General features: G+C 59.8%; 91 protein-coding genes, 7 tRNA genes and 2 pseudogenes. 36 read left to right on the forward strand and 64 right to left on the reverse strand.

The features are described 5' to 3' along the window. Positions 1-72, reverse strand: a pseudogene (locus BN1128_RS25090) (LysE family translocator); the annotation flags it as partial. Positions 73-187: 115 nt separating this feature from the next. Continuing rightward, complete coding sequence (locus BN1128_RS00185) at positions 188-784, reverse strand: LysE family translocator (RefSeq protein WP_042865565.1); 597 nt, start codon at positions 782-784, stop codon at positions 188-190. A gap of 116 nt (positions 785-900) precedes the next feature. Here BN1128_RS00185 and BN1128_RS00190 point away from each other — a divergent pair, with 116 nt between their 5' ends. The 5 genes from BN1128_RS00190 to BN1128_RS00210 all read left to right on the forward strand — a co-directional run bounded on the left by BN1128_RS00190 (position 901) and on the right by BN1128_RS00210 (position 7385). After that, entirely contained in the window at positions 901-2277 is a 1377-nt protein-coding gene (locus tag BN1128_RS00190; RefSeq protein ID WP_042865566.1) for an aminotransferase-like domain-containing protein, read from the forward strand. Between the two features lie 53 nt (positions 2278-2330). Continuing rightward, positions 2331-2795: a hypothetical protein gene (locus BN1128_RS00195; protein ID WP_042865567.1), complete on the forward strand. Its 465-nt coding sequence runs from the start codon at positions 2331-2333 to the stop codon at positions 2793-2795. Positions 2796-2891: 96 nt separating this feature from the next. Further along, positions 2892-4952, forward strand: coding sequence for a PA5441 family protein (locus BN1128_RS00200; RefSeq protein ID WP_042865568.1), 2061 nt, complete (start codon positions 2892-2894; stop codon positions 4950-4952). Beyond that, entirely contained in the window at positions 4922-5647 is a 726-nt protein-coding gene (locus BN1128_RS00205) for a DUF3142 domain-containing protein (RefSeq protein WP_042865569.1), read from the forward strand. The genes BN1128_RS00200 and BN1128_RS00205 overlap by 31 nt, the downstream gene beginning before the upstream one ends. Positions 5648-5759: 112 nt before the next feature. After that, positions 5760-7385: a response regulator gene (locus tag BN1128_RS00210; protein ID WP_042865571.1), complete on the forward strand. Its 1626-nt coding sequence runs from the start codon at positions 5760-5762 to the stop codon at positions 7383-7385. A gap of 81 nt (positions 7386-7466) precedes the next feature. On the opposite strand, the gene BN1128_RS00215 is transcribed toward BN1128_RS00210, so the two are convergent. Continuing rightward, on the reverse strand, positions 7467-8780 hold the full coding sequence (locus BN1128_RS00215) for a sodium-dependent transporter (protein ID WP_042865572.1): 1314 nt from the start codon (positions 8778-8780) through the stop codon (positions 7467-7469). Between the two features lie 439 nt (positions 8781-9219). Here BN1128_RS00215 and BN1128_RS00220 point away from each other — a divergent pair, with 439 nt between their 5' ends. After that, positions 9220-9987, forward strand: a complete 768-nt coding sequence (locus tag BN1128_RS00220) for a substrate-binding periplasmic protein (RefSeq protein WP_042865573.1) — start codon at positions 9220-9222, stop codon at positions 9985-9987. Here the strand turns inward: BN1128_RS00220 and BN1128_RS00225 are convergent. Then, a complete protein-coding gene (locus BN1128_RS00225; RefSeq protein ID WP_042865574.1) occupies positions 9949-11262 on the reverse strand; it encodes a sodium-dependent transporter in 1314 nt (437 codons plus the stop codon). The genes BN1128_RS00220 and BN1128_RS00225 overlap by 39 nt on opposite strands. A gap of 213 nt (positions 11263-11475) precedes the next feature. Next, positions 11476-12315, reverse strand: a complete 840-nt coding sequence (locus BN1128_RS00230) for an isopenicillin N synthase family dioxygenase (RefSeq protein WP_042865575.1) — start codon at positions 12313-12315, stop codon at positions 11476-11478. Positions 12316-12520: 205 nt separating this feature from the next. On the opposite strand from BN1128_RS00230, the gene BN1128_RS00235 reads away from it, so the two are divergent. After that, complete coding sequence (locus tag BN1128_RS00235; protein WP_042865576.1) at positions 12521-13084, forward strand: DUF2799 domain-containing protein; 564 nt, start codon at positions 12521-12523, stop codon at positions 13082-13084. Positions 13085-13127: 43 nt separating this feature from the next. Here BN1128_RS00235 and BN1128_RS00240 read toward each other — a convergent pair whose 3' ends face one another. Then, positions 13128-13949, reverse strand: a complete 822-nt coding sequence (locus BN1128_RS00240) for a Cof-type HAD-IIB family hydrolase (RefSeq protein ID WP_042865578.1) — start codon at positions 13947-13949, stop codon at positions 13128-13130. 140 nt (positions 13950-14089) lie between these two features. Next, positions 14090-15328 (reverse strand): MFS transporter, encoded by a 1239-nt coding sequence (locus BN1128_RS00245; RefSeq protein ID WP_042865579.1) that lies wholly within the window; start codon positions 15326-15328, stop codon positions 14090-14092. A 270-nt stretch (positions 15329-15598) separates the two neighbouring features. Here BN1128_RS00245 and BN1128_RS00250 point away from each other — a divergent pair, with 270 nt between their 5' ends. Continuing rightward, the gene (locus BN1128_RS00250) at positions 15599-16222 is read left to right on the forward strand and encodes a helix-turn-helix transcriptional regulator (RefSeq protein ID WP_042865580.1); all 624 of its coding nucleotides are present in this window, start codon (positions 15599-15601) and stop codon (positions 16220-16222) included. Positions 16223-16530: 308 nt separating this feature from the next. After that, positions 16531-17007, forward strand: coding sequence for an Lrp/AsnC family transcriptional regulator (locus BN1128_RS00255; RefSeq protein WP_042865581.1), 477 nt, complete (start codon positions 16531-16533; stop codon positions 17005-17007). A gap of 124 nt (positions 17008-17131) precedes the next feature. Here BN1128_RS00255 and BN1128_RS00260 read toward each other — a convergent pair whose 3' ends face one another. The 3 genes from BN1128_RS00260 to BN1128_RS00270 form a co-directional block, all read right to left on the reverse strand. Beyond that, on the reverse strand, positions 17132-17449 hold the full coding sequence (locus BN1128_RS00260; RefSeq protein WP_042865582.1) for a hypothetical protein: 318 nt from the start codon (positions 17447-17449) through the stop codon (positions 17132-17134). Between the two features lie 145 nt (positions 17450-17594). Continuing rightward, positions 17595-17822 (reverse strand): hypothetical protein, encoded by a 228-nt coding sequence (locus tag BN1128_RS00265; RefSeq protein WP_042865583.1) that lies wholly within the window; start codon positions 17820-17822, stop codon positions 17595-17597. Between the two features lie 34 nt (positions 17823-17856). Then, on the reverse strand, positions 17857-18282 hold the full coding sequence (locus BN1128_RS00270; protein WP_042865584.1) for a MarR family winged helix-turn-helix transcriptional regulator: 426 nt from the start codon (positions 18280-18282) through the stop codon (positions 17857-17859). A gap of 143 nt (positions 18283-18425) precedes the next feature. On the opposite strand from BN1128_RS00270, the gene BN1128_RS00275 reads away from it, so the two are divergent. The 4 genes from BN1128_RS00275 to chrA all read left to right on the forward strand — a co-directional run bounded on the left by BN1128_RS00275 (position 18426) and on the right by chrA (position 21861). Beyond that, positions 18426-18872 (forward strand): organic hydroperoxide resistance protein, encoded by a 447-nt coding sequence (locus BN1128_RS00275; protein WP_042865585.1) that lies wholly within the window; start codon positions 18426-18428, stop codon positions 18870-18872. Positions 18873-18954: 82 nt separating this feature from the next. Then, positions 18955-19959, forward strand: coding sequence for an NADP-dependent oxidoreductase (locus BN1128_RS00280; RefSeq protein ID WP_042865586.1), 1005 nt, complete (start codon positions 18955-18957; stop codon positions 19957-19959). 194 nt (positions 19960-20153) lie between these two features. Next, on the forward strand, positions 20154-20597 hold the full coding sequence (locus tag BN1128_RS00285; protein WP_042865588.1) for a nucleotide triphosphate diphosphatase NUDT15: 444 nt from the start codon (positions 20154-20156) through the stop codon (positions 20595-20597). A gap of 121 nt (positions 20598-20718) precedes the next feature. Beyond that, positions 20719-21861 (forward strand): chromate efflux transporter, encoded by a 1143-nt coding sequence (gene chrA, locus BN1128_RS00290; RefSeq protein WP_042865589.1) that lies wholly within the window; start codon positions 20719-20721, stop codon positions 21859-21861. An 80-nt stretch (positions 21862-21941) separates the two neighbouring features. On the opposite strand, the gene msrB is transcribed toward chrA, so the two are convergent. The 4 genes from msrB to malQ form a co-directional block, all read right to left on the reverse strand. Then, positions 21942-22328: a peptide-methionine (R)-S-oxide reductase MsrB gene (gene msrB, locus BN1128_RS00295; protein WP_042865590.1), complete on the reverse strand. Its 387-nt coding sequence runs from the start codon at positions 22326-22328 to the stop codon at positions 21942-21944. A 56-nt stretch (positions 22329-22384) separates the two neighbouring features. Next, positions 22385-24526: a glycogen debranching protein GlgX gene (gene glgX, locus BN1128_RS00300; RefSeq protein ID WP_042865592.1), complete on the reverse strand. Its 2142-nt coding sequence runs from the start codon at positions 24524-24526 to the stop codon at positions 22385-22387. Further along, positions 24526-26703, reverse strand: a complete 2178-nt coding sequence (gene glgB / locus BN1128_RS00305; protein ID WP_042865593.1) for a 1,4-alpha-glucan branching protein GlgB — start codon at positions 26701-26703, stop codon at positions 24526-24528. Before glgB ends, glgX begins: the two co-directional genes overlap by 1 nt. An 82-nt stretch (positions 26704-26785) precedes the next feature. Then, positions 26786-28975, reverse strand: coding sequence for a 4-alpha-glucanotransferase (malQ, locus tag BN1128_RS00310; protein WP_042865594.1), 2190 nt, complete (start codon positions 28973-28975; stop codon positions 26786-26788). A gap of 345 nt (positions 28976-29320) precedes the next feature. Here malQ and gap point away from each other — a divergent pair, with 345 nt between their 5' ends. Further along, positions 29321-30316 (forward strand): type I glyceraldehyde-3-phosphate dehydrogenase, encoded by a 996-nt coding sequence (gene gap, locus BN1128_RS00315; RefSeq protein WP_042865595.1) that lies wholly within the window; start codon positions 29321-29323, stop codon positions 30314-30316. Positions 30317-30431: 115 nt separating this feature from the next. Further along, entirely contained in the window at positions 30432-31298 is an 867-nt protein-coding gene (locus tag BN1128_RS00320; RefSeq protein WP_042865596.1) for a D-hexose-6-phosphate mutarotase, read from the forward strand. Between the two features lie 69 nt (positions 31299-31367). On the opposite strand, the gene nadA is transcribed toward BN1128_RS00320, so the two are convergent. After that, positions 31368-32441 carry a quinolinate synthase NadA gene (nadA, locus tag BN1128_RS00325; RefSeq protein WP_042865597.1) on the reverse strand — a complete coding sequence of 358 codons (1074 nt, stop codon included), beginning with the start codon at positions 32439-32441 and terminating at the stop codon, positions 31368-31370. A gap of 141 nt (positions 32442-32582) precedes the next feature. On the opposite strand from nadA, the gene BN1128_RS00330 reads away from it, so the two are divergent. Next, positions 32583-34688: a methyl-accepting chemotaxis protein gene (locus BN1128_RS00330; RefSeq protein ID WP_042865598.1), complete on the forward strand. Its 2106-nt coding sequence runs from the start codon at positions 32583-32585 to the stop codon at positions 34686-34688. Positions 34689-34736: 48 nt separating this feature from the next. Here the strand turns inward: BN1128_RS00330 and BN1128_RS00335 are convergent. From BN1128_RS00335 to ruvA, 20 genes are all read right to left on the reverse strand, one after another. Beyond that, positions 34737-34812: transfer RNA gene (locus BN1128_RS00335), tRNA-Val, on the reverse strand. Positions 34813-34829: 17 nt separating this feature from the next. Continuing rightward, positions 34830-34905: transfer RNA gene (locus BN1128_RS00340), tRNA-Lys, on the reverse strand. A 23-nt stretch (positions 34906-34928) separates the two neighbouring features. Then, a tRNA-Val gene (locus tag BN1128_RS00345) sits at positions 34929-35004 on the reverse strand. Between the two features lie 21 nt (positions 35005-35025). After that, positions 35026-35101, reverse strand: a tRNA-Lys gene (locus BN1128_RS00350). A 59-nt stretch (positions 35102-35160) separates the two neighbouring features. Continuing rightward, positions 35161-35236, reverse strand: a tRNA-Val gene (locus BN1128_RS00355). A gap of 30 nt (positions 35237-35266) precedes the next feature. Then, positions 35267-35342 (reverse strand) — tRNA-Lys (locus BN1128_RS00360). A gap of 174 nt (positions 35343-35516) precedes the next feature. After that, positions 35517-36317 carry a tol-pal system protein YbgF gene (gene ybgF, locus BN1128_RS00365; RefSeq protein ID WP_042865599.1) on the reverse strand — a complete coding sequence of 267 codons (801 nt, stop codon included), beginning with the start codon at positions 36315-36317 and terminating at the stop codon, positions 35517-35519. Between the two features lie 234 nt (positions 36318-36551). Beyond that, positions 36552-37076, reverse strand: a complete 525-nt coding sequence (gene pal / locus BN1128_RS00370; protein ID WP_005304908.1) for a peptidoglycan-associated lipoprotein Pal — start codon at positions 37074-37076, stop codon at positions 36552-36554. Positions 37077-37125: 49 nt separating this feature from the next. Then, positions 37126-38451, reverse strand: a complete 1326-nt coding sequence (gene tolB / locus BN1128_RS00375) for a Tol-Pal system beta propeller repeat protein TolB (RefSeq protein ID WP_042865600.1) — start codon at positions 38449-38451, stop codon at positions 37126-37128. 82 nt (positions 38452-38533) lie between these two features. Beyond that, positions 38534-39700 (reverse strand): cell envelope integrity protein TolA, encoded by a 1167-nt coding sequence (gene tolA, locus BN1128_RS00380; RefSeq protein ID WP_042865601.1) that lies wholly within the window; start codon positions 39698-39700, stop codon positions 38534-38536. A 5-nt stretch (positions 39701-39705) separates the two neighbouring features. Next, positions 39706-40152: a protein TolR gene (tolR, locus tag BN1128_RS00385; protein ID WP_042036135.1), complete on the reverse strand. Its 447-nt coding sequence runs from the start codon at positions 40150-40152 to the stop codon at positions 39706-39708. Beyond that, on the reverse strand, positions 40152-40841 hold the full coding sequence (gene tolQ, locus BN1128_RS00390; protein ID WP_042036136.1) for a protein TolQ: 690 nt from the start codon (positions 40839-40841) through the stop codon (positions 40152-40154). The genes tolR and tolQ overlap by 1 nt, the downstream gene beginning before the upstream one ends. Further along, positions 40831-41238: a tol-pal system-associated acyl-CoA thioesterase gene (gene ybgC, locus BN1128_RS00395; RefSeq protein WP_042865602.1), complete on the reverse strand. Its 408-nt coding sequence runs from the start codon at positions 41236-41238 to the stop codon at positions 40831-40833. Before ybgC ends, tolQ begins: the two co-directional genes overlap by 11 nt. A gap of 105 nt (positions 41239-41343) precedes the next feature. Further along, positions 41344-41655, reverse strand: coding sequence for a cyd operon YbgE family protein (locus BN1128_RS00400; protein ID WP_042865603.1), 312 nt, complete (start codon positions 41653-41655; stop codon positions 41344-41346). Continuing rightward, entirely contained in the window at positions 41642-41758 is a 117-nt protein-coding gene (gene cydX, locus BN1128_RS24215; protein WP_005304933.1) for a cytochrome bd-I oxidase subunit CydX, read from the reverse strand. Before cydX ends, BN1128_RS00400 begins: the two co-directional genes overlap by 14 nt. Positions 41759-41772: 14 nt before the next feature. Next, a complete protein-coding gene (gene cydB / locus BN1128_RS00410) occupies positions 41773-42909 on the reverse strand; it encodes a cytochrome d ubiquinol oxidase subunit II (protein WP_042865604.1) in 1137 nt (378 codons plus the stop codon). Positions 42910-42921: 12 nt separating this feature from the next. Continuing rightward, the gene (gene cydA / locus BN1128_RS00415) at positions 42922-44478 is read right to left on the reverse strand and encodes a cytochrome ubiquinol oxidase subunit I (RefSeq protein ID WP_042865605.1); all 1557 of its coding nucleotides are present in this window, start codon (positions 44476-44478) and stop codon (positions 42922-42924) included. 349 nt (positions 44479-44827) lie between these two features. Continuing rightward, complete coding sequence (locus tag BN1128_RS25095) at positions 44828-44974, reverse strand: hypothetical protein (RefSeq protein WP_156140046.1); 147 nt, start codon at positions 44972-44974, stop codon at positions 44828-44830. A 439-nt stretch (positions 44975-45413) separates the two neighbouring features. Continuing rightward, a complete protein-coding gene (gene ruvB / locus BN1128_RS00420) occupies positions 45414-46424 on the reverse strand; it encodes a Holliday junction branch migration DNA helicase RuvB (protein ID WP_042865606.1) in 1011 nt (336 codons plus the stop codon). A gap of 8 nt (positions 46425-46432) precedes the next feature. Next, a complete protein-coding gene (gene ruvA, locus BN1128_RS00425) occupies positions 46433-47047 on the reverse strand; it encodes a Holliday junction branch migration protein RuvA (RefSeq protein ID WP_042865608.1) in 615 nt (204 codons plus the stop codon). A gap of 239 nt (positions 47048-47286) precedes the next feature. Here ruvA and BN1128_RS00430 point away from each other — a divergent pair, with 239 nt between their 5' ends. Together BN1128_RS00430 and BN1128_RS00435 are read left to right on the forward strand one after the other, a co-directional pair. Further along, the gene (locus BN1128_RS00430; RefSeq protein ID WP_042865609.1) at positions 47287-49296 is read left to right on the forward strand and encodes a methyl-accepting chemotaxis protein; all 2010 of its coding nucleotides are present in this window, start codon (positions 47287-47289) and stop codon (positions 49294-49296) included. A gap of 136 nt (positions 49297-49432) precedes the next feature. Next, a complete protein-coding gene (locus BN1128_RS00435) occupies positions 49433-51157 on the forward strand; it encodes a proline--tRNA ligase (RefSeq protein ID WP_042865611.1) in 1725 nt (574 codons plus the stop codon). Positions 51158-51253: 96 nt separating this feature from the next. Here BN1128_RS00435 and BN1128_RS00440 read toward each other — a convergent pair whose 3' ends face one another. The 3 genes from BN1128_RS00440 to BN1128_RS00450 form a co-directional block, all read right to left on the reverse strand. After that, positions 51254-51934: an SDR family oxidoreductase gene (locus BN1128_RS00440; RefSeq protein WP_042865612.1), complete on the reverse strand. Its 681-nt coding sequence runs from the start codon at positions 51932-51934 to the stop codon at positions 51254-51256. Between the two features lie 31 nt (positions 51935-51965). Further along, the gene (locus BN1128_RS00445) at positions 51966-52595 is read right to left on the reverse strand and encodes a TIGR04219 family outer membrane beta-barrel protein (RefSeq protein ID WP_042865656.1); all 630 of its coding nucleotides are present in this window, start codon (positions 52593-52595) and stop codon (positions 51966-51968) included. A 92-nt stretch (positions 52596-52687) separates the two neighbouring features. Continuing rightward, positions 52688-53128: a copper chaperone PCu(A)C gene (locus BN1128_RS00450; protein ID WP_042865613.1), complete on the reverse strand. Its 441-nt coding sequence runs from the start codon at positions 53126-53128 to the stop codon at positions 52688-52690. An 89-nt stretch (positions 53129-53217) separates the two neighbouring features. On the opposite strand from BN1128_RS00450, the gene BN1128_RS00455 reads away from it, so the two are divergent. Further along, positions 53218-53967: an enoyl-CoA hydratase-related protein gene (locus BN1128_RS00455; protein WP_042865614.1), complete on the forward strand. Its 750-nt coding sequence runs from the start codon at positions 53218-53220 to the stop codon at positions 53965-53967. 3 nt (positions 53968-53970) lie between these two features. Here the strand turns inward: BN1128_RS00455 and BN1128_RS00460 are convergent, their stop codons facing one another. Continuing rightward, complete coding sequence (locus BN1128_RS00460) at positions 53971-54399, reverse strand: DUF2753 family protein (RefSeq protein WP_042865615.1); 429 nt, start codon at positions 54397-54399, stop codon at positions 53971-53973. Positions 54400-54700: 301 nt separating this feature from the next. On the opposite strand from BN1128_RS00460, the gene BN1128_RS00465 reads away from it, so the two are divergent. After that, positions 54701-55363, forward strand: coding sequence for a CatB-related O-acetyltransferase (locus tag BN1128_RS00465; protein ID WP_042865616.1), 663 nt, complete (start codon positions 54701-54703; stop codon positions 55361-55363). Between the two features lie 55 nt (positions 55364-55418). Here the strand turns inward: BN1128_RS00465 and BN1128_RS00470 are convergent, their stop codons facing one another. Then, a complete protein-coding gene (locus BN1128_RS00470; RefSeq protein WP_042865617.1) occupies positions 55419-56126 on the reverse strand; it encodes a ParB-like protein in 708 nt (235 codons plus the stop codon). 181 nt (positions 56127-56307) lie between these two features. On the opposite strand from BN1128_RS00470, the gene BN1128_RS00475 reads away from it, so the two are divergent. After that, positions 56308-57912, forward strand: coding sequence for a peptide ABC transporter substrate-binding protein (locus BN1128_RS00475; RefSeq protein ID WP_042865619.1), 1605 nt, complete (start codon positions 56308-56310; stop codon positions 57910-57912). Between the two features lie 112 nt (positions 57913-58024). Next, on the forward strand, positions 58025-58324 hold the full coding sequence (locus tag BN1128_RS00480; protein ID WP_042865620.1) for a hypothetical protein: 300 nt from the start codon (positions 58025-58027) through the stop codon (positions 58322-58324). Positions 58325-58394: 70 nt separating this feature from the next. Here the strand turns inward: BN1128_RS00480 and BN1128_RS00485 are convergent, their stop codons facing one another. The 5 genes from BN1128_RS00485 to BN1128_RS00505 form a co-directional block, all read right to left on the reverse strand. Beyond that, a complete protein-coding gene (locus BN1128_RS00485) occupies positions 58395-58814 on the reverse strand; it encodes a DUF4426 domain-containing protein (RefSeq protein WP_042036157.1) in 420 nt (139 codons plus the stop codon). 18 nt (positions 58815-58832) lie between these two features. Continuing rightward, the gene (yggU, locus tag BN1128_RS00490) at positions 58833-59132 is read right to left on the reverse strand and encodes a DUF167 family protein YggU (protein ID WP_042865621.1); all 300 of its coding nucleotides are present in this window, start codon (positions 59130-59132) and stop codon (positions 58833-58835) included. Beyond that, positions 59132-59683 carry a YggT family protein gene (locus BN1128_RS00495; protein ID WP_042865622.1) on the reverse strand — a complete coding sequence of 184 codons (552 nt, stop codon included), beginning with the start codon at positions 59681-59683 and terminating at the stop codon, positions 59132-59134. The genes yggU and BN1128_RS00495 overlap by 1 nt, the downstream gene beginning before the upstream one ends. Positions 59684-59711: 28 nt before the next feature. Next, positions 59712-60536 carry a pyrroline-5-carboxylate reductase gene (gene proC, locus BN1128_RS00500; protein ID WP_042865624.1) on the reverse strand — a complete coding sequence of 275 codons (825 nt, stop codon included), beginning with the start codon at positions 60534-60536 and terminating at the stop codon, positions 59712-59714. Positions 60537-60629: 93 nt separating this feature from the next. Next, on the reverse strand, positions 60630-61331 hold the full coding sequence (locus tag BN1128_RS00505) for a YggS family pyridoxal phosphate-dependent enzyme (protein WP_042865625.1): 702 nt from the start codon (positions 61329-61331) through the stop codon (positions 60630-60632). A gap of 39 nt (positions 61332-61370) precedes the next feature. Here BN1128_RS00505 and tapT point away from each other — a divergent pair, with 39 nt between their 5' ends. From tapT to yaaA, 3 genes are read left to right on the forward strand one after another with little or no spacing between them, the layout of a single operon-like run. Beyond that, positions 61371-62405: a type IVa pilus ATPase TapT gene (tapT, locus tag BN1128_RS00510; protein WP_042063177.1), complete on the forward strand. Its 1035-nt coding sequence runs from the start codon at positions 61371-61373 to the stop codon at positions 62403-62405. Positions 62406-62440: 35 nt separating this feature from the next. Then, on the forward strand, positions 62441-63550 hold the full coding sequence (gene tapU, locus BN1128_RS00515; RefSeq protein WP_042865626.1) for a type IVa pilus ATPase TapU: 1110 nt from the start codon (positions 62441-62443) through the stop codon (positions 63548-63550). 31 nt (positions 63551-63581) lie between these two features. Beyond that, positions 63582-64355: a peroxide stress protein YaaA gene (gene yaaA, locus BN1128_RS00520; protein ID WP_042865627.1), complete on the forward strand. Its 774-nt coding sequence runs from the start codon at positions 63582-63584 to the stop codon at positions 64353-64355. 189 nt (positions 64356-64544) lie between these two features. Here yaaA and srmB read toward each other — a convergent pair whose 3' ends face one another. Further along, positions 64545-65768, reverse strand: coding sequence for an ATP-dependent RNA helicase SrmB (srmB, locus tag BN1128_RS00525; RefSeq protein WP_042865628.1), 1224 nt, complete (start codon positions 65766-65768; stop codon positions 64545-64547). Between the two features lie 128 nt (positions 65769-65896). On the opposite strand from srmB, the gene BN1128_RS00530 reads away from it, so the two are divergent. The 3 genes from BN1128_RS00530 (at position 65897) to brnQ (BN1128_RS00540) (ending at position 69833) form a co-directional block, all read left to right on the forward strand. Continuing rightward, complete coding sequence (locus tag BN1128_RS00530; protein WP_042865629.1) at positions 65897-66607, forward strand: tRNA1(Val) (adenine(37)-N6)-methyltransferase; 711 nt, start codon at positions 65897-65899, stop codon at positions 66605-66607. Positions 66608-66797: 190 nt separating this feature from the next. Continuing rightward, positions 66798-68105, forward strand: a complete 1308-nt coding sequence (brnQ, locus tag BN1128_RS00535; protein ID WP_082030305.1) for a branched-chain amino acid transport system II carrier protein — start codon at positions 66798-66800, stop codon at positions 68103-68105. A gap of 450 nt (positions 68106-68555) precedes the next feature. Next, positions 68556-69833 carry a branched-chain amino acid transport system II carrier protein gene (brnQ, locus tag BN1128_RS00540; RefSeq protein WP_042865632.1) on the forward strand — a complete coding sequence of 426 codons (1278 nt, stop codon included), beginning with the start codon at positions 68556-68558 and terminating at the stop codon, positions 69831-69833. Between the two features lie 70 nt (positions 69834-69903). Here brnQ (BN1128_RS00540) and BN1128_RS00545 read toward each other — a convergent pair whose 3' ends face one another. From BN1128_RS00545 to zur, 3 genes are read right to left on the reverse strand one after another with little or no spacing between them, the layout of a single operon-like run. After that, positions 69904-70134: a hypothetical protein gene (locus tag BN1128_RS00545; protein ID WP_042865634.1), complete on the reverse strand. Its 231-nt coding sequence runs from the start codon at positions 70132-70134 to the stop codon at positions 69904-69906. 4 nt (positions 70135-70138) lie between these two features. Further along, positions 70139-70600 (reverse strand): chemotaxis protein CheX, encoded by a 462-nt coding sequence (locus tag BN1128_RS00550; protein ID WP_016351979.1) that lies wholly within the window; start codon positions 70598-70600, stop codon positions 70139-70141. Beyond that, positions 70590-71048, reverse strand: coding sequence for a zinc uptake transcriptional repressor Zur (zur, locus tag BN1128_RS24220; RefSeq protein ID WP_082030306.1), 459 nt, complete (start codon positions 71046-71048; stop codon positions 70590-70592). Before zur ends, BN1128_RS00550 begins: the two co-directional genes overlap by 11 nt. 138 nt (positions 71049-71186) lie before the next feature. Here zur and dusA point away from each other — a divergent pair, with 138 nt between their 5' ends. Both dusA and BN1128_RS25100 read left to right on the forward strand, forming a co-directional pair. Beyond that, on the forward strand, positions 71187-72173 hold the full coding sequence (dusA, locus tag BN1128_RS00560) for a tRNA dihydrouridine(20/20a) synthase DusA (protein ID WP_042865638.1): 987 nt from the start codon (positions 71187-71189) through the stop codon (positions 72171-72173). Between the two features lie 2 nt (positions 72174-72175). Then, positions 72176-72325, forward strand: a complete 150-nt coding sequence (locus tag BN1128_RS25100; RefSeq protein ID WP_098982287.1) for a hypothetical protein — start codon at positions 72176-72178, stop codon at positions 72323-72325. Positions 72326-72407: 82 nt separating this feature from the next. Here BN1128_RS25100 and BN1128_RS00565 read toward each other — a convergent pair whose 3' ends face one another. Together BN1128_RS00565 and hupA are read right to left on the reverse strand one after the other, a co-directional pair. Beyond that, a complete protein-coding gene (locus tag BN1128_RS00565; RefSeq protein ID WP_005320448.1) occupies positions 72408-72833 on the reverse strand; it encodes a hypothetical protein in 426 nt (141 codons plus the stop codon). A gap of 101 nt (positions 72834-72934) precedes the next feature. After that, on the reverse strand, positions 72935-73207 hold the full coding sequence (hupA, locus tag BN1128_RS00570; RefSeq protein ID WP_005305063.1) for a nucleoid-associated protein HU-alpha: 273 nt from the start codon (positions 73205-73207) through the stop codon (positions 72935-72937). Positions 73208-73547: 340 nt separating this feature from the next. On the opposite strand from hupA, the gene BN1128_RS00575 reads away from it, so the two are divergent. Next, on the forward strand, positions 73548-74030 hold the full coding sequence (locus BN1128_RS00575; protein ID WP_042865640.1) for an Rsd/AlgQ family anti-sigma factor: 483 nt from the start codon (positions 73548-73550) through the stop codon (positions 74028-74030). A gap of 101 nt (positions 74031-74131) precedes the next feature. After that, a complete protein-coding gene (locus BN1128_RS00580) occupies positions 74132-74512 on the forward strand; it encodes a PilZ domain-containing protein (protein ID WP_042865641.1) in 381 nt (126 codons plus the stop codon). A gap of 111 nt (positions 74513-74623) precedes the next feature. Here the strand turns inward: BN1128_RS00580 and radA are convergent, their stop codons facing one another. Next, positions 74624-75988 carry a DNA repair protein RadA gene (gene radA / locus BN1128_RS00585; RefSeq protein ID WP_042865642.1) on the reverse strand — a complete coding sequence of 455 codons (1365 nt, stop codon included), beginning with the start codon at positions 75986-75988 and terminating at the stop codon, positions 74624-74626. Between the two features lie 100 nt (positions 75989-76088). Between radA and BN1128_RS00590 the strand changes: the two genes are divergently transcribed. Further along, positions 76089-78467 carry a PilZ domain-containing protein gene (locus tag BN1128_RS00590; RefSeq protein ID WP_042865643.1) on the forward strand — a complete coding sequence of 793 codons (2379 nt, stop codon included), beginning with the start codon at positions 76089-76091 and terminating at the stop codon, positions 78465-78467. A 150-nt stretch (positions 78468-78617) separates the two neighbouring features. Here the strand turns inward: BN1128_RS00590 and BN1128_RS00595 are convergent, their stop codons facing one another. Together BN1128_RS00595 and serB are read right to left on the reverse strand one after the other, a co-directional pair. Then, positions 78618-79523, reverse strand: a complete 906-nt coding sequence (locus BN1128_RS00595) for an alpha/beta fold hydrolase (RefSeq protein WP_042865644.1) — start codon at positions 79521-79523, stop codon at positions 78618-78620. A gap of 54 nt (positions 79524-79577) precedes the next feature. Next, on the reverse strand, positions 79578-80588 hold the full coding sequence (gene serB, locus BN1128_RS00600; RefSeq protein ID WP_042865657.1) for a phosphoserine phosphatase SerB: 1011 nt from the start codon (positions 80586-80588) through the stop codon (positions 79578-79580). Positions 80589-80708: 120 nt separating this feature from the next. Between serB and BN1128_RS00605 the strand changes: the two genes are divergently transcribed. Next, the gene (locus BN1128_RS00605; RefSeq protein WP_042865645.1) at positions 80709-81326 is read left to right on the forward strand and encodes an AhpA/YtjB family protein; all 618 of its coding nucleotides are present in this window, start codon (positions 80709-80711) and stop codon (positions 81324-81326) included. Between the two features lie 73 nt (positions 81327-81399). On the opposite strand, the gene deoD is transcribed toward BN1128_RS00605, so the two are convergent. From deoD to BN1128_RS00640, 7 genes are all read right to left on the reverse strand, one after another. Further along, a complete protein-coding gene (gene deoD, locus BN1128_RS00610) occupies positions 81400-82116 on the reverse strand; it encodes a purine-nucleoside phosphorylase (RefSeq protein ID WP_042865646.1) in 717 nt (238 codons plus the stop codon). A 154-nt stretch (positions 82117-82270) separates the two neighbouring features. Continuing rightward, positions 82271-83479 carry a phosphopentomutase gene (locus BN1128_RS00615; RefSeq protein WP_042865647.1) on the reverse strand — a complete coding sequence of 403 codons (1209 nt, stop codon included), beginning with the start codon at positions 83477-83479 and terminating at the stop codon, positions 82271-82273. Positions 83480-83493: 14 nt separating this feature from the next. Next, positions 83494-84825 (reverse strand): thymidine phosphorylase, encoded by a 1332-nt coding sequence (gene deoA / locus BN1128_RS00620; protein ID WP_042865648.1) that lies wholly within the window; start codon positions 84823-84825, stop codon positions 83494-83496. 106 nt (positions 84826-84931) lie between these two features. Beyond that, positions 84932-85705: a deoxyribose-phosphate aldolase gene (deoC, locus tag BN1128_RS00625; RefSeq protein ID WP_042865649.1), complete on the reverse strand. Its 774-nt coding sequence runs from the start codon at positions 85703-85705 to the stop codon at positions 84932-84934. Between the two features lie 392 nt (positions 85706-86097). After that, positions 86098-86268 carry a XapX domain-containing protein gene (locus BN1128_RS00630; protein WP_005305103.1) on the reverse strand — a complete coding sequence of 57 codons (171 nt, stop codon included), beginning with the start codon at positions 86266-86268 and terminating at the stop codon, positions 86098-86100. A 123-nt stretch (positions 86269-86391) separates the two neighbouring features. Then, the gene (locus tag BN1128_RS00635; protein ID WP_042865650.1) at positions 86392-87666 is read right to left on the reverse strand and encodes a NupC/NupG family nucleoside CNT transporter; all 1275 of its coding nucleotides are present in this window, start codon (positions 87664-87666) and stop codon (positions 86392-86394) included. Positions 87667-87879: 213 nt separating this feature from the next. Then, positions 87880-88668, reverse strand: a complete 789-nt coding sequence (locus BN1128_RS00640) for a TatD family hydrolase (RefSeq protein ID WP_042865651.1) — start codon at positions 88666-88668, stop codon at positions 87880-87882. Positions 88669-88708: 40 nt separating this feature from the next. Between BN1128_RS00640 and tppF the strand changes: the two genes are divergently transcribed. Continuing rightward, positions 88709-89326, forward strand: coding sequence for a type IVa pilus pseudopilin TppF (tppF, locus tag BN1128_RS00645; RefSeq protein WP_082030304.1), 618 nt, complete (start codon positions 88709-88711; stop codon positions 89324-89326). Positions 89327-89639: 313 nt separating this feature from the next. Here the strand turns inward: tppF and rlmD are convergent, their stop codons facing one another. The 3 genes from rlmD to BN1128_RS00660 form a co-directional block, all read right to left on the reverse strand. Next, positions 89640-90992, reverse strand: a complete 1353-nt coding sequence (gene rlmD / locus BN1128_RS00650; RefSeq protein WP_042865654.1) for a 23S rRNA (uracil(1939)-C(5))-methyltransferase RlmD — start codon at positions 90990-90992, stop codon at positions 89640-89642. 188 nt (positions 90993-91180) lie between these two features. After that, entirely contained in the window at positions 91181-92623 is a 1443-nt protein-coding gene (gene amt, locus BN1128_RS00655; RefSeq protein WP_042865655.1) for an ammonium transporter, read from the reverse strand. A 502-nt stretch (positions 92624-93125) separates the two neighbouring features. Then, positions 93126-93211, reverse strand: a tRNA-Leu gene (locus BN1128_RS00660). A 20-nt stretch (positions 93212-93231) separates the two neighbouring features. On the opposite strand from BN1128_RS00660, the pseudogene BN1128_RS26105 reads away from it, so the two are divergent. Then, a pseudogene (locus BN1128_RS26105) lies at positions 93232-93466 on the forward strand (RDD family protein); the annotation flags it as partial.

The following is a 93466-nucleotide window of genomic DNA, read 5'->3' on the forward strand; positions in this document are numbered from 1 at the left end:
GTTGTTGGGGCCCGGCGTGCCACAGGTGATGAGGGCAAAGCCCGCCAGGGGAAACAACCAGTTCAGATCCATCTCAACCTCTTGGTGATACAAAGCGTCCGATATACGGCAAGCCTTCTAATATGCAGAGCCTGCCCCGTGGCGACAAGTCAGAAATGGCTCTTTCTTGCCTGCCAGTTGCGGGCGCTCAATACCAGAGCATCACCACACAGAGCGCCGTCAGCACACCAAGGGAGCCGTTGAGGCGGCGCCAGCCCCGATCCGTGCTGATCCAGTTGCTCAGCTGATGGCCGAACAGTACCCAGACAAAGCAGACCGGCAGGGCCACCAGCACAAACATGGTCATCACGGCGAGCTGGCTCGGCCAGTAGCTGGCCCCGGTCAGGCTGAACAGACTGATGGCGGAGATGCCCATCATCCAGGCCTTGGGATTGAGAAACTGAAAGCCCAGCCCTTCCAGCAGGGTCAACGGACGGGCGCGTCGGGCCGGATCACCGGGGGCACCGGCTACGGCGATGCGCCATGCCAGCAGCAGCAGATAGAGGCTGCCGAAGATCTGCAGCCCCAGCCGCAGCAGGGGCCAGCGCTCGAACAGAGGATAGAGCCCCAGCGCCAGCACCAGTTGCAGCACGGGTTGACCCACAGCCACGCCCATCAGGTGTGGCAGGGTGCGGCGAACCCCGAAGTTGGCGCCGGAGGCGGTCAGCATGAGGTTGTTGGGGCCCGGCGTGCCACAGGTGAGCACGGCGAAGCCAAACAGGGTGGCATACCATTCTATCGTCATCATTGACTCCTGAACTGCACACATTGTATCGATACAATGTGCCATTCTTGATTGTTATTGGGTGTAAATTCACGCTATATTGCGAACAAATTTGGATCAATGGATTTATTGTCACCATGACAATCTGGACCCCGGACCTGACCCCCTTCGATGGCCCCCTCTATCTCAAACTGGTGAAAGCCATGGAGCAGGCCATTCACGATGGCACCCTGCCCCCACAGACCCGTTTGCCTACCCACAGGGCGCTGGCGGATCGGCTGGGGGTCACGGTCGGCACAGTCACCCGCGCCTATGGGGAGGCGGAGCGACGCGGCCTGCTGGCCGCCAAGGTGGGGCACGGTACCTGGGTCAAGGGCGCGGGCATGGATCCGGCCAACGAGTGGGTGATCCGCAAGGAAGAGGGGCACCGCATCGAGCTGTGGCAGAACCTGCCGGTACAGCTGGACAGGGCCGCCATCATACGTCCCATGCTGGGAGAGCTGGCCGACGGGGATCTCAATGCCCTGCTCGGCTACGACAAGGAAGCGGGCCAGCCCGGCCAGCGTCAGCTGTTCATCGACTGGCTGGCCGAGCAGGGGGTGGTGGGCTGCGAGGAGCGCCTGCTGTTCAGCCACGGCGCCCAGCACGGCATCATGCTCTCCCTGCTGGCCACCGGCTGCGTGGGGGAGACGATTTTGTGCGAAGGGCTCAGCTACCCCGGCATGCTGGGCAATGCCCGCCAGCTGAAGAACCAGGTGGTGGGGCTGGCGATGGACGAGGAGGGGTTGATCCCCGCCGCGCTGGAGGCTGCCTGCCGCACGCGGCGGGCCAAGCTGCTCTACCTCACCCCGACTCTGCAAAACCCCACCACCGCCATCATGAGCCAGGCGCGGCGCGAAGCCGTCGTCGCCATCGCCCGCCACCATGACCTGCTTATCATCGAAGATGACGTCAACGGCCTGCTGCCCAGTATCCCGGTGGCGCCCCTGGTCAACCTGGCGCCGGAGCGGGTCATCTACCTAGGCAGCCTGGCCAAGATCGCCTGCGGCGGCCTGCGGGTCGGCTTCGTGCTGGCGCCGCCGGCCCTGCGCAACGCCTTTGCCCAGGCAATGCGCCTATCGAGCTGGATGGTGAGTCCGCTCTTGATCGAGTTGGCCTGCAAGCTGGTGAGCCAGCGCCAGATCATGCCATTGGTCGAGCAGCAGCGGCAGATCCTGGCACGTCGCGGCGAGCTACTGCGCCATCTGCTGCCGGGAGCCCGCTGGCAGGCAGGCTCCATGCACGCCTGGCTGCCACTGCCGGAGCCCTGGCGCAGCCAGGCATTCGCCGAGGCGGCCAACGCCCTTGACGTCGGGGTGGCGAGCGGGGAACACTTCGCCGCCGGCCAGTTCGCCGCGCCGCAAGGGGTACGGCTGAGCCTGAGCCAACCGGCCACGGATGCCCGCGTCGCCGAGGGACTGGAGCGGCTGGCGCAGCTGCTGCGGGGCTCACCGCCCCCCAATCCCTTGCTATAGTCAGCCACTGTTTGACCCAATACGCCCAGATCCGCGCGCTCGAAGGAGAGCCCATGCACCCGACCCGCGTCTCACTGCTGTTCGTCACCCTGCTGCTGGGGGGCTGCGCCTCGCACAGCCATCAACAGCTGGGCGCGGCACTGACCGGGCTGGAAGGGGAGCTGCAGCGGCTGGAGGAGGAGCTGGCGGCCATGAACGGCCTCCATTACCAAAAGGCGATAGACGCGCCGCTCAGCCTGCGCCGCATGCTGGCCACCCCAGCCCAGAAGCAAAAGGGCCTGCAGCCGGTGCAGCGCCAGCTGCAGGATGGGCCTCTGCTCAATTACCACTACCGGCTGCCGGATGGCATGACGCCCCTACCCATCGACAACCCCTGCCTGCGTTACGAATTCGAGCTGCGCCACCTGGGTCGCCTCGGCCAGCTTGCCCTCAGCTGGCAAGGCCGCGATGGCCAGGGTTCCCGCCTGATCCGCCAGAACGACTGCCCCTTCTCCGCCACAGGCCAAGGTCTGCAGTAGGCCAGACCCTGCCCCCATGGTCAGTTGAAAGGCCTGGCCACATCTTGTAGCTTGCCCCCATCCCGTTCCCCTTGCCCCTGGCCGGAGATCTCTCCCATGAAACTGACCCCCCTGTGGCTGGCGCTGTGCAGCCTGCCCGTGCTGGCCTGCGGCCCGGATGGCTGCGAAACGCCGCTCACCCTGCAACTGACCGCTGCCCAGTGCCATCTGAACGGGCTGCCGTTTCTCTCCCCCGATAACGACACCCGTACCAATCTGGCCCTGCTGCTGGCCGATGAGCAGGCCTTCTCTCTGCCCGACGGAGCCCTGCCCCTGCCCTTCACGGTCGATGCGCTGATAAGCCCGGCCGTTGGCGACACTGGGCCAGCCGGGCCGGATCCCCTGCTGGCACTGGCCAGCTCGCTGGGTATAGACGCCGCGACCACAGAAGCAGCCATCACCCGGGCCAACAGCTGGAGCGAGGGGCGCTGCATCAGCAACAATCCCGTCTCGGCCGAAGCCTTCCTGCAGGCACTGGCGCAGACGCCGTCCCTCACCGCCAGCGATCGCAGCCAGCTGGCAAGCCAGCGGCTGGCCATGCTGGGTCAGTGCGGTCAGCCGCTGGATACAACCGAGAGCACGCCTCAGGGCGAAAGCAAGGCAGCGCCGCTGTCGCCCGCCGCCCAGGGTTTCGCCGACTACCTGACCGCCAGCCAGCACTTCTATCAGGGGGAGTTTGCGCAAGCCGACGCCCTGTTTGCCACCCTCGCCGAGCAGGACCAACCCTGGCTGAAGGAGACGGCCGATTACATGCGGATCCGGGTCGCACTCAATCTGTCCCAACAGAACGCCTTCGACGACTGGGGCAGCCTGGACCGCAGCCAGATCGATCAGGCGCAATGGCAGCGCAGCGAGCAGCTCATCAGCGACTACCGCGCCCGCTACCCACAGGGGCGCTATCTGGATTCCGCCACCGGACTGCTGCGTCGGCTGGCCTGGTTCAAGGGGGACAACGAGCTGCTGGCGAGTCGCTACCTGCAGGCGAGCCAACGGCAGAGCGCGCCGGATCTGGTCAACGAGATCGATCTCAAACTACTGATGCAGCCCGGCTTCACCGGCTCGGCAGCCATGCCCATGCTGACCCTGGTGCAGGATCTGCGCCGGCTGCGGATCCATGACAGCTGGGATGAGTGGCAGCCGCTGCAAGCCGCCGAGCTGACGCAGCAGGCCCCCCAGTTTGCCCGGCACGCCCCCTGGCTGGCCTATCTGGAGCAGGCCAGCCGCTACTATCTCGCCAAGGATTATGCCGCCGTGGTCGCTGCCGCCCCTGCGCTGGCCAACGGCCCCCTGAATAATCTGGCCTTCAGCCAGCAGGTATTGAAAGGGATGGCGCTGGCTGCCCAGCAGCAGTGGGCCAAAGCCGAACAGCAGTGGCGCGCCCTGCTCGCCAACCAGCCGACACCCTTGCAGGATCAGCTGTTGCAGCTGGCCCTGGCCATGACGCTGGAGCGCTCGGGTCAACTGGCGCAGGTGTTTGCCAAGGAGAGCCCCATCAGGAGCGATCACTACCGCATTCCGCTGCTGGAATATGTGGCACCTGCGCCTCTGCTGCGCCGCATGGCCCGGGATGAACAGGCCTCCGACCTCCTGCGCCAGCGCGCCAGCTACACCCTGAGCTACAAGCAACTGACCCATGGCGACTACCAGGGCTTCCTGCAGGATCGGGCGGGCAGCCCCGCCACGGCGCCGTTCGACTGGCAAGGCAGCCAGGATTATCAGTGCCCGGCCTTGACCTCGGTGGTCACCACCCTGGCCAGGACACCAAACGCCCCCAGGGCCCTCAACTGCCTGGGCGAGTTCTTCCTGGCGCAGGGGCTGGACTGGGATCCCCTGCTGTCGCGCCCCGGGGCCGATACCCTGGCTGGCAGTCCGGATATGTTTGCTGGCAAGCAGCGCAGCCGCCTCGACTGGTATCAAAAGGTCATCGCCAATCCCAAAGCCGCCAAGGAAGACAAGGCCTACGCCCTCTATCGCGCCATCAACTGCTACGCCCCGAGCGGCAGCAACGGCTGTGGCAGTCAGCAGGTGCCCGTCAACCAGCGCAAGGCCTGGTTCAACACCCTCAAGCAGCAACACGGGACCAGCCAGTGGGCAAAACAGCTCAAATATTACTGGTGATGCTGGCCCTGCTCGCCACGGATGCCGGGGCGGCCGTCGAAGCGAGCCAGTATCGGCAGTTCTGGCTGTGGGCCGGGGTCAGACCCCAGCCCGTGCTGCAACAGGCCGAGCGGCTCTATCTGCATCAGGGCGAGATAGGCCCCCTGGACCCGGCCCTGCCCCTGCGCTTTCAAGGGCAGGGCATAGCGCCGAGCAAGCTGCCCGTCGGCGAGCTGTGGCTCGCCTATCGGGTGGAACGGCTCGACTGGGATGCCAGGCTGCTGCAGAACCTCGAAAACCAGCTGGAAGCCTGGCAGCGAAAGGGCAATGAAGTGCGCGGTGTCCAGATAGATTTCGATGCCCGCACCCACCGGCTGGCCGACTATGGCCAGTTTCTGCGCCAGCTAAGGCACCAATTGCCCGCCCGCTACGCCATCAGTATCACTGGCCTGCTGGACTGGACCCGTACCGGTGACATAGGGGAGCTGAACGCGCTGACCGGGGTGGTCGACGAGATGGTGGTACAAACTTATCAGGGGCGCAGGACAGTACTCGGTTACGCCCGCTATCTGCAGGTACTGCACCGGCTGACCCTGCCGTTCAAGCTGGGGCTGGCCCAGGGAGGAGAGTGGGATCCCGCCTGGGAAACGAGACTGGCGCAACTCCCCACCTATGGGGGCGCAGTGGTCTTTCTCATCAATCCTCCACTATCTTGACCAGAGGAGATATTGGCCAAGACCCGTGGTCTGGGCGATAAGATTAGCTCTTTTTGAATCCGGTTGCGTGCCATACTTCCTCGTACTGTGATCCCGCAAAGGAGTGCCAAGGATGCAGATCCTGTTGATCGAAGACGATGCCATGCTCAGCTCAGTCCTCTCCAAAGGGCTGAATGAGCACGGTATTGCGCCATCCCAACTGATCCACTGCAAGGAGTTCACCACCCTGCCCACCCTGCTGCGTCAGCAGTCATTCGATGCCATCATCTGCCGCCAGTATCGCCATCAGGCCCATGAAGGGATCCGCCTGCTACTGGAAGCGCACTATCTGGGGTTGCTCGAGCCGGGCTGTGTGCTGCTGCTGCTGGATGAGGATCATGATCTGCTCCAGTATCCCCCCTCGGATCTCTATTTCCCGCTGCACCTGCCCATGCCGTTCACCACAGAGCAACTGGCGCTCTGCCTGCACGATCTGGTGCTGTTGACAGGGCTGACCCGCCCCCTGCCCGCCCCGATGAAGCTGAGGGAGTGGCACATAGGTTGCGCCCTGTGTGAAGACCTGCTCTACCAGCAACAGAAGCACAAAGAGCTGGGCCCCTTGCTGGACAGGGTCAAGGGTTACATGTTGCTGCAGCAGCAGGATCACTTCCACGCCACCCAGCACTATGCCATGTGCACCACGGAACACGATGCCTGGTGGCCGCGCAAGGGGCTGATCTACTCACTGCTGGGATTGAACAAGCTGGACAGCGCGCGCAAGGATCTGGCCCGCAATCAGGAACGGCTGCCACCCAGCATACAGCTGGAACTGATGCTGGCCTGCCTGCTGCACGAGTCACAGTGGGAATCGGCCTGGGAGGTGATCAGCCAGTTGTTGCACAAGCAGCCCCGGCAGCCCGAGTGGCGCCAGGCCGCCATCCTGCTGGCCCTGCTGCTCAAAGATGAGGGGAAGGCGCTCGAACAGGCCAACGCCCTCAGTCTGCGCTTTTTCTCCGAACACAAGTTCCGGATATCCATCGAGAATTTCATTCTGAACGCCAGCCTGGCGGTGATCTGGCGCTACCCAACGGCGGCCCGGATCAGCGCACTGCAGCAGGAATATCAGTACCTTAGCCAAGCCGTGACCCTGCGCGCCCATGAGAATGCCTTGCTGCAGGCCCTGATGCTGAGCCTGGATTATCGCTTCGACGAGGCCCTGGTACTGCTGGCAAGGCACCCGCCGGAGATGGCGAGAGACAACCACCTCAACCAGCTGCTCGGTTTTGCCGTCAGCCAGTTCTGCGGCCTGCCCCACCACGCCCAGCGCTACCTGGCACAGCTCAGCCAGTATCAGGCCAGAGTGGCCCCGGCTCCCCTGATCCAGCAGCTGTTCAAGCAGGTGGTCACCGATCAGATGCTGCAACTGGAGCGCCGTGAACAGCGCCTGACCTATCTGCGCCAGGAGCGGCAAAGAGCGACAGTGGCGGGCCAGCATCAGCTCGCGGTGCAGTACGCCATGACCCTGCAGGAGGAGTTTCCGGCGCTGCCCGGCGATGCCTGGCAACTGCTGGAGTTGCTGCAACTGTGCTGGCCTGCCGGCATGCCGGCCCCCAAGGTGGCGCTGCTGGTTGACCGGCTGGAGCGGCGCCTGACCCACAGCGCCTCCTTCATGGAACACCATGCGGAGGCGTACCAGAAGACGCTGCAGCAGATCAGATCACACCTGAACCCCAGATTGCCCTCTACTCCTCCCAACTGAGCTTGGCGCCTAGCTATCAGGCTCCAGGAACAGCCCGACACAGGCCGGGCCTTCCTGTCAGGCATCGAGGCAAAGGCCGGCTTATAGCAGACCCCGCACCAGGATCCCGGCGATCAGCAGCGGTGCTACCAGTCGCCAGCACCAGAGCAGGCCGAAGCGCAGTACCGGAGACAGGCCGGCGGGTAATATGCTGTCCCCCAGTCGCCAACCCAGCAGCAGGGTCAGCACCAGGCCGAACAGCGGCATCATCAGGTTGGAGGTGAGGTAGTCGAGCAGATCGAAAATCGTCTTGCCAAACAGGGTCAGCTCGCTCCAGAGGCCGAATGAGAGGCTGACCGGAATGCCGGATACCATGATGAGCAGGGTCAGTACCCGGCAGGCGCCACGGCGCGACCAGCCCCACTCTTCCGTGGTGAAGCGCACCAGATGCTCCAGCATGGAGATGGAGGAGGAGAGCGCCGCCACCAGCAGCAACAGGAAGAACACCACCCCCAGCCCCTGGCCGAATGGCAGATGGCTGAACACGGCGGGCATGGTCATAAAGGTGAGCCCTGGCCCGGCAGTCGGGTCAATACCCGTGGACGCCAGTGCAGGGAAGATCATCAGCCCCGCCAGCACTGAGATGAGGCTCGCCAGCGTCACCACCCAGACACCGGAGCGCAGCACACCCTCGCTGCTCGGCAGGTAGGCGCCATAGGTGGTGTGCACCCCCAGGCCGATGGATAGGGAGAAAAAGGCCAGCCCCAGCGCATCCAGCACGCTCTGGCCGGTCAGCATGGAGAAATCAGGCAGCAGCAGCTGGCGTACCCCGACCATGGAGCCGGGCATGGAGAGCCCCACCGCCACCAGCAGCAACATCATGATGAACAGCGCCGGCATCATCCAGCGCAGCGCCCGCTCCACGCCCTTCTGGATACCCCCCTGCACGAACCACCAGGTCAGTCCGGCGAACACCAGATGGGTCAGTACGGGCCACCAGGGATCGCTGACATAGCCGTTGAACAGGGCGGTCAGCGCCGAACCCTCGCTCAGGTTGAGCTTGCCCGCCACCGCCAGCGCCGCGTAGCCCACGGTCCAGCCGCCCACCACGCTGTAGAAGCTGTAAATGAAGAAGCCGCACAATATCCCCATGTAGCCCATCCAGCGCCAGTTTGGCCCCACCAGCTGGTTGAAGGCGCCGAGCACCCCGCGCTGGCTGCGGCTGCCGAGCAGGGTCTCCCCCACCAGCACGGCCACCCCCAGGGTGAAGCTGAACAACAGGAACACCAGCAGGAAGGCGCCACCACCATTGGTGGCCGTCACATAGGGAAACTTCCAGATGGCGCCAAGGCCGATGGCCGTGCCGGCCGCCGCCAACACATGACCGAGACGGGAAGACCACTGAACCTGGCTCATACAACCTCCGGGGAAGACAACATCGAATTGATACTCCATGGCTGACAACACACTACGTAACAACAAAAAAGGCCGCCTGGTGGCGACCTTTGCAATGAACATTCAGACAAACTGCGCGTGCAAGGTCACCTCTCTTGCGAGCTAAAAAATCGGCCGGACAGCGCGAAAATGGGTGACATGGATGGGGTGACCTGAACGCCAAAAAGGAGCAACAGCCTAAACCATGGCAAGAAAAATTGACACAATGAGAAGTAAAAATTTTCAACTCCCATTGAAAACCCTATATTCATCAATCAGGGACGCCCTGTTGACCATGATAATGTCCCCCCCCTGCGACCAGCCCTTTGGTTTAATCTTGATGGATAAGTGACGCCCCGTCACCGATCAGACGGCTCGCCTGGTTTGGCCACTTGATTCAGCATATGCAACAGGACAGTGCATGAAACGAACGCTGCTCATCGGAGCACTCTTCAGCCTCAGCCTGACACTGTCGGCACAACCCTCGCTGACCCTGCTCAGCCATGAACTCGTCCCCTTCACTCACCACCATGATGGCAAGCTCGACGGGATCGCCGTTCGCCTGATCCAGCAAATTCAAGATGAACTGGGAGAAACGTATCCCATCCGGATTTACCCCTTCAAGCGGGCCCTGGCACTGACCAGACTGGAGCCTGGATATGCGCTGTTTGTTACCCAGTGGGCCCCCGAGAGAGAACCCTTCTTTAAATGGGTAGGACCACTGTTTCGGAACAAAGTGATCATCTATCAGCCCCCGTCCCCCAGACACAAACTGAAGAGCCTGGACGACTTGCGTCACTTACCAAGGGTCGGGGTTGTGCTGGGTAATGCCGATGACGAGCGACTTACCCGCGAGGGATATACCAATCTGGTGCGCTACCAATCGGTAGAAGAAGCCTTGCAACGCTTGGTACTGGGCAAAATTGATGCATTTCCGGTAGGCGAATTGGTGCTGGATGCCACCTTGGAACAGCGAGGGTTATCACATCGCAGCGTGACAAACTCGGGGGTAATGCTTCATGAGTCCTGGCTCTACCTCGCCTTCTCCAAAAGCGAGGATGACGCCGTGATCGCCCGCTGGCAGTCCGCGCTCGACAAGGTCAGGTTGAAAAGTGGAAGGGGCATGCTGCCCCCCCATCAAGATCGAACCTCACATCACCCCGCGCAGCAGGATCCCGCCGATCAATAAGGGTGCCAGCCAGCGCCAGCAGCCCATCACCAGGGTACGCCAGTGTTGTGCCAATCCCTGGGGCAGCGCTCGCTGACCCAGTTTCCAGCCCAACAACAGGGTAAGCGCCAGCCCGAACATGGGCATCATCAGGTTGGAGGTAACAAAATCCAGCAGCTCGAAGATGTTCTTGCCAAACAGGGTCACATCCGCCCAGGGGCCGAACGACAGGCTGACGGGAATACCATTCACCATCACCAGCAGAGTAATGAGGCTGCAGGCCGCGCGGCGCGACCAGCCCAGGCTCTCGCAGATAAAGCACTGCAGATGCTCCAGCAGCGAGATGGCCGAGGAGAGCGCAGCCACCACCAGCAGGGAGAAGAAGATCACCGCCAGCCCCTGGCCGAACGGCAACTGCTGGAACACCGCCGGCATGGTCATGAAGGTGAGGCCCGGGCCCGCAGCGGGATCTATGCCGGTCGCCGCCAGCACGGGGAATATCATCAAGCCCGCCAGCACGGCAATCAGGCTCGCCAGCAGCACCACCCAGAGGCTGGAACGGCCAACCCCGTCGCTGGAAGGCAAGTAGGCACCATAAGTGGTGTGAATGCCCAGGCCAATGGAGAGGGAGAAGAAGGCCAGCCCCATGGCATCGAGTACCCCGGACATGCCGAGCTTGCTGAAGTCCGGCATAAGGAAGTGGCGCACCCCGGCCATGGCGTTGGGCAGGGTGAGGCCGAAGGCCACCAGCAGCAGTATCATGATGAACAGGGCCGGCATCATCCAGCGCAGGGTGCGTTCCACCCCTTGCTGCACGCCGCCCTGCACGAACCACCAGGTGAGGGCGGCAAACAGCAGGTGGGTCAGCACGGGCCAGAGCGGATCGCCGACGTAGTCGTTGAAACGGGCGGTCAGGGCTGCGCCGTCTCCGTGCTGCAGGCTACCCGCCAGCGCCATGCCGGTGTAACCCAGAGTCCAGCCCCCCACCACGCTGTAGAAGCTGAAGATGAGCAGGCTGCAGAGCAGGCCCATGGCCCCGACCCAGCGCCAGCGCTTGCCCATCAGCGCGCTAAACGCCCCCACCACACCACGGCGGCTCAGGCTGCCGAGCAGCGTCTCTCCCATCAGCACAGCCACTCCCAGGGTGAAACTGAACAGCAAAAACACCAGCAGAAAGGCACCGCCACCGTTGGCGGCCGTCACATAGGGAAACTTCCAGATAGCGCCGAGACCGACGGCGGAGCCTGCGGCGGCCAGGATATAACCGAGCCGGGATGACCATTGGGACTGCTTCATAAGAACTCCAATACAGGTGCCCATAACCTGGGCCCGAAATGGCGCTCAGAGTACGGTCAGGGCCACGCAATCACAACGCCGCTTATCTGGCTTAAAAACAATTTATTGGCATCATTACCTAATTAAATTCGATTTAACGCGCTATCGTGCCAACAAATAAAAACCGGAGCATTTTTGCTCCGGTTTTGACTGTCATGGACTCGCATTCAGCGCCTAGATAACCCCCAGCTCCCGCAGCCGCTCCATCAGGTAGCTGTGGGCGGTGTGACGCTCGGAGAGCACCACGTCCGGCCGCGGGTGAAGGAACAGCGGCAAGGAGATCCGGGACTTAGCGGCGCTGCCGCCGGTCGGGTTGATGACGCGGTGAGTAGTAGAGGGGTAGTAGCCACGGGAGGCCTCCTGCAGCATGTCACCTATGTTGATGATGAGGGTGCCAAAATCGCAGGGCACATCCATCCACTCCCCATCGGCTCCCTTCACCTGCAGGCCCGGCTCGTTGGCGGCGGGCAGAATGGTCAGCAGGTTGATGTCCTCGTGGGCGGCGGCGCGGATGGCACCCGGCGCTTCGGTGCCGTCGAACGGCGGATAGTGCAGCACCCGCAACAGGGTCTTCTGGCTCTCTTCGATCATGGAAGAGAGCGGGCAGCTGTAGTGGGCGGCGATGTCACTCGGGGTGTATTGCTCCACCCAGCCCAGCAGCTCGGCGGCCAGATCGTTGGCGAGGCGATAGTACTCCATAGCCTGCGCCTTCAGCTCTTCCGGCATCTGGCCCCAGGGGTAAATATGGAAGTACTCCTTGATGTCCTTCTGGCTGTGACCCTTGGCCACCTCGGACACCGACGGCGGGAAGTAGCCATCCTGGGTCTCGCGGTTGAACAGGAAATCCTGCTTCTGCTCGCTCATGAAGAAGCGATACCAGTTGTCATAGATGGACTGCACCAGCTCTTTCGGGATGGGGTGGTGGGTCAGCACGCCAAAGCCGGTGGTACGCAGGGATTCGGTGAAGCGCTGCGCCGCATCGGGCGAGCGGTAATCGACGGTCAGGACTTTCATTATTTTTGTTACGCGCCAGTTAAAAGATGGCGCAGTTTACCTCGCCCATGACCACAAGGAAAGTGAGCCGCCCCTCCCGCCCCGGCCCGTCGCCAATAGTGATAAAAACGTCAGAAAACGGCGCCAGCCAAGACCCGCGCTCATCCCTTGTCCTGACCCTGCATCCTCACTAGAATGCCCCCATCATCCATGCTGGAGCCCGTTTATGTCCCCCAAGATCCTGTTGCTGACCCTGCCTTTTCTGCTCGCCGGTTGCAGCTCGCTGTCGGAAGAGGAGTGCCGCGCCATGAGCTGGTACAACCTGGGCTATCAGGATGGGGAACAGGGCAAGACCCGTCAGGCGACCCGTGACTATGTGTCGACCTGTGGCGAATATGGCCTCAAGGTGGATGAAGCCGAGTGGCAGCGAGGCTATGCCAAGGGGCTGGAGCTCTACTGCATTCCCGAGCTGGCCTACAGCAAGGGCAAGTCCGGTGCCGAGTATCTGGGGGTCTGCCCCAACGATGCCAGCTTCCTCACCCAGTACGATCGCGGTCGCAAGGAGTACCTGCTGGAGAAGCAGCTCAGCGAGATCAAGAGCGACATGGAGCAGACAGAACGGGACATCGAGATACTGGAGCGGCAGATCCGCAACGAGAACGACAGCAAGCAGCGCGACTACTACCGGGCCCAGCGCGAGCGTGCCATCCGTCATTACGAGGGGCTGCGCCGCGACTACAACCGGATCCGCTTCCCGGACCGGGTGATCCAGTTCTCCTTCGGCAATTAATGCAAGCAGGCTCGGCCGTGGTTCGCCGGGCCTAGCTTGACCTTTACGACGGCAAGACCCAGCGCTGCAACGCCAGCGCTATGCCGTCTTCGTTGTGATCGGCGGTCACCAGATCGGCATGGGCCTGGACATGGGTGGCGGCATTGCCCATGGCAACCGCCAGCCCTACCTGCTCGAACATGCTGATGTCATTGTTGTTGTCACCAAACGCCACCACGTTTTCCATCGCTATCCCCTCGCTCTGGGCCCACAGGGCCAGCCGGTTGCCCTTGCTGCAACCGGGTTGCACCAGCTCCACCGCATAGGGCGCCGCCCAGTCACGGGTAAAGGGCATGGCCTCGACCACCTCCCCCATGAACTGATGCAGGCGGGCGGGATCCTGGTTGAACAGCTCCAGCTTCCAGATCGGATTTTTCAGCCAGCTCGCCAGATCGTCCGCAGGCAGCAGAGATATCTTGAGATGATCCGGCTGATTGGCCGACCAGTGGCGCATCCGGGTGATGTGATCCTCACAGCCGATATAACCGATCCCTTCGCTCAGGTGGAACAGGGCGCCCATCTGCTGCGCCTCGACCTGGGCCAACAGGTCGGTGAGCGGGGCCACCGCCAGCGGATCCCCCGCCAAGATCCTCTCCTGCGCCGGATCATAGAGGTAAGCACCGTTGCTGCAGATGATGGGGGTGTCGAGGGCCAGATCGTGATGGAAGGGGCGCGCCGTCATGAAGTGGCGGCCCGTCACCAGCAGCACCTTGATGCCGTGGGCCCGCGCCTGGGCCAGCGCGGCGCGGGTGGCGGACGAGATCTTGTGATCCCGGGTCAGCAGGGTGCCATCCATGTCCAGCGCGATGGCCTTGTATTCACTCATAGCTCCTCCAGCCTCAAACAAATCAGCAAAGAGCCTTACCGTCCCAGAGCCGGCGCCCCGATGCAAGCCCTGTCAGGGACCGGGCCCCCAATCTGTGATCTGACCGGGGCACACGGCAAGTCCCTCTCGTCTACGGCTCCTCAACCCGGCTCGGCACAACTCGCCAGACGCAGGCGTCTATCTGCCCGTTTGCGCAGACCGTAGAAACCGATGGCACAGATCACACCTGAGAGCGCAGCCAGATAGAAGGGCCACTCGGTGCCCGCCAGCAATGCCAGACTGCCCACTACGACCGCCAGGATTGAGCCGACCACATTCAGCCCACGGTAGAGCCCCATCGCCTGCCCCTGCTGCTCGGCGTGGCTGCGATTGGAGATGGCCACTGAAATGGCCAGCACCCCCAGGCTCATGCCGATGCCAGCCGGGATAAAAGTGAGCGTCAATCCCCACCAGTGGCTGGGCAGGATAAAGAGCAACATGCCCGCCGCCATCAACAGATGACCGACGATCCCGAGGGAGCTGCCTCGCCAGTGGTGAGCGAACCTGGCACCTAGCCAGGAGCCCGCCATCATCGGAAGGCTCACCAGTACCGAGGCCTGCGCCAACTGGGCCGGATCCCAAGCCAGCCGTTCCACCAGCCAGACGTTGAAATAGGTGAAATAGAGCTGCACCGCGCCGTAGCTGAGCAGGGTCAGCACGAAGTAGGGCAGCAGAGCCGGTTGCAACAGCAGCTGGCGGCTGGAGAGGGTAGACGCCTGCCGGATGGTCGTCACGGGTGAGTGATGGGGTACCAGCCACCATACCAGCAGCAGGTTGACCAGGGTCATGGCCACCGCCAGCCAGGCGGCCAGACTGTAATCCCCCGATACCACGGCCGCATAACCTCCTATCATCGGCCCAACTACCCAGCCTAGGTTCATGCCTATGTTGATCCAGGCGAAGTTGTGGGTCTTGGTCTTGGTGGTGCTCATGTCCGCCGCCATGGCCTGCACGATGGCTATGTTGCCATTGAAGAATCCCTCTACAACCCGGCTCAGCAACAACAGTGGCAAGGATCGCCAGACGATCCCCAACGCCATCAGGGCATACCCTGCCAGCACGCCGATCAGACAGAGCATCAGGATCGGTTTGCGGCCGTGGCGGTCCGAGAGTCTGCCCAGCCTAGGGGATCCCACCAGCTGAAACAGCGGGTAGAGCCCCATGATGACCCCCAGCCACACCTTGCGACTCCAGTCAGACGCCTGTGGCGTCAACATGCCCTGTGCCGGATCCAGCATCAGTGGCGCCAGCACGGGCGAGGGCAGGCTGAAGCCCGCTATAGCCAGTATCACCGTCATCACCAATACCCAGAGGGTCGCCTGCCCCTTCATCCCTTCCATGTCAGCCTCATTAAATAAAGTTATTGGTTTATTTATACTGAGCAAGGCGCATTATTAAGTAAAGTGAATTGTTGATTTAAAAACGGCCGCTATCCATAATGACCCCATGAACATCCGTACTGACAAGATCCTCTGCCGATGCCCTGGATCCTTGGCGTACCTGTCGATAACGGGAAGCCCTCAATGAACACCTGCACCGACAAGATACTGTTCCTGCTCAAAATGCCATAGCTCCCCCAGAGCGCACCTGCCGATAACGAGAGCCATCGAATGAACGCCAGCACCGACAAGATACTGTTTCTGCTCAAGAGCCACGGCCCCCAGAGCGCAGCCGCGCTGGGGGAGCAGTTGCAGATGACCTCCATGGGCGCCCGCCAGCATCTGATTGCGCTGGAGGCCGACGGCTGGGTGGGGTTTAGCGATGAAGCCCGCGGCCGTGGCCGTCCCGTGCGCCTGTGGCACCTGACCGAACAGGCCTGGCAGCGCTTTCCAGATACCCACAGCGAACTGACCTTGCAGCTTATCGACAATATCCAGCAGCTGTTTGGCGAGGTGGGCATGGAGCGGCTGATCCAGCAGCGTGAGCAGCAACAGCTGGGTCGTTATCAGGCACAGCTGACCCAGCCAGCGCTGGCAGACAGGCTGGCCGCCCTGAAAGAGCAGCGCACGCGAGAGGGCTATATGGCAGATATGCGCCAGGAGGAGGACGGCAGCTGGTTGCTATGGGAGAGCCACTGCCCCATCTGCGCCGCAGCGCGGGCCTGTCGGGGATTTTGTCGCAGCGAATTGGAGATATTTCGCCAGTTGCTGGTACCGGCCAGGGTGGAGCGGGAGCAATACCTGCTGGACGGGGATCACCGCTGTCTCTACCGCATCACGCCGCCGAATCCTTGATCGCCAAATACCAGAAACAACAAAGCAGGCGCCGGGATGCCTGCTTTGTTGCCTTCGGGGAGGAGGTGCTCTCGTTCCAGCCCGTCGTTTCCCGATAAGGTAAGACGGCTGATGGGGGGAGTGACCCGGTAAGGTCCTACACCACAGAGACCGGGTTGGGTATCTGTCTTGCCACCGGAAGATGTAACCATAATAGCCCTCCCGGTGCGGTGAGTGGTTGCGAAGTAGCATGTATTTTCAGTTGTTTTTGCAATAGTTCACCCTTAATCTAAGAAAAGTGAATTAGTAATTGCTACGAGGAACGGAGAATGCTGAAACTTGATCGCATAGACAGGCATATTCTGGAGTTGATGCAGGAGAATGGCCGCATCAGCAACCTGGAGCTGGCCGAGCTGGTCGGGCTCTCCCCCTCCCCCTGCTCCCGCCGGGTCAAGGCGCTGGAGGATGCAGGTCTCATCGATACCCACGTCACCCTGCTCAACGCCCGCCAGTTGGGGCTCACCCTCACCGCCTACATTCATATCTCTATGGACAGACACACCCCGGAGCGGTTCGAGAATTTCGACAAGGCCATCAAGGAGCTGCCCGAGGTGCTCGAATGTGACCTCATCACCGGCAACGACGCCGACTACCAGCTCAAGGTGGTGGTACGGGACATGGAACACTACCAGCACTTCCTGCTGGACAAGCTGACCCATATTCAAGGGGTGACCGGGGTGCGCTCCAGCTTCGTGCTGCGCCGCATCAAGCACAAGACGGCGCTGCCGCTCAATCATCTGGGGTAAGAGGCCGCCAGCTGCCGCGATGGCAGAGCGGTGCTCTCTCTGCCATCAAGACAAAACCGATAACAAAAAAGAGGAGGCCCAGGGCCTCCTCTTTTTCATTTTGGCTTACTCGATGGCGCGTCTGTCAGACCGCAACCTGGCTGACATCCTGCACCTGCAGCAGCCAGCCAGCCTGCTCCTGCTGCGGCTCACCGCTCACCCGCAGCCGCTCGCCAGTTGGCACCCACTGCCCCTGGGGCAGGGCGACCAGCAGGCTCTCGCTGCCGTTGTCGAACAGCCAGCGATCTTCGCCCAGCGACTCGATCAGATAACCTTCCATCTCCACTCTGGACTCGGCTTGCCAGGATGGCGCAACGGAATCACGGCTCTCGATGAAATCCCCCTGAACACCAAAACTGGCTAGCCCCCACAGAATGGAGAGGCCGACCAAGGATGTTTGCATCTTGTCTCTCCTCTTTTGGAACTGTGGGGCCAGTATGGGAAGAGAAAACTGAGTGCACCATGAACAAGGTGGCAAAGTGCAGGCGAGATCGCGAAAAAAACCGGCCAGCTGGCCGGTTGTGTCATTTTATGGCGTCTAGATCACACTATTTGGCGGCTTCCTCTGCCATCCGTGCGGCTCTTGGCTTATTCGTCCACATGGCAACACCGCGATGATCCGCGCAGATCCCCTCTTCGATCACGGCCCTGACCCGTGTACCGTCCTTGCAGATCGCCTGCCAGGCATCGGCGTCGTCGATGGCCATCGAGGGCGCATGGGAGCCGGAACTACAGGCGGTCAGCAACAGGGCAAACAGGGGCAACAGGATTTTCATGGGGTGGATCCTCAGCTGTATGGGTCGGCCGAACTCAGCGCCCCAGCTGCGCCGAAATGCGATCGCAGAGCTGCTTGAGCTGGGCCAGTTCAGCATCGGCCAGATCCACCTGATTGCGCAAGTTGTCCGCCAGGCAGCACTCCTTGACCTCCTGCTGCAGCTGACGTCCCGCCTCGGTCAGACCAATGCATTTTTGCCGCTCATCCTCGCTGGAGACGGTTCGGGTCAGCCAGCCCTTGCTCTCCAGCCGCTTGACGATGGGGGTCAGGGTCCCCGCATCCAGCCCGGTCTCCTGGCCAATCTCCTTGAGACTGACCTCATCCCGCGCCCACAGCGACAGCATCACCAGATACTGGGTATAGGTGAGATCCAGCCGGTCCAGCAGCGGCCGGTAGGCACGCATCACGGCATTGGAGGCGCTGTAGAGTGCAAAACAGACCTGCTTTTTCAATTCACTCATGGGGGCACCTCGTTGGCAAGTGGGGCCAGTATACCCCAGGAAAATTGGGGGTTGAATAATTTGCACACAAAACAGTTGTCAACCTCAGCTTTCGGGATTAGTCTGAATTTACTTTGCACGCAAAACAAATAAGAGACCCCGGCATGAAGACACTCTATCGCACTCAAGCCATCGCCCAGGCGGGCCGCAACGGTGAGGTTCACACCCTGGACAACAGCCTGCAACTGGCGCTGGCGCTGCCGACCGCTCTCGGCGGCAACGGCAAGGGCAACAATCCGGAGCAACTGCTGGCCGCCGGTTATGCCGCCTGTTTCTCCAATGCGCTGATCCACGTGGCCCAAAAACTCGGCACGCCCCTCTCCAGCGCTCCCGTCACGGCTGGCGTCGAGTTGCTGGACCTGGCCGATGGCCGCTTCAACTTCGCCATCACGCTGGACGTAGCGCTCGCCGCAGCGCAGCCTGAACAGACGGCGCAGGCCGAGCAGATAGTGCGGCTGGCCCACCAGACCTGCCCCTTCTCCAACGCCATGCGGGGTAATGTCGTCACCCGGCTGTTGCTCAATGGCGCACCGCTGGAGGAGATAGCGTGAATCGGTCCAGCCTCAACCCCATGGGAAGTAACCTGATGGCCACCCACGGGTTGCCAAACACCATCGAACTGGAGAAAAAACAATGAATCAGCTCAGCCATCAAATCCAGCTGCTGCGTCGCCCGGTCGGCATGCCCGGCCTGGCCGACTTCACCCTGGTCGAAGTCGCCCTGCCCGAGTTGCAGGAAGGGGAGGTGCGGGTCACCAACCAGTGGCTGTCGGTGGATCCCTATATGCGCGGCCGCATGAGCGACGCCAAGAGCTATGCGCCCCCCTTCGCCCTGAATGGCCCGCTCGATGGCGGCGCCATCGGCACAGTGCAGGCCTCGCGCCACCCGGACTTTGCGGTGGGCGATCGGGTGAGCAGCATGCTGGGCTGGCGCGACAGCTTTGTCGCCAGGGCCGATCAGCTCACCCGCCTGCCCGATACCAGGCTGCCACCCCAGCGCTTCCTCGGCGCCCTCGGCATGCCGGGCATGACCGCCTGGGTGGGTCTAAACCGCATCGCCAAGCTGCAAGCCGGTGAAACCGTTCTGGTGTCGGCCGCCTCCGGCGCCGTCGGCTCCATGGTGGTACAGCTCGCCAAGCGGGCGGGGGCTCGTGTCATCGGCTCCACCGGCTCGGCCGACAAGGTCGCCTATCTCAAGACGCTCGGTGCCGACGAGGTGATCAACTATCGCGAAATCCAGGATATCGATGCCGAGCTGGCGCGGCTTGCCCCGGAAGGGATCCACGTCTACTTCGAGAACGTGGGTGGCGCCATGCTGGACGCGGCCCTCAACAACATGGCGGTGCACGGTCGCATCGTGATGTGCGGCCTCATCGAGCAGTACAACAGCAAGGGAGAGGCGAGCGGCCCGCGCAACCTCTCCCAGGTGATCCGCAAACGCCTCACCATGCAGGGGCTCATCGTATTCGAACACTGGCAGCACTACGGCGAGTTTCTGGCCGAGGTGACCCCGGCCTTCGACGCCGGTGCACTGCAGGCCGAAGAGACTGTCTATCAGGGGCTGGCCAGCATGCCGCAGGCCTTCATCGGTCTGTTCGAAGGGCGCAATACCGGCAAGATGCTGGTCAAGCTGGACTGAGTCACCGGACTGAACCATCAACTTGCATGACGGGCCCATCCGCCCTAAGGTGGGCCCGTTTTTATGGTGCAATCCGCCGTTTCAGCCGGGAGCTTTTCTTAATGTCTACTCCCTATCCCCGCGTCGGTGGTCGATGATAGTGCCATCTTGACCAACCCGTTTGCCCCGCTTCATCCCAGCAAGGAGCTTTTCTTATGTCTACTCCCTATCCCCGCGTCGGTGTCGGCGTCATCTTGACCAACAGTCAGGGCCAGGTGCTGCTTGGCAAGCGCAAGGGCAGCCATGCCCCCTACTGGTCCATCGCAGGCGGCCATCTGGAGCTGGGTGAGAGTTTCGAGTCGGCGGCGATCCGGGAAGTGGCCGAGGAGACAGGTTTTCGGATCAGCAACCCCAGCGTCATCGCCATCACCAATAACCTGGAGACCTGGCGCGAGAGCGGGCTGCACTATATCTCTGTCACCCTGCTGGCGCAGGTGGAAGGAGAGCCGCAGCTGCTGGAGCCGGAGAAGTGTGAAGGCTGGGTCTGGTGCGATCCCCGCGACCTGCCGGAGCCTCACTTCGATGCCAGTCGCCAATCGATAGCCTGCTGGCTGGCCGGTCGTTGCTATTTGCCACAACCAGGCCAGCCGACAGAGTGACCATTGCCAGCTGGCGGGCAGGGCTCGGCTACCAGCCAACAGCACAGCCCTGATATGTCATAAAAAAGTCACCGCTTTGTCATATCATCGGGGGCGATGATGACAACGAGGGAGTGACGACGTGGGGCAGGTATTCATTCAATTTCTGTGGTTGGGCTGTGTCAGCTTCGGCGGGCCGGCCGCCCATATCGGCTATTTCCAGCGTACCTTCGTCACTCGCCTTGGCTGGCTAAGCCAGGCCGAATTCGCCCAGTTGCTGGCGCTGTGCCAATTGCTGCCGGGCCCCGCCTCCAGCCAGCTCGGCTTCGCCATCGGCCGCCAGCGGGCAGGCCTGGGCGGCGCACTGGCCGCCTTTATCGGTTTTACCCTGCCCTCATTTCTGTTGTTGCTGGCCGCCGCCATCGGGGTAGGGCAACTCACGGCCAATGTCTGGCTGGATGCCGCCCTGCACGGCCTCAAGCTGCTGGCTCTGGTGGTGGTCGCGGATGCGGTGCTCACCATGAGCCGCCAGTTCTGCAAGACGGTGCTGGCCCAGGGGATCATGGTGGCGACCGCCGCTGCGCTCTGGTGGCAACCCGGCCTGCTGACCCAGCTCGTCATGCTGGCGGGGGCCGCCCTGCTCTGCGCCCGCATGGGGGCGCCGCAAGTACCAGGCCCACAACCCCCAATGCCTCTGCGCCAGCCCCACTGGCCCACCCTGCTGCTGTTTGCCCTGTTGTTTGTCGGCCTGCCGCTGCTGGCCACCGACACCGCCAGCCAGCTGGTTGCCGACTTCTACCGGGCAGGCAGCCTGGTGTTTGGCGGCGGCCACGTGGTGCTGCCCCTGCTGGCCGAGAGCGTGGGCCACAGTCTCAGCCAGCAGCAGTTTCTGACCGGCTACAGTCTGGCCCAGCTGGTGCCCGGCCCCATGTTCACCCTGGCCACCTTTCTCGGCGCTCAGCTGCTGCCAGCCACACCGCTGGCGGGTGCCCTGCTGGCAACCTTGGCACTGTTCCTGCCCGGCTTTCTGCTGTTGTGGGCCCTGGGGCCCTGCTGGCAGAGCTGGCTGGCCCGCCCCCGGCTGGCAGGGGCCGTGACCGGCATCAACGCCGCCGTGGTGGGCCTACTGCTGGCCGCTTTCTATCAGCCGGTGTGGCAGAGCGCGGTACAGGTGCCGACCGATCTGGCGCTGGCCGCCGTCGGCTTCTATCTGTTGCGAGTATTGAAACTGCCCATTCTGGCGCTCGCCGGACTGCTGGTGGGGGCAGCCATGCTGCTGGCCTGAGCCAGACGCCGGGCCATGCGCCATAAAAAACGGCGCCCCTGCTGGCAGGGGCGCCGTTTTTTCATGTTCAAACTGGTCACTCAGGCGCCAGGATCGAAATCCAGACTCAGGCTGTTGACGCAGTAACGCTGACCCGTCTCGGTCGGCCCGTCTGGAAAGACGTGACCCAGGTGGGAGCCGCACTGGCTGCAGGTGATTTCCACCCGTTTCATGCCGTGGCTGCTGTCCTCTGTGTAGGTCACTGTGCCCTCGATGGCTCGATCGAACGAAGGCCAGCCACAGCCGGAGTCAAACTTGGCATCCGAGTGAAACAGCACGCTCTTGCAGCAGACACAAAGATAGTCGCCACTCTTGCGGTTGTGCAGCAGAGCGCCGCTGTAGGGCTGCTCGGTGCCTTTCTCCCAGCAGACGCGAAACTGTTCCGCACTCAGCTTGTTGCGCCACTGCTCAGCATTGTTGTTGCTCATACCGACTCCTTGCCATTTATCACGGCGCCCAGCATACCCAGTCAAGCTGCTTTGCTCTACCCCGCCAGCGGGAACTGTGATCCGGTTGGCAACACGGCAGCAACATCAGGCATGGCAACGACCCCCTCTTCGGCCAGCGCCACCGCCGTCAGGGCGACCCGCTCCAGCAACTTGAGGGAGTGGGCCCGGCCAACCGCCACCTGACGCTTGATGTCATCGGGCAGGAAGGGCAGGCCGTCGTTGGTGGCCGTGTCTATGGTCTGGATCCACTCCAGCCCCTCCCCCGGCGGTGGCAGGCGGAACTGGATGTCGTAGTCGCTGGCGTTGAACAGCACGTACCAGCGCTCCCCCTCGCACAGCTGCATGCCGATATCCATGGCAAACGCCTGCCCCATGGGCGCGTGCCAATCCTGATCGGTGAGCTGATGACCATCCGGGTGATGCCAGTTGACCTGATGGCAGCTGGTGGGTGCCCCGTTCCAGCTGTCATCGCTCAGCTGCAGATTGGCGAAGACGGTCGACTCCGCCCGCAGCGCCATCATCTGCTGGGTGAAGGCGAGCAGCCGCTCGTCTTCCGGCCGCCACTGCCAGTTGACCCAGCTTATCTGGTTGTCCTGACAGTAGGCGTTGTTGTTGCCCAGCTGGCTGCGCCCCATCTCATCCCCGGCCAGGAAGTGCGGCGTGCCCTGGGAGAGCAGCAGGGTGGCAATCAGATTGCGCTTCTGCTGCTGGCGCAGGTTGTTCACTCTGGGATCGAGCGTCGGCCCCTCCACCCCGTGGTTGTTGGAGAGGTTGTTGCCGTGACCATCCCGGTTGTCCTCTCCGTTGGCCTGGTTGTGGCGCTGGTTGTAGGAGACCAGATCCTCCAGGGTGAAGCCATCGTGATAGCAGAGGTAGTTGACGCTGGTGTGGGGCGCACGCCAGTTCTTGGGGAAGAGATCCCGTGACCCCACCAGCCGGGTGGCGAAATCCCCCATCTTGCCGGCATCACCACGCCAGAAGGCGCGCACCGTGTCGCGATAGCGGTCGTTGATCTCCAGCCACTGGCTCGGGAACTGGCCGAGTCGATAGCCGAATGGCCCTATGTCCCAGGGCTCGGCAATGAGTTTCACTCGCGCCAGCACGGGATCCGCCATCATGGCTTTGAAGAAGGCCCCCATGGGATCGAACTCCCCCGCCTCCCGCGCCAGGGTCACCGCCAGATCGAAGCGGAAACCGTCCACCTGCATCTCGGTCACCCAGTAGCGCAGGGCATCCAGCACCAGTCGCAGGCTGTTGGGGTGATCCAGGTTGACGCTGTTGCCACAGCCGGTGACGTTGGCATGACGGCCGTAGTCGGGGCCGTGGGCGCCCGCCTCGAAGGCGTAGTAACCCGCATTGTCGAACCCCTTGAACGACAGCATGGGGCCATCGGAGCCGGATTCGGCGGTGTGGTTGTAGACCACGTCCAGTATCACCTCGAGCCCGGCCCTGTGCAGCTCGCGCACCATGGTCTTGAACTCGGTCACCGCCTCCCCCGCTCCGTAGCGTGGCTCGGGGGCGAAGAAGGCGATGGGGTTGTAGCCCCAGTAATTGGTGAGCCCCAGCTGCTCCAGCCTGGGCTCGGACATGAAGGCCGCCACCGGCATCAGCTGCACCGAGGTGATGCCGAGGGACTTCAGATGCTCGAGGATGAGCGGGTGACAGATGCCGAGGTAGGTGCCGCGCAGCTCGCTCGGCACCCCCTGATGCTGGCGGGTGAAGCCCTTGACGTGGGTTTCGTAGATAACGGTGCGCTCTGACGAGATGCCGGGCTTGCCTATCCCCTGCCAGTCGAAGGCATCATCCACCACCACAGACTTGGCCACCATGGCCGCACTGTCGCCCTCATACAGCTTGTCGTCCCAATGGGTCGCCCGGCTGAGCGCCCTGGCATAGGGGTCGATCAGCAGCTTCTGCGGATCGAACAGCATCCCATCCTGGGGCGTGCCATGCACCCGATAGCCATAACGCTGACCGGCCTTGACGCCGCGCACGTAACCGAAGCGATACTGGCCACGGCGGCCGGGCAGCGCCAGCCGGGCCAGCTCCTGCTCCTGCTCGTCGAACAGGCAGAGCTCCACCTTGTCCGATTGCGGGGCCCAGACGCAGAAGTGACAACCCGTCTCATCGAGCAGGGCACCCAGCGGGTGGTCCTGCCCTTTTTCCATTGCAAACATCAAGACTCCTGTTTGATGAACAAGGTCGCGAGCGGCGGCAGATCCAGCACTATGCTGTGCCCCATCCCCTGCCAGGGAGTCGGCTCGGCGACGAAGACCAGACCCACATCATAGTTGCTGCCCCAGTAATGCTCGCTGTCGGTATTGAGCACCACGCGATAGCGGCCGGCGGCCGGCACGCCGAGTCGGTAGGCGATGCGCGGCACAGGGGTAAAGTTGCAGGCCACCATGACAGGATGGGCCCCCTGCTTGTCGGCCCGCAGCCAGGCAAAGACACTGTTGTCGGCGTCGTTGTGATCCAGCCAGCGGAAACCGGTCTGATCATAATCGGCCTGATACAAGGCAGGCTCATGACGATAGAGATGGTTGAGATCGCGGATCAACCGCTGCTGACCGCCGTGCTTGGGGTACTGCAGCAGGTGCCAGGGCAGCTGGGCGTCGTGATTCCACTCGTTGCTCTGGGCTATTTCTGTGCCCATGAAGTTGAGCTTCTTGCCCGGATGGGCATACATGAAGCCCATATAGGCGCGCAGATTGGCCGATTGCTGCCATTCGTCGCCAGGCATCTTGTAGAGCATGGAGTGCTTGCCGTGCACCACCTCGTCGTGGGAGAGCGACAGGATGAAGTTCTCGTCATAGTGGTACACCATGGAGAAAGTCATGTCGTTGTGGTGATAGCGACGGTGAATAGGCTCTTTCTGCATGTAGGTGAGGGTGTCGTGCATCCAGCCCATATTCCACTTGAAGCCAAAGCCGAGGCCACCGAGGAAGGTGGGACGAGACACGCCGGCAAAGGCGGTGGACTCTTCGGCTATGGTCATGGCGTGGGGATACTTGCCGTACACCTCTTCGTTGGTCCACTTCAGCAGACTGATCGCCTCATAGTTGTGGTTGCCACCGTCGACGTTCGGCACCCACTCGCCGGCATTGCGCGAATAATCCAGATAGAGCATGGAGGCGACCGCATCCACCCGCAGGCCGTCGATGTGGAACTTGTCGAGCCAGAACAGGGCGCTCGCCACCAGGAACTGGCGCACCGTATTGCGGCCAAAGTCGTAGATGTAGGAGTTCCAGTCGGGGTGCCAGCCACGGCGCGGATCTTCGTACTCATAGAGCGGCGTGCCGTCAAAGCGAGCCAGACCGTGGGCATCGGACGGGAAGTGAGCCGGCACCCAGTCCAGGATGACGCCTATGCCGGCCTGGTGGCACTGATCCACGAAATATTTGAAGTCATCAGCACTGCCGTAACGGCTGGTAGGAGAGAACATGCCCACCGGCTGATAGCCCCAGGAGCCGCTGAACGGATGCTCGGAGACCGGCAGCAATTCGATATGGGTGTACTCCATCTCCTTGATGTAGGCCACCAGATCCACCGCCAGCTCGCGCCAGCTCAGGCTGTCGCCGTTGGGGTGACGCTTCCAGGAGCCGACATGCAGCTCGTAGATGGAGAGCGGCTGATCCCGCTTGTCATTCTGCTGACTCTCGCGCCAGGCGGCATCCTGCCACTGGTATTGCTCGTGGTCATACACCACTGAGGCGAACGACGGGTACTGCTCGCAGTAGAAACCGACCGGGTCGCTCTTGTGAGGCAGACGATGACCGGCAGGATCCTTGAGTTCAAACTTGTAGCGATCTCCGGCCTTGAGGCCCGGCACGAACAGCACCCAGTGACCACACTGACTGCGCTGCATGGGGTGGCGGCGACCATCCCAGAAGTTGAAATCGCCGATCAGGCTCACGGCGGTGGCGCTCGGCGCATAGACGGCAAAACGCACCCCCTCCACCTGCACGCCAAGGTGCTCCACGCTGCGCAGTTGTGCGCCAAGCGTGTGGTAGATGTTTTCCGGCTGGGAGGTCAGTTCTGCCAGACCGGCCCAACCCGCATCCTGAAACTGGTAGGGGTCGACGAACTCGGCTTTGGCATCGGGATAGTCGGCGAGCAACTGGTAGGGAAAGGGATTCTTGCGGCGGGTGAAAACAGTTTCAAAAAGGCCCGATTCATCGGAGGGCGCCAGGGTGGCAACGATTTTGCCCGACTTGAGATCCCTGACGCGCACCTCGAGGGCATCCGGCAACCAGGCGGTCAGTTTGAGGCCAGGCCCATCCGGGTTGGCCTGCAGGCCTAAATGAGAGAAGGGATCGGCACAGCGGGCAGCAACCAAACGTTCAACGAGCATCGAGATTTCCTTTCATAGCTGAGCATCCGCTCCGGCCAGGGCCGAAGCGGATGTAAGTGAGTCACGTTTTGTCGGCAGTGGCTCAACGACTGGCCTCATCACGGGCCTGGCTCATCTTGCCTGCCAGCGCCTTGAGCGCTTCATTGGCAAAAATATCCTCCAGATCGGTGGACAGCTTGCGACGCCAGTTGGGGTATTCATAACTGGTGCCCGGCACGTTGACCGGCTTGTCCATCTCCAGCCAGTCTTCCAGCTGGGTGCTGAACAGGGCGCAGCTGCCGCGGGACATGTGCAGTTGCAGACCATGGTTGAGCTCGGTGTTCATGCCGACCCAGTTCACGTCATGACTGACGCTGTCAGAGATGACTCCATGAGCGTGCAGGCTGTCGAGGATCCGCTGCTTGGCCTGGTGGCGATCAGCATACAGGGTCTTGAGCACGTCTTCATCCGGATACAATCCCAGCTCGCGACCCAGCGCCAGATCGTCGCAATGCCAGAAGCCCTTGAGGGTCGGCATGTCGTGGGTGGTCAGGGCAGACATCGCCTGCTCGGTGTAGTGAGCGGGGGAGATGAAGCCGCCATCGGCCTTGGAGCGCTCGAAGAAGAACACCTTGTAAGAATGGACGCCGTTCTCTTTCAGGGTCACGTCTATGCCTTCCGGTACAGTCCCCAGATCCTCGCCGATCAGCAGGCACTGATTGCGGTGGGATTCGAGCGCCAGGATCCCCAGCAGATCGTTGACCGGATAATAGATGTAGGCCCCCTTGGCGGCAGACTCTCCGGGCGGCACCCACCACAGGCGCAGCAAGGCCATCACGTGGTCGATGCGCAGCGCGCCGCAGGAACGCATGTTGGCGCGGAACAGATCCACCATGGGCTGATAGGCTGCCTCGAACAGCTGGTTCGGATTCATGGGGGGCAGGCCCCAGTTCTGGCCGAGCGGGCCCAGGATATCGGGCGGCGCACCGACCGAGGCTTTCGGGCAGTAGAGATCCCGATTGGCCCAGATCTCGGTGGAGCCTTCGGAGACGCCCACCGCCAGATCGCGGTAGATCCCCATCACCATGCCGGCCGCCTTGGCGCGGGCATCGGCTTGCGCCAGCTGCTCATCAGCCAGGAACTGCAGGTAGAGATAGAAGTTCACATCCTGGCTGTGCGCGGCCATCCAGGCAGCCACCTCGGGGTTGTGGTAATCCCGCAACTCCTCCGGCCATACCGGCCAGCCCCAGGCGTTTTCGCCCTTGGCATAGAAGTGGGCCTGCAGGGCATCAAATGCCGCCTGCTGTTGCAGACTGTCGCCACCGGCCGCCACAAAGGCATCGAGACTGGCCTGACGCTCGGCACTGAAACTGGCCTGGTCGAACACCTGACGCAGCATGCCGATCTTGGTCTCGATGACGCCGGTATAATCCACATTGCTCTTGGCACGCAGCTCGTTCAGGTGCTGCTGGAAGGCCGGATTGGCTACCTCCGCCTTGAGCCGATCGTTGGCCAGAAACTCGGGCACAGCTTCCACGTTGATATAGGCCACATTGAGCCAGCGACGGGAAGAGGGGCTGTAAGGGCTGGCACTCTCGGGGTTGGCCGGATAGAGGGCATGAATGGGATTCAGACCCACAAAGTGGGCCCCCCAAGCGGCCGCTTTCTCGACCAGCTGGCCGAGATCGCTGAAGTCGCCTATGCCCCAGTTGTGGCGGCTGCGCAGGCAGTAGAGCTGCACGCTAGGGCCCCACACCTTGCGGCCTTCGGCGATGGGAGTCTGCTTATAGCAGGATTTGGGCGCGACGATGAGACGCATGCTGGCAAGTGGCTCATCGTTGCCCTCTTCGAGCAGGGTCAGCTGGTGATAACCAAGCTCTGGCTGTACATCCAGCGCCACGCGATAGGCTTGGCACTCCATCTCTTCGAATTCGGCGACGCCGACCAGCTCACCCTCGATGGGGGTGATTTGACCGGACAACACAGTCCCCTGCTCCAGCATGAGCTGCCAGGTAAGGGCGTCATTGACGAAATCGATGGGCAGACGGACTTCAAGGGTGATGGGCTCACCGCTGCGGACCACCATGACGGGATCCAGCGCGCGCAGCCAATGCTGACGGAGCTCCTCTTCCAGCTGCTCGGTCAGGGCGACCTCGTCATCGACGCGATAACCCATGGCGCCCAGCATGGCGGCCTTGCTCTCTTCGGATACCTGGGCCGGGTGGCCCCAGGCATCAACATACTCACTGGCGATGCCTTTGGCGGCAGCCAGCTGTTCAATCAGGGTGGTCATAGTTTGAGAATTCCCGCTGTGGATTCTATCTATACTATTTTGATTAATTTTTATGGGTGGTACTTGAACAGTGGCTTTTCGGCCATGCTAAACCGCGCACATTTTTACACATCTGCCTGGCTGGTTGTGTGACCGAACAGGCACTATTGTTGATCTCTGTGACGCGAACCAGCCGATGACATTTTCGACAAAAGTTGGTAGTCAGTTACATAAACCGAAAATAAATTTCACAGTTTTTCATGATATAGCGCAATTTCAGACAGATTGTTGGTTGACTCACGGGGGAGTTCTAGTAAATTTACAAACGGAATTTTCTTTGACTACTGAACAGTTAGGTAACCAAATATGACTATCAAAGTAGGTATTAACGGTTTTGGCCGCATCGGCCGTTTCGTCTTCCGTCTGGCCGCTGAGCGTGCTGACATCGAAGTGGTTGGCATCAACGACCTGATCGACGTTGACTACATGGCTTACATGCTGAAGTACGACTCCACTCACGGCCGCTTCAAGGGCACCGTTGAAGTCAAAGACGGCAACCTGGTTGTCAACGGCAAAACCGTACGTGTTACCGCTGAGCGTGACCCGGCCAACCTGAAATGGGATGCCATCGGTGTTGACGTTGTTGCCGAAGCCACCGGTCTGTTCCTGGACGACGCGACTGCTCGCAAGCACATCGCTGCCGGCGCCAAGAAAGTTGTTCTGACTGGCCCGTCCAAAGACGCTACCCCTATGTTCGTCATGGGTGTTAACGACTCTACCTACGCTGGCCAGGACATCGTTTCCAACGCTTCCTGCACCACCAACTGCCTGGCTCCGATTGCCAAGGTTCTGAACGATACCTTCGGTATCGAATCCGGCCTGATGACCACCGTCCACGCTACCACTGCTACCCAGAAGACCGTTGATGGTCCGTCTGCCAAAGACTGGCGCGGTGGCCGCGGTGCGGCTCAGAACATCATCCCGTCCTCTACCGGTGCTGCCAAGGCTGTTGGCGTTGTTATCCCGGAACTGAACGGCAAACTGACCGGTATGGCTTTCCGCGTACCAACTCCGGACGTGTCCGTTGTTGACCTGACCGTCAACCTGAAGAAAGCGGCTACCTACGCTGAAATCTGTGCAGCCATGAAAGCAGCCTCCGAAGGCTCCATGAAAGGCGTACTGGGCTACACCGAAGATCAAGTGGTCTCCACTGACTTCCTGGGCGAGCGTCAGACTTCCGTGTTCGATGCCAAAGCCGGTATCGCGCTGAACGACAAGTTCGTTAAAGTTGTATCCTGGTACGACAACGAAATGGGCTACTCCAGCAAAGTTCTGGACCTGATCGCTCACATCTCCAAGTAATTTGGGATGCGCAATCAAGTAGCTTGAAAAAGGCGGCCATTGGCCGCCTTTTTGTATTCTGGACCGTGGATTTTCCGACCCTCTCTTCTGAATGTGCGCGAGCACAGGAGTCCTCATGCAACCGACACGCTCTCTGACTGCCCACTGTACCCTCAGCCACAATGCGGCTGGTCAGCCCCTGCTCACCATCGACAATGGCGATGCCAAGGCCGAGATAAGCCTGTTTGGCGCCCATGTGTTGCGCTACCAGCGCCACGGCGAACCCGCCTCGATCTGGCTCAGCGACAAGGCCGTGCTGGATGGCAGCAAGCCCATCCGCGGCGGCATTCCCATCTGCTGGCCCTGGTTTGGCCCGGCCCCCGCCCGTGTCGGCAGCGGCAAACCGTCCCACGGTTTCGCCCGCACCAGCCTCTGGACCCTGGACGGCGTCTCCGATCACGGCGATGGCACGCTCGTCCATCTGTCTCTGCGTGACAACGACGCGACCCGCACCATCTGGCCCCACCCCTTCGAACTGGAACTGGACGTCCTGGTCGGCAAGGAGCTCTCGCTGGTGCTGACCACTCGCAACACGGGCAAAGCCCCCGTCGCCTATAATGCCGCCTTGCACACCTATCTGCAGATAAGCGCCCCAGAGGCTGTCAGCGTGACCGGGCTGGGCGAGCCTTACGCCGACAAGCTGACCGGCCAGGATGCGCAGCAACAGGGCGCTCTGACGCTCACAGCGGCCATTGATCGGGTCTACCACCAACCTGAGGCCATGATCCGGGTTCAGGATCGCGATCGCACTACTCAGGTGGTCAGCGGCAACCACGACAGCATTGTGGTCTGGACCCCCTGGCTGGAAGGCGCCACCGCCATGGCTGACATGAGCGACGACGGCTACCGCACCATGCTCTGTGTCGAAGCGGCCATCACGGCCGAGGCTGGTGTAGTCATTGCGCCGGATGAAGAGCACAACCTCTCGACCGTGATCCTCTGATCTTCACGGCCCCCATAACGAAAGAGGGCACCCAACGGGTGCCCTCTTCACATCTCATGCCCCAATAGATCAGGCATTGCCCTGGGTCTTGAGCCTGAGCTCGGCGGCAAAATCGAGCATGCGATCCAGCGGGATCAGCGCCTTCACCCGCAGGGCTTCATCCACCAGGATTTCGTGACGCTCGGCGCCATCGGTCAACGCCTCCTTGATCGCCACCAGGCCATTCATCGCCATCCAGGGACAGTGGGCGCAGCTACGGCAGGTGGCACCATCGCCACCGGTCGGCGCCTCGACCATCTCCTTGTCCGGACAAGCCTGCTGCATCTTGTAGAAGATGCCGCGATCGGTCGCCACTATCAGCTTCTGCTGGGGCAGCTCTTTGGCCGCCTTGATCAGCTGACTGGTGGAGCCCACCGCATCGGCCAGCTCGATGACGGAAGCCGGAGATTCCGGGTGCACCAGCACAGCCGCATCCGGGTTCTGCTCCTTCAGCTCGCGCAGGGCTTTGGCCTTGAATTCGTCATGGACGATGCAGTGGCCCTGCCAGCGCAGCATCTGGGCACCCGTCTTCTTCTCGATATAAGCGCCCAGGTGCCTGTCCGGGCCCCAGATGATCTTGTGACCCTGGCTGTCGAGATGCTCGACTATCTCAAGCGCAATGCTGGAGGTCACCACCCAGTCTGCCCGCGCCTTCACCGCTGCCGAGGTATTGGCATAGACCACCACTATGTGGTCGGGATGAGCATCGCAGAAAGCCGAGAATTTATCGATGGGACAACCCAGATCGAGGGAACACTCGGCCTCCAGGGTCGGCATCAGCACCCGCTTGTGAGGACTCAGGATCTTGGAGGTCTCCCCCATGAAACGCACCCCGGCCACAATCAGGGTCTGGGCGGCGTGATCCCGGCCAAAACGGGCCATCTCGAGGGAGTCACCGACAAAACCACCGGTGGCCTCGGCCAGCGCCTGGATCTCGGGATCCGTGTAGTAGTGGGCAACCAGCACGGCCTGACGCTCTTTCAGCAGTGCCTTGATGTCTGCGATCAGGGTCGTTTTCTGCTCGGCGGTCAGCGGGGCTGGTTTGACCGGGAACGGGTAGTCCATCTCGACCACCGGAGGGATATTGCTCAGTGCATTGCTCATTGCGACTGTTCCATCAAGGCTTGGAAAGGCAAAAATTATAACCAGAAGCCGCGCACAAACCCATCAACAAATCCTGTGCTACGCAAGTGTCCGAATATACTCAAGTAATTCGTTGTCATTCTTGCCAAAAGGAGTTGTCGAATGAAACAACGCTCGCTCAAAACCAAGCTGCTGCTGCTCACCATGGGGCTCTTCCTGTTCAGCGGCATCGCCATGACGCTGATACAGTCCTCCTCCCTGCAATCACTGCGCAGCAACATCATGAACCAGACCCGCCAGGCGCTGGAACAGGAGGTTTCCCGCACCCTGCAGTTCCAGGCCGAGCGCTACGCGGTGCAGATAGCCGCCTTGCTGCAGCAGTCCTATCAGGTGCCGCTGGGGATAGCCGCTCAGCTTGAGGGCAGCATGGCCCAGTCGGATCGCATCCTCTCCCGCCCCCAGGTCGAGACCCTGCTGGGCAGTCGCTTGCAGCAGGCGAGCGGCATCAGCTCCATCTATGCCCAGTTTGAGCCCAATGGCTACGATGGCCAAGATGCCACCTGGCCGTCCGGCGCATCCCATTCAGTCCCCAACAAGGGCAGCCTGGAGATCTACTTCGTTCGCGATCAGGGCGGGAAAGTGTCGCAACAGCAGGTGGACGCCGCAGCCAGTGACGCCAAGTACGATACCTCGGTCAACGAATTCGGTATTCGCAACAGCGAGTGGTACTTGTGTGGTCGCGATACCCGTCGACCCTGTCTGATGGAACCCTACCTCTACGAGATAAGCCCGGGCAACCAGATGCTGATGACCAGCCTGACGGTGCCCATCCTCAAGGAGGGCAAGTTCGTTGGCATAACTGGTGTCGACATGAACTTGCCCATTTTCCAGCAACTGGCAGAAAGTCTGGGTAAAAGCCTGTATGACAACCAGGCCGACGTAACGCTGGTCAGCAAGCTGGGGCTCATCGTCGGCAGCAACCGTTACGCCGACAAGCTGGGCCGCCCGCTGACGGAGGCAGGGCTGACCGCGCCAACCGGACAAACGCTGAATACCGACACCGATTTCATCTTGCAGCAACCAGTGCGGATCGAGGCGGCCGATACCCAGTGGTGGCTGCTGATCAAGGTGCCCAAGGCGCTGGCCCTGAGTCAGGCCAACACCATCAGCAACCAGCTGGGCGACCTGCTGCAAGCCGCCCAGCAACAACAGCTGATTGCCGTCACCATCATCACCCTGCTGGCGCTTGGGCTGCTCATCTGGTTTATCCAGACCATCACGGCCCCGCTGTCGCTCATCAGCCGCCACGTCGCCCACCTTTCCAGCAACGAGGGGGATCTGACCCAGCAGATGCAGGTAGACACTCATCAGGAGCTGATCGAACTGGCCGGCCAGCTCAACGCCTTTCTTGGCAAGCTGCGTGGCATGGTGCAGGGCAGCAAGCAGATTGGACAGCAAGTGCGCCAGCAGGCACAGGGGATGAAGCAGACGGCCGACACCATGCGCGCCAGCCTGGATGAACAGAGCATAGAACTGGAGAGCGTGGTCAGCGCCATGCATCAAATGAGCACCACTGCTGTCAGTGTGGCGGGTTATGCGGAGCAGGCCGCCCAGGAGTCGGAGGCAGCCACCCATCACATCAACACCGCCCAGCAGACCCTGAGCCGCGCTCGTACCGAGATCCATACGCTAGTCGAGGACATGCACCAGGCCGACAAGGCGGTGGCCCAGGTGGCCCAACGCAGCACCAATATCAGCCGCATTCTGGATGTGATCAGAGCCATCGCCGAGCAGACCAACCTGCTGGCGCTCAATGCGGCCATAGAGGCGGCGCGGGCGGGAGACATGGGACGAGGCTTTGCGGTGGTGGCAGACGAAGTCCGGGCGCTCGCCACCAAGACCCGCGAGTCCACCGACGAGATAGGCCAGCTCATCGGCAGCCTGCAAACCGAGGTGAGCAGCAGCCAGCAGCTGATGAGCACAGGCATCACCCGTTCGGCCAGTACGGTCGAGGGCACGGAGCAGGCCTTCGAAGCACTCAACCGGGTGGTCGCCCAGATCCAGCAGATCCACGATCACATCAGCCAGGTCGCCACGGCGGCCGAGCAGCAGAGTGCCGTCAGCGACGACATCAACCAGAACCTGATGCGCATTGGTGATGCCGCCACCACCCTGGGACAGGAGGCCAGTGCCAGCCATCGCCTGAGCGAGGAGCTGGAGCAGGCCTCTGGCGCCCTGGCAACCCAGCTGGATCGTTTGAGAACCTGATGAGAAACAGCCATAAAAAAAGCCCGCATCGTTGCGGGCTTTTCGATCTGGTGGTCGTTACTGGGATCGAACCAGTGACCCCCTCCTTGTAAGGGAGGTGCTCTCCCAGCTGAGCTAAACGACCTGGGATTCTTGAAATGATGGTGGGTCGTGCTGGATTCGAACCAGCGACCAATTGATTAAAAGTCAACTGCTCTACCGACTGAGCTAACGACCCATCTAAATCATTTTTTTACAAACTGGTGGTCGTTACTGGGATCGAACCAGTGACCCCCTCCTTGTAAGGGAGGTGCTCTCCCAGCTGAGCTAAACGACCTGGGAATGCTTGTTGCCAAACTGGTGGGTCGTGCTGGGTTCGAACCAGCGACCAATTGATTAAGAGTCAACTGCTCTACCAACTGAGCTAACGACCCCCACCTTCTGCCTGGCACTGTTCGCCTTCGGCAAACAGTTTCAACTCTACTCACAAAACTGGTGGTCGTTACTGGGATCGAACCAGTGACCCCCTCCTTGTAAGGGAGGTGCTCTCCCAGCTGAGCTAAACGACCTGGGAATTCTGTCTCCACCTGGTGGAGAAATGGTGGGTCGTGCTGGATTCGAACCAGCGACCAATTGATTAAAAGTCAACTGCTCTACCGACTGAGCTAACGACCCTCACCACGACCAGGACCGGCTGCAATACTGCACCGGCTCTGACGGCGGCCTATATTACGGATTTATCATCCTGGCGCAATAGAAAATTCTTAAATTCAATCTGATTGTTCACTGCGCATACAAAGCGGGGCCGTATTTACAAGACTGTTACGAAAACAGTGACATACGGCAATGCTACAACTTGCTCAGACTCTGCTTGGCCAACTGGGCCGGCGAGGTATTGGGATAGCCCTTGATCACCTGCTCATAGAAGGTCTTGGCTTCCGCTTTCTTGCCATCTAGCTGTGCCAGCATACCCAGCTTCAGCAGGGCATCGGCCCGCTTGGGAGACTTGCTGAACTTGTTCGCCACGGTAGAGAACTGGGCCGCGGCACCGGTTCTGTCACCCTTGTTGAACAGCAGCTGACCGAGCCAGTAGTGGGCATTCGGCACATAGCCCGAGCTTGGGTACTGCTTGATGAACCCTTCGAAGGCGGGAATGGCCTTGTCGTAGTTCTTGTCCTTCAGCACCATGTTCACGGCCGCATCATAGGCCTGATTTTCATCCAGATTGGCGGAGTAGTTGGCCGCAGCAGCCGGGGCTGCGCTCGCACCGGCCACCGGTGTGGCGGGGGCAGCGGCAGGCTGGCTATTGGCCACCTTGTCGAGCTCCTGGTAGAGCTGGCGCTGACGCTCTTGCGACTGCTCCATCTGGTAGGTTTGCTGCTCCAGCTGGCCGCGCAGTTCGGAGACCTCCCCTTGCAGGGAATCCACCTGTTGCTGCAACTCGGCTTGCAGGCGCAGACGGGCATTGAGGGTGCGCTCCAGCAAGGCGACCCTGTCTTCCAGGCTGCCTGTGGGCATGATGGCGCCATTGTTGCCGCTGAGGGCCACGCTACCACCGCCACTGAGATCGCTCACGGGCGCAGCCGCCTGAGCGCTCAGTGCAACTAACACTGCCATCACAAGAGTTGCTTGCTTGTACACAGATTTCATTCGGATCAAACCTTAGCGTTTAGTGCAAATAAAACGGCCATCGCAATAGTCGCTTACTTATACACAAATTTCATTCGGATCAAATCGGTAGCCTCGGTGTATATAAAACGGCCATCACAATAGTCGCTTGTTTATACACAAATTTCATTCAGATCAAACCGGTAGCTTCAGTGTAAATAAAACGGCCATCGAAATGGCCGCTTGCATATACACGAATTTCATTCGGATCAAACCTTAGTAAACCAGAACCGCACGGCGGTTTTTGGCAAAGGCATCCTCGGTATGAGACATATCCAGCGGCTTCTCTTCGCCATAGCTGACGATGGAAAGCTGCTCGGCCTGCACACCCAGGGTTTGCAGATACTTGGCTACAGCCTTGGCACGACGCTCGCCCAGCGCGATGTTGTATTCCGGAGTACCGCGCTCATCGGCGTGGCCTTCGATCAACACCTTGACGGACGGACGCTCACGCAGGTAGCTGGCGTGTGCATCCAGCAGATCAGCGTACTGACCCTGAATGTCATAACCATCAAACGGGAAGTAGATCACGTTGTCGCGTTGCAGTGCTTCGAACTTCTGACGCATCTGCTCTTCCGGGGACAACATGCCGTTTGCGCCACCGGTTTGTACACCGCCCATGCCGTCGGTCATGCCTGACTCGGCGCCTGCGGCGTCGGAATCAGAAGAGGAGCTACAAGCGGCCAGGGTGAACAGTGGCAGTGCGATGGCCAAACCCTTGAGCAGTTTATTGAGTTGCATGCTATTTCCTTAAACCTTTATAACAAAACAAAAAACAATCGAATTTTTATCAATTCAAGAAGGGCGACCAAGCTGGTGCACGAATTTCACCGCTACTGGTCGGAAGCACAGCCTTGAAGCGACCATCGGTCGATACCAACGCCAGACTCTTGCGACCTTGATAGATGGTGGCATAAATGATCATGCTGCCATTGGGAGCCACACTTGGCGACTCATCCAGAGCACTCTGGGTAAGGACCAACAGGGCATTGTTTTCCATGTCCTGACGGGCAATACGGTATTGTCCCTGAACACGGGTCACCATCACCATGATTTTGCCATCAGGAGTAATGGATGCACCCTGGTTGGATTCACCTTCCCACGTCATCCGGTGAGTCATACCAGTCGCCAAATTTACGCTATAAATCTGGGGTTTGCCACCACGTTCAGAGGTGAACAACAAACTTTGCCCGTCCGGCATCCAGGAGGGTTCGGTGTCGATCACCCGGCTGGTGGTGACTCTGGTCAGCTGCTTGCTAGCGACATCAATCACATAGAGGTTCGGTGAACCATCTTTGGAGAGAACGATAGCCAAGCGACGACCATCCGGAGACCACTCAGGCGCCCCGTTAATACCACGGAAACTGGAGATCAGACTGCGCTGCTGGGTGTAGATATCCTGCACATAGATTTCGGACTTCTGGTTCTCGAAGCTCACGTAAGCCAGCTTGCTGCCATCCGGCGACCAGGCCGGAGACATCAACGGCTCGCGGGAGCGCAGCAGGGTCTTCTCGTTGTAACCATCGTAGTCGGCGATGCGCAGCTGGTACGGGAACTGGGTCCCCTGTTGCACTGAGACGTAGGCCAGACGGGTCAGGAAGGCGCCACGTTCACCGGTCAGACGCTCATAGACGATGTCGGAGATGCGGTGGGCAAACTGGCGCATCTGGGCACCCGGAATGGTCGCCATGCGGCTATCCAGGATATAACCATTGCTCTCGCCGCCCTGGGTCTTGGCCAGCTGGCCCTTCAGCACGTCGACCAGCTCGAAGTTGATCTTGTAAGTGCCGTCGCCGACAGCCGAAATAGAACCCACCACCACGGCTTCAACCCCTTGGGACGCCCAGGGAGCGAAGTTGATCTCGCCACTGGAGCTCGGGGTCTGCGGCATCTGGCCACGGGCCAGCGGTTTGAACTTGCCACTGCGCATCAGATCGTTGGAGACCACTTCCGCGATGTCCTGCGGCAGTTGCCCGTTCCCTTCCCACTTGAAGGGGGCGACGGCAATGGGACGTGCGCTATCAATACCGCCGGTGATGACGATGTCCAAGGCCGCCTGGGCACTCTGGCCCAGCAACAAACAGCCAACCAAAGCAAAAAATACTTTTCTGATCATGGCTTAAATACTCGGTTCCAATAAAAATGAGAGGTTAAATTCCTTTCTCAGCAAGACGCTGCCTGACCCCGTTTTATCATGCTTAGATGCTAGGTTCTAACTTGAGGTTGAACTCCTTCAACATCTCGAATGCCGCAGGATCCTTCGGCACTGGCAGTTGATTGGCCTTCAATACCGCCGCTTTGCCGGAACGGCATACCGCCGGGTCACCCTGGCCGTTATCTACCGATATGACAAAGCCTGTGCTGGCAAGACGTACGCCGATAGTACATGTTTTACCCCGCATGGTGGGATCCAAAATCATGTAGCGCTCGACCGTGGCCTTGATCAGCGCGGCATATTTATCGACCTCGCCCTGCGCCTGCGCCGATGCGGCCTGACTGCGAGCATTGGCCTCAGCCGACAGCTGCTGCTGCATCATGTCTTCCATCTCTTTTTGCAGCTTGGCCTCCTCGGCTGCCTTGCGCTTGCGCTCCGCCGCTATCTTGGCTTTCTTGTCAGCCTCGGCCTTGGCCTTCTTCTCTGCGTCAGCTTTTGCCTTCTTGGCGGCCTCTTCCTTGGCCTCCTTGGCTTTCTTGTCCGCTTCAGCCTTGGCCTGTTTCTCGGCCTCTGCTTTGGCTTTCTTGTCCGCCTCGGCCTTGGCTTTCTTCTCAGCCTCCTGCTTGGCCTTCTTGTCGGCTTCCGCTTTCTTGGCTGCCTCCGCCTTGGCCTGCTTCTGTTCGGCCTCTTTCTTCTCTTCCTGTTCCTTTTTCTTCTTCAGCGCCAGCGCCTTGCTCTCGGCCTCTGCCGCTTTGCGCTCAGATTCCGCCTGCTTGGTTTTGTTTTCTTCCAGCTTGCGGGCTTCCTCGGCCTTCTGGGCCTTCTCTTCCGCCTGCTTCTGTTCGGCTACCTTCTTTTGCTTCTCGGCCTCTGCCTTGCGGGTCGCCTCTTCGGCTTCCTTGCGCTTGGTTTCAGCGATGCGCAGCCGCTCCTGCTGCTGGGCCAGCTCACGCTTGGCGATGTCCGTGTCTTCCTTGTCCTTCTCTTTCTCTACCTTCTGAGGCTTGGGTTGAGATTTCTGCTGCTGGATCTGCTTGGCCTGCTCGTTGAGGAAGTTTTCGTCGAGCATGACGGCATTGACGATCTGCCCCTTCGACTCTGGCCGCTTCGGTTTGCTGAAGTCGACCCCGACCAGCAAAATGATGCCGATGATCAGGTGCAGCAGCAGCGACGCGATGAGATAACCGGAAATACCACGCTTCACGTCCATCTCCGTCAGTTCACCGGATCTGTCATCAGGCCAACCTGAGGCACGCCCGCATTCTTGAGGGCCACCATCAGCAGGATCACCTCTTCATAACGCACGGACTTGTCACCGGCCACCACCACGGGGGCGTTCTGGTTGATGGCCAGATAGCCCATGGCTTTCTCGGTGATGTATTGCTGCATCGCCTCGGGCGTGCCGCTCGGCACCGGCTCATCATCGGCCTCACCGGCCTTGATGACGTACTCGCCTTCGGTGTTGACGCTGACGATGAAGGGCGGCTTGGCATCTTCCGGCAACTGCTCGGATTCCGCCTGCGGCAGGTCAACCTTGACCCCTTGCGTGATCACGGGCGTCACCGCCATGAAGATGATAAGCAGCACCAGCATGACGTCGATATAGGGAACCACGTTGATCTCGCACACCTTCTTGCGCCGGATCCGCTGATAGGTTTGCATTACTGATCACCCTGCTGCTGTGCAATCTGACGGTTCAGTATGGTGGTGAACTCGTCCATGAAGTTGGCGTAGGCGTTCTCCAGCTTTTCTACCTTGTTGGTAAACCGGTTATAGAAAATAACCGCGGGAATGGCTGCAAACAGGCCCATGGCGGTGGCGATCAGCGCCTCCGCGATACCCGGTGCCACCATCTGCAGAGTAGCCTGCTGCACCTGACCCAGGGCGATAAAGGCGTTCATGATACCCCATACGGTACCAAACAGACCGATATAGGGGCTGATGGAACCGACGGTCGCCAGCACTGGCAGGTTGGATTCCAGCTCGTCCACCGCACGGGAAAGCGATACCCGCATGGCACGATAGGTACCGTCCATCACCGCATCCTGGCCGCGAGCGCCGGCCTTGAGCAGGCGGGCATACTCCTTGAAGCCGGAATAGAAGATGTCTTCCATGCCTTCGATGTCATCGCGGCGGGAAGATGACTCCTGGTAGAGACGGTTGAGGTCGACCCCGGACCAGAAGCGGTCTTCAAACTGCTCCGATGCGATATTGGCCGCCTTGATGACCTTGGAGCGTTGGAAGATCAGCGCCCAGGAGACAACCGACATACCCATCAGGGTCATCATGACCAGTTTTACCAACAGGCTGGCTTGCCAAAACAGGCCAATAAACGAAATTTCAGCGTGCACTTAACAGCACTCCCTTCACATTTTCAGGTATTGCAACAGGTTTCATATGCAGATGACTGACACAGGCTATCTGTACCATGGCCTGGGTGATCAGTCGTCCATCAGCCGCCAGGATCCGTTGTGAGAAGCGCATGGATGCACGTTTCACTTCAGTCACTTGCGTTAACACAGTCAAAAGCTCATTAAAACGGGCCGCCGAGCGGAAATCGATCTCTGTTCGACTCACCACAAACGCGAATCCGGCTTGCAGCAAGACATCCTGTTCGATGCCGCCGCTGCGCAGAAACTCGGTGCGAGCACGTTCCATAAACTTGAGATAATTGGCGTTGTAGACGATGCCCCCGGCGTCCGTGTCTTCGTAGTAGACACGCACCGGAAACTCAGAGACTTCCCCCATAAAAATCTGTGATCCATTCGACAGTCAGATGGGGGGCTATCATAGCGCAGGGCTGAATAGGAAAGAAGCAGGGGGAGACAGGGAAATCCTGCCTCCCCCCGTTTTTTATGAAAGGAAATAGCCTTGAGTCAACCAGAGCCCATATAACAAACTGGGCCAAGCGAGCCAGGGGCAAAACAGCACGCGGCCGATGAGGCTGCGGGGATGGAATCCCAGCCCGTGCATCACGCCGCAACAGACCGCCCACATCAGCCAGGGCGCGAGCAACAGCCCATGCTCACTGGTGTTGGCGGCCACCAGGTTGGGGGCCTGCAAAATAGCGACGGCCAACAGGGCCGCCGCTACCAATATCAACCCCTGCCAGGGTTGGCGCTCCAGAGGAGCCGCCAACCGGGCGAGTCGATCACTTGTTTTCATCGATCTGACGATCCATGTTCTCGGTGTGTTCCAGCCAGAGCGCATTGATGATGCCAAACGCACAAGCCAGCAGCAGACCCAGGATCCAGGTGAAATACCACATATCAGGGCACCTTCTTAGTAGAGCGATTGTTGGTTGTCTTCGATGTGCTTGTTGCTCACCCGGCCAAACATCTTGATGTAGGTCCAGATGGTGTAAGCCAGCACAGTCGGGACGAAGATGGCCGCGACCACTGTCATCACCTTGAGGGTGTTGAAGGAGGCGGTGGCATCCCACATGGTCAGACTCTGCGATGGCTCCAGGCTGGACGGCATGATGAAGGGGAACATGGAGAAGCCCGCCGTCAATATGATGCCCGCAATGGCCAGGGAGGAGCACAGGAATGCCAGCCAGCCCTTGCCAATCTTGGCAGCGGCAGCCGTCAGCACGCACATCGCCAGACCCAGCGCGGGAGCGATCATCATCCAGCTATAGAGGCTGTAGTTCTGCATCCAGGCACCGGCCTGCACCACGACCTCCTTGTGCAGGGGGTTGGTCACGGCATCGGTCGCGGCGCCGCTGACCACCACATAACCGTCCATGCCACTGACCCAGACACCGGCCAGCGCGAAGGTGACCAGCGTCAGCAGGGAGAAGATCATGGCAGCGGTACGGGAACGAGCCAGCACCTCACCCTCGGTCTTCATCATCAGCCAGGTAGCGCCCTGGGTAACAATCATGAACAAGCTCACCAGACCGGCCAGCAGACCGAACGGATTGAGCAGGCCGAAGAAATTGCCGTGATAGGTCAGCATCAGGAACTGGTTGAAGCTGAACGGCACACCCTGCAGCAGGTTGCCAAAGGCGACCCCGAAGATGACGGGAGGAACGGCACTGCCGATGAACAGGGCCCAATCCCAGTTGGTACGCCATTTGGCGTCTTCACGCAGGGAACGGTACTTGAAACCGACCGGACGGAAGAAGAGCGCCATCAGGGTCAGTATCATAGCGATGTAGAAGCCGGAGAAGGCCGCCGCATACACTATGGGCCAGGCCGCGAACAGGGCTCCGCCCGCCGTGACCAGCCATACCTGGTTGCCTTCCCAGTGCGGGCCCATGGTGTTGAGCATCACCCGACGCTCCACATCCTTCTTGCCGACGAAGGGGAGCAGTGCGCCCACCCCCATATCGAAACCGTCGGTGATGGCGAAACCGATCAGCAAGACACCGACCAGCACCCACCAGACCAGACGCAACATTTCGTAATCAAACATGGGTTACTCTCCTTATGCCTTGCTCTGTTCGAAGTGGTACTTGCCCGTCTTCAGGCTGCTTGGGCCCAGACGCGCATACTTGAACATCAGGTACATCTCTATGATGAGCAGCACCGTGTAGAACAGGCAGATCCCGATCAGGGAGAACCAGATCTCGGACGCAGGCACGTTGGATGCAGAGACAGAGGTCGGCAGCACTTCGGCTATGGTCCAGGGCTGACGGCCATATTCCGCGACGAACCAGCCGCATTCGATGGCGATCCAGGGCAGCGGGATACCCCACAGCAGCGCCTTGAGCAGCCATTTGCGCTCACCGATCTTGTGGCGAGTGCTGTCATAGAAGGCCAGGCCGATCAGCAGCAGCATCAGCATGCCGCAGGCAACCATGATGCGGAAGGCGAAGAACAGCGGTGCAACCTGCGGGATGGAGTCATCCACGGCAGCCTTGATCTGTTCGTCGGTCGCGTCGGTCACGTTGTTGGTGTAACGCTTGAGCAGCAAACCGTAGCCCAGATCCTGCTTCACTTCATCGAAGCGGGCACGGGTATCGTCGGACTTGTCGCCGGATTGCAGCTTGGTCAGCAGGTCATAGGCGGTCATGCCGTTGCGCACGCGCAGCTCATGCTCGCTCTTCAGATCCTTGAGGCCGGTCACCTGGCCATCCAGGGAACGGGTGGCGATGATGCCGAGCGCATACGGGATCTTGATGGCGTAATCGGTGCGCATCTCTTCCTGGTTCGGGATACCGAACAGGGTAAAGGATGCAGGAGCCGGTTCCGTGTTCCACTCGGCCTCGATGGCCGCCAGCTTCACCTTCTGCACTTCACCCGTCTCGTAGCCGGACTCGTCACCTAGGATCAGCACAGAGAGGATGGAGGCCATACCGAAGGCCGCTGCGATGGCGAAGGAGCGACGGGCGAAGGCCACATCACGATTCTTCAGTAGGTAATAGGAAGAGATGCCCAGCACGAACATGGCGCCCGTGGTATAGCCGGCCGCGACCGTGTGGACGAACTTGACCTGGGCAACCGGGTTGAACACCAGTTCGGCGAAGCTCACCATCTCCATCCGCATGGACTCGAAGTTGAACTCGGCACCGACCGGGTTCTGCATCCAGCCGTTGGCGACCAGGATCCAGAGGGCGGAGAGGTTGGTCCCCAGCGCCATCAACCAGGTCGAAGCCAGATGTTGACGCTTGGTCAGGCGATCCCAACCAAAGAAGAACATGCCGACGAAGGTGGATTCCAGGAAGAAGGCCATCAAGCCTTCGATGGCCAGCGGGGCCCCGAAGATATCGCCGACATAGTGGGAGTAATAGGCCCAGTTGGTACCGAACTGAAACTCCATGGTCAGCCCTGTGGTAACCCCGAGGGCGAAGTTAATACCAAACAACTTGCCCCAGAACTTGGTCATGTCCCGGTAGACAGGGTTGTTGGTCATCACATAGACAGATTCCATGATCGCCAGAATGAAGGCCATTCCGAGCGTCAGGGGTACAAACAGGAAGTGATAAAGGGCCGTCGCAGCGAATTGGAACCGCGATAGGTCTACCACATGCTCAGCAATCATGATGTTTCCTCACCGATTATTGGCACGGCTATTTTAAGTTTTAAGGACAAAGCTTCCGTTGGAAGTCCCCGAATGATCGGTCACGCTCCAGTTTGCACTGGCGACCGGATTCGACTGCTACCAGCATTAACAACAAGGCAATACACAGGAACAAAAAAAGCTAATGTTTAACAATTGCAAAACAATCAGACTTGCTTTATTCCCGCCCATAATGACCGATGTTTTATATCACCTTTATTTGATTGAAATCAATGTAAAACCATCACCAATACATGCCTTTCAAAGGCATTTTCACGTCGCGTTCCATTTAATTTGGAGAGCTGCGTCACAAAAAACACTAAATCGCAAATCATTGATTTAAATCAAATTTAATATCATCACCAATAAGTGACGCTTCTGTTAAAAAACAACGTTCAAGCGGATTTTCATAATGTTTCCCTACCCTTGGCAGCCCGCCGCTAAATCCAATTAAAAACCAGTAAAAACGCATGTTCATGCTAATTCGACAACCCAAACAAATGATTAGTTAATCTAATCTGATATGGGTAATTTTTCTTGTTTGTCCGAGTCCGACAGAGCTCCTACAATGCGCCTCGCAGTGAGGGCATACCCTTGGATACAGGCCGGTCAATCTGGGTTCCCGGTACGTATTCGATGAACATTTCGAACCTGTCTATTGGAATTTAAGATGAAAAAGTTTGTTGCTAAAACCATCCGTTACTACAAGCTTTCGTTCGTTCAGCTCTATCAAATGAACCGACTCTGAGGTCTCGCGACGGCTCCTCTGTTTTTTTCCGGTCTGTGTCCAGACGCACTCACTGTCTGTGAACATCCATCCTGAATTGTCTTTGCCCACCGCATCCGCCGTGGGCTTTTTTTTGCCCGGATAACAAAAAACCGCCCTTGATGGCGGTTTTTTGTTCAAATAGCTGTTTTCACCTTTCATCTGGCCGTTGCAAGCCAAAATGCGCATATGCTCTCGGTGTCGCCATCCGCCCTCTGGGTGTACGTTGCAGATAGCCCTGCTGGATCAGATAGGGCTCCAGCACATCCTCGATAGTGTCTTTCTCTTCGCCGATGGCGGCCGCCAGGTTATCGAGACCCACAGGCCCCCCCAGAAACTTGTCTATCACAGCCAACAATAGCTTGCGGTCCATGAAGTCGAAACCTTCATTGTCCACGTCCAGCATGTCCATGGCTCGGGCCGCTATGGGTCCGTCTATCCGGCCATCAGACTTGACCTGGGCAAAATCGCGCACGCGACGCAACAGACGGTTGGCAATCCGCGGAGTACCGCGGGAACGACGAGCCAATTCCAAGGCGCCGTCACTGGTCATCTCCAGCCCCAGGCAACGGGCGCTGCGGGAGACGATGTCGGTCAGATCCTTGACGTTGTAGAACTCCAACCGCTGCACTATGCCGAAACGATCCCGCAGCGGGCTGGTCAGGGAGCCGGCCCGGGTAGTGGCGCCGATCAAGGTAAAGGGAGGCAAGTCGAGTTTGATGGATCGGGCGGCGGGGCCCTCCCCTATCATAATGTCGAGCTGGTAATCCTCCATCGCCGGATAGAGCACCTCCTCCACCACTGGGCTCAGCCGGTGGATCTCGTCGATAAACAGCACGTCATTGGGTTCGAGATTGGTGAGCAGCGCCGCCAGATCGCCGGCCTTTTCCAGCACAGGGCCCGAAGTGGTCTTGATGTTGACCCCCATCTCGTTGGCGACAATGTTCGCGAGCGTGGTCTTGCCCAGACCCGGCGGGCCGAAGATAAGCAGGTGATCGAGTGCTTCACCACGCTGGCGCGCCGCCTCGATGAAGATCTCCATCTGCTCGCAGACGGGATCCTGGCCAGTGTAATCGGCCAGCATCTTTGGCCGTATGGCCCGATCGATGATTTCATCCTCACGCACGCCGGTGGCGGAAATGAGACGGTCCGCTTCAATCATTGCCTACCTCACACCAGACTACGCAGGGATTCACGGATGATATCTTCCACCGACATACCATCGATGGCTATCTTGCTGACGATCTGGCTGGCCTGCTGCGGCTTGTAGCCCAGAGCCACCAGCGCGCTGGCCGCCTCTTCGCTCGCATCGGGCGCCCGCAGCCTGCTCTCTTTGGGCGGCAGGCTGATCTCGGCCGGCGAGAAGAGATCGTGGCTGACCCAGCCCTTGAGCCTGTCCTTCATCTCCACCACCAGCCGCTCGGCTGTCTTCTTGCCCACGCCAGGCAATTTGACCAGGGAGCTTATCTCCTCACGCTCGACACTCAGCACGAACTGGGTGGCCGTCATGCCGGAGAGGATGGCCAGCGCCAGCTTGGGGCCGACGCCGTTGGTCTTGATCAGCTCGCGAAACAGCGCCCGCTCTTGCTTGTGATTGAAGCCATACAGCAGCTGGGCATCCTCACGCACCACGAAGTGGATGTGAATGGTCGCTTCCTTGCCGATCTCGGGCAGATCATAGAAGCAGCTCATGGGCATCTGTACCTCATAGCCCACGCCCCCGACTTCCAGCAGCACCTCGGGGGGTTGTTTCTCAATGACTACGCCTCTCAAGCGACCAATCACGGCTCTCTCCTCGCCAAACCATCTATCTGTAAATTGGGTCATAGCATAAAGAATAACTGGATAAGTATCCAGCATAGGGCGGCGGAGTACGGCAGAGGATTCTCGGCATCTTCACGCTTTCGGAGCCATGCTTGGATCGGATCTGAGCAGTAACTTTATTTTCCACCGGGAATGGCAAATGTTTGCCATTAAGAGAACACTGAACTGGGTTTGTTCGGAACCAAGGAAGGTCCTTCATCATGAAAATTGTCACTACATCGAATCTGGGGCTGACTATCCTGCTCGGCTGCACACTGGGCATGGGGGTAATCGGCTGGTATGGCAGCCAGCGGCTGGCCGATTTGCTCTCCTATGTATTGGGTGCTGCCTGGCAGACCGCCGATGGCGCCATGGAGGGATCCATAGAACTCGGCAACCAGTCGCTTTATATCCAGAAAATGCTCAGAGGCATGCCACTCGACGAGCCCGAGCTGCAACGGGCCAGAGAGGCAGCCACAGATGCCCTGCGCCGGGTAGGTGAAGGTCATCTCATCGATGAGACGGCAATCAACACCATGGACCAGCACCAGCAGGATTATCGGCAACAGCAGGACAAGCTGCTGACGCTCTATCGTACCTATACCGGCGTCGATCAGGCGCTGCGCACCAGCTCGGAACGCATGTCCCGTCTCTCCACCCAACTGGAAGTGGTCGGCGATGGCGCAGTCGAGAGCCTCACCCAGTCGCCGGATCAGGCCATCAGCTGGAATGGCGGCCTCGCCACCCGCTGGCAAGCGGCCGACGGCGGTATGGAGGCCAACATCGGCTTCCTGCGCCAGCTCTATGCGCTGGAGAAGATGCAAAGCGAAGGCCCGACCCCCGCCATCCAGGTCGAGTTGAAGGAGGCGACCCGCTTCTATCAGGAGGCGGTCGATGGCATGCTGGCCACGGGGCTGTTCGATATCCCGGGTGAGGGGGAGTTCGCCGGCCAGTCGCTGGCGGTACAATACCGGGCCCTGCAGGCCGACAATCAGCGACTGATGAGCCAGTGGATTGCCGCCCTGAGCGATTACCAGAGCCAGCTGGCGCTATACGAGAGCAGTGCCGAACAGCTCAAGCAGGTGCTGGTCAAGGTCGAGGCCAAGGGTGATGCCACGGTCGAGGATCAGGTGAATCAGCTCAATACCATCATCGGCCATACCAGGAACCTGATCCTGAGTGGCCTGGTGATTAGCCTGTTGATCGTCGCCCTCTGCGGTTTCTGGCTGGTTCGCACCATAGTCAGACCCCTATTGCAGGTCAATCAGCGCATGCAGGACATAGCTGCTGGTGATGGCGATCTCAACGCGCGGATCAATCTCAAGCGGGACGATGAGATAGGCTCGCTGGCGAGCAGTGTGGATCGCTTCATCGAGAAGCTGCAGAAGATAATCAGCTCCACCATGGACAACAACCAGCATATCAGCGACCACGTGCACACCTCGGTCAACCGGGTCGAGGCCATCAGCCAGAGCAGCCGCCAGACCGCCGAACATGCCCAGGCGCTGCACCACGACAGCGAGCAGATGGTGCAGGTCGCCACCTCCATCTCGGACAGTTGCAGCCTGGCGGCGCAAAACGCCAACGAGGTACGCCAGCTTACCGCCGAGAGCAGTCAGTACGTGACCTCCGCCAGCAACGGCATGCAGCGGGTAGTTGTGGAGGTGGGCGAGTGCGCCAACGCCATCAACGCCCTCAAGGAGCAGGCGAGCCAGATTGGCCAGATCATCTCCACCATCAGCAGTATCTCGGAGCAGACCAACCTGCTGGCGCTCAACGCTGCCATCGAGGCGGCCCGGGCCGGCGAGATGGGCCGGGGCTTTGCCGTGGTGGCCGACGAGGTGCGCACCCTGGCCAACCGTACCGCCTCCTCCAGTGCCGAGATCACCGAGGTGATCAACAGCATTCAACAGCAGACCGAGAAGGCCTACCTGATGATGCAGCGCAACCTGAAAACCGTGGAGTCGGGCATGCAGGATTCCGACAACACCAAGCAGATCCTGTTCAAGGTGGAAGAAGCCATCGACCATCTGGCCGGCATGGTACAGCAGGTGGCGGATGCCACCGGCCAGCTCTCCCACACCCTGAGCCACACCTCGGACAAGGTCTCCGGCATCAGCCTGCAAGCCCAGACAGGTGAACAGGAGGCGCAGGAATGCCTGCAACTCGCCTCCTCCCTGCACCAGGCAAGCCTGCTGCAACAACGACTGCTGTCGCAATTTCGGGTCTGACACGGGCGGGGGCCCGGCCCCCGCTTTCTCCCGCTGCGCTAAATTTAGCCCTTGGGCCGCAAGGCCCTCCCTGTTAAAATTCCGCTCTTGAATTTATCCAGGGCCCCGCGGCCCGTCTTATCTAAGGTCACGAGCGATGCGTACCAGCCAATACCTGCTTTCCACTCTCAAGGAAACCCCGTCCGACGCCGAAGTCGTCAGCCATCAGCTGATGCTGCGCGCCGGCATGATCCGCAAACTGGCCTCCGGCATGTATGCCTGGCTGCCGTCCGGCCTGCGGGTACTGAAAAAGATCGAGAACATTGTTCGCGAAGAGATGAACAATGCTGGTGCCATCGAAGTCTCCATGCCGGTGGTACAACCCGCCGAGCTGTGGCAGGAGTCCGGCCGCTGGGATGACTACGGTCCCGAGCTGTGCCGCCTGACCGACCGTCACAACCGTCCCTTCGTGCTGGGCCCGACCCACGAAGAGGTGATCACCTCGCTGGTGCGTTACGAAGTGAACAGCTACAAGCAGCTGCCGCTCAACCTCTACCAGATCCAGACCAAGTTCCGCGATGAAGTACGCCCCCGTTTCGGTGTGATGCGTGGTCGCGAGTTCCTGATGAAGGACGCCTACTCCTTCCACATCGACAAGGCCTCGCTGATCGAGACCTACGAGCGGATGCATGCCGCCTACTGCGCCGCCTTCACCCGCATGGGGCTGAACTTCCGTCCGGTGCAGGCCGATACCGGCTCCATCGGCGGTACCGGTTCCCACGAATTCCAGGTGCTGGCTGAGAGCGGTGAAGATCTGATTGCCTTCTCCGATACCTCAGATTACGCCGCCAACATCGAGATGGCCGAAGCGCTGGCACCCGCTGGTGAGCGCGCTGCCGCGACCAAGGCCCTGACCAAGGTTGCCACCCCGGCTGTTCACACCATAGATGACGTCGCTGCTTTCCTGAGCGTGGCACCGACCGCCATCGCCAAGACCCTGCTGGTACTGGCAGAGGAAGATGAGCACGGCAAGCAGGCCGTCATCGCGCTGGTACTGCGTGGCGATCATGAGCTAAACGAGATCAAGGCCGAGAAACTACCGGGTGTTGCCAACCCGCTGACCTTCGCCAACGACGAGCAGATTAAAGCTGCCGCCGGTTGCGATGCGGGCTCCATCGGCCCGGTCGGCTTTGCCGGTCGCATCATCGTCGATCGCAGCGCAGCCCAGCTGAGCGATTTTATTTGCGGCGCCAACGAGACCGGCTTCCACCTGACCGGTGCCAACTGGGATCGCGACATTGCTACCTATGACGTTGCCGACCTGCGCAACGTGGTGGAAGGCGACCCGAGCCCGTGCGGCCAGGGCAAGCTGCTGCTCAAGCGCGGTATCGAAGTGGGCCACATCTTCCAGCTGGGTACCAAGTACTCCGAAGCGATGAAGGCGAGCGTGCTGAACGAAGGCGGCAAGTCCGTCACCATGGAGATGGGTTGCTACGGTATCGGGGTTTCCCGTCTGGTGGCCGCCGCCATCGAGCAGAACAACGACCAGTACGGCATCATCTGGCCGGACGCCATAGCCCCGTTCGAAGTGGCCATAGTGCCGATGAACATGCACAAATCCGAGCGAGTGGCCGAGCAGGCACAGCAGTTCTACGCCGAGCTGAAGGCCGCCGGTGTGGATGTGCTGTTCGATGACCGCAAGGAGCGCCCGGGCGTCATGTTCGCCGACATGGAGCTGCTGGGTGTGCCGCACGCCATCGTCATCGGTGATCGCGGTCTGGACAACGGCGTGGTGGAGTACAAGTGCCGCCGCTCCGGCGAGAAGCAGGAAGTGGCGATCAAAGAGATCGTTGCCATGCTCAAGGCCAAGCTGGGTCGTTAATTCCGCCCCCCTTGCCAACATAAAAAAGCGCGCCTGATGGCGCGCTTTTTGTTTCTGCTGTACCTGACGAGAGGAAGCGGATGGCAGGGCTCTGCCTCAGCCATTGCGACCGATAAAGAGATCGGTCACATGGCAGCTACTTCTGGCCTCCAGCGCATCCAGCATGTAGGCCGCCGCATCTTCCGGGGTCATGAAACCGCTGGGGTCAACGTGCTCCGAGTTGTCCCAGAATTCGCTACGGATCCCGCTCGGATAGAGGTTGACCAGCCGCAGGGGCGAGCTTTTCAGTTCGGCGCGCAAGGACTCCAGGAAGCCCCGCATCCCCCACTTGGAGGCGCAATAGAGGCTCTCGTTCGCCTTGCCCACCTGAGCGGCGGAGGAGAGCACGTTGGCCAACACTCCGCCCTTGTCGCCGATAAGCCGTACCGTCTGCTGGGCCACCAGAATGGTGGAGATAAGATTGCTCTCCACCACCCGGCGGATCTGCTCGGCGGTATAGACACCGACCGGACCAAACTCGCCCACGCCGGCGCAGTGCAGCACCAGCTCGGGCAAACCGCCCCACTCCACCGCGGCGGCAAACGCCACGTCAACTTCCTCGTGGTGCGCCAGATCGGCGGCTATGCCGATCACGGCGCTACCGAGCAGCCGCTCCTGTTCCTGCAACCGCTGATAACGACGCCCCATCATGGAGACCTGATGACCGCGTTCAACCAGTCCTATCGTCAGAGCACGACCCAGCCCGGATCCCGCCCCCGTCACTATGATGTGGCCCATTATCGCTCCTCGTCGTCAGCTGACGGTCAGATTAGAAAGTGAATTCGCCGCCGATGAACCAGCCATCAACCCGCTGATCAACGCGATCGAAGTCCATGCTTGCATCTCGCCAGCCGGCACGCACCTTGAGGGGGACGGAAGCGAACTTGTAGGAGCCACCCAGACGGTAGTCATAGTTGTCGGCATCCTGCACGCGGGCATCGCCGAAGGCGGCAAAGCCGGTACCCGGGATGCGCACTTCGGCACCCGTGTAAGCCATCAGCACATCCTTGTCATAGGAGTAGTGCTGGGTGTTGAAATCGCCATCGTAACGACGGCCGGTCAGACCCAGGTCAATCTGGAACAGGTCGTTGTTGAACAGGCGATAGTAGAGGCTCAGGTCGTAGGCCATCAGATCGTTATTGAGGGCACCGCCGCTGGTACCGAAATCGGACATCTCGAACTTGGCGTTGGGCAGCAGAATGATGCCGTGCTCCAGTTGCAGATAGCCGCTCCAGTTGTAATTTTCGTCATAGCTGCCGTTGGCCCCGACACCGTTGATCTGGCCGCTGCCCTGCGCGTTCCATACATCGGTACCGGCAGCGATACGCCAGTCATCAGCAGCCATGGCAGCTTGGCTGAACAGGGCCAGCACACAACCGGCAATCAAGGTCTTCTTCATCATGTCACTCTCTTATGGACTGGAAAGGCCATCATTTTACCCAGTGCGACGGGAATACACAGTGTAAAAAACTGAACAAGCGTCCATTAATGTCAGTGCTGCATGCCTGCCATGGGTTCAATTGGCTTTACCGGCAGGCTCAATTCCAGCTTCTGACCGTCATCCATGGTCAGGGTCAGCGGGAAGGGAGTGCCCTGAGACAGCTCGCGCACCTCGAACAGCATGATGTGGAAGCTGCCGGGTTTGAGCGCCACTTCCCCTTTTGCCGGCACTTCTATGCTCTCGACCTGGCGCATCTTCATGACCCCGTTCTCGTGCAGATGGGTGTGCAGTTCGGCCCGGCCCACCTCGGGCGAGGCGGCGGCGACCAGCTTCACCGATTTGTCGGCGTCATTTTTCAGCACCAGAAAGGCGGCTGTATTGGGAGAACCGGGTGGCAGCAGACGCACATAGCCATCAACGGCATCGACCTTGGCCAAAGCCGGCGCCGCCAGACCCAGGGCCAGCAGGGAATAAAACGCACGTTTAAACATGGTTGAAATCCTTTTATGATGTTGTTAAACGCCGTGAAGATTACCGCAGCGGTAAGCTTTTGACAGCCTGTGATAACAAGGATTTAGACATGGACCCCATTATCGTTGCAGAGCAGCAGGATGGTTTGCTCACCCTGACCCTCAATCGCCCCGACAAGCGCAACGCCCTCAATACCGAGATGTATCTCGCCCTCACCGCAGCACTACGCCAAGCGACACAAGATGACGCCGTGCATGTGTTGCTGATACAGGGACAAAGCGATTGCTTCACCGCCGGCAATGACCTGGCCGATTTTATGGGCAAATCCAGCCTGGATGCCGATGACCCCATTTTGCAGTTCCTGCACACCCTGGCGGATTTTCCCAAACCCGTCATAGCTGCGGTCGCTGGCCCCGCCGTCGGCATAGGCACCACCCTGCTGCTGCACTGCGATCTTGTCTATCTGGCGGACAACGCCCGGCTGCAACTGCCGTTCGTCGAGCTGGGGCTGGTGCCGGAGTTTGCCTCCAGTCTGCTCTTGCCCCGCGCCGTGGGCCATCTGAAGGCGGCGGAGCTCTTGCTGCTGGCCGAGGCCATCGATGCCTGTGAGGCGCTGCGTCTGGGCCTTGCCAACCGGGTGGTGGCCACCGATGCGCTGCTGGCCCTGGCCCGTGAGCAGGGTTTGAAACTGGCGGCCAAACCGCCAAAGGCGCTACAGAAGAGCAAGGCCCTGCTCAAGCAGGAGCTCAGGCAGGCGGTGCACTTCGTCATCGATCTGGAGGCGCGCGCCTTCTCCCTCGCCCTGCAAGGGGAAGAAGCGCAGCAGCGGATCGCGCAAAGGCTCAAGCCTAGAGGCTAATCCTCAGTTGAGGCGAAAACGGCCGATCAGCTCGCAGCCCTGCACCTTGTCCTGCAGCTGGATCAATTTGGCGATCTCGGGATTGGGGTGACGCTTGAGGAAGGAGATGAGCGCCGCCCGGCAGCAACCCAGCTCACTGATGAGAGCTTCACACCCCAGGTTTGGGCACTGGGGCACCAACGCTGTCACCAGCTCGGAGGCGAGCTTGAGGTAGCGCAGCTCATAAGCGGGCTCCTCCATGGCGCGCCAGAAGTCGGCAAGCCGATGGCAGGTGGCCACCCGCATGCTGGCCAGTTCGTCCAGATCTTCATCGACCAGTTCGTACACTTCGGCAAGCGCCTGCTGATAGAGACAGATGGCGGCGCCGAGCGCCCCGGCCCCCAATGCGTTTTCGGCCTCCAGCATGTAGCGCTGCCAGACATGATTCGTCATGACGGTCTCCCGAGTCTATGGGTGGGATCCTCATCATGCCCAGTCGAGAATGAATATCAACCCGATATTTTGTGCAGGTTTTAACCAGAAAAGCCTCGCCGGGTTGGCATAGCCCTTCTCATGTCTTACCATCCGGGTTCATCATCTGGCCTCCACCGTCAGGACCCCGTCTTCATGTTGCGACCCCGTTTACCCCAGGATCTGGGCTGCTCGACCCTGTGCGTGCCCCGCCTGCTGGTCTGGATCTATTAGCTGCGCTCCTCGCGCCATTCATCCTGTCCATTCAACGAGGAACACAGCCATGACACACTGCCAACACTGGTCGCAGGTCGAATACCTGCATCTGACGGTGACCAATCCCAACATCTGCCTCAAGGGGCGGCACAGCTACTACTCGGGGGCCTGGGACGGCCTGTTCGAGGAAGAGGCCGTGCGCTATCTCTATGGCGACAACTTTAGCCGCAGCCCAGACACCGGCTGGAAGCCGCTCTGGCACATAGACAAGCTCCACATAGGCGACTATGTGCAAATCGCCGCCGGCGTGAAGATCATCATGGGGGGCAACCACACCCACAACCCGGCCTTCATCAGCACCTATCCGTTTGCCGATCTGGATGCCCTCCAGCGCAGCTACCTCCCCGCCGGCGATACCCGTATCGGCAACGATGTCTGGATAGGAATGGAAGCCATGATAATGCCGGGCGTCACTATCGGGGATGGCGCCATTATCGCCGCCCACAGCCTGGTGACGCGGGACGTACCGGCCTACAGCATGGTGGCAGGCACGCCAGCCAGAGTGATCCGCCAGCGCTTTGGCTCGGACGAGATTGCCCGGCTACAGGCGCTCGCCTGGTGGGACTGGCCCGATGAACAGGTGCAAGCCCTGCTGCCGCTGATCCAGCAAGGCGAGGTGGTCTTGCTGGAACAAGCCGCCGCCCGCTGGCAACCGGCCGAACAGTCGTGACGACACCAGAGCGGGGTGCCAGGCACCCCGCTCTAGTGACTGGTTTGGCTGTTGCTCAGCTGCCACTGCGCGACTGATTGACCCGGCACTGCTTGCCGGGATAGCCGGGCAGATCCCCCGCCTTGCTGCTGCACGCCAGCCGCTTGGCCTGATAGAGACGATCCGCCAGATTGACGCCATCGACCGGCAACCAGTCCATCTGCTGGCCGAGCCAGCTGGCCCAGGCAAACTCGACAAAATAGACCTGATCCCGCTTCTCGAAATAACCCGCATCCTGCAGCATGCCCGCCACGGTCCGGTAGGGGTAATCCGACAGCTCGCCGATATGGGCAGGCAACTGCTCCGGTGTCAGGGGAGATCCCTTCTCATCCTTGAGCCAGGCCCAGTGATTGCCCTGCATCTGGCTCCAGAAGCTGGACTTGTCCTGCAGCCGCGCGATCACCTTGACCCTGGCCTGCTTCACTCCCAGTTGCCACAGCGCCTTGGTGAGGTGATGCCTGTCCACTAGCCAGTAGCCACCATCCGGTGCTATGACGATGGGGATCTCTTTCTTTTTCATCACTTTATCAAGCTGCTTAATGCTCTTGCCCGCCAGTTCTGCCTGAGTATTGTCGACCTGGATCTGGCCGACCCCGCCCTGGGTCGGGTGCAGCTGATCTATGTTCACCTCGCACCAGCTGCCGACCTGAGTCTCGCGCTCACAAGGCGCCAGCGCCCAGGCGCCCTGACTGATGGCCAAGGCCAACAGGATCCATGCTCTCATCGTTCACTCCTCTTCCCCTGATCGCAGATCAGCGGGTCAAATAAGGTTCCATACCATCCCTGAAATCCAGGGACTCATACTGGCGGTCTGACCAGCAAAGGGGATATCATGATTTCCCGTCTGCCGGCGATCATTTCTCGCCGAGTTTTCTCCCCGCTTCACACTATTTGAAGGATTAGCCATGAAAGGATGGAGTCCCTTGCTGGCCCTGCTGAGTTGTGCCTGTGTCCAGGCCGCCGATGTTCCGCCCGGCACTCAACTCGCCGCCGAACAGACCGTCGTACGTCATCTGAAAGATGAACCGGCGAGCCTGAGCCCGCTAAAACTGGTCGGCCTGCCCGAACTGCAGGTATTGCGGGATCTCTACGAGGGGCTGCTGACCCAGGGACCGGACGGCAAGGTGCTGCCTGGCGTGGCCGCCAGCTGGGACAACAAGGACAATCAGCAGTTTACCTTCCATCTGCGACCGGATGCGCGCTGGTCAAACGGCGACAAGGTCAAGGCTGCCGACTTCGTCTACGGCTGGCGCAAACTGGTTGATCCGAAAGAAGCCGCGACCTTCGCCTGGTTTGCCCAGCTGGCCCGCTTCGACAAGGTGGACGAGATAGTGGCCGGCAAGCTTGCCCCCAGCGAACTTGGGGTCAAGGCGCTCGACGAGCACACGCTGCAGGTGACCCTCTCCCAGCCAGTCCCCTATTTCCTGAGCCTGCTGACCCATCCCAGCCTGTCCCCCCTGCATCAGGCCAGCATGGAACAGTACGGCAGCCAGTGGACCCAGCCGGGTAAGCTGGTCGGCAACGGCGCCTTCGTGCTGAGCCACCGGGTGGTGAACGAGAAGCTGGAGCTGACCCCCAACCCCTATTACTGGGATCGCGCCCATACAGTGCTGACCAAGGTTACCTTCGTGCCCATCAACCAGGAAACGGCCGCCACCAACCGCTACCTGGCCGGGGATCTGCACATCACGGAGTCCTTCCCCAAGGAGCAGTATCACAAGCTGATGCAGCAGATCCCGGGGGAGGTTCATACCCCGGATCAACTCGGCACCTATTACTACGCCTTCAACACCCAACAGCCGCCGCTGAACGATGTGCGGGTGCGCAAGGCGCTCTCCTACACCATCGACCGCGGCCTCATCGCCGCCAAGGTGCTGGGCACGGGCGAGAAACCGGCCTATCACTTCACCCCGGACGTGGTGGCCGGTTTCGAGCCCAAGGCCAACCTGCTCTCCAGCAGCAGCCAGCAGGCGCTGGATGAGAAAGCCAAGGCACTGCTCAAGGAGGCCGGTTACGGCCCGGGCAAGCCGCTCAAGCTCACCCTGCTCTACAACACAGCGGAAATTCACAAGAAGATGGCGCTGGCCATCGCCAACCTCTGGAAGCAGAAACTGGGCGCCCAGGTCGAGCTCACCAATCAGGAGTGGAAAACCTATCTCGACAGCCGCCAAAGCGGCCAGTTCGAGGTGATCCGCTCCTCCTGGGTGGCCGATTACAACGATCCCTCCGCCTTCCTCGGTCTGTGGGGCTCCCACCACAGCGGCAACATGGCCCGCTTCGCCAACGCCGGCTACGATGCCCTGCTGACCAAGGCGGCCAGCAGCCAGGATCCCCGCGAGCGGGCCCGGCTGTTCGATGAAGCCGAAACCATATTGCAGGATGAGGCGCCGATCGCTCCCATCTATCAATACACCAACGCCCGGCTGATCAAACCCTGGCTCAAGGGTTACCCCATCAACAACCCGGAAGACGTGGCCTATAGCCGCCAGATCTACCTCATCAAGCACTGATCCTGCCCGGGGCCGGCCACTCGTCGGCCCCGCTTTCCCTCTGTTCATGCCCAGGTTTTCGGCCTAAAATGCCGCCCTTTCACCCTGTTCCCCCTATTGTCGTCGGTTTGTTATGCGCTATGTATTGATGATCGCCCTGTTGATGACACTGCCCGCCCAGGCGGCCAGCGAGGCGCAGTGCCGTCAGGCATTCACGGACTGGATGCTGGCCCAGCAAAAACAGTTCAGCGATCGCAAGGCGAGCAAGATGGAACGGCGCAGCGCTGAACGGGCCATCGATCAGGTGCGCGAAGAGTTTGCCAGGCAAGAGAGCTTCTGCCAGACCATGGAGTGGGTGGAGCACAACCGGGATCAGGATCCTCGCTTCACCCCGCGTTCGGGCGAGATCCACGACTTCGCCCCGGCCAGCTGATGCCATCCCATGAAAAAAGCCCCGAACCTGAGTTCGGGGCTTTTTTCATTCGGCAAGCAGGGCAACAGCCTCAGTCGACGTAGAAGGTCTGCTGGAAGGTGAGCGTCTGTTGCTGCCCCTCCCCCATGATCTTCAGGGTGAACTGGTAGGTATCCTCGTTGCGATAGGGCAGCACCGCCAGATAGTAGATGGCGTCCCCCTCCTTGACCTCCTGGAAGGTCAGGGTACGCAGGGTGCCGGTGAGGTTCTTGGCCTCACCCGTGATACCCACAGCCTGCGCCACACCTTGCTTGTTCTGTACGGCGATATTGATGATGCCGTTGTAGCGACTGCGCTCCAGACCGTAGGCCTTGGCCACGTCCGGAGTGAGGAAGCTGGAGTTGAAGGCGCTGTAGTGCACCTGCCAGGGCCCCAGCTCCTTCATCTGTTCCGCCCGCAGCGGCAAGGTCATCAGCAGTGCCAGCAGGCAGCTTATCCAGGCTGTTTTCATGGTGTCATCCTTCTCGTGTTAACCCTGAGTCTCCAGCAGGGCACTGATCTCGGCAGGGATCTGCCTGGGCGCTTCGATAGCAACCGTCTTGTGCCGCCCCAGCTCCCCGCGCACTATGCGAACCTGCCCCTTGGCCACCTTGAACTGCTTGGCCAGATACTTGATCAAGTGGCTGTTGGCCTGACCATCCACCGGCGGCGCCGTGATGGCCACTTTCACTTCATCACCGTGTAGTCCGACGATCTGATCCCGACTCGCCTTGGGCTGGATCATCAGATGCAATATCAGCTCATCCCCTTCCAGCAGGACGGCTGGCATCAAATCATCCACCACAGCTGGCCGAACAGATCACCCAGCAGATAGTTTATGGCCTGCAGCCCGATAAAGGCGACCAGCACGGAGAGATCCAGCCCGCCCAGCGCCGGCAAAATGCGACGAATGGGGGCCAGGAAGGGCTCGGTCAGCTGGTGCATCACGTATTCGATGGGGTTGCGACCCTGGCTGACCCAGCTCAGGATGGCGCGAACCAGCAGCACCCAGAAGATCATGGAGCCCGCTTTCTTCAGCACGGTGAGGGCGGCAAACAGGCTGATGGTGAGCCAGTCGGCCAGCAGCACGTTCATGCTCTTGAGCAGCGCCAGCTTGGCGAAGGCGATGATCAGCGCCAGCAGCACCGAGGCCATGTCCAGCCCGCCGAAGCCGGGAATGACCCGACGCAGCGGTATCACCAGCGGATTGGTCACCTTGACCACCATCTGGCTCATGGGGTTGTAGAAGTCGGCGCGGGCCCACTGCAGCCAGACGCGCAGCAGCACCACCATGAGGTAGATATCAAAAATCGTGTTAATCAGAAAATAAGCTGTGTTCATCTGAGCTCCAGCGGTAAGAGAAGAGTGTTCAGAAAAGAGTTTCCATCTCGGCAGCCCGTTCGACGGCCGCCTGCATGGCGTGAGCGGTCAGTGGCATCAGCCCCTGCGTCTGGAATGTCTTGATGGCCTCGGCGGTGGTCCCCCCCTTGCTGGTCACCTGCTCGCGCAGGGTTTGCAGCGACAAATCGGGATTCTGCTCCACCATGGCGGCGGCGCCAAGCGCGGTCTGCTGCACCAGCAGGCGCGCCTGCTCGGGCGAGAAGCCCATGGCCTGCGCCTCCTCGGCTATCGCCTGCATGAACAGGAAGAAGTAAGCCGGGGCACTGCCCGCCGCCGCGATGACACCGTTGATGCCAGACTCCTGCGCCACCCAGAGGGTCTTGCCCACGGCCTGCATCATCTGCTCGGCGAAGTCGCGATCGGCCTGCTCAACCCCGGGGGGGGCATAGAGGCCTGTCATGCCCAATCCCAGCAAGGAGGGGGTGTTGGGCATGGTGCGGATAATGCGAGCGTGACCACCCGCCATCTCGCCAAGGCGTGCCACCTTGATGCCGGCAGCGATGGAGATGAGCAACTTGCCCGCCAGCGACCCCAGCTCATCGACCAGCGTGCTCAGCATGCCTGCCATCAACTGCGGCTTGACCGCCAGCACTATGACGTCAGCCTCGCGAGCCGCCTCGGCATTATGCTGGGTGATGCGGATGCCGTAGTCGTTCGCCAGCGCATCCAGTTTGGGACGGCTGGGATTGGCGGCTATGATACGCTCGGCCGGATAACCCGCCTGGATCAGGCCGGCAATGATACTGCGGCTCATGTTGCCTGCGCCGATAAAGGCGAGGATTCTCTGCTGCATCAAACACTCCTGTTGCTGAAATAGCTGCTGATACCGTCACTGCCTGCGCCGATAAAGGCGAGGGTTCCATATTATTGCATCAGGTAGTCTTGCTTATGAATAGTCACGGGCACCGAAGATGGCGGTCCCGACCCGCACCATGGTGCTGCCATGGGCGATGGCCAGCTCAAGATCCTCGGTCATGCCCATCGAGAGGGTATCGACGCTCGGGTATTGTCGCGCAAGCTCGGTGAACAGAGTCTGCATACGCACCATCTGGGCGGCCAATACCGCTTCGTCACTGGTATGTTCCGGGATGGCCATCAGCCCCCGCAATACCAGCCGTTCGCTGCGGGAGACCAGCTCGGCCAGCCGGAAAATCTCTTGCTCCGACGTTCCGGATTTGCTGCGCTCTCCGCTAATATTGATTTGCAGACAGATATTTAGCGGCGCCAACCCGGCTGGACGCTGGTTGTTGAGACGCTCGATCAGCTTGTCTCTGTCCACGCTCTGTACCCAGTCGAACCGTTCGGCCACCAGCCTGGACTTGTTCGATTGCAGCGGGCCGATAAAGTGCCACTCTATGTCTGCACAGACGGCTTGCTCGCGCAGTGTATCTATCTTGGTGGCCGCTTCCTGGGCATAGGACTCACCGAAGCGGCGCTGGCCGGCGGCATAGGCCTCGCAAATGGCCTCAAGTGGCTTGGTTTTACTGACCGCAAGCAGGTTGATGTGATCGACACAGCGATCCGCCCGGCGAGCGGCCTGTACAATACGTTCCTTTACCTGAAGCAGGTGCTGGGCAATCTGGCTCATATTTCGTTAGTGATCTTGTGATGGGAGAATGACAAGTCTATGGATATCACAGAGTTATTGGCTTTCAGTGTAAAGCATAAAGCCTCGGATCTACATCTCTCAGCCGGGGTTCCCCCGATGATCCGGGTTGATGGTGAGGTTCGCAAGATCAATTTGCCCGCCCTGGAACACAGGGAAGTGCATGCCCTCATTTACGACATCATGAACGACCACCAGCGCAAGGAGCTGGAGGAGAACTTCGAGGTAGACTTCTCGTTCGAGGTGCCCAATCTGGCCCGCTTCCGGGTCAACGCCTTCCAGCAGGCTCGCGGCTCAGGAGCCGTGTTTCGTACCATCCCCAGCACGGTGCTGAGCCTGGAGGATCTCGATGCTCCCGAGATTTTTCGCAAGATCTCCGAATACCCGCGCGGCCTGGTGCTGGTGACGGGGCCGACCGGCTCGGGCAAGTCCACCACCCTGGCGGCCATGGTCAACTACATCAACGAGAACTTCCATCACCACATACTCACCATCGAAGACCCCATCGAATTCGTGCACGAGAACAAACGCTGTCTGGTGAACCAGCGGGAAGTTCACAGGGACACCAAGAGCTTCAGCAACGCCCTGCGCTCGGCACTGCGGGAAGATCCGGACATCATACTGGTGGGCGAGATGCGTGACCTCGAGACCATTCGTCTGGCAATGACGGCGGCCGAGACCGGCCACCTGGTATTCGGCACCCTGCACACCTCATCGGCAGCCAAGACCATAGATCGGATCATCGACGTCTTCCCCGGCGCGGAAAAAGACATGGTGCGCTCCATGCTTTCCGAATCCCTGCGGGCGGTTATCTCCCAGACCCTGCTCAAACGGATAGGCGGCGGCCGGGTGGCGGCCCACGAGATCATGATGGGCATACCCGCTGTGCGCAACCTCATACGGGAAGACAAGATCGCCCAGCTCTACTCGGTGATCCAGACCGGGATGACCCACGGCATGCAGACCATGGATCAGAGCCTCAAACAGCTGGTCAGCCGTGGCGTGGTCGCCTCCCTGGATGCCAAGGCCAAGGCGGTCGACCCCAATAGCGTGTAACCACAATGAAAAACGAATCTAAGGAAGGAGTCATTATGAATCTGGATGCTCTGTTGGCCGAACTGGTCGCACGCAAAGGCTCGGATCTGTTCATCACGGTCGGTACGCCCCCCACCCTCAAGGTGAACGGCCATCTGCAGTCTCTGGGGGGAGAACCGCTCGACAAGCAGAGCGCCCTGACTCTGATCAAGGAGACATTAAGCCAGGAGCACCTCGAACGTTACATCCGCACCAAGGAAGCCAACTACGCTATCCACCGCGAGGCACTGGGACGCTTTCGGGTGAGTGCCTTCTGGCAGCAGGAGCTGCCGGGCATGGTGGTGCGCCGTATCGAGACCCGCATTCCAACCTTTGACGAACTGACCCTGCCGCCCATCTTGCAGGAGGTAGCCATGGCCAAACGCGGCCTGGTGCTGTTCGTCGGTGCCACCGGAACGGGCAAATCCACCACTCAAGCAGCCATGATCGGCTATCGAAACCAGAATGCGGATGGCCATATCCTGACGGTGGAAGATCCGGTGGAGTTCGTGCATCAGCACGGCCGCAGCCTGATCACCCAGCGGGAAGTGGGCATAGATACGGAATCATTCGATGTGGCGCTGAAGAGCTCCCTGCGCCAAGCACCTGACGTTATCCTCATCGGCGAGATCCGAAGCCAGGAAACCATGGAGTTCGCACTGCAATTTGCCGAGACCGGCCACCTTTGCCTCGCGACCCTGCACGCCAACAATGCCAACCAGGCGCTTGATCGCATCCTCCATCTGGTACCGCAGGAGAAACACCGTCAGTTACTGTTCGATCTCTCCTTCAACCTGCGCGCCATCGTCGCCCAGCAACTGGTGCCAAGCCTGGATGGCCGCCGCCGCTTCGCGGCCTTTGAAGTGCTGCTCAACACGCCGCTCATCACGGATATCATCCGCAAAGGTGAGGTTCACCGTCTCAAGGAGGTGATGACCAAGTCCACCGAGCTTGGCATGCAGACCTTCGATCAGGCACTGTTTACCCTGTTTTGTGCCGGCCAAATTGGCTACAGTGAGGCCCTTGCCCATGCCGACTCGGCCAACGACCTGCGACTGCTGATCAAGCTGTCCGGCCGTGAGCAGATGGGTGCAGGCACACTCGACAACGTCACCCTGGATGAATGAGGGGCGTGTGTCACCGCTATAAAGGATCGTTATGCTGATTGTGGTTTCCCCGGCCAAGACGCTGGATTACGAGTCACCTCTGGTGACCTCCCGTTTCACCCAACCCCAATTGCTGGATCACTCGGCTGAGCTGATCACCCGGGCCCGCCAGCTGACACCGGACCAGATCGCCAGCCTGATGAAGATCAGCGACAAGCTGGCCGGCCTCAATGCAGCCCGTTTTGCCCAGTGGCAACCTGACTTCCATCCAGACAACGCCCGCCAGGCGCTGCTTGCGTTCAAGGGGGATGTCTACACAGGGCTTGCTGTAGAAGATTTCAACAACGGGGATTTCGACTTTGCCCAGGCGCACCTTCGTATGCTCTCCGGCCTCTATGGCGTGCTGCGCCCGCTCGATCTCATGATGCCCTATCGGCTGGAGATGGGGACCCGGCTCGACAACAGTCGCGGCAAGGACCTCTACCAGTTCTGGGGGGATGTGATTACCCAGCACATCAATGCAGCGCTGGCGGCGCAAGGGGACGAGGTGCTGATCAACCTGGCCTCTGACGAGTATTTCAAGTCGGTACGACCGAAAGCCCTGAAGGGCAGGATCGTCACCCCTGTGTTCAAGGACGAGAAGAACGGCCAGTTCAAGATCATCAGCTTCTACGCCAAGAAGGCGCGCGGCATGATGGCCCGCCACATCATCAAGCACCGCCTGACCGAGGTGGAACAATTGACCGGCTTCAACGTCGATGGTTACTACTTCGTGCCAGAAGAGTCTGACGCTCAGACCCTGATGTTTAAACGCGCCGAAAATTAATTACAGAAAGAGGGAACCAAATTCAGGATCCCCGGGTCTGAATACATGAATCCTCTGTTGTAAGCACTTTTTATCAGCCGACGTCTATGCGTCGGCTTTTTTCTGCGCGCGATCCGCGAACACAGGCACACTCACCGCAGGCAGCAAGCAAAACGGCCATCCGAGGATGGCCGTTGCTGTAGGTATGGCTTACTTCTTTTTCTTCTTGGCGCTCTTCTTCTTGCCATCCTTCGGCTTCTTCTTCTTCACCGGTACCCGCGCTTCTTTGTGCTTGGGACGCAGCTCGTCGATCACCCGGCGCTTGAGGCGCTCCTCGGTGTAACGCTCAATCTTGGCGACCATGCCCATGTCGTGGGCTTCAACCAGGCTGATGGCACAGCCGCGGTTGCCGGCGCGGCCGGTCCGACCGATACGGTGCACATACACGTCGGTGCCATAAGGCATGTCGTAGTTGATGACATGGCTGACGTTGGGCAGGTCGATGCCACGGGCGGCAACGTCGGTGGCAACGAGGAAGGGGACTTCCCCTGCATGGAACTTACGGATCGACTCGACGCGTTTGCTCTGTTCCATCTCGCCACGGATCCAGGCACATGGAATACCCGCAGCCTGCAATTGGCCAGATAGTTCAGCCAGGCGCTCGCGGGTTCTGACGAAGACGATGGCCTTCTGGGTTTCCGGATCTTTGAGGATGTGGATCAACAAGGCCAGCTTGTGGGCGGCGTCATCGGCCAGATGTACCCACTGGGTAATTGGGCGACGTTCGCTGCGGGGCGGCTCGGCATGCAGCTCTACCGGCTCGTTGAGGATCTCGTTGGCAAACTTCTCCAGCCCGGCCCCTTCCAGGGTGGCGGAGAACAGCATGGTGTGCTTGCGATAGCGCGCCTCCGCCACTATGCGATTCACATCTTTGACAAAACCCATGTCCAGCATGCGGTCCGCTTCATCCAGCACCAGCACTTCGATGTCGTGGCTCTCGAACTCTTCTTTATCTATGTACTCGAGCAGACGGCCTGGAGTAGCGACCACTATGTCGGTGGTCTTGGTCAGGGCAGGCAGCTGCTCTTCGTGGCTGACGCCGCCAATGATGGTCTCGATGCTGAGGTTGGTGTGCACCGCCAGCGCCTTGGCGTGGGCAGTAACTTGCAACGCCAGCTCGCGGGTCGGGGTCAGGATCAGCATGCGGCACGGGCCCGGCTTGCGGCGCGGGAAATCCAGCAGATGTTGCAGAGCAGGCAGCACGAAGGCGGCCGTCTTGCCGGTACCGGTCGGAGCGGATGCCAGAATATCGCGGCCGTCCAGGGCTGGCTCCAACACCATCTGCTGGATGGTGGTCGGGCGGGTGAATCCCATCTCGGCCAAGGCCCGGTTAAGGGCTGGATTCAGGTCGAAATCATCAAAGGACTGGCTCATGGCAATACTCGGTCATTAAGGAAACGGCAGATTATAGGCGATTATGCCGTCGGCTCCTATGGTGACTGTGGCTTAGTCGCTATAATCGCCGACCATTTTGTGTGTAACTGGCATATGGCGGGGGTCAGATGGGACGAAACAGCGGCTTTACCTTCAAACAGTTTCACGTCGAGCACGACCGCTGCGCCATGAAGGTCGGCACGGACGGCATACTGCTGGGCGCTTGGGCACCGGTTGCCGACACCCGCCGGGTGCTGGACATTGGCACAGGCAGCGGCCTCATTGCCCTGATGCTGGCCCAACGCAGCCGCTCCGACTGCCTCATCGACGGGGTGGAACTGGATATGGATGCAACGACGCAGGCACGCGAGAACGTGGCGGCCTCCCCCTGGGCCTCCCGGGTCACCATCATTGAGAGCGCCATTCAGGATTATCAGGCCCAGCCCTACGATCTCATCGTCTCCAACCCGCCCTATTTTGTGGCAGGCCAGTCATTCAGCGATCCGGCCAGGGCGCTGGCCCGCCATACAGGAGCACTCGGCAGCCGGGATCTGCTGGCTGCGTGCCAGCGTTTGCTGAGTGCCACAGGACAGGTGGCGCTGGTGCTGCCGACCGCCATGGCCGATGAAATTTTATGCATCTCGGCGGATTATGATCTGCATGGCGTTTGTTATACAGCTGTTATCACCAGAGCTGGTAAAGAGGCAAATCGTGTTTTATTGCTACTTGGCAGAGGATTAAGCAGGTGTGAGCAGGAAGAGATTGTGATCCATTCTGCTGATGGAGCCTATTCCGACAGATACATCCAACTGACCCACCCCTTCTATTTGAAGATGTAAATTTCGTCTTGAACTATTTTTTCACGCCATTATGCTGACTCTCAAACGAGCACCCGCTCCAGACCAGCTAAAACCACTGGTTGCGATGAAAAAACAAGCGGGGCTCCTTTTTTTTACCCCGGCACAACACTGGTCACTGACCAATAAAAACTATAACAAGCAATAGTTTACAAGACAGACGAGGTTGAACTTGACGAAATCACTCACATTATCCGATGTACTCGGATTGGGCTTCATGACCTTTGCGTTCTATCTGGGCGCCGGCAACATCATTTTCCCACCCCTGGCTGGCTACATGGCTGGCGAGCACCTCTCCCTGGCCATGCTGGGCTTCCTGGTGACCGCCGTGGGCCTGCCCCTCATCACCATCCTCGCCGTCGCCAAGGCGGGCAATGGCTGGGCCGGCATGACCAAGCTGCTGCCTGCCGGGCTGGCAACCGCACTGGCGGTCGCCATCTACATCATCATTGGCCCGGCCTTCGCGGCTCCCCGAACCGGTCTGGTGGCCTACGAGATGGGCCTCAAGCCCTTCATTGGCGACATGGGTCAGGCTGGTCTGGCTGCCTACACAGTGATCTTCTTCGGAGTCGCCGTACTGGTCTCCATGAACCAGGGTAAGCTAATGGATGCCATCGGCAAGTACCTGACCCCGGTGTTGATGCTGCTGCTACTGACCCTGGCCGTGGGTGTGTTCGTCGCACCGCAAGGTACAATGCCGGCCGCGTCCGGTGACTATCAGAACGGCCCCTTCGTGAAAGGGATCCTGGAAGGCTACAACACCATGGATACCCTGGCGTCCCTGATGTTTGGCGCCCTGATCGTCGATCTGCTGCGTCAAAAAGGCATCCACGACTATAAGAGCCAGTTCAAATATCTGGCCATCGCCGGCATCATTTCCGCCATCGGCTTGTCCGTGGTCTATGTCTCCCTGTTCCAGCTGGGCAACACGGCTGCCGGGGTGGCCACCGACGTCAGCAATGGCGGCGCCATCGTCAACGCCTACGTGCTGAGCCTGTTCGGCCAGCCGGGTCAGTTCATTCTGGCGGCCATCATCACCCTGGCCTGCTTCACCACGGCCGTGGGCCTCATCTCCGCCTGCTCCGACTTCTTCCACAACCTCACGGGTGTGGCTTACAAGAAGCTGGTACTGCTGCTGGGTGCCATCTGCGCCGTCGTCGCCAACGTGGGCCTGAGCCAACTCATCAGCCTCTCCATTCCGGTGCTGGTTGCCATCTATCCGGTCGCCGTGGCCCTGGTGCTGGTCACCTTCCTGAAGGGGTACTTCGGTCGTCCTCGTCTGGTGTTCCGCTCCGTGCTGCTGGTCGCCTTCCTGTTCGGTTGCCTGGACGGTCTGGGCGCTGCTGGCATGAAGATGGATGCCTTCGCCTTCCTGCCGCTGTTTGACAAGGGTCTCGCCTGGTTGCTGCCGACCCTGCTGGCCTGTGGCCTTGGCGTTGTGATGCGTTCCAGCGAGAAGCTGGCTGCCGAAGCCACCTGATCCCGCTTCGCAACACTCTTCTGAAGAGCCGGCCTTGTGCAGGCTCTTTGTTTTTTACGACGATTGTCGCAACAAGCGGGGGTTGCGTTGATCCTCTCCATCTGGTGGCACAGCCAGAGTCACTATCTTGCCCAAGAGTGCAGCCGGACAGTGTTCTGACCTTCCATATCACTTTTGCCGCCAGCCTCGTCGGTAGCAAATACCAAAATAAATAATTGTTTCAAAATATTAATCCGAGCTTAACCATATTTTTTAGTTTGTTATGCTAGTAATGGGCCATTCATTGCTGCATTTGAGGAGCCGGTTCGGCTGGATCGTTCCCATGGCAGCAAACAGGCCCGGTTATCTGCCCAGTCGCAGGTGAAAATAAGAGACAAAAAATAGACATGGCAGATGAGGTTAGGTTTGACGAAATCACTTAAGTTGTCCGACATATTCGGATTGGGTTTTATGACGTTTGCCTTCTATCTGGGGGCAGGCAATATCATTTTTCCACCGCTGGCTGGCTTTATGGCCGGTGAGCATCTGCTGGCAACCATGGCAGGTTTCCTGCTGACGGCGGTGGGCCTGCCCCTGCTCACCCTGATTGCCGTGGCAAAGAGCTGTGCCGGGCAAGGTAGCAGTGGCTGGACGGCGATGACCCGTTATCTACCCGCCGGAACGGCCACAGCGCTGGCCATCGCCATCTATATCATCATGGGACCGGCCTTTGCCATTCCCCGCACTGGCCTGGTCGCCTACGAAATGGGGCTCAAACCCTGGCTGGGTGCAGCCGGTCAGAGCGGCTTGCTGCTCTACACCTTGCCCTTCTTTGCCCTGGTGAGCCTGATTGCGCTGGATCGGGGCAAGCTGCTCGATGCCATCGGCAAATATCTGACCCCGGCACTGATGGTGATGCTGCTGATCCTCGCACTCGGCGTATTCATTGCACCACAGGGCAGCATGCCGGAAGCCAGCGGCGAGTATGTCAACACCCCCCTCATCAGAGGCATGCTGGAGGGGTACAACACCATGGATACCCTGGCATCCCTGATGTTCGGCACCCTCATCATCGGCCTGTTGCGCCAGAAAGGGGTCGAGGATTATCCGAGTCAGTTCAAGTACCTGACTATCGCCGGCCTGATCTCGGCGGCGGGCCTGTCAGCGGTCTACATCTCGCTATTTCACCTTGGCAATAGTGCCGCCGGCGTGGCCGGCGATATCAGCAATGGCGGTGCCATCGTCAACGCCTATGTGTTGAGCCTGTTTGGCCTGCCAGGCCAGCTCATTCTGGCAGCCATCATTACCCTGGCCTGCTTTACCAGCGCGGTCGGCTTGCTGTGCGCCGGGGCTGACTATTTCCACGGGCTGACCGGTTGGGCATACCGCAAGTGGGTGCTGCTGCTGGGCAGCTTGTGTGTGCTGGTAGCCAACGTGGGTCTGAGCCAGCTCATCAGCCTCTCCATTCCGGTGCTAGTCGCCATCTATCCGGTCGCAGTGGCTCTGGTGCTGGTCACCTTCCTGAAGGGGTACTTCGGTCGTCCTCGTCTGGTATTCCGCTCCGTGCTGCTGGTCGCCTTCCTGTTCGGTTGCCTGGACGGCCTGGGCGCTGCCGGCATGAAGATGGATGCCTTCGCCTTCCTGCCGCTGTTTGACAAGGGTCTCGCCTGGTTGCTGCCGACCGTGCTGGCCTGTGGCTTTGGCGTGGTAGCGCGTTCCAGCGATAAGCTGGCTGCCGAAGCCGCCTGACCACTCTCAAACCAATAAAAAAGAGGCCAGCATATGCTGGCCTCTTTCATTTTCTGATTTGTCGTCGATTTCACAGCAGGGGCTCTACCGGTTTGGGCCTGCCCTCCAGGCCATACCAGTGGGCCTCGACCCGACCGGCGTGCCACTGGAAGGAGCCCCAGGGCCTGTCTGCCTGCCAGCGTGGAAAACTCACCACCACCTTGTTGTCATCGTATTTGTAGAGCGAGGTGTTGATCTGGATATCAGACAGGATGAGCAGCAGGGCCCAGCCGATGAAGAACCATTTCAGCGCTTTCCACATAGGGTTACTCGAAGCAAATTTCGATGGTAGCCCGGCCGTAATCAGACTCGAACGGCATCATGATCTTGGTGCCATCAGCCCTATGGGTGATGGTGTGGTTGGGACCCGAGACAATGATGGGAGTCGCCATGTCGAACTCGTAGCCTTTCTCCCCCAGCATGCGCTTGGCGCCACCGGTTACCATGTTGGTGATCTCACCCACCATGTCGGTCACTTCTTCATTGATGGTGGCGGGGGCCTCCCCCAGCATGCGACGCATGATCTCCAGCGCCAACCCCTTCTCGAAGCTGATGGAAAGCGAACCACGGGTCTGCGGGCCTACCATGCCGATGAGGCCGGAGACATCGCCTCGCGCCAGTTCATCCATCTTGCGCTTGGGTTTACCCGGTTTAAGCTCTAACTGCGCCATGGTGGAGAGCACATTGAGCAGGGAAAGCAGGAACGGGTTTACAAAATCAGCCTTCATGTTGATGTCCTACGGTGGGCGTACAGCGAGCACATTGGCCATGTGCCTCTATCGTCTTATTGGTAATAGTAAAACCATGCTGATGGGCTTGCTCGGAAAACGCACTGTCGATCGCAATGTCATGGAGCTCCACCACCTCGCCACACCGATCGCAGATCAGCAGCTGCATGGGATGAGCATGGTCAAAGTGACAACAGAATATGAAGGCGTTGAGCGACTCCACCTTGTGGGCAAAGCCCTGCTCGAGCAGAAAATCGAGTGCCCGATAGACAGTAGGCGGCTTGGCATGAGCCTCGGTTTGCTGCAACTGGGCTAACAAATCATAGGCGCTGATGGCGTTGCCGTGGGCAGCCAGCAGAGTGAAAACCTGGCGCCGGGTAGGGGTGAAGCGGATCCCGCGTTGTTCGCAGAGTCGTTCGGCTCGTTGTAAAAGTTGGTCTTGATTCATGATCACGCAGATACCCTTTTTATTAGCCGGATACTATCACAGGGCCTCCAGTGGCGCGGCGACAAAATTCATTTTCTGGGGCTGCCTCACGTTGTGATAAAATCCGGCCCCTTTGTTTAGCCAACCCGGATAATTTTTATGCAGGCGCAGCGTTTTTCCATCGCCCCCATGCTGGACTGGACCGATCGGCATTGCCGTTATTTCCACCGTCTGATGACTCGCCAGACCTTGCTCTATACCGAGATGGTGACCACGGGCGCCATCATCCATGGCAAAGGGGATTATCTGGGCTACAGCGAGCAGGAGCATCCTGTCTCGCTGCAACTGGGTGGCAGCAACCCGGCGGATCTGGCCCACTGCGCCAGACTGGCACAGGCGCGCGGCTATGACGAGATCAACCTCAACGTGGGTTGCCCGTCGGATCGAGTCCAGAATGGCCGCTTCGGCGCTTGCCTGATGGGCGAACCCGCGCTGGTGGCCGACTGCGTCAAGGCGATGCGCGATGTGGTGGACATCCCGGTCACCGTCAAGACCCGGATCGGCATCGATGAGCAGGACTCCTACGAATTCTTGCAGGCCTTCATCGAGCAGGTGCGCGATGCCGGTTGCGATACCTTCATCGTCCACGCCCGCAAGGCCTGGCTCAGCGGCCTGAGCCCGCGGGAGAACCGCGAGATACCGCCGCTCGACTATCCGCGGGTCTATCGGGTCAAACAGGATTATCCCGAACTGACCATAGCCCTCAACGGCGGCGTCACCTCCATCGAGCAGACCCTGGAGCATCTGCAGCAGGTGGACGGGGTCATGATGGGGCGCGAGGCCTATCAGAATCCCTATCTCCTGGCGCAGGTAGACAGCCATCTGTTCGGCCTAGCAGGTGATGTTCCCAGCCGTCACGAGGTGGTGCGGATGATGCTGCCCTACATGGAGCAGGAGCTGGCCAAGGGCAACTACCTCTCCCATATGACCCGCCACATGCTGGGCCTGTTCCAGAACATGCAGGGAGCTCGTGCCTGGCGTCGTCACCTGAGCGAGAACGCCTGCAAGCCGGGCGCTGGCATTCAAGTTGTGCTGGATGCCATGGCCAAGGTGCCGGAATTCGCCAGCGCCGAATCGGTAGAGTGATAATGTACCGCTTCACGGGTTCATGGCTGCACAAGGCGCTGGTCCGGCTCTGCGCCGGCCTGCTCGCCATTCTCGGCCTCAAGCTCAGCGCCTTCTACTTTCTCGGTCTGCTGATCGTGCTGGGCCTGCACAGGGAGCAGTTACTGGGCTGACTCTCATCGCCTTCAGCACCAATGAAAAAGCCGGTAACACCAAGTGTTACCGGCTTTTCTATGCGTGGCCATCGCGCTGACGCTACTCCCCCTTGTCCACAAACTGCAGTTCGGGTGCAAATGAAGTCAGCACGTCAGCACAGTAGTCCCAGGTCGAGATGCGATAGTGCTGTAGATCCTCGTCCAGATGAAGTCCCTCCGATTCCTGATGGAACCAGCTGGCAAAACGGGACGGGGTAATGAGCTGGATCTGCTCCTCGATGGCATGGCTCTCCTTGCCTTCCGACAGATCGCAGTCCTCCATGACCCGCACGGCGAAAATATGGCGAAAATAGACCCGGCACAGGATCTGTGGCGGCAGATCTATACTGCGCGCCCGACCCAGCATGACGGTCAAGGAGTCACTCCAGATATCCTGGTGAAGTTCGGCCACAACCAGGCCTGGGGGGAGTTGGCGGGACGGAGCCCAAGGTACGGCAACCTGCCGAATGGCATTTTTCTGTTCCATCATCCACCTCACTACAGCGCACGCCATATCTTGAGTGTATCTGAAACAAATTCCGCTGACGATGGCAATAAAAAACCCGGCTGGCGCCGGGTTTTACACGATTACTTGACGGCGTCTTTGAGCGCCTTGCCTGCCACAAAGGACGGCACATTCGCGGCTGCAATCTGGATTTCTTTACCAGTTTGCGGATTACGACCGGTACGGCCCGCGCGATGGTTCACCTTGAAGGTACCAAAACCCACCAACTGCACAGCATCGCCTTCTTTCAGGCTCTGGGTAATACCATTGATGATCTCTTCCAGAGCAACTTTGGCCTGAGCTTTGCTCAGATCTGCTTTGGCGGCAATTGCATCGACAAGTTGAGCTTTGTTCATAACATTTCCTTTATGATCGGGCATTTAGCACCGAGCCACTCTATTCAAAAAAAACACTCAGGCAAAGGCTTTATCAGCCAGATCGGCTTGAATGCTGGGGTTTTCATCAAGATCTGCGGAAATAGTCACATATCTCGCCCCTTCGTTATCACGATGGATTGGAAGAGGAGAGCAAATGATGGGGTCTTGTAGCCAAAACACCATCTGATGTAACAATATCCCTATGCACCTATTGACGGTCAACAGGATTTTCCCTAGTTATAGGGAGTGTCGTCAGTCAATAAGAAAGGCCGGAGGCCTGCAGCGATAGCACTCCATGCCTATGCCCCACGGAGGGATTATGTTAACTGAACTGGAACAAACCAAGCGTGCATTGGCAGGCAAACACAGGGCGATCGATGACTGGCTGGATGCCAGACAAGCTCTGCTGGTCGAATACATGCGGCTCGCCGGGCTGACGCCCGCCCGCACCAAACAGCGTTCACTCCCCGGCCATGTCGACCTGCAGCGTTTTTGCGAGCAACTGGTCGATTACGTCAGCGCCGGTCACTTCGAGATCTACAACCATGTGGTCACTGCCTTCGAAAAAGCCAGCGGTGACAAACTGGAGCTGGCCAAGCGCATCTACCCCAATATTCGGGCGTGTACCGAATTCGCACTGGAATTCAACGACAAGTACAGCAACGCGGATGAGGCTCAGTTGCTGCTGCTGGATGAAGATCTGAATCAACTCGGTCCCGTGTTGGAAGATCGCTTCAAACAGGAGGATCGGCTGGTCAAGGCATTGCAAGTGGTAGAGTCACTCAGCACCCAACAGGTTTGATATCCAATTTCGGAGCCAGTTCAAGATCCTGATGTGCAAGGTGCATTACACTCTATGTCATGACCTTTAGCTCCAATTCCTATTGCTGACAGGAGATGAGAATGTCCGAGCGTCGCCGTTTTTCACGGATCCTCTACTTGACCATGGCCGACCTCGTCCAGGGCGATAAAAAATGGCGGACCCAGCTGGTAGATATCTCCCTGCAGGGCGCGCTCTTGATCCGGCCCGATGACTGGGAAAGCAACGACAACAAGGAGTATGAACTGGGCTTCGTGCTGAGCGGCAGCGACATCGAGATCAAGATGCAAGTCGAGCTGACCCATGAGGCCAGCAAGAAGCTGGGATTCTACTGCCACCATATCGACATCGACAGTGCGACCCACCTCAAGCGGATGGTAGAACTCAATGTCGGAGATGAAGAGCTGCTCCACCGTGAACTGGAGCAACTGCTGAACGAGCATCTGGAACACCCCCATCCCTGAGGATCCCTCCAGAGGCAATAAAAAGGAGCGCACATGGCGCTCTTTTTTATTGTCGATATCGATTGCCGAGATCTGCTGAACCTACGTTTTAGAATGCAACAGAGTCAATGATTACAAAGCTTCCAGTGCATCGGCCAGTTTTTTCACTGGCACCACTTCCATTCCCTCGATGGGGTGCTTGGGCGCATTGGCGTGAGGAACTATGGCACGGCGGAAACCGTGCTTGGCGGCCTCCTGCAACCGCTCCTGGCCGGATGGCACGGGCCGGATCTCGCCGGACAGGCCCACTTCGCCAAACACCACCAGATCCTTGGGCAAGGCCTGATCTCTGAAGCTGGATACCATGGCCAGCAACAGGGCCAGATCCGCACTGGTCTCTTCAACCTTGACGCCCCCCACCACGTTGATGAAGACATCCTGATCCGCCATCTGCAGCCCGCCGTGGCGATGCAGCACGGCCAGCAGCATGGCAAGACGGTTGTGGTCCATCCCCACGGCCACCCGGCGCGGGTTGGAAAGCTGGGAATAGTCCACCAGCGCCTGCAGCTCCACCAGCAGCGGCCGGGTGCCCTCCCAGATCACCATGACGATGGAGCCAGGTGCCTGCTCCTCGCCCCGGCTGAGGAAGATGGCGGAGGGATTGCTCACCTCGCGCATTCCCTGCCCCGTCATGGCGAACACACCGAGTTCGTTGACGGCACCGAAGCGGTTCTTGTGGGAACGCAGGGTGCGAAAACGCGAGTCATTGGCACCATCCAGCAGCACTGAGCAGTCGACACAGTGCTCCAGCACCTTGGGGCCCGCCAGGGTGCCATCCTTGGTCACATGGCCCACCATGAAGATAGCGACGTGATTCTGTTTGGCGTAACGGGTCAACAAGGCTGCGGCCTCCCGCACCTGGGAGACGGAGCCGGGCGATGACTGCACATCCGCCACATGCATCACCTGGATGGAGTCGATGACCATGATCTGCGGCTGCTCCTGCTGGGCTATGATGCAGATCTGCTCGACACTGGTCTCAGACAGCATGCGCAGCTTGTCGGTAGGCAGCCCCAACCGGCTGGCACGCATCGCCACCTGCTGCAACGACTCTTCTCCCGTGACATAGAGGGTCTTCATCCGCTCAGCCAGACCACACATGGTCTGCAGCAGCAGGGTAGACTTGCCCGCCCCCGGATTGCCGCCAATCAGAATGGCCGAACCTGGTACCACACCGCCACCGAGCACCCGATCCAGCTCCTTGAAGCCTGAGGAAAAGCGGGGTATCTCTGTGGTGGCGATCTCAGCCAGCGTCTGGACCTGACTGCCGATGGCGCCGGCGTAGCCGGTGTAGCGGGCATTTTTGCCGGGCGTTACTGAGCCAAGACGCACCTCAGTGATGGTGTTCCACTCCTTGCATTCGCCGCACTGGCCTTGCCAGCGTGTGAAGTCGGCACCACATTCGGTACAAACATAGGCAGTTTTATTTTTGGCCATGGATAACTCGGGGACAGGATGAATTCCTGCTTGATATACTTGTTTGCGACCGACAGATCAAACCCAGAATCGGAAAAGTGACTTTCCGTGGCAGGAACACATGGATTCAGAACAACAACAGCACCTGATTGAACAGCTCATTCCTCTGCTCAGAGAAAAAGATTTCGATGACATCTTCAATCGCCTGACACAGGACGAAAACAGCAACAGCCGTTTCCTGATCAAGATGGAGATAAAGCGCAAATGTACCCCCTGCCGGCGGGTCATCGACATGCGCGACGAGCTGGGTGAGGAGTGCCTGGTCCATGAGTTTGAAGGGGTCACCCACTTCATGCCGGCCGAGGCCATAGGCCTGTTCCAGTCCCAGTGCTATCTGTACCGGGATGTCTACACCCTGGGTGTAAACGAAGCGCTGCAATATTGGCAGAAACACCACCAGAGCAAGGGTGATGGTCCCTTGTTGCCCCCTGCCAGCCCGTTTCGCCAATACGATGTCAATCCCATTCCCTTCGCCAGCTACTATGGCCGGCGTCAGGAGCGGATGCACTTCAGCTCTCCCGTGCTCATCAAATTTGCCGACGGCGACAAACTGTTTGCCAAGAGCTCGGATCTCTCCCTCGGCGGGATCCGGGTCTCGGTTCCCTATCTGCCCAACTATCAGACGGGTGCCCAGGTCGAAGTCTTCTTTACCGGGCTGGAGCGGGACCATCCCAACCCCATATTGCACCACTCGGTCAGCTATCAGATCCTGGGTGAGGAGAGCAAGGAGGGAAAGTACTGGCTGCGACTGATCAAAACCGGCGAGCACACCAGCTTTGACCGCTTCCTGGCTGAGTTCATCGAGAACAACAAGAACCGCTATCGGGTCAGCGTCGACTATCTGCTGTCTGCCGCCATCATCAAGGGCTACGAGCAGTTCTACCTGCCACGCATGACCGGCATGCCGCTGTTCTTCGGCTCGGGAGACAGCCCCAGCCTGGAGATAGCCCTGCGTACCGAGAACAATCAGCACATCCTCGAATACTGGCGCGATGCCAAGAACCGCGACATGCTCGCCAGCCTGTTCTCGGCGGCCCGTATGCAATCCCTGCTGCCGGCCCCGGGCACCCTGCGGGAGACCCTGATCTACTGCTTCACTCATTCGGTGCGCAGCCACCTCTACTTTTTCTCCGCCACCCGGGAAGAGTTGCAACAGAGCGGTCTGATGTCTCTCTTCTTCCAGGTCGGTGCCCGCCGCCCCAGCTGGCGCGTATACAAGTTCAGCCTAGAGCGCTGCGATCTGCACGAGGCCGATCTCGCCAGCCAGCAGAGCCAGGACAGCCCCCAGTTGCAAGACATGCTGCTGCAGGAGCGGCTCCGGCAGATAAACTACGTCGGCCTGCTGCAAGATATCGGCCTCGACAGCCAGCGGGAAGAGTTTCACTACGACGCCAGCGTGCAGCACAATGCCAACGATCTGCAACGCTTCGGCCATGATCTCGGGGCTGCGCCCTTCGAGATAGAGACGCTGCATTATGTGCAGTTGCGCAAAGAGGCACGCTACATCCACAAGACGGCCGTGGCCATCAAACACAACGGGCGGGCTTGGCTTGGCTGGACCCGCGACATCTCGGCCCACGGCATGCAAATAGAGCTGGAAGAGGCGTTCGAGGGAGAGAAGGATGACATAGTCACCCTGGCCCTGCCCCGCCTGCAGGAGCTCTCCAAGAGCATGGATCTGCAACGCCTCCCCTACCGGCTGGTCAGCATCAACCTGACCCGGACCGTACTGCATCTGTGTATCGAGGGGGATCCTGAGCGCCACACCGGCCGCCAGTTCTTCAGCCTGCTGATCGAGAGCAACCAGAACAAGCTCAAGGCGGCGCAGGAGCAGCGTCGTTATCGCGGCATGGCCAGGGCACTGCGCAACATCTACACCCACCATATCTTCAGCACTCCCGTCTACATCAACAAGCTGAAGGGCGCGCCCAAGCCGGCTTCGGTCGGCCATGCCCCGCAGGATCGCAGCCTGTCACGCCTGTTGCGGGCCTGCGCCGAGCAGGGGAATCAGGACAACCTCTATCCCCTGTTCCATGGGGATCTGCTCAAGCAGCTGATCATGAATCCACTGCGCGCCATCGAACGGGAAGACAAGCCGCAGGAGGAAGAGGTCTACATCGCCAGTCTGCACACGCCGGCCGGCCTGCCCGTCTTCTCCAGCCGGCTGGCCAGCAGTTTCCAGGACATGGCGGAAAAGCGCAGCTTCATCGAGCTGGCACTGCGTCAGGGGGAGTTTTATTCGGTACTGGTCGGCATCTCTCGCACCGGCCGACCCGATACCAACTTCATCGCCAACGAGCTGGATTACATCGCCAAGTTCGCCATCCACAAGGCCAAGAAGCTGGAGGAGGAGCTGTGGAGCGTGGTAGGGGTGGGCGAGCTGACCGATACCAGTCAGGCCACCCTGTTCCGGCTCGGCATCACCCCGCCCATCAACTGAGCGGCGACTCATACCAACGCTCCTGCTCAAGCGCGGATGACGGCCTGGCAAATCAGCAAGAAAATAATGGCGGGCCACAGGCCCGCCATTATTTTTATCCCTATATCAACACCTCAGGATAACGGCCTGCTCCCGCCAACCTTGTCTCCATCACGCCGCCTGCGGGTCGAGCAGCCACGCGAGGATCTGCGGGAAGTGATCCTCCTGTGCCTGTGGCGCCGTCAGCATGTTGATGTGATCGTAATCAAGCCGGTTGCCGTTGTCCTTGCCAAGCCGGGTGTGGCGTGTGGCGGACCCCATCTCGGCACTGAAGCGGCGCACGTCGGTCGGGTGCCCCAACACCTTGTCAGCCTTGGCTGAAATCATCCAGAGCGGCGGCCAGTTGACCCTGGCTGCTGCTTCGTCATAGGCAAAGCCGTCATGCGGATCCTGCCAGGGGCCGCACTTGACCCAGGGAATCGTCTCCTGCAGGTAGCGCAGCGGCTCGTCATCCGCGCCCATCTTCAGGCTGCGGGCCGCCAGAAAACCGCTGCGCCGCGCCAGCCAGGGCGCCAGCCGATTCCAGATGAGATCCACCTTCAGCCAGCGCTCCGGGTTCTGCACCGAGACGCCTCGCTTGGTACCAAAGAACACCAGGCTGGCGATCTGCCCGGCCAATTCCGGAAAACGCACCAGGGTAGAGGCCATGATGACGCCTCCCCAGGAGTGAGCCATCCAGTGCAACTTGAAGCCGGCATGGCGCGCCGCAATCCAGCGGTGCAAGGCCGGCAGATCCTCGGTGATCAGCTCGTGCTGACCATGCTCGGCTTGCACGGCGATGGCCGGGGTGCTCAGGCCCCGGCCACGCAGGTCGGCCACATAGACCTGATATCCGTGGCGCGCCAGGAAACAAGCCAGCCCCTTGCCCGATTCGGTATAGAAGATGCGGCCATTCTCGATGGCGCCGTGCACCATCAGGATTGGCTCTGCATGCACGGCGACCCGTGGCTGGATGTGGCGCACGTGCAGCTGGTGCTCACCACAGGGAATAAACAGGGATTGCTGTAACAGTTCCATCTCGATGTGACGTCCTCCGTGACGTGGGGTCAGTTGTTCGCGGCTAATCTGGGATCAGTTGCGATCCCAGCGGCGATCGCGACAGGCAAGGGCCCCCAGCAGGCAGATCACCCCTTCCAGGTCATGATGGTTTAAGGTGGCCGCAGCCTGGGCCCGCACCAGCGGCTTGGCGTGGATGGCGATGCCAAGAGCGGCCACCGCCATCATCTTGAGATCATTGGCGCCATCGCCAATGGCCACTGTCTGGGCAGGACGAATACCGAACTCTGTCGCCAGCTGTTGCAGCACTTCTGCCTTGACGCTGGCATCGACTATGCGCCCGCTCACCTGGCCGGTCAGCTGTGCCCCCTCGATTGCCAGCTCGTTGGCGAAGATGGCATCCAGCCCGAGTGCCTGCTGCAACTCACCGGCGAAACGGGTGAAACCGCCCGAGGCGATCGCCACCTTCCAGCCTGACTGCTTGAGGGTATCGACCATCAATTGCAGGCCCGGCATCCAGGGCATCTGGGTCGCCACCTCATCGAGAATGGTGACCGGCGCCCCCGCCAGCAGGGCGACCCGATTGCGCAGGCTGTCGGAAAACTCCAGCTTGCCCTGCATGGCCGCGGCCGTCACAGCGGCCACCTGCTCGCCCACACCCGCCAGGCGGGCGATCTCGTCGATGCACTCGATCTGGATGGCGGTGGAGTCCATGTCCATCACCAGCAAGCCGGGCTCGCTCAGGGTCGGCAGCGCGGATAGATGACAGATGTCGATGTCCCATGCCTCGGCCTTGAGCAACTGCACCAGCTCGGGGGAGAATCTGTCCGTTCCCAACAACAGCAAGGGTACCCCGGCCGGGCTGCTCGGCGGATAGAGCTGGGCCTGCATATCCTGCGCGGCCAGCGACTCGGCCAGGCGCGCCAGATGGCAGGCGGCAAGAGTCTTGCCAAACAGCACCAGCCAGGCGCCATCCAGCGGTTTGGCGACGGGCAGCAGCGCCCTTGGCGTCAATTGCCACCAAGGGGCACTGGGCAGGCACTCTGGCCACTCGGACAAGGCAGCGGGTAATTGGGACAACAGCATAGAGATAGAGCCTTCCTTGGTGATCATGGGGTTAACAAAGCTGGCCCAGAGTAGCGTATTGCTTTTTGTACAGGCAAGCGCCAAGATCCCGCCACCGCTCGTCGTCAGGAGGCTCAACGCTTGCGTCATCTTCCCATCAAACGTGTTCTCAGTCTGGGTGCCGGCATCTTGCTCGGCCTCTGGGTGCTCGGTGTGCTCATCCATATGCAGGGCGAGAGCCAGGCCTCGCTGCACAGCGAGGCGCGCAACCGTGCTCAGGCGCTGGTCGCCTATGCCTCCCGCGACATGAAGCGCTGGATCAAGGAGGACAAGAACAGCGAGCTGGAACGGCTGGCCCAGGATCTGGCCGCCGAGCCCGAGATCCTTGATGCGACCCTCTACGATGCCCGTGGCATCCCCCTCGCCCAATCGGATGCCGCCGTGCCACTGGACAGCCTGCTGCCCATCGGCGACAACAACAAATCGGTACCGGAGCAGGGCAAGGGACGCATCCAGTTTGTGCAGGAGATCCTGGATGGGGAGCAAACCATTGGCTACCTGCGCATCACCCTGGAAGAGCAGCAACTGCTGGCGGACAAGGACACCCGACTCAAGGTGATACAGGAGAAACAGCGGCTGATGCTGCTGGTGGCGCTGCTCGCCGGCCTGCTCATCTCCTACGGCGTGCGCCGCAACTACATGCGGGTGCGCAAGCACAAAAAGAAGAGCCCGCCCTCATCGGATACGCCGGCAAGCTGAACCGGCAACAGGCAGTCGGCTCATAAAAAAACGGCGACCCGAGGGTCGCCGTTTTGCATGATGTGAATGGGGATTACTTGTCGCCCAGCAGGACGGAGTCCAGCGCGATTTCGATCATGTCGTTGAAGGTCAGCTGACGCTCTTCGGAGGTGGTCTGCTCGCCGGTACGGATATGGTCGGAGACGGTGCAGATGGTCAGTGCCTTGGCACCGTACTCTGCGGCTACGCCGTAGATACCGGCGGCTTCCATCTCGACACCCAGGATGCCGTACTTTTCCATGACGTCGAACATGGAGGGATCCGGGGTGTAGAACAGGTCGGCGGAGAAGATGTTACCCACACGCACGGCAACGCCCTTGTTCTTGGCGGCTTGCACGGCATTGGCAACCAGGCCGAAGTCGGCGATGGCGGCGAAGTCGTGATCCTTGAAGCGCAGACGGTTGACCTTGGAATCGGTACAGGCACCCATGCCGATCACTACGTCGCGCAGTTTCACGTCTTCACGCACGGCGCCACAGGAGCCCACGCGGATCAGGGTCTTCACACCGTAGTCGGTGATCAGCTCTTTGGCATAGATGGAGCAGGACGGGATGCCCATACCGTGGCCCATGACGGAGATGCGACGGCCCTTATAGGTACCGGTGAAGCCGAGCATGCTGCGCACGTCGCACACCTGCTCGACGTTCTCCAGGAAGGTTTCGGCGATGTACTTGGCGCGCAGGGGGTCGCCCGGCATCAGCACTGTATCAGCAAAGGCGCCATCTTTCGCATTGATATGAGGAGTTGCCATTCTCTTGATTCCTTCACACTAGGTTGAGTTTTATTGTCTTTATTGGTTGCCCGCCACCGAGGTGACGGGCGAGTAAATTACAGGAGGCGAGTGCCGCACTGCAACCTGGGCAGGCCCTGCAGAATAGACCGCAAGGCGCCGCCCGATATCGGCCTTACAGGAAGCTGGTACCGTATTGCAGCTTGGGCAGACCGTGGTACGCCGCTATGCTCTGGCCTATGTCGGCAAAGGTCTCGCGACGACCGACGGAGCCGGCCTTGACCGGCTTGCCGAAGAACAGCACCGGAATGTATTCGCGGGTGTGGTCGGTGCCCCCCCAGGTCGGATCGCAGCCGTGGTCGGCGGTCAGCACCACCACGTCGCCGTCCTGCAGTATCTCGAACAGCTCCGGCAGGCGGGAGTCGAAGTACTCCAGCGCATCGGCGTAGCCCTTGACGTCACGACGGTGACCGTAGGAGGAGTCGAAGTCGACGAAGTTGGTGAAGACGATAGTGTTGTCACCGGCCGCTTTCACCTCTTCCAGAGTGCGATCCCACAGCTCGGTCAGGCCCGTGCCCTTCACCTGCTTGGTGATGCCCTGGTTGGCATAGATGTCGGCGATCTTGCCGATGGAGACCACCTGGCCACCCGCTTCTTTCATGTAATCCAGCACGGTCGGCGCCGGCGGCAGCACTGAGTAGTCGTGACGGTTGCCGGTGCGCTTGAAGTTGCCCTTGCCGCTGCCCACGAACGGACGCGCGATGACGCGGCCTATGTTGTAGGGCTCCAGCAGCTCGCGCACTATGTGGCACAGCTCATAAAGCTTCTCGAGACCGTAGGTCTCTTCGTGACAGGCGATCTGGAACACTGAGTCGGCAGAGGTGTAGAGGATCGGCTTGCCGGTGCGCATGTGCTCTTCGCCCAGATCATCCAGCACCTGGGTACCGGAGGCGTGGCAGTTGCCGAGGTAACCGGACAGACCCGCCTTCTCGACGATGGCGTCCAGCAGCTCCTGCGGGAAGCTGTTGTGGTGATCGGTGAAGTAACCCCACTCGAACAGCACGGGCACGCCGGCAATCTCCCAGTGGCCAGACGGGGTGTCCTTACCGGAGGAGAGCTCCTGGGCGAAACCGTAGGCACCGACAACCTCGATATCCTTCTTCAAGCCTGCCGGGAAGTAGCCGGAGGCCAGCTCACCGGCATGCCCCAGACCCAGCTTGTTCAGGTTCGGCAGATTGAGGGCGCCACGGCCTTCAATCTCACCGGCGGCACAGGCCTTGGCGATATGGCCAAGGGTGTTGGCGCCCACATCTCCGAACTTGTCGGCATCGGCGGCGGCGCCAATACCGAAAGAGTCCATCATCAGAATAAAGGTACGTTTCATGGGACTTCCCCTTGTTACAAATCAGCCAGACCGATGCGACGGTAGACCTCAGGCAGGGCCTGGGGTTGAGTGTCACCGATCTTGACAGCCGCCTGCACCATGCTGGCAGCCTGAGCAAATTGCTCTTCGGTTTGAGCGTGGATCAGGGCAATCGGCTTGTCAGCATCGACGCTCTGGCCCAGGCGGATAAAGTCGGTCAGACCGACGGCGTAATCGAGTTTGTCGCCGGCGGCGCGACGACCTCCCCCCATGGCGACCACGGCCAGCCCCAGCTCCCGGGTATCCATGGCCGTCACGAAGCCGGCATTGGCCGCATACACGGGGCGCACAATGGCAGCCTTGGGCAGGTGACTATCATAACGCTCCATGAAGTCGGACGGACCGCCGAGGCCGGTCACCATGCGACCGAAGATCTCGGCAGCCTTGCCGTTGTCGAGCACCGCCTGCAGCTTGCGACGGGCATCGGCATCGTCGCTGGCCAGATGGGCGGAGATCAGCATCTCGGCGCACAGGCTCATGGTGACTTCGTGAATGCGCGGGTTGCGGTACTCACCTGTCAGGTAGCGCACGGCTTCGCGCACTTCCACCCCGTTGCCTGCGCTGGAGGCCAGCACCTGGTTCATGTCGGTCAGCAAGGCCGAGGTACGGCAACCGGCACCGTTGGCCACGGCCACTATGCTCTTGGCCAGCTCTTCGGAGGCTTCAAACGTCGGCATGAAGGCACCTGAGCCCACCTTGACGTCCATCACCAGGGCTTCCAGCCCGGAGGCAAGCTTCTTGGAGAGGATGGAGCCGGTGATCATGGCGATGGATTCAACGGTGGCCGTGATATCGCGTACCGCATAGATACGCTTGTCAGCCGGGGCGAGATCGCCGGTTTGGCCTATGATGGCGACACCCGCCTCTTTCACCACTTTCAGGAAACGATCGTTGTCGACCGAGGTCTGGTAGCCTGGGATGGCATCCAGCTTGTCCAGAGTACCACCGGTATGACCCAGGCCACGACCGGAGATCATGGGCACGAAGCCACCGCAGGCGGCGACCATGGGGCCCAGCATCAGGGAGACCACATCACCCACACCACCGGTGGAGTGCTTGTCGACAATCGGGCCACCCAGGTTGAGGTGATCCCAGTTCAATACCATGCCGGAGTCGCGCATGGCGCAGGTCAGGGCAACCCGCTCATCCATGGTCATGTCTTTGAAGTAGACCGCCATGGCGAGTGCCGCAATCTGGCCCTCGCCTATGGTGTTGTTGGTAATGCCCTGAACGAAGAATTGAATCTCTTGGGTACTGAGCGCTTCACCGTTGCGCTTCTTGCGAATAATTTCTTGAGGCAAAAACATCTTTCATTCCCTCCGCCATTGCTGGCGTCACATAAGCCGTTATCCCTGCCCGCGCGCCGTCTGGCGGGGGCATAACAGGGCGAGCCGAGCTCGCCCTCTCATCAACTTAGTAACCGCTGGTGTTGGCAGGTTTGTCGCCATGCCCCAGCGTGGCCAGCAGGCTGGCCAACAGGCTGGATGCACCAAAGCGGAAGGTACGGGCACAGACCCAGTCTTTGCCCAGGATCTCTTCGGCCATGGCGAGGTACTGACCCGCCACGGCGGCATCTTTTACGCCACCGGCCGGCTTGAAGCCGACTTTCGGGTTCTTGGCCTTGATCACTTCCATCATGATGCGGGCCGCTTCCGGGGTCGCATTGACCGGCACTTTACCGGTGGAGGTCTTGATGAAATCGGCACCGGCGTCGATGGAGATCTCGGAAGCACGACGGATCAGCGCCTCTTCTTTCAGTTCACCTGTCTCGATGATCACTTTCAGCAGTGCCTTGTCGCCACAGGCTTCCTTACAAGCTTTGACCAGATCGAAGCCAACCTGTTCATTGCCAGCCATGAAGGCGCGGTACGGGAACACCACGTCCACTTCGTCGGCACCGTAGGCGACGGCGGCACGGGTCTCGGCTACGGCGATCTCGATGTCGTCGTTGCCATGGGGGAAGTTGGTCACGGTCGCGATGCGCACGTCGGCGGCGCCGATGTCACGCAGGGTTTTGCGAGCGATGGGGATGAAACGGGGGTAAATGCAGACGGCGGCGGTCAGGCCGGCCGGAGACTTGGCCTTGCGGCACAGGTCTATGACCTTCTGATCGGTGTCATCATCGTTCAGGGTGGTCAGGTCCATCAGGTTCAGGGCGCGTTGGGCGGCCAGTTTCAGATCAGTCATTCTATTCTCCAAAGTCTCGATTTAATCCTGCTTCCAGGGGCGAGCGCCTGCTTGTCGCAACGCAACCAGCAAGACACGACTCCCAAGGATACGGGAATGGAATTACAGCGCGCATGCACAGGCAATATGGCTGTAAATAAGGCAAGAGCCCTGTCACTTTCTTACAAAAGTGCGGACTTGGTTCCATGAAGACTTGAGAAAGGCCGACAACTGCTGACCCGACTTCCCAATCAATTCCATTTGACCGCCAACACCCGATTTGATCGGGTATTAGTCAATGCCAGCACCCTGCTGGCAATGCCTATTTCAGCCGAGATACCCCGTGTTTGCAAGCCGGATTTGCCAATTTCAGAGGTACCTCACATCTGGCAAATCCGGTACTGAAAAGTGCGTTAAGAGAAGAAGCGTGTGAGTATCCAGGAGTACGCCAGCCCCCCCAGATAGACCCCGACTATCCCCATTACCCCGGACAGAACGGGTGGGGCCGGGATCGGCAATTTGAGGAAAGAAAACAACAAGCCAACGATAAAGCCGGCCGCCATCGCCAGTAGCACTTCATTCATATAACCTCCGATTTGACTCATTTTATTATTAGTTTAGAAAGGAAAACGGTTGTCACCGCTCCAAACGCGAACGCCACAGCTTTTCGCTGTGGCGTTCGTCTTTACCTGAGTGTCAGGCAAATATTACATGGCTGTCAGTGCCAGGAAGAAGCCTGCGATAGTGGCAGACATCAGGTTGGACAGAGAGCCGGCCAGTACGGCCTTCAAACCAAATTTGGCAATGGTGCCGCGACGGTTCGGTGCCATGGAGCCCAGACCACCCAGCAGGATGGCAACGGAGGACAGGTTGGCAAAGCCGCACAGGGCGAAGGAGATGATGGCCTTGGTGTGGTCGGACATGGCCACGCCGTTGATCAGCACTTCATCCTTCAGATAAGGGGCGAAGTTCAGGTAAGCCACGAACTCGTTCACCACCAGCTTCTGGCCGATGAAGGAACCGGCAACCACGGCCTCGCTCCAGGGTACACCGATCAGGAAGGCCAGCGGGGAGAACAGCCAGCCCAGCAGCAGTTCCAGGGAGAGCTGCGGATAACCGAACCAGCCACCCACACCGGCGAAGATGCCGTTGATCATGGCGATGAGGCCGATGAAAGCCAGCAGCATGGCACCCACGTTCAGGGCCAGTTGCAGACCGGCGGAGGCACCGGCGGCGGCGGCATCGATCACGTTGGCAGGCTTGTCTTCCAGATCGCCATCGGCATTGTTTTCGTCATAGTTGGGGGTCTCGGTTTCCGGTACCAGCAACTTGGCGAACAGCAGACCACCCGGGGCAGCCATAAAGGAGGCGGCGATCAGGTATTCCATCTTGACGCCCATGGAGGCATAACCGGCCAACACGGAACCGGCGACAGAGGCCAAGCCACCACACATGACGGCGAACAGCTCGGAGTCAGTCATCTTGGAGATGAAGGGACGCACCACCAGCGGGGCTTCGGTCTGACCGACGAAGATGTTGGCCGTGGCAGAGAGGGATTCGGTACGGGACGTACCCAGTACTTTTTGCAGGCCACCACCCAGCAGCTTGATCACCCACTGCATGATGCCCAGATAATAGAGAACCGCGATCAGGGAGGAGAAGAAGATGATGACTGGCAGAACACGGAAGGCAAAGATAAAGCCGCCGCCGCCGAACACTTCAAACATCTTGTTGCTGACCAGACCACCGAACAGGAATTCGATACCGTTTTGACCATAACCGATGACGCTGGAAACGGCATCGGATACACCCACCAGAATATCTCGGCCAACCGGGACGTACAGCACGAATGCACCCAGTCCAGCTTGAATTGCAAAGGCACCGGCTACGGTGCGAATTTTTATTGCTTTGCGATTACTGGAGAACAGCACCGCGATAAGGATGAGTGTTGCCATCCCTACCAGACCCATAATCAAATTCATTATTAACACTTCCTCTTTAGTAGCACCTTCCAGCTTGTTAACAACTTGTATCTCAAAGCCATCAATCAAGGGTGCGCATTATACTAATTACGGTGCGACAAAGTAGAATGCTGGTCACATTTTATAAGCATGAAATACGCTAGAGGTCGTCAAATTAGACCGCAAACGATTTTTACTCGCCCCATTTTTTATCATGATGCTATCAAGAGTTAATCAGGTGTTAATTTCAGAGTATCCGAGCGGGAAAGTGTGAAAAGTGGATTCATGTAACACCGCGACAACATGACTCAAGGGCTGTTGCCGCAATTCGGCCAAGAGTTGCGCAATCTTCGGCAAGTTGGCGGGGGTATTCGGAATGCCCTGCTGACCCTGCAACGGCATGTCGGGCGCATCCGTTTCCAGCAGCAGAGCCTCCAGCGGCATGTCGCGGATCGCCTCACGGGTCTTGTTGGCCCGCTCATAGCTGATGACGCCACCGATCCCCAGCCGAAACCCAAGCTGCCAGAACGCCCGCGCCTGTTGCAACGAACCGCTGAAGGCGTGGATGACGCCCCCCTTTGCCGGTTTGAAGCGGCGCAGGATTTTGGCAACCGTGTCGTTGGCCCGCACCGAATGGACTATCAGTGGCAACTCATGCTCCATGGCCAGCCTGATCTGCGCCTCGAACCAGGCAAGCTGTCCCTCCTGCGGCACCTGGCTGCGCAGATCCAGCCCGCACTCCCCGACCGCCACCAAGCCACGGGGTCGGGCAGCCAATAACGCCTGCAATCGCGTCAGTGTTCCCTGGGTCTGGGTGCCCACATACCAGGGGTGAATGCCCAGCCCGTAGGTGATTCCCGGGTACTGCTCCGCCAGCGCCATCACGCGAGTCCAGTTTTCCTCTCCCACGGCGGGGATGATATACTCGCCCACCCCCAACTGCCGGCACTCGGCCAGCAGCGCCGCCCGGTCTGGATCGAAGACGGGAAAATCGAGATGGCAATGGGTGTCGATCAGTTGCATGTCGCTTTCACCTGTTTGTCGTACTTGATGGGTCTACTCAATAATGAAACGCTCAAATCATGGCTTTACCCTGATAGAACTGGTGATGGTCATCATAGTGCTGGGGATTCTGGCCATAACGGCAATGCCCCGCTTCATCAATATCAAGGATGATGCCCTCAAGAGCACGGTTGCTACCACCGCCGGCAGCTTCGCCAGCGCGGTGCAGCTTGCCCATGCTGGCTGGGTGGTCAAGGCGCAGGATCAGGCACTCTACAATCTGGGCAGCATGGGTCAACGCAACCTCGACATCAACCGTTATGGCTGGCCCGCCGGCACAGACGAAGATCAGGGCCGCAAGGGGATCAATGAGCCCTATGTTCCGGGTCAGGGAGACTACATCTCGGTCAGTAACCAGTCAGATTGCCGCCTGCTGTTTCAGGGGCTGCTGGACAGCAGCTATACCGTCGCCTCGGTCGATCAGGATCCCGAGATCCAGGCCGGAGCCGACTACCTGTCCAGCGAGCAACCCGGCAACCATATAGATGAAGATGGCGAGCCTCACAGCAACTGCCGATATACCCTGCGCGACTCCATCGCCCGCTTCCCGGCCAACCCGGATGGATTGAGCTTTGACTACAACAGCGTTACCGGGGCCGTGACGCGCAATTTTGATTGAGTGACGTGACGTCACCCTCCGACATAGGCTCCTCCTGCTCATCTTCGTCATAACGCACCGGCGCGCAGCAGCGCCGGTTCTCCGGTGTGAGTCCCCACTCCTGACACCAGCCATCGTAGCGAGCCAACCAGCGTAACAAGATACCTTTCATGGTCTGCACCTCATCCTGTCGTCCCCTTCTATTTCCCACCCCGCTGTCCAAGTCCGATGCCATGGCTCGGCACCTGAATGGCAGGCATAAAAAACGACTCCATTTGGAGTCGTTTTTAACAGAGCCATCTGGCTAATTCAATCGCTGCGGCGCGAGTACCTGTCAGCCCTTTGCAGGCAGGCTCAGGCGGGCGACCGCCTCCACATGCATGGAGTGCGGGAACATGTCGACTGGCTGCACCTCGTCCAGCACGAAGCCCTGCTTGACCAGCCAAGCGAGATCGCGGGCCAGAGTCTGCGGGTTGCAGGAGACATAGACCAGACGGCGCGGCGCCATGGCGACCAGGGTCTGCAGCACCGCCTTATCACAGCCCTTGCGGGGCGGATCCAGCACTACCACGTCGGCGGTCACGCCCTGGGAGTGCAGCTCGGGCATCAGCTGCTCAGCCTTGCCCACGTGGAATTCGGTGTGCTCTATGCCGTTGAGGGCAGCGTTGCGACGGGCATCGCTGATGGCGCTCTCCACCGATTCTATCCCCACTACCTTGGCGGCCTTGCCAGCCAGGAACAGGGAGATGGTGCCGATACCGCAATAGATGTCGAACACCGTCTCGTTGCCGGTCAGCTCGGCATACTCAAGGGCGCTGGAGTAGAGCACATCGGTCTGGGTCGGGTTGTTCTGGAAGAAGGAGAGCGGCGAGATCTCGAACGCGAGTTCATGGATCTTGTCGCGGATCACCCCTTCACCCAGCAGCACCCGGTTGCTCGCACCCAGAATGCGGTTGGTGCGCTCATCGTTGATGTTCTGCACCAAGGTGGTGATGGGCAGATCGCTCAAGCTCGCCAGCAGCTCGGCTTCGAACGGCAGCGTTTCACCCAGGGTCACCAGCACCACCATCAGCTCGCCGCTCTTGAAGCCCTTGCGGGTCATCAGGTTGCGCACGCAGCCGGAGTGGTTCACTTCGTCATAGGCGGCGATGTCATGCTCGCGCATCCAGTTGCGCACCCGGGCGTTCAGTTCCACGTGTAGCGGATCCTGCACGGCACAATCGTCCGCGGTGATGAGATCGTGGGAGTGCTTGCGATAAAAACCAATCTCGGCACCGGCCTCACAGCCACGCACCGCATATTGCGCCTTGTTGCGATAGGCGAACGGGCTCTCCATGCCGAGGATGGGGTTAACTGTGGTGTCACCCAGCCCGACCTGTTCCAGTGCGCTCTGCACCAGTGCCTGCTTGAGCTTGAGCTGGGCCGGGTAGGCCAGCGGGCGCACCTGGCAGCCACCGCACTCTGTGTTGGGGCAGAAATCGGCGACCCGATCGGCAGACGGCTGGAGCAGCTCGGTTACCTTGCCATGCAGATAGTTTGGCTTGACCTCGGTCAGCTCCACCAACGCCTGCTCACCGGGCAGCAGACCCTCGACAAACAGGGGGCGATCGAACAGGCGTCCCTTGCCATCCCCTTTGTCGGTCAGTTCCAGGATCTCGATCTGGTGTTGATGTCCCACTAACGGCATGAGCGGCTCCAAAGGCGTAGAAAATGATGGGGAAAATGGGGCAAGCCCATTAAGGGTGGCAGAGTTTAGCGGAGATCCTGTCAAATTGCAGGCATAAAAGGTGGGGCAAGGCGCACTCCACTTTTGCAGACATAAAAAAGCCGCCGGCATAACCGGCGGCGATCCTGTCAGCAAGTAACCCGACGCTGTTACAGGCTATAGGCTTTTTCACCGTGGGTGGTGACATCCAGCCCTTCCCGCTCCGCATCTTCCTTCACTCGCAGGCCGATGAGCAGATCCACCAGCTTGTAGGCCACGACCGAGACAATCCCGGACCAGAGGATGGTGACCCCGACCCCGATGGCCTGGATCTTGACCTGGGCCAGGATGGAGTAGCCTTCCGCAACCTGGTTGGTGACGTAGTCCCACACTCCGGTGCCGCCCAGATCCGGGCTGGCAAAGACGCCGGTCAGCAGGGCACCGAGAATGCCGCACACCCCATGCACGCCAAACACATCCAGGCTGTCATCCGCTCCCAGCAGGCGCTTGAGACCGTGAACCCCCCACAAACCGGCCACGCCGCTGATGAGGCCCATCACCAGGCCACCGCCAACCCCGACGAAACCGGCTGCCGGGGTGATCACCACCAGACCGGAGACGGCGCCGGAGGCAGCACCCAGCAGGGAAGGACGGCCCTTCATCACCCACTCGGCCAAGGTCCAGGAGAGCGCAGCCGCCGCCGGTGCCACCCAGGTGTTGATGAAAGCCAGTGCGGCTATGCCGTTGGCTTCCAGCGCGGAGCCGGCGTTGAAACCGAACCAGCCGAACCAGAGCAGGGAGGCCCCTATCATGGTCATGGTGAGACTGTGCGGTGTCATGGGATCACGCCCGTAACCCAGACGCTTGCCTACCAGATAGGCCCCCACCAGACCCGCCACGGCGGCATTGATGTGCACCACTGTGCCGCCCGCAAAATCCAGTGCACCATGCTGGAACAGATAACCGGCCGTCGCCGTCGCGGTCGCCGCCGCCTCGGCCGTGGTGTAGGCATCCGGACCCGCCCAGTACCACACCATGTGGGCCAGCGGTATATAGGCGAAGGTGAACCAGATCACCGAGAACAGCAGCACGGCGGCGAACTTGATGCGCTCGGCGAAGGCGCCCACTATCAGGCCGCAGGTGATGGCCGCAAAGGCCCCCTGGAACACCACGTAGATGAACTCGCTGATGCCGACCCCCTTGCTGAAAGTCGCCGCAATGGAGTCAGGAGTGACCCCCTTGAGCAGCGCCTTGCCGAAGGAACCGTAGACACTGTTGCCCTCGGTGAAGGCCAGCGAATAACCGTAGAGGATCCACAGCACGCAGATGAGCGAGAACAGGGTGAACACCTGCATCAACACGCTCAGCATGTTCTTGCTGCGCACCAGGCCGCCATAGAACAGGGCCAGTCCCGGAATGGACATCAGGATCACCAGTGCCGCAGACAGCAGCATCCAGCTGTTGTCCCCCTTGTTGATGGTCACAGCGGCAGCGACTGGCGCCGCGGCTTGCACGACGTCGGCCGATGCGGCCACCACCTCTTCAGCCCAACTGGGGGCGGCCAGCAAGGCGGCAAGCGCCAACAGGCCAGTCATCATGAGTCTCTTGAGCATACAGCCATCTCCTTCCCTGTCGTCCCGGCACCTGTCCGGGTCCATTTCCTGATATGAACATCGAATCCGACAATCCACACAAACTCACACTCAGCACACACTTGCCACTGCCCTGGTCATGCTTCCTTCATCGGGCAGCGTCATGGCGACATGATTGCTTTAAAGCATAAAGTGAGCCAACTAAATAAATTACTTATAATCAATATCTTAACATCAAGCAGGCTGACCAATGCACCAGATTGGATCACAAGGTGCGCCAACCTGAGCAAGCGCGCACTTCTGCTGTGCAGTGCAACCAGCACGCACCGAAATAGAGCAGATCATAAGCCGGAACAGATTGCAGAGCGGTGACGGACACACAGCCGAATGCGGCAGAAGCAAGCCAGCATAGGAGCGATGAGAGTGATCTTGGAAAAAGGGATAAAAAAGAGAGCACCATGCAGAAAAGATGCAGAAAAACAAAAGGCCATCATTGCTGATGGCCTTTTGTCACTGAATCTAATGGTGCCCGGGGTCGGACTCGAACCGACACGATTATTCATCGGCGGATTTTGAATCCGCTGCGTCTACCGATTTCGCCACCCGGGCAACTGCGAGGGATTATACGAATGGCGCGATGCCATGCAAGGTGTTTTTCTCGTGCGCACTCTCGTTTGCTCATTTATTCAACGCCTTGCCGATGCGGGGTCAGTTACATAGAATGCCCGCATCATATTAATGGAATAAGAACGATGGCCAAACGTAAACCAGTCCAACCCACATCCCCCCCCCACACAGTCCCCCACTACCCTTCGGCGGGCTTGTTGCGCCGACTCGGCGCCCTGCTCTATGACTATCTGGTAG

Origin of the sequence: Aeromonas piscicola, assembly GCF_000820005.1 — a bacterium.
GTDB classification, from domain to species: domain Bacteria; phylum Pseudomonadota; class Gammaproteobacteria; order Enterobacterales; family Aeromonadaceae; genus Aeromonas; species Aeromonas piscicola.

Excerpts from the sequence above, each read along its gene's own strand:
- cydX (WP_005304933.1), bottom strand. The coding sequence starts at position 41,758 with ATGTGGTATTTCACCTGGATCCTGGGTCTGCTGCTGGCTTGTGCGTTT.
- BN1128_RS00400 (WP_042865603.1), bottom strand. The coding sequence starts at position 41,655 with ATGAAAACAAGTGATCGACTCGCCCGGTTGGCGGCTCCTCTGGAGCGC.
- BN1128_RS00285 (WP_042865588.1), top strand. The coding sequence starts at position 20,154 with ATGTCTACTCCCTATCCCCGCGTCGGTGTCGGCGTCATCTTGACCAAC.
- malQ (WP_042865594.1), bottom strand. The coding sequence starts at position 28,975 with ATGACCACCCTGATTGAACAGCTGGCTGCCGCCAAAGGCATCGCCAGT.
- pal (WP_005304908.1), bottom strand. The coding sequence starts at position 37,076 with ATGCAACTCAATAAACTGCTCAAGGGTTTGGCCATCGCACTGCCACTG.
- BN1128_RS00470 (WP_042865617.1), bottom strand. The coding sequence starts at position 56,126 with ATGAGAGCATGGATCCTGTTGGCCTTGGCCATCAGTCAGGGCGCCTGG.
- BN1128_RS00550 (WP_016351979.1), bottom strand. The coding sequence starts at position 70,600 with ATGAAGGCTGATTTTGTAAACCCGTTCCTGCTTTCCCTGCTCAATGTG.
- msrB (WP_042865590.1), bottom strand. The coding sequence starts at position 22,328 with ATGAGCAACAACAATGCTGAGCAGTGGCGCAACAAGCTGAGTGCGGAA.
- BN1128_RS25100 (WP_098982287.1), top strand. The coding sequence starts at position 72,176 with ATGTACCGCTTCACGGGTTCATGGCTGCACAAGGCGCTGGTCCGGCTC.
- BN1128_RS00630 (WP_005305103.1), bottom strand. The coding sequence starts at position 86,268 with ATGAATGAAGTGCTACTGGCGATGGCGGCCGGCTTTATCGTTGGCTTG.
- BN1128_RS00530 (WP_042865629.1), top strand. The coding sequence starts at position 65,897 with ATGGGACGAAACAGCGGCTTTACCTTCAAACAGTTTCACGTCGAGCAC.
- nadA (WP_042865597.1), bottom strand. The coding sequence starts at position 32,441 with ATGAGCAATGCACTGAGCAATATCCCTCCGGTGGTCGAGATGGACTAC.
- BN1128_RS00225 (WP_042865574.1), bottom strand. The coding sequence starts at position 11,262 with ATGAAGCAGTCCCAATGGTCATCCCGGCTCGGTTATATCCTGGCCGCC.
- amt (WP_042865655.1), bottom strand. The coding sequence starts at position 92,623 with ATGCTCAAGAGACTCATGATGACTGGCCTGTTGGCGCTTGCCGCCTTG.
- BN1128_RS00330 (WP_042865598.1), top strand. The coding sequence starts at position 32,583 with ATGAAACAACGCTCGCTCAAAACCAAGCTGCTGCTGCTCACCATGGGG.
- BN1128_RS00185 (WP_042865565.1), bottom strand. The coding sequence starts at position 784 with ATGACGATAGAATGGTATGCCACCCTGTTTGGCTTCGCCGTGCTCACC.
- BN1128_RS00190 (WP_042865566.1), top strand. The coding sequence starts at position 901 with ATGACAATCTGGACCCCGGACCTGACCCCCTTCGATGGCCCCCTCTAT.
- BN1128_RS00215 (WP_042865572.1), bottom strand. The coding sequence starts at position 8,780 with ATGAGCCAGGTTCAGTGGTCTTCCCGTCTCGGTCATGTGTTGGCGGCG.
- serB (WP_042865657.1), bottom strand. The coding sequence starts at position 80,588 with ATGCTGTTGTCCCAATTACCCGCTGCCTTGTCCGAGTGGCCAGAGTGC.
- tapU (WP_042865626.1), top strand. The coding sequence starts at position 62,441 with ATGAATCTGGATGCTCTGTTGGCCGAACTGGTCGCACGCAAAGGCTCG.
- BN1128_RS00200 (WP_042865568.1), top strand. The coding sequence starts at position 2,892 with ATGAAACTGACCCCCCTGTGGCTGGCGCTGTGCAGCCTGCCCGTGCTG.
- BN1128_RS00495 (WP_042865622.1), bottom strand. The coding sequence starts at position 59,683 with ATGAACACAGCTTATTTTCTGATTAACACGATTTTTGATATCTACCTC.
- BN1128_RS00455 (WP_042865614.1), top strand. The coding sequence starts at position 53,218 with ATGGACCCCATTATCGTTGCAGAGCAGCAGGATGGTTTGCTCACCCTG.
- BN1128_RS00210 (WP_042865571.1), top strand. The coding sequence starts at position 5,760 with ATGCAGATCCTGTTGATCGAAGACGATGCCATGCTCAGCTCAGTCCTC.
- BN1128_RS00565 (WP_005320448.1), bottom strand. The coding sequence starts at position 72,833 with ATGGAACAGAAAAATGCCATTCGGCAGGTTGCCGTACCTTGGGCTCCG.
- glgB (WP_042865593.1), bottom strand. The coding sequence starts at position 26,703 with ATGCTCGTTGAACGTTTGGTTGCTGCCCGCTGTGCCGATCCCTTCTCT.
- rlmD (WP_042865654.1), bottom strand. The coding sequence starts at position 90,992 with ATGCCGTTAGTGGGACATCAACACCAGATCGAGATCCTGGAACTGACC.
- deoA (WP_042865648.1), bottom strand. The coding sequence starts at position 84,825 with ATGTTTTTGCCTCAAGAAATTATTCGCAAGAAGCGCAACGGTGAAGCG.
- cydB (WP_042865604.1), bottom strand. The coding sequence starts at position 42,909 with ATGTTTGATTACGAAATGTTGCGTCTGGTCTGGTGGGTGCTGGTCGGT.
- BN1128_RS00445 (WP_042865656.1), bottom strand. The coding sequence starts at position 52,595 with ATGAAGAAGACCTTGATTGCCGGTTGTGTGCTGGCCCTGTTCAGCCAA.
- radA (WP_042865642.1), bottom strand. The coding sequence starts at position 75,988 with ATGGCCAAAAATAAAACTGCCTATGTTTGTACCGAATGTGGTGCCGAC.
- tolR (WP_042036135.1), bottom strand. The coding sequence starts at position 40,152 with ATGCAAACCTATCAGCGGATCCGGCGCAAGAAGGTGTGCGAGATCAAC.
- BN1128_RS00480 (WP_042865620.1), top strand. The coding sequence starts at position 58,025 with ATGCGCTATGTATTGATGATCGCCCTGTTGATGACACTGCCCGCCCAG.
- BN1128_RS00320 (WP_042865596.1), top strand. The coding sequence starts at position 30,432 with ATGCAACCGACACGCTCTCTGACTGCCCACTGTACCCTCAGCCACAAT.
- ruvB (WP_042865606.1), bottom strand. The coding sequence starts at position 46,424 with ATGATTGAAGCGGACCGTCTCATTTCCGCCACCGGCGTGCGTGAGGAT.
- BN1128_RS00635 (WP_042865650.1), bottom strand. The coding sequence starts at position 87,666 with ATGAATTTGATTATGGGTCTGGTAGGGATGGCAACACTCATCCTTATC.
- proC (WP_042865624.1), bottom strand. The coding sequence starts at position 60,536 with ATGCAGCAGAGAATCCTCGCCTTTATCGGCGCAGGCAACATGAGCCGC.
- BN1128_RS00255 (WP_042865581.1), top strand. The coding sequence starts at position 16,531 with ATGCTGAAACTTGATCGCATAGACAGGCATATTCTGGAGTTGATGCAG.
- tolB (WP_042865600.1), bottom strand. The coding sequence starts at position 38,451 with ATGATCAGAAAAGTATTTTTTGCTTTGGTTGGCTGTTTGTTGCTGGGC.
- BN1128_RS00595 (WP_042865644.1), bottom strand. The coding sequence starts at position 79,523 with ATGGAACTGTTACAGCAATCCCTGTTTATTCCCTGTGGTGAGCACCAG.
- ybgC (WP_042865602.1), bottom strand. The coding sequence starts at position 41,238 with ATGGGGGAAGTCTCTGAGTTTCCGGTGCGTGTCTACTACGAAGACACG.
- BN1128_RS00275 (WP_042865585.1), top strand. The coding sequence starts at position 18,426 with ATGAAGACACTCTATCGCACTCAAGCCATCGCCCAGGCGGGCCGCAAC.
- BN1128_RS00545 (WP_042865634.1), bottom strand. The coding sequence starts at position 70,134 with ATGTGGAAAGCGCTGAAATGGTTCTTCATCGGCTGGGCCCTGCTGCTC.
- srmB (WP_042865628.1), bottom strand. The coding sequence starts at position 65,768 with ATGAGCCAGTCCTTTGATGATTTCGACCTGAATCCAGCCCTTAACCGG.
- zur (WP_082030306.1), bottom strand. The coding sequence starts at position 71,048 with ATGAATCAAGACCAACTTTTACAACGAGCCGAACGACTCTGCGAACAA.
- BN1128_RS00230 (WP_042865575.1), bottom strand. The coding sequence starts at position 12,315 with ATGAAAGTCCTGACCGTCGATTACCGCTCGCCCGATGCGGCGCAGCGC.
- BN1128_RS00575 (WP_042865640.1), top strand. The coding sequence starts at position 73,548 with ATGTTAACTGAACTGGAACAAACCAAGCGTGCATTGGCAGGCAAACAC.
- hupA (WP_005305063.1), bottom strand. The coding sequence starts at position 73,207 with ATGAACAAAGCTCAACTTGTCGATGCAATTGCCGCCAAAGCAGATCTG.
- BN1128_RS00460 (WP_042865615.1), bottom strand. The coding sequence starts at position 54,399 with ATGACGAATCATGTCTGGCAGCGCTACATGCTGGAGGCCGAAAACGCA.
- BN1128_RS00440 (WP_042865612.1), bottom strand. The coding sequence starts at position 51,934 with ATGGGCCACATCATAGTGACGGGGGCGGGATCCGGGCTGGGTCGTGCT.
- BN1128_RS25095 (WP_156140046.1), bottom strand. The coding sequence starts at position 44,974 with ATGAACATGCGTTTTTACTGGTTTTTAATTGGATTTAGCGGCGGGCTG.
- yggU (WP_042865621.1), bottom strand. The coding sequence starts at position 59,132 with ATGCCAGCCGTCCTGCTGGAAGGGGATGAGCTGATATTGCATCTGATG.
- glgX (WP_042865592.1), bottom strand. The coding sequence starts at position 24,526 with ATGTTTGCAATGGAAAAAGGGCAGGACCACCCGCTGGGTGCCCTGCTC.
- BN1128_RS00465 (WP_042865616.1), top strand. The coding sequence starts at position 54,701 with ATGACACACTGCCAACACTGGTCGCAGGTCGAATACCTGCATCTGACG.
- ybgF (WP_042865599.1), bottom strand. The coding sequence starts at position 36,317 with ATGAAATCTGTGTACAAGCAAGCAACTCTTGTGATGGCAGTGTTAGTT.
- BN1128_RS00260 (WP_042865582.1), bottom strand. The coding sequence starts at position 17,449 with ATGCAAACATCCTTGGTCGGCCTCTCCATTCTGTGGGGGCTAGCCAGT.
- BN1128_RS00580 (WP_042865641.1), top strand. The coding sequence starts at position 74,132 with ATGTCCGAGCGTCGCCGTTTTTCACGGATCCTCTACTTGACCATGGCC.
- BN1128_RS00245 (WP_042865579.1), bottom strand. The coding sequence starts at position 15,328 with ATGGAAGGGATGAAGGGGCAGGCGACCCTCTGGGTATTGGTGATGACG.
- tolA (WP_042865601.1), bottom strand. The coding sequence starts at position 39,700 with ATGGACGTGAAGCGTGGTATTTCCGGTTATCTCATCGCGTCGCTGCTG.
- deoD (WP_042865646.1), bottom strand. The coding sequence starts at position 82,116 with ATGGCAACTCCTCATATCAATGCGAAAGATGGCGCCTTTGCTGATACA.
- BN1128_RS00250 (WP_042865580.1), top strand. The coding sequence starts at position 15,599 with ATGAACGCCAGCACCGACAAGATACTGTTTCTGCTCAAGAGCCACGGC.
- BN1128_RS00640 (WP_042865651.1), bottom strand. The coding sequence starts at position 88,668 with ATGCAACTGATCGACACCCATTGCCATCTCGATTTTCCCGTCTTCGAT.
- BN1128_RS00485 (WP_042036157.1), bottom strand. The coding sequence starts at position 58,814 with ATGAAAACAGCCTGGATAAGCTGCCTGCTGGCACTGCTGATGACCTTG.
- BN1128_RS00240 (WP_042865578.1), bottom strand. The coding sequence starts at position 13,949 with ATGAGTGAATACAAGGCCATCGCGCTGGACATGGATGGCACCCTGCTG.
- BN1128_RS00590 (WP_042865643.1), top strand. The coding sequence starts at position 76,089 with ATGGATTCAGAACAACAACAGCACCTGATTGAACAGCTCATTCCTCTG.
- tapT (WP_042063177.1), top strand. The coding sequence starts at position 61,371 with ATGGATATCACAGAGTTATTGGCTTTCAGTGTAAAGCATAAAGCCTCG.
- deoC (WP_042865649.1), bottom strand. The coding sequence starts at position 85,705 with ATGACTGATCTGAAACTGGCCGCCCAACGCGCCCTGAACCTGATGGAC.
- yaaA (WP_042865627.1), top strand. The coding sequence starts at position 63,582 with ATGCTGATTGTGGTTTCCCCGGCCAAGACGCTGGATTACGAGTCACCT.
- BN1128_RS00505 (WP_042865625.1), bottom strand. The coding sequence starts at position 61,331 with ATGAGCCAGATTGCCCAGCACCTGCTTCAGGTAAAGGAACGTATTGTA.
- BN1128_RS00195 (WP_042865567.1), top strand. The coding sequence starts at position 2,331 with ATGCACCCGACCCGCGTCTCACTGCTGTTCGTCACCCTGCTGCTGGGG.
- cydA (WP_042865605.1), bottom strand. The coding sequence starts at position 44,478 with ATGATTGCTGAGCATGTGGTAGACCTATCGCGGTTCCAATTCGCTGCG.
- dusA (WP_042865638.1), top strand. The coding sequence starts at position 71,187 with ATGCAGGCGCAGCGTTTTTCCATCGCCCCCATGCTGGACTGGACCGAT.
- BN1128_RS00270 (WP_042865584.1), bottom strand. The coding sequence starts at position 18,282 with ATGAGTGAATTGAAAAAGCAGGTCTGTTTTGCACTCTACAGCGCCTCC.
- BN1128_RS00235 (WP_042865576.1), top strand. The coding sequence starts at position 12,521 with ATGTCCCCCAAGATCCTGTTGCTGACCCTGCCTTTTCTGCTCGCCGGT.
- gap (WP_042865595.1), top strand. The coding sequence starts at position 29,321 with ATGACTATCAAAGTAGGTATTAACGGTTTTGGCCGCATCGGCCGTTTC.
- BN1128_RS00475 (WP_042865619.1), top strand. The coding sequence starts at position 56,308 with ATGAAAGGATGGAGTCCCTTGCTGGCCCTGCTGAGTTGTGCCTGTGTC.
- BN1128_RS00615 (WP_042865647.1), bottom strand. The coding sequence starts at position 83,479 with ATGAAACGTACCTTTATTCTGATGATGGACTCTTTCGGTATTGGCGCC.
- BN1128_RS00265 (WP_042865583.1), bottom strand. The coding sequence starts at position 17,822 with ATGAAAATCCTGTTGCCCCTGTTTGCCCTGTTGCTGACCGCCTGTAGT.
- BN1128_RS00450 (WP_042865613.1), bottom strand. The coding sequence starts at position 53,128 with ATGTTTAAACGTGCGTTTTATTCCCTGCTGGCCCTGGGTCTGGCGGCG.
- brnQ (WP_042865632.1), top strand. The coding sequence starts at position 68,556 with ATGACGTTTGCCTTCTATCTGGGGGCAGGCAATATCATTTTTCCACCG.
- BN1128_RS00430 (WP_042865609.1), top strand. The coding sequence starts at position 47,287 with ATGAAAATTGTCACTACATCGAATCTGGGGCTGACTATCCTGCTCGGC.
- BN1128_RS00435 (WP_042865611.1), top strand. The coding sequence starts at position 49,433 with ATGCGTACCAGCCAATACCTGCTTTCCACTCTCAAGGAAACCCCGTCC.
- BN1128_RS00220 (WP_042865573.1), top strand. The coding sequence starts at position 9,220 with ATGAAACGAACGCTGCTCATCGGAGCACTCTTCAGCCTCAGCCTGACA.
- BN1128_RS00280 (WP_042865586.1), top strand. The coding sequence starts at position 18,955 with ATGAATCAGCTCAGCCATCAAATCCAGCTGCTGCGTCGCCCGGTCGGC.